This window comes from Saccharothrix sp. S26, from assembly GCF_021390395.1.
GTDB lineage: Bacteria > Actinomycetota > Actinomycetes > Mycobacteriales > Pseudonocardiaceae > Actinosynnema.
In genome coordinates, this window is record NZ_JAJUWT010000025.1 from 1 (window position 1) to 113,644 (window position 113,644).

Annotated in this window: 110 protein-coding genes, 2 tRNA genes, 3 pseudogenes and 1 riboswitch (1 of these 116 cut by a window edge); of the genes and pseudogenes, 79 read left to right on the top strand and 36 right to left on the bottom strand. The window is 72.2% G+C overall.

The genetic code is table 11. The annotated features are described in order from the left end of the window. Window positions 1-221: 221 nt before the first annotated feature. Entirely contained in the window at window positions 222-674 is a 453-nt protein-coding gene (locus LZG04_RS33225; protein ID WP_233824629.1) for a protein-tyrosine phosphatase family protein, read from the bottom strand. A 156-nt stretch (window positions 675-830) separates the two neighbouring features. Here LZG04_RS33225 and LZG04_RS33230 point away from each other — a divergent pair, with 156 nt between their 5' ends. Then, window positions 831-1,337 (top strand): GNAT family N-acetyltransferase, encoded by a 507-nt coding sequence (locus tag LZG04_RS33230; RefSeq protein ID WP_233824631.1) that lies wholly within the window; start codon window positions 831-833, stop codon window positions 1,335-1,337. Here LZG04_RS33230 and LZG04_RS33235 read toward each other — a convergent pair. Then, window positions 1,318-1,728 (bottom strand): SWIM zinc finger domain-containing protein, encoded by a 411-nt coding sequence (locus LZG04_RS33235; RefSeq protein WP_233824634.1) that lies wholly within the window; start codon window positions 1,726-1,728, stop codon window positions 1,318-1,320. The two genes, LZG04_RS33230 and LZG04_RS33235, sit on opposite strands and share 20 nt — an antisense overlap. A gap of 26 nt (window positions 1,729-1,754) precedes the next feature. Here LZG04_RS33235 and LZG04_RS33240 point away from each other — a divergent pair, with 26 nt between their 5' ends. Beyond that, window positions 1,755-2,462, top strand: coding sequence for a 3-keto-5-aminohexanoate cleavage protein (locus LZG04_RS33240; protein ID WP_233824636.1), 708 nt, complete (start codon window positions 1,755-1,757; stop codon window positions 2,460-2,462). 52 nt (window positions 2,463-2,514) lie between these two features. Then, complete coding sequence (locus LZG04_RS33245; protein WP_233824638.1) at window positions 2,515-3,153, top strand: LysE family translocator; 639 nt, start codon at window positions 2,515-2,517, stop codon at window positions 3,151-3,153. Window positions 3,154-3,299: 146 nt separating this feature from the next. Here LZG04_RS33245 and LZG04_RS33250 read toward each other — a convergent pair whose 3' ends face one another. Beyond that, a complete protein-coding gene (locus tag LZG04_RS33250) occupies window positions 3,300-3,953 on the bottom strand; it encodes an amino acid-binding protein (RefSeq protein WP_233824640.1) in 654 nt (217 codons plus the stop codon). A gap of 225 nt (window positions 3,954-4,178) precedes the next feature. Here LZG04_RS33250 and gatC point away from each other — a divergent pair, with 225 nt between their 5' ends. From gatC to LZG04_RS33285, 7 genes are all read left to right on the top strand, one after another. After that, window positions 4,179-4,478 (top strand): Asp-tRNA(Asn)/Glu-tRNA(Gln) amidotransferase subunit GatC, encoded by a 300-nt coding sequence (gene gatC, locus LZG04_RS33255; RefSeq protein ID WP_015104569.1) that lies wholly within the window; start codon window positions 4,179-4,181, stop codon window positions 4,476-4,478. Window positions 4,479-4,512: 34 nt separating this feature from the next. Next, entirely contained in the window at window positions 4,513-6,030 is a 1,518-nt protein-coding gene (gene gatA, locus LZG04_RS33260) for an Asp-tRNA(Asn)/Glu-tRNA(Gln) amidotransferase subunit GatA (protein ID WP_233824642.1), read from the top strand. Further along, window positions 6,027-6,218, top strand: coding sequence for a hypothetical protein (locus LZG04_RS33265; RefSeq protein ID WP_233824644.1), 192 nt, complete (start codon window positions 6,027-6,029; stop codon window positions 6,216-6,218). Before gatA ends, LZG04_RS33265 begins: the two co-directional genes overlap by 4 nt. After that, on the top strand, window positions 6,215-7,717 hold the full coding sequence (gene gatB / locus LZG04_RS33270; RefSeq protein WP_233824645.1) for an Asp-tRNA(Asn)/Glu-tRNA(Gln) amidotransferase subunit GatB: 1,503 nt from the start codon (window positions 6,215-6,217) through the stop codon (window positions 7,715-7,717). The genes LZG04_RS33265 and gatB overlap by 4 nt, the downstream gene beginning before the upstream one ends. 470 nt (window positions 7,718-8,187) lie before the next feature. After that, window positions 8,188-8,466: a hypothetical protein gene (locus tag LZG04_RS33275; RefSeq protein WP_233824647.1), complete on the top strand. Its 279-nt coding sequence runs from the start codon at window positions 8,188-8,190 to the stop codon at window positions 8,464-8,466. A gap of 90 nt (window positions 8,467-8,556) precedes the next feature. Then, the gene (locus tag LZG04_RS33280) at window positions 8,557-11,172 is read left to right on the top strand and encodes a CHAT domain-containing protein (protein ID WP_374202939.1); all 2,616 of its coding nucleotides are present in this window, start codon (window positions 8,557-8,559) and stop codon (window positions 11,170-11,172) included. A 95-nt stretch (window positions 11,173-11,267) separates the two neighbouring features. Continuing rightward, window positions 11,268-13,745 (top strand): M14 family zinc carboxypeptidase, encoded by a 2,478-nt coding sequence (locus LZG04_RS33285; protein ID WP_233824649.1) that lies wholly within the window; start codon window positions 11,268-11,270, stop codon window positions 13,743-13,745. Here LZG04_RS33285 and LZG04_RS33290 read toward each other — a convergent pair. The 4 genes from LZG04_RS33290 to LZG04_RS33305 are packed head-to-tail and all read right to left on the bottom strand — an operon-like array spanning window position 13,715 to window position 17,159. After that, the gene (locus LZG04_RS33290) at window positions 13,715-14,101 is read right to left on the bottom strand and encodes a GntR family transcriptional regulator (RefSeq protein WP_233824651.1); all 387 of its coding nucleotides are present in this window, start codon (window positions 14,099-14,101) and stop codon (window positions 13,715-13,717) included. The genes LZG04_RS33285 and LZG04_RS33290 overlap by 31 nt on opposite strands. Then, window positions 14,098-15,036 carry a hypothetical protein gene (locus LZG04_RS33295; RefSeq protein ID WP_233824653.1) on the bottom strand — a complete coding sequence of 313 codons (939 nt, stop codon included), beginning with the start codon at window positions 15,034-15,036 and terminating at the stop codon, window positions 14,098-14,100. The genes LZG04_RS33290 and LZG04_RS33295 overlap by 4 nt, the downstream gene beginning before the upstream one ends. Before the next feature lie 58 nt (window positions 15,037-15,094). Then, entirely contained in the window at window positions 15,095-16,279 is a 1,185-nt protein-coding gene (locus tag LZG04_RS33300) for a PQQ-dependent sugar dehydrogenase (RefSeq protein WP_233824655.1), read from the bottom strand. A gap of 10 nt (window positions 16,280-16,289) precedes the next feature. After that, the gene (locus LZG04_RS33305) at window positions 16,290-17,159 is read right to left on the bottom strand and encodes an alpha/beta fold hydrolase (RefSeq protein WP_233824657.1); all 870 of its coding nucleotides are present in this window, start codon (window positions 17,157-17,159) and stop codon (window positions 16,290-16,292) included. A 30-nt stretch (window positions 17,160-17,189) separates the two neighbouring features. Between LZG04_RS33305 and LZG04_RS33310 the strand changes: the two genes are divergently transcribed. Both LZG04_RS33310 and LZG04_RS42750 read left to right on the top strand, forming a co-directional pair. Next, complete coding sequence (locus tag LZG04_RS33310) at window positions 17,190-18,104, top strand: 2-hydroxyacid dehydrogenase (RefSeq protein ID WP_233824659.1); 915 nt, start codon at window positions 17,190-17,192, stop codon at window positions 18,102-18,104. A gap of 72 nt (window positions 18,105-18,176) precedes the next feature. Then, window positions 18,177-18,899, top strand: a complete 723-nt coding sequence (locus LZG04_RS42750; protein WP_233824661.1) for a DoxX family protein — start codon at window positions 18,177-18,179, stop codon at window positions 18,897-18,899. A gap of 113 nt (window positions 18,900-19,012) precedes the next feature. Here the strand turns inward: LZG04_RS42750 and ilvD are convergent, their stop codons facing one another. The 3 genes from ilvD to LZG04_RS33330 form a co-directional block, all read right to left on the bottom strand. Beyond that, window positions 19,013-20,857 carry a dihydroxy-acid dehydratase gene (gene ilvD, locus LZG04_RS33320; protein WP_233824663.1) on the bottom strand — a complete coding sequence of 615 codons (1,845 nt, stop codon included), beginning with the start codon at window positions 20,855-20,857 and terminating at the stop codon, window positions 19,013-19,015. Window positions 20,858-20,940: 83 nt separating this feature from the next. Further along, window positions 20,941-21,384 (bottom strand): vitamin K epoxide reductase family protein, encoded by a 444-nt coding sequence (locus tag LZG04_RS33325; RefSeq protein ID WP_233824665.1) that lies wholly within the window; start codon window positions 21,382-21,384, stop codon window positions 20,941-20,943. Then, the gene (locus tag LZG04_RS33330) at window positions 21,381-21,830 is read right to left on the bottom strand and encodes a PH domain-containing protein (RefSeq protein WP_233824667.1); all 450 of its coding nucleotides are present in this window, start codon (window positions 21,828-21,830) and stop codon (window positions 21,381-21,383) included. The genes LZG04_RS33325 and LZG04_RS33330 overlap by 4 nt, the downstream gene beginning before the upstream one ends. 287 nt (window positions 21,831-22,117) lie before the next feature. On the opposite strand from LZG04_RS33330, the gene LZG04_RS33335 reads away from it, so the two are divergent. The 11 genes from LZG04_RS33335 (at window position 22,118) to cimA (ending at window position 37,592) form a co-directional block, all read left to right on the top strand. Then, window positions 22,118-23,956, top strand: a complete 1,839-nt coding sequence (locus LZG04_RS33335; RefSeq protein WP_267938574.1) for an acetolactate synthase large subunit — start codon at window positions 22,118-22,120, stop codon at window positions 23,954-23,956. A 4-nt stretch (window positions 23,957-23,960) separates the two neighbouring features. Further along, entirely contained in the window at window positions 23,961-24,467 is a 507-nt protein-coding gene (gene ilvN, locus LZG04_RS33340) for an acetolactate synthase small subunit (RefSeq protein ID WP_077009444.1), read from the top strand. A gap of 31 nt (window positions 24,468-24,498) precedes the next feature. Beyond that, window positions 24,499-25,512: a ketol-acid reductoisomerase gene (ilvC, locus tag LZG04_RS33345; RefSeq protein ID WP_233824669.1), complete on the top strand. Its 1,014-nt coding sequence runs from the start codon at window positions 24,499-24,501 to the stop codon at window positions 25,510-25,512. 63 nt (window positions 25,513-25,575) lie between these two features. Further along, window positions 25,576-25,845 (top strand): DUF397 domain-containing protein, encoded by a 270-nt coding sequence (locus LZG04_RS33350; protein WP_233824671.1) that lies wholly within the window; start codon window positions 25,576-25,578, stop codon window positions 25,843-25,845. Between the two features lie 253 nt (window positions 25,846-26,098). After that, window positions 26,099-27,688, top strand: coding sequence for a phosphoglycerate dehydrogenase (gene serA / locus LZG04_RS33355; protein ID WP_233824673.1), 1,590 nt, complete (start codon window positions 26,099-26,101; stop codon window positions 27,686-27,688). 269 nt (window positions 27,689-27,957) lie between these two features. Next, entirely contained in the window at window positions 27,958-31,314 is a 3,357-nt protein-coding gene (locus LZG04_RS33360; RefSeq protein WP_233824676.1) for a S8 family serine peptidase, read from the top strand. 228 nt (window positions 31,315-31,542) lie between these two features. Next, on the top strand, window positions 31,543-32,580 hold the full coding sequence (locus LZG04_RS33365; protein WP_073891631.1) for a 3-isopropylmalate dehydrogenase: 1,038 nt from the start codon (window positions 31,543-31,545) through the stop codon (window positions 32,578-32,580). Between the two features lie 231 nt (window positions 32,581-32,811). After that, a riboswitch (cobalamin riboswitch) is annotated at window positions 32,812-32,886 on the top strand. Window positions 32,887-32,999: 113 nt separating this feature from the next. Continuing rightward, window positions 33,000-34,067 carry a FecCD family ABC transporter permease gene (locus LZG04_RS33370; RefSeq protein ID WP_374202940.1) on the top strand — a complete coding sequence of 356 codons (1,068 nt, stop codon included), beginning with the start codon at window positions 33,000-33,002 and terminating at the stop codon, window positions 34,065-34,067. Beyond that, entirely contained in the window at window positions 34,067-34,819 is a 753-nt protein-coding gene (locus tag LZG04_RS33375) for an ABC transporter ATP-binding protein (protein ID WP_233824678.1), read from the top strand. The genes LZG04_RS33370 and LZG04_RS33375 overlap by 1 nt, the downstream gene beginning before the upstream one ends. After that, window positions 34,816-35,793: an ABC transporter substrate-binding protein gene (locus tag LZG04_RS33380; protein ID WP_233824680.1), complete on the top strand. Its 978-nt coding sequence runs from the start codon at window positions 34,816-34,818 to the stop codon at window positions 35,791-35,793. Before LZG04_RS33375 ends, LZG04_RS33380 begins: the two co-directional genes overlap by 4 nt. A gap of 188 nt (window positions 35,794-35,981) precedes the next feature. Continuing rightward, window positions 35,982-37,592 carry a citramalate synthase gene (gene cimA, locus LZG04_RS33385; RefSeq protein WP_233824682.1) on the top strand — a complete coding sequence of 537 codons (1,611 nt, stop codon included), beginning with the start codon at window positions 35,982-35,984 and terminating at the stop codon, window positions 37,590-37,592. Here cimA and LZG04_RS33390 read toward each other — a convergent pair. Next, complete coding sequence (locus LZG04_RS33390; protein WP_233824684.1) at window positions 37,573-38,214, bottom strand: S1 family peptidase; 642 nt, start codon at window positions 38,212-38,214, stop codon at window positions 37,573-37,575. The genes cimA and LZG04_RS33390 overlap by 20 nt on opposite strands. Before the next feature lie 57 nt (window positions 38,215-38,271). Here LZG04_RS33390 and LZG04_RS33395 point away from each other — a divergent pair, with 57 nt between their 5' ends. Further along, window positions 38,272-39,042, top strand: a complete 771-nt coding sequence (locus LZG04_RS33395; RefSeq protein ID WP_233824686.1) for a fumarylacetoacetate hydrolase family protein — start codon at window positions 38,272-38,274, stop codon at window positions 39,040-39,042. A gap of 3 nt (window positions 39,043-39,045) precedes the next feature. Here the strand turns inward: LZG04_RS33395 and LZG04_RS33400 are convergent, their stop codons facing one another. Next, a complete protein-coding gene (locus LZG04_RS33400; RefSeq protein ID WP_233824688.1) occupies window positions 39,046-40,293 on the bottom strand; it encodes an FAD-dependent oxidoreductase in 1,248 nt (415 codons plus the stop codon). Between the two features lie 89 nt (window positions 40,294-40,382). Here LZG04_RS33400 and gltX point away from each other — a divergent pair, with 89 nt between their 5' ends. The 4 genes from gltX to LZG04_RS33420 all read left to right on the top strand — a co-directional run bounded on the left by gltX (window position 40,383) and on the right by LZG04_RS33420 (window position 43,062). After that, window positions 40,383-41,888 (top strand): glutamate--tRNA ligase, encoded by a 1,506-nt coding sequence (gene gltX, locus LZG04_RS33405; RefSeq protein WP_233824690.1) that lies wholly within the window; start codon window positions 40,383-40,385, stop codon window positions 41,886-41,888. 104 nt (window positions 41,889-41,992) lie between these two features. Beyond that, complete coding sequence (locus LZG04_RS33410) at window positions 41,993-42,730, top strand: HAD family hydrolase (RefSeq protein ID WP_233824692.1); 738 nt, start codon at window positions 41,993-41,995, stop codon at window positions 42,728-42,730. Between the two features lie 101 nt (window positions 42,731-42,831). Further along, a tRNA-Gln gene (locus LZG04_RS33415) sits at window positions 42,832-42,903 on the top strand. Between the two features lie 86 nt (window positions 42,904-42,989). Then, window positions 42,990-43,062 (top strand) — tRNA-Glu (locus LZG04_RS33420). A 194-nt stretch (window positions 43,063-43,256) separates the two neighbouring features. Here LZG04_RS33420 and LZG04_RS33425 read toward each other — a convergent pair. Next, on the bottom strand, window positions 43,257-43,958 hold the full coding sequence (locus tag LZG04_RS33425) for an IclR family transcriptional regulator (RefSeq protein ID WP_053723084.1): 702 nt from the start codon (window positions 43,956-43,958) through the stop codon (window positions 43,257-43,259). A 71-nt stretch (window positions 43,959-44,029) separates the two neighbouring features. Here LZG04_RS33425 and leuC point away from each other — a divergent pair, with 71 nt between their 5' ends. From leuC to LZG04_RS33445, 4 genes and pseudogenes are all read left to right on the top strand, one after another. After that, window positions 44,030-45,433: a 3-isopropylmalate dehydratase large subunit gene (gene leuC / locus LZG04_RS33430; RefSeq protein ID WP_233824694.1), complete on the top strand. Its 1,404-nt coding sequence runs from the start codon at window positions 44,030-44,032 to the stop codon at window positions 45,431-45,433. 15 nt (window positions 45,434-45,448) lie between these two features. Next, a complete protein-coding gene (gene leuD / locus LZG04_RS33435) occupies window positions 45,449-46,051 on the top strand; it encodes a 3-isopropylmalate dehydratase small subunit (RefSeq protein ID WP_233824696.1) in 603 nt (200 codons plus the stop codon). A gap of 209 nt (window positions 46,052-46,260) precedes the next feature. Continuing rightward, the gene (locus LZG04_RS33440) at window positions 46,261-46,953 is read left to right on the top strand and encodes an HU family DNA-binding protein (RefSeq protein WP_233824698.1); all 693 of its coding nucleotides are present in this window, start codon (window positions 46,261-46,263) and stop codon (window positions 46,951-46,953) included. Between the two features lie 411 nt (window positions 46,954-47,364). Continuing rightward, a pseudogene (locus LZG04_RS33445) lies at window positions 47,365-47,739 on the top strand (IS481 family transposase); the annotation flags it as partial. A 228-nt stretch (window positions 47,740-47,967) separates the two neighbouring features. Here the strand turns inward: LZG04_RS33445 and LZG04_RS33450 are convergent. Genes LZG04_RS33450 through LZG04_RS33460 form a run of 3 tightly spaced genes read right to left on the bottom strand, consistent with a single transcriptional unit; the run spans window position 47,968 to window position 51,471 of the window. Beyond that, entirely contained in the window at window positions 47,968-48,879 is a 912-nt protein-coding gene (locus LZG04_RS33450; RefSeq protein ID WP_233824975.1) for an NUDIX hydrolase, read from the bottom strand. A gap of 7 nt (window positions 48,880-48,886) precedes the next feature. Further along, window positions 48,887-51,205, bottom strand: a complete 2,319-nt coding sequence (locus LZG04_RS33455; RefSeq protein WP_233824700.1) for an RNA degradosome polyphosphate kinase — start codon at window positions 51,203-51,205, stop codon at window positions 48,887-48,889. 59 nt (window positions 51,206-51,264) lie between these two features. Then, window positions 51,265-51,471 carry a hypothetical protein gene (locus LZG04_RS33460; protein WP_233824702.1) on the bottom strand — a complete coding sequence of 69 codons (207 nt, stop codon included), beginning with the start codon at window positions 51,469-51,471 and terminating at the stop codon, window positions 51,265-51,267. A gap of 87 nt (window positions 51,472-51,558) precedes the next feature. Between LZG04_RS33460 and LZG04_RS33465 the strand changes: the two genes are divergently transcribed. After that, window positions 51,559-53,130 (top strand): hypothetical protein, encoded by a 1,572-nt coding sequence (locus LZG04_RS33465; RefSeq protein ID WP_233824704.1) that lies wholly within the window; start codon window positions 51,559-51,561, stop codon window positions 53,128-53,130. 75 nt (window positions 53,131-53,205) lie between these two features. Here LZG04_RS33465 and cofC read toward each other — a convergent pair whose 3' ends face one another. Then, window positions 53,206-53,814 (bottom strand): 2-phospho-L-lactate guanylyltransferase, encoded by a 609-nt coding sequence (gene cofC / locus LZG04_RS33470; RefSeq protein ID WP_233824706.1) that lies wholly within the window; start codon window positions 53,812-53,814, stop codon window positions 53,206-53,208. An 84-nt stretch (window positions 53,815-53,898) separates the two neighbouring features. On the opposite strand from cofC, the gene LZG04_RS33475 reads away from it, so the two are divergent. The 4 genes from LZG04_RS33475 (at window position 53,899) to LZG04_RS33490 (ending at window position 57,336) form a co-directional block, all read left to right on the top strand. Beyond that, window positions 53,899-54,600 carry a 1-acyl-sn-glycerol-3-phosphate acyltransferase gene (locus tag LZG04_RS33475; RefSeq protein WP_233824708.1) on the top strand — a complete coding sequence of 234 codons (702 nt, stop codon included), beginning with the start codon at window positions 53,899-53,901 and terminating at the stop codon, window positions 54,598-54,600. Window position 54,601: 1 nt separating this feature from the next. Then, window positions 54,602-55,606: an NAD(P)H-dependent glycerol-3-phosphate dehydrogenase gene (locus tag LZG04_RS33480; protein WP_233824710.1), complete on the top strand. Its 1,005-nt coding sequence runs from the start codon at window positions 54,602-54,604 to the stop codon at window positions 55,604-55,606. Continuing rightward, window positions 55,603-56,670 carry a cystathionine gamma-lyase gene (locus LZG04_RS33485; protein WP_233824712.1) on the top strand — a complete coding sequence of 356 codons (1,068 nt, stop codon included), beginning with the start codon at window positions 55,603-55,605 and terminating at the stop codon, window positions 56,668-56,670. Before LZG04_RS33480 ends, LZG04_RS33485 begins: the two co-directional genes overlap by 4 nt. Window positions 56,671-56,868: 198 nt before the next feature. Beyond that, the gene (locus LZG04_RS33490; protein WP_233824714.1) at window positions 56,869-57,336 is read left to right on the top strand and encodes a cysteine dioxygenase family protein; all 468 of its coding nucleotides are present in this window, start codon (window positions 56,869-56,871) and stop codon (window positions 57,334-57,336) included. On the opposite strand, the gene LZG04_RS33495 is transcribed toward LZG04_RS33490, so the two are convergent. After that, on the bottom strand, window positions 57,320-57,967 hold the full coding sequence (locus LZG04_RS33495; protein WP_233824716.1) for a pyridoxamine 5'-phosphate oxidase family protein: 648 nt from the start codon (window positions 57,965-57,967) through the stop codon (window positions 57,320-57,322). The two genes, LZG04_RS33490 and LZG04_RS33495, sit on opposite strands and share 17 nt — an antisense overlap. 67 nt (window positions 57,968-58,034) lie before the next feature. Here LZG04_RS33495 and LZG04_RS33500 point away from each other — a divergent pair, with 67 nt between their 5' ends. Continuing rightward, entirely contained in the window at window positions 58,035-59,429 is a 1,395-nt protein-coding gene (locus LZG04_RS33500) for a PLP-dependent aminotransferase family protein (RefSeq protein ID WP_233824718.1), read from the top strand. A gap of 168 nt (window positions 59,430-59,597) precedes the next feature. Further along, window positions 59,598-60,665, top strand: a complete 1,068-nt coding sequence (locus tag LZG04_RS33505) for a D-alanine--D-alanine ligase family protein (protein WP_233824720.1) — start codon at window positions 59,598-59,600, stop codon at window positions 60,663-60,665. 1 nt (window position 60,666) lies between these two features. On the opposite strand, the gene LZG04_RS33510 is transcribed toward LZG04_RS33505, so the two are convergent. Next, the gene (locus LZG04_RS33510) at window positions 60,667-61,230 is read right to left on the bottom strand and encodes a DUF3515 domain-containing protein (protein ID WP_233824722.1); all 564 of its coding nucleotides are present in this window, start codon (window positions 61,228-61,230) and stop codon (window positions 60,667-60,669) included. Between the two features lie 20 nt (window positions 61,231-61,250). Continuing rightward, window positions 61,251-61,484: an Lrp/AsnC family transcriptional regulator gene (locus LZG04_RS33515; protein ID WP_015104517.1), complete on the bottom strand. Its 234-nt coding sequence runs from the start codon at window positions 61,482-61,484 to the stop codon at window positions 61,251-61,253. 97 nt (window positions 61,485-61,581) lie between these two features. On the opposite strand from LZG04_RS33515, the gene LZG04_RS33520 reads away from it, so the two are divergent. From LZG04_RS33520 to LZG04_RS33540, 5 genes are all read left to right on the top strand, one after another. After that, a complete protein-coding gene (locus LZG04_RS33520) occupies window positions 61,582-62,547 on the top strand; it encodes a thiamine-phosphate kinase (protein ID WP_233824724.1) in 966 nt (321 codons plus the stop codon). Window positions 62,548-62,600: 53 nt separating this feature from the next. After that, window positions 62,601-63,032, top strand: a complete 432-nt coding sequence (locus tag LZG04_RS33525; RefSeq protein ID WP_374202942.1) for a GNAT family N-acetyltransferase — start codon at window positions 62,601-62,603, stop codon at window positions 63,030-63,032. 16 nt (window positions 63,033-63,048) lie between these two features. Beyond that, window positions 63,049-63,570, top strand: a complete 522-nt coding sequence (locus LZG04_RS33530; RefSeq protein ID WP_233824728.1) for a gamma carbonic anhydrase family protein — start codon at window positions 63,049-63,051, stop codon at window positions 63,568-63,570. Between the two features lie 14 nt (window positions 63,571-63,584). Then, window positions 63,585-64,259, top strand: coding sequence for a uracil-DNA glycosylase (locus LZG04_RS33535; protein ID WP_308199619.1), 675 nt, complete (start codon window positions 63,585-63,587; stop codon window positions 64,257-64,259). Window positions 64,260-64,370: 111 nt separating this feature from the next. Beyond that, window positions 64,371-64,832: a hypothetical protein gene (locus LZG04_RS33540; RefSeq protein WP_233824730.1), complete on the top strand. Its 462-nt coding sequence runs from the start codon at window positions 64,371-64,373 to the stop codon at window positions 64,830-64,832. 67 nt (window positions 64,833-64,899) lie between these two features. Here LZG04_RS33540 and rpmB read toward each other — a convergent pair whose 3' ends face one another. Continuing rightward, window positions 64,900-65,091, bottom strand: a complete 192-nt coding sequence (gene rpmB, locus LZG04_RS33545) for a 50S ribosomal protein L28 (protein ID WP_073891577.1) — start codon at window positions 65,089-65,091, stop codon at window positions 64,900-64,902. 146 nt (window positions 65,092-65,237) lie between these two features. On the opposite strand from rpmB, the gene LZG04_RS33550 reads away from it, so the two are divergent. The 4 genes and pseudogenes from LZG04_RS33550 to LZG04_RS33560 all read left to right on the top strand — a co-directional run bounded on the left by LZG04_RS33550 (window position 65,238) and on the right by LZG04_RS33560 (window position 70,899). Next, window positions 65,238-66,830 (top strand): DAK2 domain-containing protein, encoded by a 1,593-nt coding sequence (locus LZG04_RS33550; protein WP_233824732.1) that lies wholly within the window; start codon window positions 65,238-65,240, stop codon window positions 66,828-66,830. 14 nt (window positions 66,831-66,844) lie between these two features. Then, window positions 66,845-67,351 (top strand): annotated as a pseudogene (locus tag LZG04_RS43170) (OB-fold nucleic acid binding domain-containing protein); the annotation flags it as partial. A gap of 1,014 nt (window positions 67,352-68,365) precedes the next feature. Then, window positions 68,366-70,066: pseudogene (locus tag LZG04_RS43175) on the top strand (helicase-related protein); the annotation flags it as partial. A gap of 23 nt (window positions 70,067-70,089) precedes the next feature. After that, window positions 70,090-70,899, top strand: a complete 810-nt coding sequence (locus LZG04_RS33560) for a hypothetical protein (protein WP_233824737.1) — start codon at window positions 70,090-70,092, stop codon at window positions 70,897-70,899. Between the two features lie 19 nt (window positions 70,900-70,918). Here the strand turns inward: LZG04_RS33560 and LZG04_RS33565 are convergent, their stop codons facing one another. Continuing rightward, a complete protein-coding gene (locus LZG04_RS33565; RefSeq protein WP_233824739.1) occupies window positions 70,919-72,106 on the bottom strand; it encodes a hypothetical protein in 1,188 nt (395 codons plus the stop codon). A gap of 402 nt (window positions 72,107-72,508) precedes the next feature. Here LZG04_RS33565 and LZG04_RS33570 point away from each other — a divergent pair, with 402 nt between their 5' ends. The 11 genes from LZG04_RS33570 to mutM all read left to right on the top strand — a co-directional run bounded on the left by LZG04_RS33570 (window position 72,509) and on the right by mutM (window position 82,441). After that, window positions 72,509-75,886 carry a pyruvate carboxylase gene (locus LZG04_RS33570; RefSeq protein WP_233824741.1) on the top strand — a complete coding sequence of 1,126 codons (3,378 nt, stop codon included), beginning with the start codon at window positions 72,509-72,511 and terminating at the stop codon, window positions 75,884-75,886. Window positions 75,887-76,101: 215 nt separating this feature from the next. Continuing rightward, window positions 76,102-77,190: an MBL fold metallo-hydrolase gene (locus LZG04_RS33575; RefSeq protein ID WP_233824743.1), complete on the top strand. Its 1,089-nt coding sequence runs from the start codon at window positions 76,102-76,104 to the stop codon at window positions 77,188-77,190. 4 nt (window positions 77,191-77,194) lie between these two features. Further along, complete coding sequence (rsmD, locus tag LZG04_RS33580) at window positions 77,195-77,761, top strand: 16S rRNA (guanine(966)-N(2))-methyltransferase RsmD (RefSeq protein WP_233824745.1); 567 nt, start codon at window positions 77,195-77,197, stop codon at window positions 77,759-77,761. Window positions 77,762-77,815: 54 nt separating this feature from the next. Continuing rightward, window positions 77,816-78,298 (top strand): pantetheine-phosphate adenylyltransferase, encoded by a 483-nt coding sequence (gene coaD, locus LZG04_RS33585; protein ID WP_233824747.1) that lies wholly within the window; start codon window positions 77,816-77,818, stop codon window positions 78,296-78,298. Between the two features lie 65 nt (window positions 78,299-78,363). Then, complete coding sequence (locus LZG04_RS33590; RefSeq protein ID WP_233824750.1) at window positions 78,364-78,792, top strand: ribonuclease domain-containing protein; 429 nt, start codon at window positions 78,364-78,366, stop codon at window positions 78,790-78,792. Window positions 78,793-78,879: 87 nt separating this feature from the next. Next, window positions 78,880-79,596 carry a DivIVA domain-containing protein gene (locus tag LZG04_RS33595; RefSeq protein ID WP_233824752.1) on the top strand — a complete coding sequence of 239 codons (717 nt, stop codon included), beginning with the start codon at window positions 78,880-78,882 and terminating at the stop codon, window positions 79,594-79,596. Between the two features lie 105 nt (window positions 79,597-79,701). Continuing rightward, a complete protein-coding gene (locus tag LZG04_RS33600) occupies window positions 79,702-80,289 on the top strand; it encodes a DUF177 domain-containing protein (RefSeq protein ID WP_233824754.1) in 588 nt (195 codons plus the stop codon). 2 nt (window positions 80,290-80,291) lie between these two features. Continuing rightward, a complete protein-coding gene (rpmF, locus tag LZG04_RS33605) occupies window positions 80,292-80,474 on the top strand; it encodes a 50S ribosomal protein L32 (RefSeq protein ID WP_033431492.1) in 183 nt (60 codons plus the stop codon). A 30-nt stretch (window positions 80,475-80,504) separates the two neighbouring features. Next, complete coding sequence (rnc, locus tag LZG04_RS33610) at window positions 80,505-81,329, top strand: ribonuclease III (protein ID WP_233824756.1); 825 nt, start codon at window positions 80,505-80,507, stop codon at window positions 81,327-81,329. A gap of 7 nt (window positions 81,330-81,336) precedes the next feature. Continuing rightward, complete coding sequence (locus LZG04_RS33615) at window positions 81,337-81,573, top strand: hypothetical protein (protein ID WP_233824758.1); 237 nt, start codon at window positions 81,337-81,339, stop codon at window positions 81,571-81,573. 10 nt (window positions 81,574-81,583) lie between these two features. Next, a complete protein-coding gene (gene mutM, locus LZG04_RS33620; protein ID WP_233824760.1) occupies window positions 81,584-82,441 on the top strand; it encodes a bifunctional DNA-formamidopyrimidine glycosylase/DNA-(apurinic or apyrimidinic site) lyase in 858 nt (285 codons plus the stop codon). Between the two features lie 3 nt (window positions 82,442-82,444). On the opposite strand, the gene LZG04_RS33625 is transcribed toward mutM, so the two are convergent. Continuing rightward, window positions 82,445-82,879 carry a MarR family winged helix-turn-helix transcriptional regulator gene (locus tag LZG04_RS33625; RefSeq protein ID WP_233824762.1) on the bottom strand — a complete coding sequence of 145 codons (435 nt, stop codon included), beginning with the start codon at window positions 82,877-82,879 and terminating at the stop codon, window positions 82,445-82,447. 256 nt (window positions 82,880-83,135) lie between these two features. Between LZG04_RS33625 and LZG04_RS33630 the strand changes: the two genes are divergently transcribed. Continuing rightward, the gene (locus LZG04_RS33630; protein WP_233824764.1) at window positions 83,136-83,813 is read left to right on the top strand and encodes a response regulator; all 678 of its coding nucleotides are present in this window, start codon (window positions 83,136-83,138) and stop codon (window positions 83,811-83,813) included. Window positions 83,814-83,822: 9 nt separating this feature from the next. Then, window positions 83,823-84,404 (top strand): TetR/AcrR family transcriptional regulator, encoded by a 582-nt coding sequence (locus LZG04_RS42755; RefSeq protein ID WP_233824766.1) that lies wholly within the window; start codon window positions 83,823-83,825, stop codon window positions 84,402-84,404. A gap of 4 nt (window positions 84,405-84,408) precedes the next feature. Here LZG04_RS42755 and LZG04_RS33640 read toward each other — a convergent pair whose 3' ends face one another. After that, entirely contained in the window at window positions 84,409-85,515 is a 1,107-nt protein-coding gene (locus tag LZG04_RS33640; RefSeq protein WP_233824768.1) for an NAD(P)/FAD-dependent oxidoreductase, read from the bottom strand. 71 nt (window positions 85,516-85,586) lie between these two features. Between LZG04_RS33640 and LZG04_RS33645 the strand changes: the two genes are divergently transcribed. Continuing rightward, window positions 85,587-86,117, top strand: a complete 531-nt coding sequence (locus tag LZG04_RS33645; protein ID WP_233824770.1) for a GNAT family N-acetyltransferase — start codon at window positions 85,587-85,589, stop codon at window positions 86,115-86,117. Here the strand turns inward: LZG04_RS33645 and LZG04_RS33650 are convergent, their stop codons facing one another. The 3 genes from LZG04_RS33650 to LZG04_RS33660 all read right to left on the bottom strand — a co-directional run bounded on the left by LZG04_RS33650 (window position 86,118) and on the right by LZG04_RS33660 (window position 87,943). After that, window positions 86,118-86,582 (bottom strand): hypothetical protein, encoded by a 465-nt coding sequence (locus tag LZG04_RS33650; RefSeq protein ID WP_233824772.1) that lies wholly within the window; start codon window positions 86,580-86,582, stop codon window positions 86,118-86,120. A gap of 133 nt (window positions 86,583-86,715) precedes the next feature. Further along, the gene (locus tag LZG04_RS33655; RefSeq protein WP_233824774.1) at window positions 86,716-87,207 is read right to left on the bottom strand and encodes a hypothetical protein; all 492 of its coding nucleotides are present in this window, start codon (window positions 87,205-87,207) and stop codon (window positions 86,716-86,718) included. Between the two features lie 31 nt (window positions 87,208-87,238). Then, window positions 87,239-87,943 carry a CAP domain-containing protein gene (locus LZG04_RS33660; protein ID WP_233824776.1) on the bottom strand — a complete coding sequence of 235 codons (705 nt, stop codon included), beginning with the start codon at window positions 87,941-87,943 and terminating at the stop codon, window positions 87,239-87,241. 64 nt (window positions 87,944-88,007) lie between these two features. Between LZG04_RS33660 and LZG04_RS33665 the strand changes: the two genes are divergently transcribed. From LZG04_RS33665 to smc, 4 genes are read left to right on the top strand one after another with little or no spacing between them, the layout of a single operon-like run. Next, the gene (locus LZG04_RS33665; protein WP_233824778.1) at window positions 88,008-88,304 is read left to right on the top strand and encodes an acylphosphatase; all 297 of its coding nucleotides are present in this window, start codon (window positions 88,008-88,010) and stop codon (window positions 88,302-88,304) included. Window positions 88,305-88,337: 33 nt separating this feature from the next. After that, on the top strand, window positions 88,338-88,844 hold the full coding sequence (locus LZG04_RS33670) for a sigma-70 family RNA polymerase sigma factor (RefSeq protein ID WP_233824780.1): 507 nt from the start codon (window positions 88,338-88,340) through the stop codon (window positions 88,842-88,844). Further along, complete coding sequence (locus LZG04_RS33675; RefSeq protein ID WP_233824782.1) at window positions 88,841-89,497, top strand: anti-sigma factor; 657 nt, start codon at window positions 88,841-88,843, stop codon at window positions 89,495-89,497. The genes LZG04_RS33670 and LZG04_RS33675 overlap by 4 nt, the downstream gene beginning before the upstream one ends. A gap of 58 nt (window positions 89,498-89,555) precedes the next feature. Further along, complete coding sequence (gene smc, locus LZG04_RS33680; RefSeq protein ID WP_233824784.1) at window positions 89,556-93,320, top strand: chromosome segregation protein SMC; 3,765 nt, start codon at window positions 89,556-89,558, stop codon at window positions 93,318-93,320. A 3-nt stretch (window positions 93,321-93,323) separates the two neighbouring features. On the opposite strand, the gene LZG04_RS33685 is transcribed toward smc, so the two are convergent. The 3 genes from LZG04_RS33685 to LZG04_RS33695 are packed head-to-tail and all read right to left on the bottom strand — an operon-like array spanning window position 93,324 to window position 95,587. After that, on the bottom strand, window positions 93,324-94,022 hold the full coding sequence (locus LZG04_RS33685; protein WP_233824787.1) for a 1-acyl-sn-glycerol-3-phosphate acyltransferase: 699 nt from the start codon (window positions 94,020-94,022) through the stop codon (window positions 93,324-93,326). Window positions 94,023-94,036: 14 nt separating this feature from the next. Further along, window positions 94,037-94,372 carry a hypothetical protein gene (locus tag LZG04_RS33690; protein WP_141981115.1) on the bottom strand — a complete coding sequence of 112 codons (336 nt, stop codon included), beginning with the start codon at window positions 94,370-94,372 and terminating at the stop codon, window positions 94,037-94,039. Window positions 94,373-94,417: 45 nt separating this feature from the next. Beyond that, window positions 94,418-95,587 carry a cytochrome P450 gene (locus LZG04_RS33695; protein ID WP_233824789.1) on the bottom strand — a complete coding sequence of 390 codons (1,170 nt, stop codon included), beginning with the start codon at window positions 95,585-95,587 and terminating at the stop codon, window positions 94,418-94,420. Window positions 95,588-95,775: 188 nt separating this feature from the next. Between LZG04_RS33695 and LZG04_RS33700 the strand changes: the two genes are divergently transcribed. Next, complete coding sequence (locus LZG04_RS33700) at window positions 95,776-96,708, top strand: GNAT family N-acetyltransferase (protein ID WP_233824791.1); 933 nt, start codon at window positions 95,776-95,778, stop codon at window positions 96,706-96,708. Between the two features lie 5 nt (window positions 96,709-96,713). Here LZG04_RS33700 and LZG04_RS33705 read toward each other — a convergent pair whose 3' ends face one another. Continuing rightward, entirely contained in the window at window positions 96,714-98,273 is a 1,560-nt protein-coding gene (locus tag LZG04_RS33705; protein ID WP_233824793.1) for a sodium:solute symporter, read from the bottom strand. Continuing rightward, entirely contained in the window at window positions 98,260-99,396 is a 1,137-nt protein-coding gene (locus LZG04_RS33710) for an anhydro-N-acetylmuramic acid kinase (protein WP_233824795.1), read from the bottom strand. Before LZG04_RS33710 ends, LZG04_RS33705 begins: the two co-directional genes overlap by 14 nt. A 114-nt stretch (window positions 99,397-99,510) precedes the next feature. Between LZG04_RS33710 and ftsY the strand changes: the two genes are divergently transcribed. Then, on the top strand, window positions 99,511-100,857 hold the full coding sequence (ftsY, locus tag LZG04_RS33715) for a signal recognition particle-docking protein FtsY (RefSeq protein ID WP_233824797.1): 1,347 nt from the start codon (window positions 99,511-99,513) through the stop codon (window positions 100,855-100,857). A 146-nt stretch (window positions 100,858-101,003) separates the two neighbouring features. Here the strand turns inward: ftsY and LZG04_RS33720 are convergent, their stop codons facing one another. Next, window positions 101,004-101,759, bottom strand: a complete 756-nt coding sequence (locus tag LZG04_RS33720) for an IclR family transcriptional regulator (protein WP_233824799.1) — start codon at window positions 101,757-101,759, stop codon at window positions 101,004-101,006. A 78-nt stretch (window positions 101,760-101,837) separates the two neighbouring features. On the opposite strand from LZG04_RS33720, the gene aceB reads away from it, so the two are divergent. The 3 genes from aceB (at window position 101,838) to LZG04_RS33735 (ending at window position 105,129) form a co-directional block, all read left to right on the top strand. Continuing rightward, window positions 101,838-103,397, top strand: a complete 1,560-nt coding sequence (gene aceB, locus LZG04_RS33725; protein WP_233824801.1) for a malate synthase A — start codon at window positions 101,838-101,840, stop codon at window positions 103,395-103,397. Window position 103,398: 1 nt separating this feature from the next. Next, complete coding sequence (locus LZG04_RS33730) at window positions 103,399-104,595, top strand: aldolase (protein WP_233824803.1); 1,197 nt, start codon at window positions 103,399-103,401, stop codon at window positions 104,593-104,595. A gap of 75 nt (window positions 104,596-104,670) precedes the next feature. Next, window positions 104,671-105,129, top strand: a complete 459-nt coding sequence (locus tag LZG04_RS33735) for an Imm1 family immunity protein (RefSeq protein ID WP_233824805.1) — start codon at window positions 104,671-104,673, stop codon at window positions 105,127-105,129. 34 nt (window positions 105,130-105,163) lie between these two features. Here the strand turns inward: LZG04_RS33735 and pucL are convergent, their stop codons facing one another. From pucL to uraD, 3 genes are read right to left on the bottom strand one after another with little or no spacing between them, the layout of a single operon-like run. Further along, complete coding sequence (pucL, locus tag LZG04_RS33740; RefSeq protein ID WP_233824807.1) at window positions 105,164-106,042, bottom strand: factor-independent urate hydroxylase; 879 nt, start codon at window positions 106,040-106,042, stop codon at window positions 105,164-105,166. A 3-nt stretch (window positions 106,043-106,045) separates the two neighbouring features. Then, complete coding sequence (locus tag LZG04_RS33745; RefSeq protein ID WP_233824809.1) at window positions 106,046-106,354, bottom strand: hydroxyisourate hydrolase; 309 nt, start codon at window positions 106,352-106,354, stop codon at window positions 106,046-106,048. Next, on the bottom strand, window positions 106,351-106,836 hold the full coding sequence (gene uraD, locus LZG04_RS33750) for a 2-oxo-4-hydroxy-4-carboxy-5-ureidoimidazoline decarboxylase (RefSeq protein WP_233824811.1): 486 nt from the start codon (window positions 106,834-106,836) through the stop codon (window positions 106,351-106,353). The genes LZG04_RS33745 and uraD overlap by 4 nt, the downstream gene beginning before the upstream one ends. A 195-nt stretch (window positions 106,837-107,031) precedes the next feature. On the opposite strand from uraD, the gene LZG04_RS42760 reads away from it, so the two are divergent. From LZG04_RS42760 to LZG04_RS33790, 8 genes are all read left to right on the top strand, one after another. After that, window positions 107,032-107,184, top strand: coding sequence for a hypothetical protein (locus LZG04_RS42760; protein ID WP_374202948.1), 153 nt, complete (start codon window positions 107,032-107,034; stop codon window positions 107,182-107,184). Further along, window positions 107,163-107,363: a glycerate kinase gene (locus LZG04_RS43180; protein WP_374202946.1), complete on the top strand. Its 201-nt coding sequence runs from the start codon at window positions 107,163-107,165 to the stop codon at window positions 107,361-107,363. Before LZG04_RS42760 ends, LZG04_RS43180 begins: the two co-directional genes overlap by 22 nt. 70 nt (window positions 107,364-107,433) lie before the next feature. Further along, window positions 107,434-108,729, top strand: coding sequence for an allantoinase AllB (gene allB, locus LZG04_RS33765; protein WP_233824815.1), 1,296 nt, complete (start codon window positions 107,434-107,436; stop codon window positions 108,727-108,729). Beyond that, window positions 108,726-109,724, top strand: a complete 999-nt coding sequence (gene alc / locus LZG04_RS33770) for an allantoicase (protein ID WP_233824817.1) — start codon at window positions 108,726-108,728, stop codon at window positions 109,722-109,724. The genes allB and alc overlap by 4 nt, the downstream gene beginning before the upstream one ends. 124 nt (window positions 109,725-109,848) lie before the next feature. Next, window positions 109,849-111,384, top strand: coding sequence for an alpha/beta hydrolase (locus LZG04_RS33775; protein WP_233824819.1), 1,536 nt, complete (start codon window positions 109,849-109,851; stop codon window positions 111,382-111,384). Between the two features lie 335 nt (window positions 111,385-111,719). Next, window positions 111,720-113,063, top strand: a complete 1,344-nt coding sequence (locus LZG04_RS33780) for an ammonium transporter (protein WP_233824821.1) — start codon at window positions 111,720-111,722, stop codon at window positions 113,061-113,063. Further along, window positions 113,060-113,398 carry a P-II family nitrogen regulator gene (locus tag LZG04_RS33785; RefSeq protein WP_230567690.1) on the top strand — a complete coding sequence of 113 codons (339 nt, stop codon included), beginning with the start codon at window positions 113,060-113,062 and terminating at the stop codon, window positions 113,396-113,398. Before LZG04_RS33780 ends, LZG04_RS33785 begins: the two co-directional genes overlap by 4 nt. 30 nt (window positions 113,399-113,428) lie before the next feature. Then, a protein-coding gene (locus tag LZG04_RS33790; RefSeq protein WP_233824823.1) for a [protein-PII] uridylyltransferase crosses the window boundary here: on the top strand, window positions 113,429-113,644 show its start. 2,139 nt of this gene lie beyond the right edge of the window; the window shows 216 of its 2,355 coding nt (coding positions 1-216); it begins with the start codon at window positions 113,429-113,431; the stop codon falls past the right edge of the window.

The window sequence follows — 113,644 nt, forward strand, 5'->3', positions numbered from 1 at the left end:
GCGCCCGACCTGAACCCGCCCAACCTCCGCCCGCACCCCCGACTTGCACCCGCGCCACCAACCTGCGCCCGCGCCCAACCCGAACCCGAACCCCCCCAACCAGCACCCGCACCCCCCACATGCACCCCCCCCCCACTCCACCGCCCGCGCCCACCCCCGGACCCGGAGCTAACCGGCACCTGTCACCCCGGATCGACTGGCACAGATCCCCGCCCGACCCGTCAACGCGCGGACGTCACGTGCGGGAAGCGCGCGACCCACCGCTTCTGCCACGGCGTCTCCACCGCACGCCGGTTGAAGTGCGTCCGCGCCCAAGCCACGGCCTCACCCGAAGGCACGCCCGCCAGCACGGCAAGGCAGGCGATCACCGTGCCGGTCCGCCCGACGCCGCCGCCGCACGCGACCTCGACCCGTTCACCGGCCACGGCCCGCGCGTGCAGGTCCCGGATCAGCGTCACGGCGTGCTCCGGCGACCTGGGCAACCGGAAGTCCGGCCACTCGACCCACTCGTGCGGCCACGTCGGGGCGTCCGCGCGCGCCATCACCGAGCGTCGCATCCGCGGCGAACCGAGGTACAGCCCGTACTCGGGCGTGCCCTCGGGGGTGGGATAACGCAGGCCACGACCGCGCACCAGAGCGCCGTCGGGCAGTTCGATCGCACCAGGAAGGCTCATCGCCACATCATCGCGCCCGCACTCCTGCGGGCGGACGGGAGGCCGTCCGCGTGGGACATCCGGCCCCACATCCAGCCGGAACCTTGATCGCACGCCCGCCGGCGCAGTTGGCTGGACGACAATCGGGGACGGTCCGATGACGCAGAGGGGAACCAGATGGCCGACATCGTGGTGAGGCCCGCCAGGGAAGACGAGTGGGCGACGGCGGGTGCGATCACCGTTGCCGCCTACCAGGCCGACCGGCACATCGACAGCCACACCGGCGGGTACGCCGACACGCTGGTCGACGCGCGCACGCGGGCCCGCGAGGCGGAGTTGCTGGTGGCGGTGGACGCGGAGAACACCGTGCTCGGCACCGTCACGGTGGTCCGGCCCGGCACCCCGTACGCCGAGGTCAGCCGGGACGGCGAGGTGGAGTTCCGGATGCTCGCGGTCAGCCCGGCCGCCCGCGGTCGAGGTGTGGGGGAGGCGTTGGTGCGCGCCGTGATCGCGCGGGCGCGGGAGCTGGGCGCGACGCGGCTGGTGATGAGCAGTTCCGAGCACATGACCACGGCGCACCGGCTCTACCAGCGGCTGGGCTTCCAGCGCTTGCCCGAGCGCGACTGGCGGCCCGTGCCGGGCGTGGACATCACCGCGCTGGGGTTCAGCCTCGCACTCGCATGACCTCGTCGCGCAGCGTCCGGTCCCGCGCCGCCCGGTCGTAGAGCAGCCGCACGAGGGTCGCGTGGTCGAGTTCGGCGAGGCGCAGGCGCAGCTCCTCGTCCTCCGCGTCCGGCGGCGGCACGGTCAGGCCGCGCTCCAGCAGCACCAACCCGACCGCGACGCAGTGCTTGCAGAAGAACCCCTGCGACCCGTACGGGCACGTGCACGCGCCGACCAGGCGGGTGTCCTCCCACTCCAACGTCACCCGGTACTCGGCCGCGCCGACCACGGCACCTTCGACGTGCCGCGAACGCACGGCCAACTCGACCACGGAGTCCCGGTAGGTCAACCCGCGCCAGTACGACTTCGCGCCCGCGTGGTGGCGCAGCAGGGCTGGGGTCAGCGTCGGCATGGCGGTATCCAACACCTTGTGGTTCGGTGGGTTCCGTGCTCCAGGCTTGTTTGAACGGTGCCCGTGAGCCGGGCAGCCACCCTAGTCTGCCGATCACCCCGCAGCAGTTGGCGGCCGACGCCGCCGCGTGCGCCGAGCTGGGCGTGACGTCGTTCCACCTGCACCCGCGTGACGCGGTCGGGTTGGAGGTGCTGGCCGGTCCGGAGGTCGCGACCGCGGTGTCCGTGGTGCGGACCGCGGTGGCGGGGGCGCGGATTGGCGTGACGACGGGTGCGTGGATCGTGCCGGACCCCTTGCGGCGGGCGGAGCTGGTGCGCGGGTGGGCGGGGCTGTCGGCGGGACGTCCCGACTTCGCGTCGGTCAACGTCCACGAGGACGGTTGGCTCGCGGTCGCGGCGGCGTTGTGCGACGCGGGTGTCGGGATCGAGCTGGGCGTGTTCCACCTCGAGGCGGCGCGGACGTTGCTGGACGCCGGGGTGCCCGCGGGGACGGTGCGAGTGCTGGCGGAGGTGCAGCCGGGGCAGACCGCGCAGGACGCGGCACGGCTGGTCGACGCGCTCGCGCCGCTCGGGGTGCCGATCCTGCTGCACGGCGAGGACGACAGCGCGTGGCCGGTGCTGGACCACGCGGTGGCGCACGGGCTGGACACGCGCATCGGGCTGGAGGACACGCTGACCGCGCGTGACGGCACGGAGGCGGTCGACAACGCCGCGCTGGTCCGCCTGGCGCTCTGACATCCGGGAAAAGCACTGGTGGCACGGGCTGCGGACGTGGTTTCGTGACGCCATGGTGACCACCGACCGGCTCCTCGCCTTCGCGGCCATGTCGTTGCTGTTGATCGTGATCCCCGGACCCAGCGTCCTGTTCGTGGTGGGGCGGGCGTTGGCGCAGGGCCGCCGGGCCGCGTTGATCACCGTGCTGGGCAACACGCTCGGCGCTTACGCCCTCGTCGTGGCCGTCGCGTTCGGCGTCGGGGCGATCGTGGAGCGCTCCGCGGTGGTGTTCACGACGTTGAAGCTGGTCGGTGCCGCGTACCTGGTGTACCTGGGGGTGAAGGCGGTGCGGCAGCGCGGGTCGTTGCACGCGTCGTTCACGGCCGGCGGTCCGGCGCACGGCGGGCTGCGCACGTTGTGGGAGGGCTTCGCGGTCGGCGTGGCGAACCCCAAGACGATCGTGTTCTTCGCCGCCGTGCTGCCGCAGTTCGTGGACCGCGCACAGGGCCACGTGGCCGTCCAGATGCTCGTGCTGGGCCTGGTGTTCAACATCATCGCGATCGCGTCGGACAGCGTCTGGGGCCTGGCCGCCGCCACCGCCCGCACCTGGTTCGCCCGCTCACCCCGCCGCCTGGCCCTGGTGGGCGGCTTCGGCGGCCTGACCATGATCGGCTTGGGCGTCACCATCGCCACCACGGGCCGCAAAGACTGAAACCCGCGTGCCCTACGTTCGCGTCACGCGTGTCCTACGTTCAGAACACCCGAGTTGAACGCTCAGAACAAGATCGACTGTTCTGAGCGTTCAACTCGGGGTACGCGAACGTAGGACACGCGCGTTCCGAACGTAGGACACGCGGGTTAGTCGGGGAGGACGACGGAGACGATGCCGGCCAGGTGGGCCAGGCGGGCGACCTCGGCGGCGCGGAACATCGGGCCGCCCGGGCGGCCCACCAGCAGCACGCGGTCCGGCTTGCCGAGCGGGGTGGCGGCCAGTTCCGTGCCCAGCTCCTGCCACGTCTCGGGCACCCACGAGTCCTCGCCGTCCAGCACGGTCGCCCGGGCCAGCGGCAGCCACGGCGGGGTCGCGAGCTTGGTCTCCGGGGCGGCGGACGACGAGGTCAGGCGGTGCACGGTGCTGCCGTCCCACGACACCACCACCGCCCAGCCCGCCCGGATGATCTTCGGCACGCCCTCGGTGAACACCGCGAGCCCGTGCGCGGGCTCCTCGGCGACCTCCTCCACCAGCTCCAGCTCCCGGTGGGTGTCCAGCACACCGGCGTACGGCCGGACCGCGTCCACCTCGACCCCGTCGATGGACTCCGCCGCCGTGATCAGCACGTCCGGCAGCCGCCCGGAGGGCAGCTCCACCACCAGGTCGTCGATGGCCAGGCCGGCCCCGCGCTCCACCACGTCCACGCTGAGGATGTCGGCCCCGATCGCGCCGAGCGCGGTCGCGACCGCGCCCAGGGTGCCGGGACGGTCCGGGAGCTGGACCCGGATCAGGAAGGACACGGTGCACGCCTCCAAAGGCTGTGGTGGAGCATCGACGTGGAAACTCGCCGGTCGATGATTCTCGCAGACGCAGCTTCGCTTTCCGACCCACCAGGGGCGTTGCGCACGGGTAAAATCGCGCACCCACGCGCGCGAGCGCGGGTAACCCGGTCGGAGGTCGGCCTGACCAGCCAATAGACTCGGCAGGTCCAAAATCCGAAGAACCGACCCACGGGGGTTGACGAGGTGCCCAGCATCTCCCGCGACGAGGTCGCGCACCTGGCCCGCTTGGCGAGGCTCGCCGTCACCGACGACGAGCTGGACCTGTTCGCCGGCCAGCTGGACGTGATCCTGCAGTCGGTGGCCACGGTGGGCGACATCGCCACCGCGGACATCCCGCCCACTTCGCACGCCGTTCCGCTGACCAACGTGTTCCGCGAGGACGTGGTGCGTCCCAGCCTCGGTCAGCAGCAGGCGCTCGCGGGCGCCCCCGCCGCCGAGGACGGACGCTTCCGCGTGCCCCGCATCCTGGGGGAGGAAGCATGACCGCCGACGTTATCTTCCGCGCGGAGGCGGAATCATGAACAGTCTGATCCGCAGCACCGCAGCCGAGCTCGCCGCCAAGATCGCGAGCCGCGAGGTCTCCGCGGTGGAGGTCGCCCAGGCCCACCTCGACCGGATCGCCGAGGTCGACGGCGCGGTCAACGCGTTCCTGCACGTCGACACCGAGGGCGCGCTGGACGCGGCCCGCAAGGTGGACGACGACATCGCCGCGGGCGTCCAGGTCGGCCCGCTGGCCGGCGTGCCGGTCGCGCTCAAGGACGTGCTAACCACCGAGGGCGTGCCGACCACGGTCGGCTCGAAGATCCTCGAGGGCTGGGTGCCGCCCTACGACGCCACGGTCACGCGCAGGCTGAAGGAAGCCGGCGTGGTGATCCTCGGCAAGACCAACATGGACGAGTTCGCGATGGGCTCCTCCACCGAGAACTCCGCGTACGGCCCGACCCGCAACCCGTGGGACCTGGACCGCATCCCGGGCGGCTCGGGCGGTGGCTCGGCGGCGGCGCTGGCCGCGTTCGAGGCGCCGTTGTCGATCGGCACGGACACCGGCGGTTCGATCCGCCAGCCGGGCGCGGTGACCGGCACGGTCGGCGTGAAGCCCACCTACGGCGGGGTCTCGCGGTACGGGCTGGTGGCGTTCTCGTCGTCGCTGGACCAGGCTGGCCCGTGCGCCCGCACGGTGCTGGACGCGGCCCTGCTGCACGAGGTCATCGCCGGGTACGACCCGATGGACTCCACCTCGATCGACGCGCCCGTGCCGCCGGTGGTGGCGGCGGCACGCGAGGGCGCGAACGGCGACCTGTCCGGCGTGCGCGTCGGCGTGGTCACGCAGTTCAGCGGCGAGGGCTACCAGCCGGGCGTGCTGCGCAGCTTCGAGGCGGCCGTGGCGCAGCTCAAGCAGCTGGGCGCGGAGGTCGTCGAGGTGTCGTGCCCGAGCTTCGACTACGCGCTGCCCGCGTACTACCTGATCGCGCCCAGCGAGGCGTCGTCCAACCTGGCCCGCTTCGACGCGATGCGCTACGGCATCCGGGTGGGCGACGACGGCACCCGCAGCGCCGAGGAGGTCATGTCGCTGACCCGCGAGGCCGGCTTCGGCCCCGAGGTGAAGCGCCGGATCATGATCGGCACGTACGCGCTGTCGTCGGGCTACTACGACGCGTACTACGGCTCGGCGCAGAAGGTGCGCACGCTGATCAGCCGCGACTTCGAGGCCGCGTTCGCGACCGTGGACGTGCTGGTCTCGCCGACCACGCCGACCACGGCGTTCCCGATCGGGGAGCGCACGGACGACCCGATCGCGATGTACAAGGCGGACCTGTGCACGATCCCGGCGAACCTCGCCGGCAACGCCGCCATGAGCGTCCCGAGCGGACTGTCCGACGACGACGGCCTGCCGGTGGGGTTGCAGATCATGGCACCGGCGTTGCAGGACCACCGCATGTACCGGGTGGCGGCGGCGTACGAGGTGGCGCGGGACGCGGCCCTGGGTGCGACGGTCATCAGCGGCGTGCCGCAGTTGGCGGGTGCGTCCCGGTGAGGAGGGCACGGACGGTCCTCGCGCTGGTCGGGGCCGCGGGTGCGGCCACCAGCGCGTTCTCGACGTTGAAGTCGGCTCGCGGCAAGAACGACAAGCTCGCCCTGGTCAACGCGGCGGCGAGCATCCTGGTGGCGATCACGGGTGCGGCGCTGGCCGTGCGGGGTCTGCGGAAGGACGGGAAGGCATGACGTCGGTGCACGAGCTGATGGACTACGCCGAGGTCATCGAGCGCTTCGACCCGGTGCTGGGGTTGGAGGTGCACGTCGAGCTGCACACCAACACCAAGATGTTCTGCGGCTGCGCGAACGTCTTCGGTGGTGAGCCCAACACGCAGGTGTGCCCGGTCTGCCTGGGCATGCCCGGCGCGCTGCCCGCGGTGAACGGCAAGGCGGTGGAGTCGGCGATCCGGATCGGGTTGGCGCTCAACTGCGAGATCGCGGAGTGGTGCCGGTTCGCCCGGAAGAACTACTTCTACCCGGACATGCCGAAGAACTTCCAGACCTCGCAGTACGACGAGCCGATCGCGTTCAACGGCTTCCTCGACGTGACGCTGGACGACGGCTCGCTGTTCCGGGTCGAGATCGAGCGCGCGCACATGGAGGAGGACACCGGCAAGTCGCTGCACGTCGGTGGGTCGGACGGGCGCATCCACGGCGCGGAGCACTCGCTGCTGGACTACAACCGCGCGGGCGTGCCGCTGATCGAGATCGTCACCAAGCCGATCACGGGCACCGGCGAGCGCGCGCCCGAGGTGGCGCGGGCGTACGTGACTGCGTTGCGCGACCTGCTCAAGGCGCTCGACGTGTCGGACGTGCGGATGGACCAGGGTTCGCTGCGCTGCGACGCGAACGTGTCGTTGATGGCCAAGGACGCGACGGAGTTCGGCACGCGCACCGAGACCAAGAACGTCAACTCGTTGCGCAGCGTCGAGCGGGCGGTGCGGTTCGAGATGACCCGCCAGGCGGCGGTGCTCGCGGCCGGCGGCACGGTGACGCAGGAGACGCGGCACTTCGACGAGTCCACGGGGTCGACCTCGTCGGGCCGCACGAAGGAGACCGCGGAGGACTACCGGTACTTCCCGGAGCCCGACCTGGTCCCGATCGCGCCGTCGCGCGAGTGGGTCGAAGAGCTGCGCGGCACGCTGCCGGAGCTGCCGTGGGAGCGCCGCAAGCGGGTCCAGCAGGAGTGGTCGCTGACCGACGCCGAGCTGCGCGACCTGGTCAACGCGGGCGCGGTGGACCTGGTGACGGCCACGGTGGAGGCGGGCGCGACGCCCGCCGAGGCCCGGTCCTGGTGGGTGGCCTACCTAACCAAGGAGGCCAACAACCGGGGCGTGGAGCTGGCCGAGCTGACCATCACGCCGGCGCAGATCGCGCGGGTGATCGCACTGGTGAACGCCGGTGAGCTGACCAACAAGCTGGCGCGCGAGGTCGTCAGCGTCGTGCTGGAGACCGGCGACGAGCCCGAGGCGGTGGTCGAGGCGCGTGGCCTGAAGGTCGTCTCGGACGACTCCGTGCTGGAGCGGGCGGTGGACGAGGCGCTGGCGGCGCAGCCGGACGTGGCGGCGAAGATCCGCGACGGCAAGGTGGCCGCGGCCGGTGCGATCGTCGGCGCGGTGATGAAGGCGACGAAGGGCCAGGCGGACGCGAAGCGCGTGCGAGAGCTGGTCATCGCCCGCTGCTCGTAGCGGGTCGGTTCGGCGGTGGGGCGGTGTCGCGGTCGCGGCGCCGCCCCACCGCCGTTCCAGCCCGTTGTCCGGGTGCGTCCACTCGCGCGCGGTCCATTCGGGAACGGTCCCTTTCGGACACCGTTGGTCACGATTTCGGGACGGGCCGTGGTCGTGGTGGAAATACCCCGGATGTGATTCCACGTCAGGGGGACCGGGTGGGATCGCCTTATTGCGGGCCCTGAGTGCTTGCGCGCTGTCAACATATTCGCCCGTTCGGGTGGTAACACTTTCGGAGCAACGCCTCCCGTGCTGGTCAGTGGAGGGTCCGAACGGTCCATTGGTAGCTCTGGGTAAATTTACTCCTCCCCACATGCGTCCATCTGTGTCAGGCTTGGGCCGTTCGGCAGGGCCGGGGGGCCACCGAAACGACCTGGACCAACCGACCGGATGCCCCGTTCGAGGGGACCCGTTGTAGGGGAGGCAACGCCATGACCCGCACAGACCCGAAGCTCGTCGCGGAGATCAACGCCATCGACAGCACGGTCGTCGACGACCTGGACGGCACCGACCGGACCAGCGCCGACCTGCTCGACGTCGGTGGCGTGGAACCGACCGGCGGCCCGTACAAGCCGACCGGCGACCCCGAGGTCGAGCGGCTCGTGAAGCCGATGGGCGGCCCCTACAAGCCGACCGGCGACCCCGAGACGAACGGCGGCCCTTACAAGCCGACCACCGACGAGCCCGCGGCTGTCACCCAGACGAAGTAAACGGTCACCGACAATCACGGTGGCGTCACACTGAATGCCGTCGGCCGCCGGCCGGCGGCATTCCGCGTCCCCGTGTGATCTCATATGACCGTGCCTGGCGAAACGCGTGGCTCCTCCGGACCGGATCACGCGGTCAGGCTGGCCCGGCAGTTGCACCGCAGCGCGCGTGACGCGGCCACCGCCGACCGCCACCCGTCCGCCATCCGGCAGATGCGCAGGGGCCTGGCACTGCTGGAGACCCCGGGCATCGACCCGCAGGAGCGGCTCGAGGTCCGCACCCGGCTGCTCAACACGCTGGCGTTCTGCCTCGCCGAGACCGGGAAGGTCGACGACGGCCTCACCCAGCTCGCGGGCGTGGACTCCGAGCTCGCCGGGCTGCGGAACGAAGGGCTGCGGGCCCACCTGTCCACCCTGGTCAACCTCAACCGCGCCGCCCTGCTGTGCCGGGTGGGCCGCATCGACGAGGGCATCGCCCAGCTCGACCGGGAGATCGAGCGCAGCGAACGGCGGCTGCCCGCGCACGCCGACCCCGAGGCCGTCGACCTGCTCGCGCTGGCCCTGTCCAACCGGGGCAACGCGCACGGCGAGGTGCACCGCCACGACCGGGCCGTCCGCGACCTCAACCGCGCGGTCGAGCTCGCCGACGCGCACGACCTGCCGCTGCGCGCCGCGATCGCCAAGCACGCCTTGGGCAACGCGGTGCAGCGCGCCGGCGACATCCCGGCCGCCCTGCGGCACTACCGCGAGGCCAACCGGGCGTTCCAGGAGCTGGAACCCGGCCTGCTGCTGCGCCTGCGCATCGACCAGGCCGAGGCGATGATCAGCGTCGGCCTGGCCGACGAGGCGGGCAGGCTGCTCGACGAGGTGCTGCCCGAGCTGCGCCGCCAGCGCATCGGGCAGGACGTGGCCGAGGCCGAGCTGTTCCGCGCGGCGGCGGCGTTGCAGGACGGCGACCTCGTGCTGGCCCGGCGGATGGCCGACTCGGCGCGGCGCAAGCTCGTCCGGCGCGGCAGCCCGGCGTGGGCGGCGGTGGCGGGGCTGATCGCGTTGCGGGTGGACGTGGTGCGCGCGCTCGACTCGCGCCGCCCGGTCGCGCCGGTGGTGCGGCGCGCGGTCGAGCTGTCCGCGCGGCTGGCCGGGCTGAAGCTGCCCGACCAGGCGGCGTTCGCGCTGGTGCTGGCCGCCCGGCTGGAGATCCGCCGCGGTGACCCGGACCGGGGCGCGCGGCTGCTGCGCAGCGTGCCCAAGTCGCGTCGCATCACGCCGATCGACCACCGGATGCTGCTGCGGCTGTGCCGGGCGGAGCTGGCGCTGGCCCGCGGCAACCGGCGGGTGGCGTTGGCGCAGGCCAAGGCGGGCCTGGCGGAGCTGGGCAGGCTGCGGGACCGGCTCGGCGGGCTGGAACTGGTGTCCGGCACCGCCGTGCACGGCCGTGAGCTGGGCGAACTGGCCGTGCGCCTGGTGCTGGCGGGCCGGGACTCGGCGGCCGACGCCAAGCGCCTGTTCACCTGGCTGGAGCGCACGAGGGCGCAGCTGTACCGGTACGACCCGGCCGAGTCCACTGTGGACTCCGAGCTGGGCGAGCGGATCGCCGAGGTGCGCACGCTCAGCCGCGCCCTGCTGCGGGCCCGCCTCGACGGGCTGCCGACCGCGGAGCTGGAGTCGCGGCTCAAGGCGAGCCAGCGCGCGGCCACGCGGATGGGCTGGAGCGCCGGCCCGTGGGGCACGCCGCGCCCGGTCGTGACGCCGGACGAGGTGCTGGCCCGGCTGGACGGGCAGGCGATGGTGAGCTTCGCCGTGTCCGGTGACGAGCTGGTCGCCGTGGTGTTCGCCGGTGAACGCGTGCGCATGGTGCGCCTCGGGTCGGCCGCCGAGGCCACCGAGGGCGCGCGCCGCCTGCACGCCGACCTCAACGCGCTCGCACCCGACCACCTGCCGCCCCCGTTGGCGCAGGTCATCTCGGCGTCCGCGCGGCGTGAGGCGGAGAAGCTGGACCGGCTGCTGCTGCGCCCGCTGGCCCCGGTGATCGGCGACCGGCCGTTGGTCGTGGTGCCGACCGGCGCGCTGTACGTGGTGCCGTGGGGCGTGCTGCCGACGTGCGCGAACCGGCCGACGACGGCGGTGCCGTCGGCCACCGCCTGGGTGTCGGCGATCCGGGAGGAACGCCCCGAGGCCGACGGGGTGCTGCTGGTGCGCGGCCCCGGCCTGCAGGCCGCGCAGGGCGAGATCGACCGGCTCGCGGGCTACCACGGTGACGCGAAGCTGCTCGGCGTGGGCGAGGCGAAGGTCGGCGCGGTGCTGGAGGCGTTGGACGGGGTGCGGCTCGCGCACATCGCCGCGCACGGCGAGCACGAGCCGGAGAACGCGCTGTTCTCCCGGCTGGAGCTGGCCGACGGCGCGATGTTCGCGCACGAGATCGGCCAGGTGCGCCGCCCGCCGCACCAGGTCGTGCTGGCCGCGTGCGAGCTGGCGTTGAACCGGGTGCGGCCCGGCGACGAGCCGCTGGGGTTCGCGGGCGCGTTGCTGGCGGGCGGCGCGCGCACGGTGATCGCCGCTTCCAGCCGGGTGGGCGACCAACCGGCGGCGGCGGCGATGGCCGACTTCCACCGCACCCTGGCGGGCGGCGCGTCACCGGCCGTGGCGCTGGCCGAGGCGGTCGCGGTGGACCCGCTGCGTCGCCCGTTCGTGTGCCTGGGTTCGGGGTGACGCGGCTGACCAGCCGTTCGACCGGTTGACCGGGATCACCCGCACCCACTAGTCAGGGTGGAGGAGTTCTTCGGCGATCACCCCCAGGGGGCCCGGTGCGCTGGTTGACGCTCACGGTGTTGTTGCTGGCCACGATGACCACCCCCGCGACCGCCGCGCCCGCGGTGGGCCGGGCGCACGAGCCGGGCAACGGCCCGGAGCGCAACCAGGTCGCCGCCGTCGACCCGCCGCTGCACGCCACCGCGCGCGGCGACAACTGGCCCGACGCGAACCCCGGCTACCCGCGCCGCACGCTGCTGCGCGTCTACCCGGAGGACCAGTCGGACCGGGCGGTCAAGCTCGGCCTCGCGCCCTACCACGCGCTCGCGCCACGCCTCAACGACCTGCAACGGCGCAGCGACCTGGTGTCGGTCGAGGTCGTCGGCCGCTCCACGGCGGGCCGCGACCTGTACCTGGTGACGCTGACCGCGCCGGAGAGCCCGGGGCAGACCCGCAGGCAGGAGGCGTGGCGCGACAAGATCGAGAACGACCCGGTCGCCGCGTCCCGCGACGTGTTCCTGCGCAGCGGCTACAAGGCACCGGTGTGGATCAACGCCAACATCCACGGCGACGAGTGGGAGGGCACCGACGGCGCGCTGCGCGTGATCGAGGACCTCGCCACCGACCCGGCCGCGCGGGACTTCCTGCGCCGCCACCGGGTCTACGTGAACCTGACCGCGAACCCGGACGGACGAGTGGCCGGCACACGCGCCAACGCGCACGGCTTCGACCTCAACCGCGACTTCGTCACCTCCTCGCAGCCGGAGTCGCGGGCGATGCGGGACGTGGTCAAGCGCATCCAGCCGCTGCTGGTGCTCGACGAGCACGGGTACGTGGCGAACACGCTGATCGAGCCGACGACCCCGCCGCACGGCCAGAACTACGACTTCGACCTCTACATCGAGCACGGCTACGCGGGCGGCCTGCGCATGGAGCGGGCGGTGCGAGCGCTCGGCCACCCGGAGACCGCCGCGCCGGAGATCCCGTTCCGCGACTACGAGCCGGGCGTGTGGGACGGCTGGGCGCCGATCTACACCGCCCAGTACTCGATGTACCACGGCGCGGTGTCCTACACGATCGAGATCCCCATGCGCGTGAACCGGGGCGACTACGCGACACAGCCGGTGACGGAGTTGCGGCGGCGTTCGGCGATCAACACCGACGTTGTCGAAGCCACGATCCGCAGCGCGCTCGCGTACGTGGACGAGCACCGGGTCTCGATGGTCGACAACCAGATCGAGATGTTCCGCCGGGCCCTGGCGGGTGAGCCGCAGCGGCACGTGCCGGACGGGTTCGTGCCCGGGTTCGGCCCCGAGGACCGCTACACCACGCAGTTCCCCCGCGCGTACGTCGTGCCGGTGGGCGACGGGCAGCGGTCCGGGCAGGCCGCCGCACGGCTGGTCGACCACCTGGTCGCGCACGACGTGCGGGTGAAGCGGGCCGACCGGCCGTTCACCGCGGGTGGCCGCGAGTACCCGGCCGGGTCGTACGTGGTGGACCTGCGCCAGCCCAAGCGGGCGCTCGCGAACGTGATGCTGGAGGCCGGCCGGGACATCTCGGCCGACGTCCCGGTCATGTACGACATCAGCGGCTGGAGCCACCGGCTGCTGTGGGGCGCGTCGGTGGACGTGGTGCGGGACGGGCCGCTGGACGTGCGGGGGCGTGAGGTGGCGGCGGCCTCGCCCACCGGCTCGGTGGACGCGCCGCGGGGCAGTGACCTGGCGCTGCGGTTGGCCGACGGCAAGGACGCGGCGGCGGTGAACGACCTGCTCGCCCGGGGTGTCGAGCTGCGCAGGCAGGACGACGGCACGATCGTCGCGCCCGCGTCGGCGCGGCCGGCGGCCGAGGAGGTGTCGGACCGGTACGGCGCGCGGTTCACCGCCGCGCGGCCGGGCGGCACGCCGCTGCGACGTCCGGCGGTGGCGGGCGCGGTGGCGGCGGACGAGCTGAAGGCGTTGCGGGACATGGGCTTCGACGTGCGGCCGGTGTCGACGGCGGCGCTGGACGCCGGGTTCGACCTGTCCGGCGTGGACGTGCTGCTCGTGTCGTCGGGGTTGCGCTACGACCAGCTCGGCGCACCGGCCAGGGCCGCGGTGGACGCGTTCCTGGGGCGCGGCGGCGTGGTGACGCGCGGCGCGACGGGCGTGCGGTTCAACGACGAGGCGGGCGTGCTGCCGGTGCGCGCGGTGGCGGGCCGGGAGGACGCGAACGGCGTCGTGTCGGTGGTGGACGAGTCGGGCGCGGCCGATCACTCGTTCGTGTACGCGCCGTACTGGTTCACCGACCTCGGGCCGGGCGTGAGCGCACGGCAGCGCTACCACGGCCTCGTCGCCGGGCACTGGGCCGCGCGCCCGGACGGCTCGGGCGGCAGCGCGGAGGCGGCCGGTCAGGCGGCGGTCGTGGTGGGCACGTCGCCGAAGGGTGCGCGGGCCGTGCTGTTCGGCACCGAACCGCTGTTCCGCGACCACCCGAAGGGCCTGTACTGGCAGGTGGCGGACGCCATCTACCGCACGGCGGCCTCGTCGTCGCGATAGGCGTGCAAGATCGCCTGCACGGCGTCGTGCCGGTCGACGCCCAGCGCCCCGGCGCGGGCGACGTACTCGGCGGCGGCCTCGGTGAGCGCCGCGGCGGTCCCCGCGTCGCCGTGCGGCACGGACGCCACGACGGTGCCCCGGCGCCGCGCGGTCTCCAGCACGCCGGCCGCTTCGAGCTCGCGGTACCCGCGCGCCACGGTCCCGACCGAGAGCCCGAGGTCGCGCGCGAGCTGCCGGATCGGCGGCAGCGGCGTCCCGACCGGCAGCTCGCCGGCCCGGATCAGGTGCACGAGCTGGTCGCGGACCTGCCGCCACGGCGCCACCCCGCTGTCCGGGTCGACCACGATCCGGGTCATGCGGCCGCCCTCGCGGTCGACGGCCGGGACGGGGTGGCCACCCACATCCAGCCGACCACCCCGACCAGCAGCGCCACCAGCGCCACCGAACCGGCGGCCGACGCGTGCTCCAGCCACGCGGGCGCGGGCGGCATCCCGGCCACCGGCAACCGGACGGCGCGCAGGAAGTCGAGCCGGTTGGCCGCCACGACCACCATCGAAGCCATCCAGGCCAGGCCGATCCCGACCGCCACCCGTGCGCTGCGCGTGCGCAAAGCCAGGTCCACCGCCGGGTCCGGCAGCGACCGCCGCCGCACCGCGAGCCGCACCACGCCCAGCACGGCGCACAGGCCGCACACCACCCCGACCAGCGCGATCAGGCTCACCGGCACGCCGATCCCCGCGTAGTGCCGCTCCGACACCGTCACCACGGCGCCGTCCGCCGAACGCCAGGAACCGCCCGCCGGGATCGCGGCGGCGACCCGGTTCGCCCAGGGCTGGGCGGCCAGCCCCGCCACGGCCAGGACGGCGGCCGCCGTGCCGAGCGCGAGCAGCACGCCGATCGCCCACCGGGGCACCAGGTCGCGCCAGTGCCGCGGGGTCAGCGTCGCGATCCTGGTCCCGCGCGCCGGGCGCAGCGCCGCGACGGCCTCCGCGAGCAGCAGCGCCACGAGCACGGTCGCGAGGCCGCGGAAAGCGCCGGCGTCGGGGTGCTCGAAGCCCAGGATCCGCGCGACGGGCGCGACCACGACCGGTGCGAGCAGGAACAGCACCGGGTAGAGCAACCGCCGGTCACGCAGGTAGGCCACCGCCCGCGCGGTCTGCCGGTCGTCCGGCTCGGGCACGCCCCACCGCCGGAGGAACCGCCGCGCGGCGGACGCGGTCGGCCACAGCAGGACCACCAGCAGCAGGCCCGCCAGGCCCCCGCCCAGCGCCGCCCAGAGCACCTCGGCCACGACACCGCCCCCTTTGTGTCATCCCCTTGACACAAAGAGTCCCACGGTCGTCAACCGGTCAGTCCTTGCCGCCGACGCTGCCCGCGTCCCGCACGATGATCACCACGCGGTCGTCGCTGGAGATCGGCGAGCCGCCCGCGTTCTTGTTCACCGTGCCCGCCAGCGCCGTCGTGTCGTCCAGCATCACCAGCGGCCCCAGCCGGCCGAAGCCGTCCTGGTCGGCCAGGCTCGGCTCCGGCTTGCCGGTGAAGCTGCCGTCCGGGTTCATCGGCAGGTTCAGCAGGCCGGGCGTGGCGCTCGCGGCCACCATCACCAGGTTCGAGAACGACGCGCAGCCCGCCACGCCGGGGCGCTCGGGCCACGACCAGGCCGGGTCGCCCAGCGCCTTGCCCGGCTCCACCCGGTACAACAGGTCGGCGCTCGCGCCCGCGTCGGTCACCCACGTCTTGGAGCCGTCGCCGGACACGCACAGCCCTCCGGGCGACCGCAGCCCGCTCGCCACCGCCCGCGAGCCCGCCGTCGGGTTGCCGGGCGCCGGCTGGCCCGTGCCGTCGATCCGCAGCACCTTCCCGGCCAGCGAGTTCGGGTCGGCCGCGGCGGCCGGGTTGCCCGCGTTGCCGGTCGCCACCAGCAACGCGCCGGTGCGGTCGTGGGCGAGCACGCCGCGGTTGCCGGTCGGGCCCTTCGGGATGCCGGTCAGCACCGGCTTCGGCACGTCACCCGGCGCGAGCCGCAGCACCCGGTTGTCGGTCGCCGTGGTCACGTACACGTAGACGAGCTGGTCCTCGGGGTAGGTCGGCGACAGCGCGAGCCCGGTGAGCCCGCCGTCGGCCGCCGCGTCCACGTCGAACTTCGCCACCTCGACCGGGTCGACGTCCTTGGTCACCTTGAGCAGCCGCCCGGTGGCGCGCTCGGTCGCCAGCGCCGTCACCGCGCCGGTGGACTGGTTGACGTCGGTCAGCGCCACGCCGGAGATCGGGTTCAGGCACGTGCCCACCACAGCCGGGTTGAAGTCCTTGCAGCCCTGCGGCGGCGGCACGGACGAGGGCGGCTGGCCGGGTTGCTGACCCTGCCCCGGTCCCTTCGGCAGCTCGCCGGGCAGCTCGGGCACCGGCCCGGCCTGCGGCGTCAACTGCTGCGCCGCGCTCCAGCCCGCCGGCGGCGGCTGCTCGGGGAAGCTCGCGCAGCCCGCGGCCAGCAGGCCGAGGGCCGAGCCGATCAGCACTCCACGCAGTCGCGACACGCGTCCCAGGTTAGGCGCGCGGCCGTGAACGCGGGGTGAGCGGCCCTTCCACGTCCTCGTGCACGGCCCGGCGCACGGCCTCGGCGCGGTCGAGCAGCAGCTCCAGCTCCTCCACCACGACCCGCGGGTCCTCCAGCGGCAGGAAGTGGGTGTTCGGCAGCACCCGCACCCTGGCCTGTGGCAGCGCGGCGACCGGGCCCAGCACGCCGTCCGCGCACGCCAGGAAGTCGTACCGGCCCGCGAGCACCGTCGTGGGGCACGTCACGCCGGTCAGGTCCAGCCGGGGCGCGCGGCCCAGGGCCAGCGCGAGCGTGAAGTACCAGCGCCAGTCGTGCCGCAGGTAGTGGCGCAGCGACCCCAGCAGCGGCCCGCCCAGCTCCGGCACCGGCACGCGGTGCAGCACGGCGTCCAGCAGCGGCCCGGCCGCCTTCAACGCCGTCAGCCCGCCCACGCCGACCAGCCGCCGCACCTGAGCCGGCACACCGGGCAAGTCGAGCGCGCTCCCGAACGCGTCACCCGGCGCGCCCGCGACCAGCATCAGGCCGCTGACCCGGTCGGGGTGGCGCAGCGCCAGCTCGGCGGCCACCGTCACGCCCATCGACCAGCCGATCACCACGCACCGCTCGACGCCGCCGTCGTCCAGCACGGCCAGCGCGTCGGCGACGTGGTCGGCGGGCTCCACGCGGGACGGGTCGGCCGGGCGGTCCGAACCCGCCGTGCCGCGGTGGTACCAGCCGTGCACGCGGGCCGACGGCACCTTCGGCCACAGCGCGGGCGCGGCGCCGAGACCGGAGCTGAGCAGCACGTCGGGCCCGTCGGCCTCGGTCCGCCACAACCTGATCCGCGTGCCGTCCGCGGAGAAGACGTCGTGCTCCCGCATGGCGGCCAGTGTGCCGTAACGTGCGAACCCGTGAGCCTCACCGTTCTCGTCCCCGACGACCTGGGTGTCCGCGTGCTGTCCGACGTGGAGGGTGTGCGTGCCGTCCGCTACGAGCCGGGGCAGCCGCTGCCCGCCGAGGCGGCCGGCGCGGAAGTCCTGGTGCCGAAGTTCCTGACCGGCACCGACCCCCGTGACGTGTTCGCGCAGTTGCCGTCGCTGCGGCTGGTGCAGTTGCTGTCGGCGGGCGCGGAGCGGTTCATCGGCGTCGTGCCCGAAGGGGTGATGCTGTCGACGTGCCGCGGCGCGCACGGCGGCAGCACGGCCGAGTGGGCGATCGGCGCGCTGCTCGCGATCTACCGGGACTTCCCGGTGTTCGAGCGGGCCAGGCAGGAACGCCGGTGGGACTACCACCTCACGGAGACCTTGCAGGACAAGAAGGTGCTCGTGGTCGGCGCGGGTGACCTGGGCGAGCAGTTCCGCCGCAGGCTGGAGCCGTTCGACGCGACCGCGACCCTGGTCGGCCGCACGGCGCGGCCCGGCGTGCACGGCGTGGACGAGCTGCCCGACCTGCTGGGCCGGTTCGACGCGGTGCTGGTCGTCGTGCCGCTGACCGAGGAGACCACCGGGATGGTGGACGCGAAGTTCCTGTCCCGGATGAAGGACGGCGCGATCCTGGTCAACGCGGCGCGCGGCGCGGTGGTCGACACCGACGCGCTGCTGGCCGAGCTGACCTCGGGGCGGCTGCGCGCGGCGCTGGACGTGACCGAGCCGGAGCCGCTGCCGTCGGACCACCCGCTGTGGGGCGCGCCGGGCCTGTTCCTCACCCCGCACGTGGCCGGCAGCTGCACGGGGCACGCCGAGCGCGCGTACGCCGTGGTGGCCGCCGAGGTCGCCCGGTTCGCCCGCGGCGAGGAGCCGAGGAACCTGGTCCGAGGCGACTACTAGCCCGTTCGGGTGAATTCGCGCGGCGGAACGGACGCTCGCGGACGTCGTCCGAACCTCCTAACGTGCGGGTGCGTGGCTACTCACGACGACCGTTCGAGCACCTCGGGCGGCTACTCCGACGACGGGTTCTACTCGACGAGTGGCGTGGGCGGAGGAGTGCACCACTTCGACGACGGCACGCGGGCGATCGGCGGCGACGCGTTCGACAAGGACACCAAGAGCTTCGACACCACCGGCTACACGCCGGTCGCCGACTTCGACGAGCCCGCCCACCACGACGACCTCGAGGACGAGCGCAGGCCGTTCGGCTGGACCGCCGGCCCCGACATCGGCCTGCTCGTGCTGCGGTTGGCGCTGGGTGGCGCGTTCGTCGTGCACGGCCTGCAGAAGGTGTTCGGCCTGTTCGGCGGGCCGGGCATCGACGGGTTCGCCCAGTACCTGCAGTCGGCCGGGTTCCGCGAGGCGCGCATCCTGGCGTGGGTCACCGGCGTGACCGAGCTGGGCGGCGGCGCGCTGCTGGTCCTCGGCCTGTTCACGCCGCTGGCGGCGGCCGGCGTGCTCGGCGTGATGGCGAACGTCATCGCGCTCAAGTACCGGGGCGGCTTCTTCGCGCCCGAGGGCGTCGAGCTGGAGGTGGCCTACGCGGCGATGGCCTTCGCCGCCCTGTTCGCGGGCCCCGGCCGTGCCGCCCTCGACTACAACCGCGGCTGGTTCCGCCACCCCCTGCTGTCCGGCTTCCTGTGCCTGCTGCTGACCACCGGCGCGACCGCGGCCACCCTCTACGTCTTCCGGTGACGACCGGGTGCCTCGCGACCTCGGGGTGAGCCGGCCGGTCTCGGCCCGCGGCGAAGCTTCTCCACCTGCGAGAACCGGCCGACGTCGAGCGCCGGCCGGTTCTCGTGCCAGGCCTACTTGGTGACGTCCCGGACCGCGCCCGTGGACGCGTCGGTCGCCATCCGGGCGTAGGCGCGCAGCGCCGCGGTCACCGGGCGGACCCGGTCGACCGGTTGCCACGGCCGCTCCGACGCCTCCATCTTCGCCCGCCGCTCGGCCAGCACCTCGTCGTCCACCAGCAGCTCCAGCCGCCGCTCGTGCACGTCGATCAGGATCCGGTCGCCGTCCTGGACCAGGCCGATCACCCCGCCGCCCGCCGCCTCCGGCGAGACGTGACCGATGGACAGGCCGGACGTGCCGCCGGAGAACCGGCCGTCGGTGATCAACGCGCACTTGCGGCCCAGGCCCGCGCCCTTGAGGAACGCGGTCGGGTGCAGCATCTCCTGCATCCCCGGCCCGCCCGCCGGGCCCTCGTAGCGGACCACGAGGACGTCACCCGGCTGGATCTCCTTCTTCAGGATCGCCGAGACGGCCTCCTCCTGGGACTCCACCACCCGCGCCGGGCCCTCGAAGTGCCACAGGTCCTCGTCGATGCCCGCCGCCTTGATCACCGCGCCGCGCTCGGCCAGGTTGCCGTGCAGCACGGCCAGCCCGCCGTCCTTGGTGTAGGCGTGCTCGACGTCGCGGATGCAGCCGCCCGCCGCGTCCGTGTCCAGCTTCGACCACCGGTTGGACGTGGAGAACGCCTGCGTCGTGCGCACCCCGCCCGGCGCGGCGTGGAACAGCTCGATCGCCCGCGGCGACGGCGAGGAGGCGCGGACGTCCCACTGGCCCAGCCACGACGCGATGTCCGGGCTGTGCACCGTGCGCACGTCCTCGTTGAGCAGCCCGGCCCGCCACAGCTCGCCCAGCAGGGCCGGGATGCCGCCCGCCCGGTGGACGTCCTCCATGTGGTAGTCCGAGTTCGGCGACACCTTCGCCAGGCACGGCACCCGCCGGCTCAGCGCGTCGATGTCGGCCAACGTGAAGTCGACCTCGCCCTCCTGCGCGGCGGCGAGGATGTGCAGCACGGTGTTGGTGGAGCCGCCCATCGCCATGTCCAGCGCCATCGCGTTCTCGAACGCCTGGCGGTTGGCGATGGAGCGCGGCAGCACCGACTCGTCGTCCTGCTCGTAGTACCGCTTGCACAGCTCGACGACGGTCCGGCCGGCCTCGGCGAACAGCTCGCGGCGCGCCGAGTGCGTGGCCAGCGTCGAGCCGTTGCCCGGCAGCGCGAGGCCCAGCGCCTCGGTGAGGCAGTTCATCGAGTTCGCGGTGAACATGCCCGAGCACGAGCCGCAGGTCGGGCACGCCGACCGCTCGACCTCGGCCAACCCGGCCTCGTCCACGTCCGGCGAGGCGGACGCGGAGATCGCCGTGATCAGGTCGGTCGGCGCGACGGCCACGCCGTCCACCACGACCGCCTTGCCCGCCTCCATCGGCCCGCCGGAGACGAACACGACCGGGATGTTGAGCCGCATCGCCGCGTTGAGCATGCCGGGCGTGATCTTGTCGCAGTTGGAGATGCACACGATCGCGTCGGCCTGGTGCGCGTTGACCATGTACTCGACCGAGTCGGCGATGATCTCCCGCGACGGCAGCGAGTACAGCATCCCGCCGTGCCCCATGGCGATGCCGTCGTCCACCGCGATCGTGTGGAACTCGCGCGGCACCCCGCCCGCCTCGCGGACCGCCTCGGCCACGATGTCCCCGAGGTCGCGCAGGTGCACGTGCCCGGGCACGAACTGCGTGTAGGAGTTGGCGATGGCCACGATCGGCTTGCCGAAATCGCTGTCGGTCATGCCGGTCGCACGCCACAGCGCGCGTGCGCCCGCGGCGTTGCGGCCGTGGGTGGTGGTGCGGGAACGGAGCGGTGGCACGGCTCCTCCAGAAGTCTTTGCCTAAAGAGGTTCGCGAACGACGCGCGCGGGGGTGAGGGCGCGGGAACGGCGGGAGCGGTGCCTCAGAGGTTACTCCGCCGCAACGCCCCGACGACCAGCACGCCGGCCAGCGCGAGCGTGATGACGTGCACAGCCGTGCACCACAGGCAGATCTTCCCGATCAGCAGGAACTCGGCGGCCACCAGGTACACCACGAACAGCACGCCGACGCCGACCGACACCAGCCGCGCCCAGTGCAGCGCCTCGCTGCGCCACGCGAACGGCAGGCAGGCCACGGTCAGGAACGCGAAGAACACCAGGCCCAGCACCGCGACCGGGATGCCGAACAGCTCCGACTGCTCGCTGGTGGTGACCGTGCCGCAGTCGATCACCTCGCCCTCGGCGCACAGCAGCACGTCCGCGGTGAAGTGGGCGACGGTGAGGTAGGTCGAGACGGCCAGGCCCGCGACGGCCAGCACCACGCTGGCGACGGGCACCCACCCCGGGGGGCGCGTGTTCGAACTCACCCCTCGGACTCTACGGGCGGCGGCGTTGCGTCCCGGTCAGGCGCGGCGGGCCCCTCCTCGGCCTCCGCGGCGGCGGGGTCTGCCGTCGGATCGGCCACCCGGCCACCGCTGACCTGCGACAACAGCGGCAGGTGCGCGGCGCGGACGGCGGGCAGCCGCACGAGCGAGTCGTCGGTCAGCACCGCCGACAACCACCCCTTCGGGACCACCTTGATCGCCTTCACCTCCGACCACGGCACGACCCGCCGGCCGAACGTGGCCCGCGCCACGATCCGCTCGCCGTCCACGGTCGTCCGGTTGCGCACCACCCACCACGCGAACGCCGCCGGGAGCAGGTAGAGGACCTGGAGACCGGGGACGCCCCAGGCCACGGGCGTGGCGCAGATGGCGGCGGACCCGGCCGCGAACAGGGCCGGGGAGGGGATGCGGAACACGACTTTCGGCACGTGTCGAGATGCTGCCACCCATCGTCCGAGCGGGTGACCCGGGCCCACGTCCGCGCACGTGAGGGCTTCCACCATCCGGGAGTGCCGTCCCGCACAGTTGACGCTCCGCCCGCTTGACGGTTAACGTCAGCGGCATGCAGCGCAACCTCGTTCTCGTACTTCCCAGGCGCGTCGACGCCTAGGCATTCGAGCTTGCGTCGACGCGCGACCCTCGTGCGACCCGTTCGGGTTGGCGAGGGTTTTTTCGTGCCCGGACCGTGCATTCTCCTTACCCACGAGGCAGACAGATGACCAGCGCAACCTCGCGACCGGCTCCCGGAGAGTCGTCGTCGCCCCGCCCTGGACCGCGGCCGAAACCGGCCCCGCCGAGCGGTGCCCCCATCCGCGTGACCGGTGCCCAGTCCCTCGTCCGCTCGCTCGAGGCAGTGGGCTGCGAGGTGGTCTTCGGCATCCCCGGCGGCACCATCCTGCCTGCTTACGACCCGCTCCTCGACTCCACCAAGGTGCGCCACATCCTGGTCCGGCACGAGCAGGGCGCGGGGCACGCCGCGACCGGGTACGCGCAGGCCACGGGCAAGGTCGGCGTCTGCATGGCCACGTCGGGGCCCGGCGCCACGAACCTCGTCACGCCGCTGGCCGACGCCAACATGGACTCCGTGCCGGTGGTCGCCATCACCGGCCAGCAGTCGCGGCCGCTGATCGGCACCGACGCGTTCCAGGAAGCCGACATCTGCGGCATCACGATGCCGATCACCAAGCACAACTTCCTCCTCACCGACGCCGCCGACATCCCGCGCGCGATCGCCGAGGCGTTCCACCTGGCCGCCACCGGCCGACCCGGCCCAGTCCTGGTGGACATCCCCAAGGACGTGCTCCAGGAGATGACCTCGTTCTCCTGGCCGCCGGAACTGCGCCTGCCCGGCTACCGGCCGACGACCCGGCCGCACGGCAAGCAGGTGCGCGAGGCCGCGAAGCTGATCGCCGCGGCCCGTCGCCCCGTCCTCTACGTCGGCGGCGGCGTGATCAAGGCCGAGGCGTCGGCCGAGCTGCTGGAGCTGGCCGAGTCCACCGGCATCCCGGTGGTCACCACGCTGATGGCGCGCGGCGCGTTCCCCGACTCGCACCCGCTGCACCTGGGCATGCCCGGCATGCACGGCACGGTCTCGGCGGTCGCCGCGATGCAGAAGTCGGACCTGCTGATCGCCCTGGGCGCGCGGTTCGACGACCGGGTCACCGGCCAGCTGTCCACGTTCGCACCGGACGCGCAGGTCGTGCACGCCGACATCGACCCGGCGGAGATCTCCAAGAACCGCCGCGCGGACGTCCCGATCGTGGGCGACTGCAAGGAGATCATCAGGGAGCTGGTCGACGCGGTCCGCGCGGAGAAGGAGAACACCTCCCGCACGGTCGACCTCACGCCCTGGTGGGAGCAGCTCAACGCGCTGCGCGAGACGTTCCCGCTGGGCTACGACTGGCCCGAGGACGGCACGCTGTCCCCGCAGTACGTCATCGAGCGGATCGGCGCGCTCACCCCGGCGGACACCGTGTTCACCGCGGGCGTCGGCCAGCACCAGATGTGGGCCGCGCAGTTCGTGAAGTACGAGCGGCCGCGCACCTGGATCAACTCCGGCGGCCTCGGCACGATGGGCTACGCGGTGCCCGCCGCGATGGGCGCGAAGGCGGGCGTGCCGGACGTCCAGGTGTGGGCGATCGACGGCGACGGCTGCTTCCAGATGACCAACCAGGAGCTGGCCACCTGCGCCATCGAGGGCATCCCGATCAAGGTCGCCGTCATCAACAACGGCAACCTGGGCATGGTCCGCCAGTGGCAGACCCTGTTCTACGGCGAGCGGTACTCCAGCACCGACCTGGGCACGCACAAGCACCGCATCCCCGACTTCAAGCTGCTCGCCGAGGCCTACGGCTGCGCCGGGCTGCGCGCCGAGTCGCGCGAGGAGGTCGACGCGGTCATCCAGAAGGCCATGGAGATCAACGACCGGCCGGTCGTCATCGACTTCGTGGTCGGCAAGGACGCGCAGGTGTGGCCCATGGTGGCCGCGGGCACGGGCAACAGCGAGATCATGGCCGCGCGTGGCATCCGCCCGCTGTTCGACGAGGACGAGTGACGAGATGACTAGGCACACCCTGAGCGTTCTGGTCGAGGACAAGCCCGGTGTCCTCGCACGTGTGGCGGGCCTGTTCTCGCGGCGCGGCTTCAACATCGAGTCGCTGGCCGTCGGCCGCACCGAGCACCCGGACATCTCCCGGATGACCATCGTGGTGTCGGTCGAGGAGCTGCCCCTGGAGCAGGTCACCAAGCAGCTCAACAAGCTCATCAACGTCATCAAGATCGTCGAGCTGGAGCCCGCCGCGTCGGTCCAGCGCCAGCTCCTGCTCGTCAAGGTGCGCGCCGACGCCACGGTGCGCAGCCAGGTGCTCGAGACGGTGCAGCTCTTCCGCGCGAAGGTCGTCGACGTCTCCCCGGAGGCGGTCACCGTCGAGGCCACCGGCACGTCTGAGAAGCTCGACGCGCTGCTGCGGATGCTGGAGCCCTACGGGCTCCGCGAGATCGTCCAGTCCGGCATGGTCGCCATCGGCCGTGGCGCCCGCTCCATCACCGCGACCGCGGTGCGCTGATTTTCCAGTTCCGAGGAAGGAAGTACCACCAGTGAGCGTCGAGATCTTCTACGACGACGATGCCGACCTGAGCATCATCCAGGGGCGCAAGGTCGCGGTCATCGGCTACGGCAGCCAGGGCCACGCCCACGCGCTGAGCCTGCGCGACTCCGGCGTCGACGTCCGGATCGGCCTGCCCGAGGGCTCCAAGTCCCGCGCCAAGGCCGAGGAGGAGGGCCTGCCCGTCGGCACCCCCGCCGAGGTCTCGGCCGAGGCCGACCTGATCATGATCCTGGCGCCGGACACCGCCCAGCGGCACATCTACGCCAACGACATCGCGCCGAACCTCAAGGACGGCGACGCGGTCTTCTTCGGCCACGGCTTCAACATCCGCTACGGCCTGATCACCGTGCCGTCCAACGTGGACGTGGCGATGGTCGCGCCGAAGGGGCCGGGCCACCTGGTGCGCCGCCAGTTCGTCGACGGCAAGGGCGTGCCCGCGCTGATCGCGGTCGAGCAGGACGCCTCCGGCAACGCGCAGGCGCTGGCCCTGTCCTACGCCAAGGGCATCGGCGGCACGCGGGCGGGCGTCATCAAGACGACGTTCAAGGAGGAGACCGAGACCGACCTGTTCGGTGAGCAGGCGGTGCTCTGCGGTGGCGCGTCCGCGCTGGTGCAGGCCGGTTTCGAGGTGCTGACCGAGGCCGGTTACGCGCCCGAGGTCGCCTACTTCGAGTGCCTGCACGAGCTCAAGCTCATCGTGGACCTCATGTACGAGGGCGGCATCGCCCGCATGCGCTACTCGATCTCCGACACCGCCGAGTACGGCGACCTGACCCGCGGCCCGCGCGTGGTCACGCCCGCGGTCAAGGAGGAGATGCGCAAGATCCTGGGCGAGATCCAGGACGGCACCTTCGCCACGGAGTGGGTCAACGAGGACGACGCCGGCCGCGGCAACTACAAGAAGTTGCAGCAGGAGGGCGAGCGGCACCCGATCGAGGAGGTCGGCAAGAAGCTGCGCGGCCTGATGTCCTGGGTCGACCGCCCCATCACCGAAACGGCGTAAGATCAGCGGCTTTTTCACCGGGGCCCGCGGTTTCGACCGCGGGCCCCGGTATACCTAGGGCCCATGACCGACAGCGCGCCGATCTACGACGACAAGGCCCACGTCCGGGGCAACCTCGACCTCAGCTCGGCCGAGTGGATCCGCAGCGACGAGGGGGCCGAGGACGAGGAGGAGCACGTCGAGATCGCGTTCGTCGAGCACACCGACGGCGTGACGTACACGGCGATGCGCAACTCCGCCCACCCGGAGGGCCCGGTCCTGGTGTTCACCCCCGCCGAGTGGGAGGCGTTCATCCTCGGCGTGAAGGACGGCGAGTTCGACGAGCCCTGGTAGCCGGCCGGCGTCCGAGCGCGCGTCCGACGCCCGCTATGACCGGTTCGTCGCACACTACGTCGAGCGGGTCCAAGTAGGACGCGCGTACCGGGTTCCAGCAGGTGAAACGGGGCACCCGGGTGATGAGCACCCAGTGGGCGCTGACTATGCTCGTTAACAACCCGGACACATTGCCGTGGCCGGCCGGCGCGGGTGACGACCTGCTCGACGGCCCCGCGCTCCCCACCCGTTCACACCACCGGGAGCGACGTCCGTGACCAAGCCCGTTGTCCTCATCGCCGAGAAGCTCGCACCGTCCGTTCTCGACGTCTTCGGTGATGGCATCGAGGTGCGCCACGTCGACGGCACCGACCGTCCCGCGCTGCTCGAAGCCGTCGCCGACGCCGACGCCCTCCTGGTCCGCTCCGCCACCAAGGTGGACGCCGAGGTCTTCAAGGCCACCACCAAGCTCAAGGTCGTCGCCCGCGCGGGCGTCGGGCTCGACAACGTCGAGGTGCCCGCCGCCACCGAGCGCGGCGTGATGGTGGTCAACGCGCCCACCTCGAACATCGTCAGCGCCGCCGAGCACGCGGTCGCGCTGCTGCTGGCCACCGCGCGCCAGATCCCGGCCGCGCACGCCACGCTGCAGAACCACGAGTGGAAGCGCAGCAAGTTCAACGGCGTCGAGGTGCAGGGCAAGACCGTCGGCGTGGTGGGCCTGGGCAAGATCGGCCAGCTGTTCGCCGCGCGCATCGCCGCCTTCGGCACCACGCTCATCGCCTACGACCCGTACGTCAGCGCCGCCCGCGCCGCGCAGCTCGGCATCGAGCTGGTGACGCTGGAGGAGCTGCTGGAGCGGGCCGACTTCATCTCGATCCACCTGCCGAAGACCCCGGAGACCAAGGGCCTGATCGGCGCCGAGCAGCTGGCCAAGGCCAAGCGCGGCGTGATCATCGTCAACGCCGCCCGCGGCGGTCTGGTGGACGAGGAGGCGCTGGCCGAGGCCGTGAAGGAGGGCCAGGTCGGCGGCGCGGGCATCGACGTGTTCTCCACCGAGCCCACCACCGAGAGCCCGCTGTTCGGCCTGCCGAACGTCGTGGTCACCCCGCACCTGGGCGCGTCCACCACCGAGGCGCAGGACCGGGCGGGCACGGACGTGGCCAAGTCGGTGCTGCTCGCCCTGGCGGGCGACTTCGTGCCGGACGCGGTGAACGTGCAGGGCGGCGGCGTGGTCGGCGAGGAGGTCCGCCCGTACCTGCCGCTGGTGCAGAAGCTGGGCACGGTGGTGGCCGCGCTGAGCGCGAAGGCCCCGACCAGCGTCACCGTCGAGGTGCGCGGCGAGCTGTCCAACGAGGACGTCGCGGTGCTGCCGCTGGCCGCGCTGCGCGGCGTGTTCTCCAGCGTGGTCGAGGAGCAGGTCACCTTCGTCAACGCCCCGGCGCTGGCCACCTCGCTGGGCGTGAGCGTCGACCTGGTCAAGGAGCCGGAGAGCGCCAACCACCGCAGCCTGGTCACGGTGCGCGCGGTGCAGGCCGACGGCGCCGTCATCACGGTGTCCGGCACGCTCACGGGCCTGGACCAGGTCGAGAAGCTGGTCGGCATCAACGGCCGCGGCTTCGACCTGCGCGCCGAGGGCAACGTGCTGCTGCTGGAGTACCCGGACCGGCCGGGCGTGATGGGCACCGTCGGCACGCTGCTGGGCGAGGCGGGCGTGAACGTCGAGGCCGCCCAGATCAGCCAGACCAAGGACGGCGCGGACGCGTTCATGCTGCTGCGCGTCGACCGCCCGGTGGACACCGCGGTGCTCGACCCGATCGGCGCGGCCGTCGGTGCGCGCACGGTGCGCTCGGTCAACTTCGACTGACCTGAGCGTCCCCGTAACGGACTAACGCCGCCGAGACCTGTTGTTGTATATCGCCGCAGGTCTCGGCGGTGTCACAGTTAACCGTTAGTCGTCAAAACTGTGGTTGCCATCACTCGTTCGGGCTAGCTGATCAGCTCGACCGAGCGATTAGGTTCCACCCACGAGGTTGACCCGGTGCCGTAGAGGGCACGGCACCACGCGGGCAGTTCCCTTCCCTCACTGGACGACGCTGCCTGCCCGGTCGAATCCGACCTCGCTTGGGGCACGTTGTGAGCCGATCTCGCGTTGTCGCCAGATCTGCCGTACCGGTGCTGGCCGCGATACTCGTCGCCGGGTCCACCACCGGTACCGCGCTGGCCGCGGAAGATCCACTGGCACCGTCCGTCGCGAACGCGCGCGGGCTGGATGCGGGCAAGTTGCAGTTGAAGGTGTCCGACCGGCTGTCGGCCGCCAAGGGCAGGGTCACCGCGTTCGTGGAGCTCGAGGCCAAGCCGGCCGTCGACACGTTCGCCGAGAAGACCAGCCAGGGCGCGACCAAGCAGCAGGCCAAGGACGCCGCGAAGGCGACCAGGAGCGACGCCGGTCGGATCACCGACCAGGTCGTCGGGGCCCTGAAGGGCAAGGACTCCGCCACCAAGGAGCTGTTCCGGACCGCCAACGGCGTGCCCGGCGTGGTCGTGCAGGCCGACGCCGCCAAGGTGCGCGAGCTGGCGCAGCGCCCGGACGTGAAGTCCGTGCGCACGGTGGTGCCGAAGACCCGCCAGAACTCCACCGCCGTGCAGCTGACGAACACGCTCAAGGCGTGGCAGCAGTACGGCAAGCTCGGTGACGACACCCGCATCGGCATCATCGACACGGGCATCGACTACACCCACAGCGACTTCGCGGGCCCCGGCACCATCGAGGCGTTCAAGGCGATCGACGAGACCAAGGTCGACGCCTCGTACTTCCCGACCGCCAAGGTCGTCGGCGGCTACGACTTCGTCGGCAACGCCTACGACGGCGAGAGCGACGACCCGGCCGTCAACACCCCGAAGCCCGACCCGAACCCGCTGGACTGCAACGGCCACGGCTCGCACGTCGCCGGCACCGCGGCGGGCTTCGGCGTCAACGCCGACGGCTCCACCTTCAAGGGCGACTACACCAAGCTCACCCCGGAAGCGCTGGACGCGATGCGCATCGGGCCCGGCACCGCCCCCAAGGCCCTGCTGTACGCGCTGAAGGTGTTCGGCTGCGACGGTTCGACCAACGTCACCGCGCAGGCGCTGGACTGGGCGCTGGACCCCGACGGCGACGGCGACTTCTCCGACCACCTCGACGTGGTCAACCTGTCGCTGGGCTCGGACTACGGCGCGCCGGACGACCCGGACAGCCTGTTCGTGCGCAAGCTCAACGCCTCCGGCGTGCTGACCGTGTTCTCCGCGGGCAACGGCGGTGACCTGTACGACATCGGCGGCTCGCCGGGCAGCACCCCCGAGGCGCTGACCGTGGCCAGCACCCGTGACGCGTACGTGCTGCGCGACGCGGTCGAGGTGACCGCGCCGGCCGGTGTGGCGGGCCGCAAGCCCGGCCAGTACAGCGTGGCGTTCGACTACGAGGGCCTGGAGCTCACCGCGCCGGTCGTGGCGATGAGCGACGCGGCCAACAAGGACGGCTGCCTGCCGTTCTCGGCCGCGGACAAGGCGGCCGTCGCGGGCAAGATGGTGTGGCTGGAGTGGGACGACAACGACGCCACGCGTCGCTGCGGCTCGGTCGGCCGGACCAACAACGCCACGGCCGCGGGCGCGGTCGGCGCGCTGTTCACCTCGAACCTGGAGCACTTCAACGCGGGCATCTCCGGCAACGCCGTGATCCCGGTGTTCCAGCTGACCGGCTCCGCCACCGCGGCGCTGCGCCCGGCGCTGGCCGCGGGCACGCTGACCGTCCGCCAGTCGGGCAACCTGCGCACCTCGCTGGCCACGTTCGACCCGTCCATCAGCGACACCCCGAGCTCGTTCACCTCGCGCGGCGTGCGCGGCCCGGTCGTGAAGCCGGACGTGGCCGCCCCCGGTGACACCATCGCCTCGGTGCTGGTCGGCTCGGGCAACAAGACGATGGTCAACTCGGGCACGTCGATGGCCGCGCCGCACATCTCCGGCATCGCGGCGCTGGTGCGCCAGGTCCACCCGGACTGGACGCCGGAAGAGGTCAAGGCCGCGGTCATGAACACCGCGGGCCACGACGTGAAGGCCGACGGCAAGACCTACGCGCCCAACCGCGTCGGCGCGGGCCGCGTCGACGGCAAGGCCGCGGTCGAGAACCAGGTCCTCGCCTACGTGCAGGACGACCCGGGCGCGGTGTCGGCGTCCTTCGGCACGGTCGAGGTGGCCGGTCCGGTCAGCCTCACCAAGACCATCAAGGTGGTCAACAAGTCCACCAAGTGGGTGGACTACACCGTGGGCTACGAGGCGCTGACCCAGATCCCGGGCGTGCGCTACGAGCTGTCCACGAACACCGTGCGGCTCAGCCCGCGCGGCATCGCCCGGGTCACCGTGACGCTGAAGATCGACGACCCGGCCGCGCTGCGCAAGACGGTCGACCCGACGGTCGAGGCGAACCACCTCGACGTGCCGCGCCAGTACCTGGCCGACGCGTCGGGCCGGGTCGTGCTCACGCCGACGTCCGGTTCTGCCGTATCCGGTTCCGGGGTGGCATTGCGCGTGCCGGTGTACTCCGCGCCGAAGCCCGTCGCCGACATCAACGTGGCGGGCAGCGTGCGGGTCAACGGCAACGGCCAGGGCGTGCTGAACCTGACCGGCCGGGGCGTCAACCAGGGCGCTTACCAGTCCCTGGTGAGCGTGCTGGAGCTGCAGGCGTCCTCGCCGCAGCTGCCGGACTGCCGCCGCAACGTGACCACCAACTGCGTGCTGAACAACACCGCCAAGGGCGGCGACCTGCGCTACGTCGGCGCGGCCTCGACCGCGCCGCTGGCCAAGGCGCAGGGCAACCCGCAGGACGCGATGCTGGCGTTCGGCCTCGCGACCTGGGGCAACTGGTACAACCTGGGCAGCAACACCATCCCGTTCATCGACATCGACACCAACGGTGACGGCGCGTTCGACTACGAGGTCTACGCGACCAAGCTGACCGACACCGACCTGCTGGTGGCCGCCACGGTGGACCTGCGCTCCGGCGCCACGGTCGACCTTCAGGGCGTCAACGGCCAGTTCGGCGACGTCGACACGAACGTGTTCGACACGAACGTGGTGGTCCTGCCGGTGCTGCTGTCGGCGCTGGGCATCGACGCCGCCGCGGACACCTCGCGGATCAGCTACCAGGTCGGTGTGGCCGGGTTCTACGTCGCCCCGGGCACGTCCAACGGCCTGATCGACTCGATCCCGAACGCCCTGTCGTTCGACCCGCTCAAGCCCGGCGTGTGGGTGCAGGGCGGCGGTGACCCGGCGCTGTCGTACCTGGCTCGCCCGGCGACCGCGCTGGTGGTCAACCACGACGCCGGGTCGGCCGCGGCCGACGGCTCGGACAGCCTGCTGGTCCTGCACCACCACAACGCCTCGGGTGACCGGGCGGACGTGGTGAGGGTGCGGGCGCAGACGCGGGTGAACCCGGCCGTGCGCTCAGTGGCCTGATCGTCGTGCACCGCTCTGGCCGGTCGGGGACTGCCCCGGCCGGCCAGAGCCGTTTACGCGCATCGGGTGACGACCGAACGGGGGCACTGAACCGTTCGGGTGTCCCGCAGTCCGGGAGATATGGCCACGGAGGGGTGTTCCGAGTGCGGTTTCACCGCTTCGGACCGGTAGCCTTTCGCAATGGAAACTAGTCCCGTGCAATGGGACTGATACCTGGGAGGTGTGTGGATGCGGCTCGCAGTGATCCCAGGAGACGGGATCGGGCCCGAGGTCGTCGCCGAGGCCCTGAAGGTGCTCGGTGAGGTCGTTCCAGCGGCTGAGATCACCCGCTACGACCTCGGCGCGGCGCGCTGGCACGCCACAGGTGAGTTGCTGCCGGAGTCCGTGCTCGGGGAGCTCCGCCAGCACGACGCGATCCTGCTCGGCGCCGTGGGCGACCCGTCGGTGCCCAGCGGAATCCTGGAGCGTGGCCTGTTGCTGCGGCTCCGGTTCGAGCTCGACCACCACGTGAACCTGCGCCCGGCCCGGCTCTACCCCGGCGTGCGCAGCCCGATCGCCGACCCGCCGGAGATCGACATGGTGGTGGTGCGCGAGGGCACGGAGGGGCTGTACGCGGGCAACGGCGGGCTCCTGCGCAAGGACACGCCGCACGAGATCGCGACCGAGGTGTCGATCAACACCTCGTTCGGCGTGGAGCGGGTGGTGCGCGACGCGTTCGCCCGTGCCGCGAACCGGCCGCGCAAGCACCTCACGCTCGTGCACAAGACCAACGTGCTCACGCACGCCGGGTCGTTGTGGTCGCGCGTGGTGGAGGAGGTGTCGTTGCAGCACCCGGACGTGACGGTGGCCTACCAGCACGTGGACGCGGCGACGATCCACCTGGTCACCGACCCGGGCCGGTACGACGTGATCGTGACCGACAACCTGTTCGGCGACATCCTGACCGACCTGGCGGCGGCCGTGACCGGCGGCATCGGGCTGGCGGCGTCGGGCAACCTCGACGTGACCAGGCGCAACCCGAGCATGTTCGAGCCGGTGCACGGCAGCGCGCCGGACATCGCGGGCCAGGGCATCGCCGACCCGACCGCGGCCGTGCTGTCGGTGGCGTTGATGCTCGACCACCTGGGCGAGTCGGAGGCGGCGCGGCGGATCGAGGCGTCGGTGGCGTTCGACCTGGCCACCCGCGACCACTCGTCGCCGGGCGCGACCTACGCCGTGGGCGACCGCCTGGCCGCCCTGGTCTCCTCCAACGTCCGCACCGCCTGACCCCGAGAGTCCTACGTTCGGCCCGCGAGAGTCCTACGTTCACGACCCCCGAGTTCAACGCTCAGGTCCATCCCGACCGGAGCTGAGCGTTGAATTCGACCTCGCTGAACGTAGGACTCTCGCGGCGTGAACGTAGGACTCTCGCGTGGGGGAAGTGATCAGGGCCACCACGGCGGTGTCGTGGTGGCCCTGAGCGCGTCACGGGCCGTAGGGTCGCCCCTGCCGCCCGTGGGGGAAGTCCGGTCGAAGTCCGGCGCTGACCCGCAACGGTAGGCCGAGCCCGGTGCTCGGCGAGCCCGATCACCCGCGGGCGGTGGGAAGAAGCTCCAACTCCTGCCGTGGTCTGCGGGACGGGCGCGCCGGCCTGCCACGAGCGGGCACGGGTGGCCGGGCCGGGCCACCCGTCCGGAAGGCGACCGGTGACGCCCACCAGCAGCCAGGCACGTCCCCCGACCGCACGCCGCCCGCCCACCGCCGGCCTGTGCCTCGCCCTCACCGCCGTGCTCGCCGCCTCGGTCGTCGCGGGCGTCGCGCTCGGACCGGTCGGCATCGGGTTCGGCGACGTCCTGCGCTTCCTCGCCGCCGCGCTCACCGGCGGCACGCTCGACGCGGCCGAGGCCGGCCCCTACCGGATCGTCTGGGACATCCGCCTGCCCCGCGTGCTGCTCGCCGCCGTCGTCGGCGCGGGCCTGTCCGCGGTCGGCGTCGCCATCCAGGCCATGGTCCGCAACGCCCTGGCCGACCCGTACGTGCTGGGCATCTCCTCCGGCGCGAGCGTCGGCGCGACCGCCGTCGTGACCACGGGCCTGTTCGCCTCCCTCGGCATCTACGCCCTGTCCACGGCCGCGTTCCTGGCCGCGCTCGCCGCGATGGGCCTGGTCTACGTGGTGACCGGCCGAGACCTGACCCCGTTGCGCCTGGTCCTCACCGGCACCGCGATGGCTTACGGCTTCTCCGCGGTCGCCATGCTGCTGGTGTTCCAGTCGCCGCGCGGTGAGGCCGCCCGCGCCGCGATGTTCTGGCTGCTCGGCAGCCTCGGCGGCGTCACGTGGACGTCGCTGCCGATCGCCGCCGCCGTCACCGCCGCGGGCATCGCCTACCTGCTGACCCGCGCCAAGCACCTCAACGCCCTGTCCATGGGCGACGAGACCGCCACCACCCTCGGCATCGACGTCTCCCGCACCCGCAAGGCGCTGTTCGGCGTCACGGCCGCGATGACGGGCGTGCTGGTCGCGGTCAGCGGCGCGGTCGGGTTCGTCGGCCTCATGCTGCCGCACCTGGTCCGCCTCGTCGTCGGCGCGGACCACCGCAAGGTGCTCGCCGTGGCGCCCCTGGCGGGTGCGTGCTTCCTCATCTGGGTGGACGTCGCCGCACGCCTGCTCGCCGCCCCGGAGGAGTTGCCGCTGGGCGTCATCACGGCCGCGCTGGGCGTGCCGTGCTTCATCCTGCTGATGCGCCGCCGCGGCTACGTGTTCGGCGGTCGCTGATGGACGTCCGACTCGACGACCTCCGCGTCGACGGCATCCTGCGCGGCGTCGACCTGCACGCGCCCGACCGCGAGGTGCACGGCATCGTCGGCCCGAACGGCAGCGGCAAGTCCACGACGCTGCGCTGCGTGTACCGGGCGCTGCGGCCGTCCGGGGGAGCGGTCCTCCTCGACGGCCGCGACATCGCCGGGGCGAGGGTCCGCGACACCGCCGAGCACCTCGCCGCGCTCACCCAGGACAGCCACGTCGAGTTCGACTTCACCGTCACCGAGGTGGTCGCGATGGGACGCCTGCCGCACCGGGGCTCGCCCGAGGACGACGAGGAGGTGGTCGCCGAGGCGCTGTCCCGGGTGGACGCCGCCCACCTCGCCCACCGCGGTTTCCTCAGCCTCTCCGGCGGCGAGCGCCAGCGCGTCCTCATCGCCCGCGCCCTCGCCCAGCGGCCGAAGGTGCTCGTCCTGGACGAACCCACCAACCACCTCGACATCAACCACCAGCTCGCGGTCCTGTCGCTGGTCCGGGGCCTGGGCGTGACCGTCCTCGCGGTCCTGCACGACCTCAACCTCGCCGCCGCCCACTGCGACCGGCTGCACGTGCTCGACGGCGGCCGGGTGGTGCGCAGCGGCACGCCGGAGGAGGTGCTCACCCCCGAGGTGCTGCACGAGGTCTTCCGCGTCCGCGCCCACGTCGTGCGCCACCCCACCAGCGGCGTGCCCCAACTGCTGTTCGAACACAGGGAGTCGACCCCGTGAAGAAGCTCGTCGCCCTCGTCCTCGTGCTCACGACCGGCTGCGGCGCGACCATCGCGCCCGCCGCCACGACCGGCGCGGTCACCGTCACCAACTGCGGTCGGGAGGTCACGTACGCGACACCGTCCCGTGTGGTCACCAACGACACCGGCATCGCCGAGCTGATGTTCGCGCTCGGCCTGGGCGACCGGATGGCCGGGTACGTCATCGGCGGCGGCCAGGCCCGTGACGTCGCCTCCTCGCCGTGGAAAGCGGACTTCGAGCGCGTGCCGAACCTCGGTGAGCAGATCACCAAGGAGCTCGTGCAGGGCGTCGGGGCCGACTTCGTGTTCGCGGGCTGGAACTACGGCTTCTCGGAGGCGACCGGGTTCACCCCGGACGCCCTGGCGGACCTCGGCATCGCCACCTACCAGCTCACCGAGGCGTGCCGAAACGGCGTGGGCAAGCAGCGCGGCATCATGCCGCCGCTGGACGCCCTCTACACCGATCTGCGCAACCTCGGCCGCGTGTTCGGCGTGGAGGCGAAGGCCGAAGAGCTCATCGCGGGGTACCGCAAGCAGGTGGACGACGCCGCGAAGCTCGTCAAGCAGAACCGCCCGAAGGTGTTCCTCTACGACAGCGGCCTCGACCAGCCGTTCACCTCCGGCCGCAACGCCGCACCGCACGACATCATCGGCAAGGCGGGCGGTGACAACGTCTTCGGCGACCTCGACGACAGCTGGACCACGGTCGGCTGGGAGGCCGTCGTGGACCGCGCGCCGGACGTGGTGCTGATCAACGACTACGCCGACGGCGAGGCGACCACACCGGACGAGAAGCGGGCGTTCCTCCAGTCGTACCCGCCGCTGGCCGACGTGCCCGCCATCAAGCACGGGCGGTTCTTCGTGCTGCCTTACGCGGCGTTGGTGGAGGGCCCGCGCAACCCGGCCGCGATCGAGGCGTTCGCCAGGTTCTTGGCCGATAGCTTCCACCCATAGTGTGGGACGACCCGTCCGCGGCTTGGTATCCGCGGACGGGTTGTGGCACCATCGCTGACGTGGCTCTCCACACCGTGATCATTGTTTCCCAGCGCGTCGGGTAGTGCTGCCTCGAAGCACCCGGCGCGCCGACCTCTCGCATCCTGCGGGGGGTCTTTTTGTTTTCCAAGATCTCTAGGAGCCCCCTCGTGACCCCCCTCGGCGATTCATTCCACGTCTTCGACACGACCTTGCGGGACGGTGCCCAGCGCGAGGGCATCTCCTACTCGGTCAACGACAAGCTGGCCGTCGCCCGCCTGCTCGACTCGCTCGGCGTCGGCTTCATCGAGGGTGGCTGGCCGGGCGCCATGCCGAAGGACACCGAGTTCTTCGCCAGGGCCGCCGCGGGGGAGCTCACGCTCAAGCACGCGCAGTTGGTCGCGTTCGGCTCGACCCGCAAGGCGGGCGTCAAGGTGGAGGAAGACCCGCAGGTCAGGGCTCTGCTGGAGGCTCAGACGCCGGTCGTGACGCTGGTCGCGAAGTCCGACCGCAGGCACATCGAACGGGCGCTGCGCACCGACGTGGCGGAGAACTGCGCGATGGTCCGCGACACGGTCGCGCACCTCGTCGGCGAGGGCCGCCGGGTCTTCCTCGACGCCGAGCACTTCTTCGACGGCTTCGCGTTCGACCCGGACACCGCGCTGCGCGTGCTGGAGTCCGCTGTGGAGGGTGGCGCGGACGTCGTCGTGCTGTGCGACACCAACGGCGGCCAGCTGCCCCTGGGCCTGGCCGAGACCGTCGCCGACGTGGTCGCCCGCACGGGCTTCCGGGTCGGCATCCACTGCCAGGACGACACGTCCTGCGCGGTGGCCAACACCATCGCCGCGGTGCAGGCGGGGGCGACCCACGTCCAGTGCACCGCGAACGGCTACGGCGAGCGAGCGGGCAACGCGGACCTGTTCGCCGTCGTCGGGAACCTCGTGACCAAGCTCGGCCTCCAGGTGCTACCCACCGAATCGCTGGCCGAGCTCACCCGGGTCTCCCATGCGCTGGCCGAGATCGCGAACATCGCGCCCGACACCCACCAGGCCTACGTCGGGTCGTCGGCCTTCGCCCACAAGGCGGGGCTGCACGCGAGCGCGATCAAGGTGGACCCGGAGTTGTACAACCACATCGACCCGGACACCGTCGGCAACGACATGCGGGTGCTGGTCACCGAGATGGCGGGTCGGGCCAGTCTCGAACTCAAGGGACGTGAGTTCGGGATCGACCTGACCCGCCGGCCCGACGCGCTCACCAACGTGGTGCGCAAGGTCAAGGACCTGGAGGCGGGCGGCTGGTCGTTCGAGGCCGCCGACGCCTCGCTGGAGCTGCTGCTGAAGGCCGAGATGTCCGATCTGGACGAGCCGCCGTTCACGCTGGAGTCCTACCGCGTGGTGCTCGACCACCACCAGGACGGCGCGATCGTGTCCGAGGCCACGGTGAAGGTGCACGTGGCGGGCGAGCGGGTCATCGCCACCGCCGAGGGCAACGGCCCGGTGCACGCGCTGGACGCCGCGTTGCGCAAGGCGCTGCTGCCCCACCTGTCGTGGTTGGACGCGGTGGAGCTGAACGACTACAAGGTGCGCATCCTCCCTGGATCGCACAACTCGGCCGAGCACGGCACCGACGCCGTCACCCGCGTGCTGGTGGAGTCGACCGACGGCGAGCGCGAGTGGACCACCGTGGGCGTGCACGGCAACATCGTCGAGGCCAGTTGGCTCGCCCTGTGCGACGCGCTGGTGCACAAGGCGCTGCGGGTCAGCCCGTCACCAGCGTGAGCCCTTCGGCGGTCAGGACGCGGTTGAGCGGCTCGAAGTAGGAGGTGCCGCCGACGGTGCAGTTGCCGCTGCCGCCGAGCACGTGCCCCTGGGCCTGGGAGCCGGTGAAGACCGGGGCCCACTGGTCGCCGGGCTCGCTGCACAGGTTGGTCCGGGTGAGGCCGTAGACGACGCCGGTGGGGTAGTTGACCGTGACGTTCTTGGCCTGCACGGTGCCGCACCGCAACCCGGTGGTGCGGCCCGCCGCGCACACCGTCCCGCCGACCGGCGTCTCGGTCGAGCCGGTGATGGTGCCGCCGCTCCCGGCGATGGTGGGCCGCTGGACCCAGGCGGTCGTGTTGGTGATCCGGACGATCGCGTAGGTCTGGCGGACCGCCACGATCGGGCCGACGTCCACGAGGCCGGGGCCGCGGACCACCGTGCCGAGCGCACCGCAGGAGGTCGGCACGATGAGGTGGCCGCGGGCGTTGAAGCCGTTGGCGCAGCGTCCGCCGGACGACGGGTACAGGCTGGTGCCGGCTTCCAGCGGGGTCGGCAGCGCGGCACCGATCTCTTCCGGGGTGGCCGCGGCCGGCGCGGCCGCGGCGACGAGCAGGGTCAGCACGATCAGCAGGGTTCGCATCTCTCCGACGCTAGGCACGCACGGTGGCGTTTCAAGCCGCCGGTTAGGGTGATTGCCGTGCGCATTGCCCGTATCGCCCAACCCGACGGCCTGGCCTTCGCCGCGATCGAAGGCGAAGGCGACGACCTCACCGCGGTCGAGATCGCCGACGACCCGTTCGCCAACCCGACGTTCACCGGCCGCCGCTGGCCGCTGGCCGACGTCCGGCTGCTGGCCCCGTTCCTGCCGCCCAAGATCGTGGCCATCGGCCGCAACTACGCCGAGCACGCCGCCGAGATGGGCAACGAGGTGCCGGCCGAGCCGTTGATGTTCCTCAAGCCCAACACCGCCGTGATCGGGCCGAACGCGGAGATCAAGCTGCCCGCGGTGTCCGAGCGGGTCGACTTCGAGGGCGAGCTGGCCGTCGTGGTCGGCGTCGGCGGCCGGGACATCCCCGCCTCGCGCGCCCGCCAGTCCGTGCTCGGCTACACGATCGCCAACGACGTCACCGCGCGTGACCTGCAGAAGTCCGACGGGCAGTGGACGCGGGCCAAGGGCTTCGACACGTTCTGCCCGCTCGGCCCGTGGGTGGAGACCGAGTTCGACCCGTCCGACGTGGCCATCCGCACCGAGGTGGACGGCGTGGTCAAGCAGGACTCGCGCACCTCGCTGCTGCTGCACGGCATCCCCGAGCTGATCGAGTACATCTCCTCGGTGATGACGCTGCGGCCGCTCGACGTGATCCTCACCGGCACCCCCGCCGGGGTCGGCCCGCTGACCGCCGGGCAGACCGTGTCGGTGACCGTCGAGGGCCTGGGCACGCTCACGAACACCGTCGCCAACCGCTGACCGTCAGCTCCTCTCGATCCGCTCGGGCGCGCGCCGGGCGAACCCCGGCGCGTGCTCGGGCCGCAGCCCGATGGCCACCAGGTAGGCGGGCACGCCTTGCAGCAGCGGGAACCGCCGCATCAGCCGGACCGGCAGCGGCGGACGCCCCGGTGCGGCGGCGGCCGTGCCGGTGAGCGCCGGCTTGAGGAACGAGTCCTGGATCCGCCGCTGCACCGCCTGGGTCACCACCGTGGGCAACCACCGCCTGCGCCGCACCTTGGCCAGCACCCGCGGGTGCAACTCGCCCCGCCGCAGGGGCGCGGCCACGATCCGCGCGGCGGCCACCGCGTCCTGCACGGCCAAGTTGATGCCGACCCCGCCGATGGGCGACATGGCGTGCGCCGCGTCGCCGATGCACAGCGCGCCGTCGGTGTGCCACTGCCGCAGCCGGTCGAGCTTGACGTCCAGCAGCTTCACGTCGTCCAGCGACTCGACGGTCTCCATGCGCTCCTCCAGCCACGGCAGGAGCCGCACGACCCGCTGCCGGAACGCGGCGATCCCCTCCGACCGCAGCAGCTCGTCGGTGCCCTTGCGGATCAGGTAGGCGCACTGGAAGTAGTCGCCGCGGTTGATCAGCACCATCGCCTGGCCCTGGGTGAACCGCCCGGTCGCGCCGCTGAGCTCGCCCGGGTTGCGCGGGATGCGGAACCACCACACGTCCATCGGCGCACCGAACTCGTGCACCGGCAGCCGGAGCTGCTCGCGCACCAGCGACCGCCGCCCGTCGGCCGCGATGACGAGGTCCGCCGCCAGCTCGCCGGTCTCGCCACCGCGCGTGCGGTAGCTCACGCCCGTCACCTTGCCGCCGGTGCGCAGCAGCCCGGTGAACTCGGTGTTCATCCGCAGGGTGAACATCGGCTCGCGCTTGCCCGCGTCGGCCAGCAGGTCCAGGAAGTCCCACTGCGGCACGAACGCGATGTGCTTGTGCCGCCCCGGCAGGCGGGTGAGGTCGCCCATCGTCTGCGGGCCGGTGTCCAGCAGCACCTGCACCTTGTCCACGAGCTGGTGCGGCACCTCGGCGAACGACGGCCCGAGCCCGAGCTCGTCAAGCAGCGTCAACGTCGACGCGTGCACCGTGTCACCGCGGAAGTCGCGCAGGAAGTCGCCGTGCTTCTCCAGCACCGTGACCTCGACACCGGCCCTGGCCAGCAACAACCCGGCCACCATGCCCGCCGGGCCGCCCCCGACGACCACGACACCAGTCCTCTCCATGATCCACCCCTCTGTTTTCAACGCCAGTTGAATAAGTTCAGGATGCTCCGGAGTGCGGTCCCGGTCAAGCCGGATACGCTGATCGGGTCATGAGCGCATCAGCAGCTCCGCCGGTCGGAGCAGGCCCGGCGGTCCGCGTCCGCTTCAGCCCGTCGCCCACCGGCGCGCCGCACCTGGGCCTCGCCCGCACCGCCCTGTTCAACTGGGCGTACGCGCGCCACACCGGCGGCGCGGTGGTCTTCCGGATCGAGGACACCGACGCGCCCCCCGACTCCGAGGCGTCGTACCTGCACCTGCTGGAGGCCATGCGCTGGCTCGGCCTCGACTGGGACGAGGGCCCCGAGGTGGGCGGCCCGCACGCGCCGTACCGGCAGAGCCTGCGCCGACACCTCTACGACGACGTCGTCGAGCGCCTGGTGGAGGCGGGCGAGCTGTACGAGTCGTTCTCCACGGCCGACGAGGTCGAGGCGCGCCGCAAGGCCGCGGGCCAGGATCCGAAGCTCGGCTACGACGGCCACGACCGCGACCTGACCGAAGAGCGCAAGGCCGCGTTGCGCGCCGAAGGCCGCGAACCGGTGCTGCGCCTGAGGATGCCCGACGAGGACATCACGTGGGTCGACCTGGTGCGCGGCGAGATCACCGTCAAGGCGGGCAGCACGCCCGACCCGGTGCTGGTGCGCGCCGACGGCGACCCGCTGCACCCGTTCGCGGACCCGGTGGACGACGCCCTGATGGGCATCACGCACGTGCTGCGCGGCGAGGACCTGCTCCCGTCGACGCCGCGGCACATCGCGGTGCACCGGGCGTTGGCCCGGATCGGCGTGACGTCGTCCACGCCGAGGTTCGGGCACCTGCCGCCCGTGGTGGGCGAGGGCGACAAGAAGCTCTCCAAGCGCGACCCGCGCTCGAACCTGTTCCACTACCGCGACCGCGGTTTCCTGCCCGAGGGCCTGCTGAACTACCTGGCACTGCTGGGCTGGTCCACCGCCGACGACCGCGACGTGTTCTCCGTCGCCGAGCTGGTCGAGGCGTTCGAGCCGCAGCGGGTCAGCCGCAACCCGGCCCGGTTCGACCTGAAGAAGGCCGAGGCGGTCAACGCCACGCACCTGCGCGCGCTGCCCGTCGAGGACTTCGTCGACCGCGTGGTGCCGCACCTGGTCAAGGACGGCGTGCTGCCGGCCGGGCCGAGCCCGGAGCAGCTGGCGGTGCTGACGGCCGTCGCGCCACTGGTGCAGGAGCGGCTGGTCGTGCTGTCCGAAGCGTCCGGGATGGTGCGGTTCCTGTTCGTGGCGGAGCAGGACTTCGCGCCCGAGGAGGACGCCGCGGCCACCGCGCTCGGCGAGGACGCCCGGCCCGTGCTCGAGGCGAGCGTCGCCGCCCTGGAGCCCTTGCCGGAGTGGACCGCCGCCGCGATCGAGGGCGCGCTCAAAGCGTCTCTTGTGGACGGAACGGGGCTCAGACCGCGCCGGGCCTACGCGCCGGTGCGGGTTGCCGTGACGGGCCGTACCGTCTCGCCGCCACTCTACGAATCCATGGAACTACTGGGTCGGAGTCGCTCGATCGGGCGATTGCGCCGCGCGCTCGGGGCAATCTGACTGGTTCGTTCGGGCGGTTCAGGGGTGCTTGACCGTGCAAGAACCCCTAGATATCACCTCTCTGGTCGAGTCGGACGGGGGTCGCCCGCACCTAGCCTCACGGGGTGACAACCGCAGCCCCGACTTCCACCCCTCGGAGAACCGGCGAGATCCGGGCCGTGTGCCTCGACGTCGACGACACCCTCGTCGACTACAGCACCTCGTCCCGGGCCGCCCTGGCCGCGATGGTCGGCAACGCCGACGCCTGGCCGCTGTGGCAGCGCATCACCGATGAGCACTGCGAACGCCTGCTCGCGGGCGAGCTCGAGTACGAGACCATGCGGAACATCCGGACCCGGGCGTTCTTCGCGGCGCTGGGCGAGGAGCTGGACGAGGAGGAGGCGACCCGCCGGGAACTGCACCGGCAGGAAGTCCTCGCCTCCGGCTGGCGGCTGTTCCCGGACGTGGTGCCCTGCCTGGAGTGGCTGCGGGCCACCGGTCTGCCCATGGCGGCCGTGAGCAACGCCTCAGGGCGACACCAACGGGTGAAAATCGCCACGCTGGGACTGGCCCAGTACTTCGACACGGTCCTCATCGCCGGCGAGGTCGGCGCGGCCAAACCGGACCGGGTGATCTTCGACACCGCGTGCGCCGACCTGGGGGTGGAGCTCAGCGACACGGTGCACATCGGCGACCGCCTGCACGCCGACGCGATCGGCGCGCGCGACGCGGGCATGAAGGGCGTGTGGCTGAACCGCCAGGGCCCGCGCGAGGGTGCCCTGCCCGCCGGCATCTCGGCCATCAGCAGCCTCGCTGAGCTGCCGGAACTCCTCGTCTGCGAGCTGTCGACCGCCTCGGCGTGACCCCGATTTCCGTTCCGCCGGGCCCGTGGTCTAGTATTCCTTCCGGCGGAACGGAGAGGCCCCCTGAGCAAGACTGACGGGGAGCCGGGCCGGGAACCCAATGGGGTATGGTGTAATTGGCAGCACGACTGATTCTGGTTCAGTTAGTCTAGGTTCGAGTCCTGGTACCCCAGCTGCGAAGTAGAAAACCAAGTGTGGTAAGCTACTCGCACCGCAGGACAGCAAGGCAAGACGTGCTAAAGTGAATAAGAAAGTTCCTGGCCCCGTCGTCTAGCGGCCTAGGACGCCGCCCTCTCAAGGCGGTAGCGTGGGTTCGAATCCCATCGGGGCTACAGATCCGGGAGATCCCCGTTTCGCTTACGCGAAACGGGGATCTTTCGCTTTTACACCGGGGGTGCGACCCCTGGGCCCCGCGCAGGAGGGGCTTCGCCCCCTACACCCCCGGCGCGAGCGGGCACCGTGGGCAATCCGCAGCGCCCCCGCCGGTCTGGCTGTGGCGGGGGCGCGTAAGAGCCGGTGGAGGGCCCTAGAGGCGGGATTGGAGGGCTTCGGCGGCGGCCAGGAGGTCGGCGGCCCAGCGAGCGCCCGGACGGCGGCCCATGCGGTCGATGGGGCCCGAAACGGAGACCGCGGCCACCACCGAGCCGGTGCTGTCGCGGACCGGGGCGGAAACCGAAGCTACGCCCGGTTCGCGTTCCGCTACGGATTGCGCCCAACCGCGGCGGCGCACTTCCAACAATGTGCGCTCGCCGTAAACCGCGTCGGCCAGAACGGAGCGCTGAGTTCCCGGATCGGCCCACGCGGCCAATACCTTCGCGCCCGAACCCGCCGTCATCGGCAATCGCGCGCCGATCGGCACGGTGTCGCGCAAACCACTCGGTGGTTCCGCCGAGGACACGCAGATCCGCTGCATCCCGTCCCGCCGGTACAACTGGACGCTCTCGCCCGTGATGTCGCGCAACCGCGGCAACACCGAGGACGCCGCGTCGAGCAGCGGGTCGGTGGCCCCGCCCGCCAACTCCGCCAGTGCCGCGCCCGGACGCCAGCGGCCGTCGGAACCCCGTCGCAGCAACCGGTGCACCTCGAGCCCGACCGCCAACCGGTGCGCGGTAGCCCTCGGCAAGCCCGTCCGGTTGCACAACTCGGCGAGCCCACACGGATCCTTTGCGACGGCGTTCAAGACAGCCACTGCCTTGTCCAGCACGCCGATCCCGCTATGCTGTCCCACAAGCCGATACTAACTTCCCACTGTCTGGGAAGTCCAGATCTATCGACTGTCCAGATCTTGGGAGAGTTGCGATGAGCCGCACGCTCGCGGAGAAGGTGTGGGAAGCACACGTCGTGCGCCACGGCAGTGGCGCGGAGCCGGACCTGCTCTACATCGACCTCCACCTGCTGCACGAAGTGACCAGCCCGCAGGCGTTCGACGGCCTGCGCCTGGCGGGTCGACAGATCCGCCGACCCGACCTCACGATCGCCACCGAGGACCACAACGTCCCGACGATCGACATCGAGCTCCCCATCGCCGACCCGGTCTCGCGCACGCAGGTCGAGACGCTGCGCAAGAACTGCGCGGAGTTCGGCGTGCGGCTGCACCCGATGGGCGACGCCGAGCAGGGCATCGTGCACGTGGTGGGCCCGCAGCTGGGCCTGACCCAGCCCGGCATGACGGTCGTCTGCGGTGACAGCCACACGTCCACGCACGGCGCGTTCGGCGCGCTGGCGTTCGGCATCGGCACGTCCGAGGTCGAGCACGTGATGGCCACCCAGACGCTGCCGCTGCGACCGTTCAAGACGATGGCCATCACGGTCGACGGTGAGCTCAAGCCCGGCGTCACGGCCAAGGACATCATCCTCGCGGTGATCGCGAAGATCGGCACCGGCGGCGGCCAGGGCTACGTCCTGGAGTACCGGGGCAGCGCGATCGAGGCGCTGTCCATGGAAGCCCGCATGACCGTGTGCAACATGTCGATCGAGGCGGGCGCCCGCGCGGGCATGATCGCGCCGGACCAGACCACGTTCGACTACATCCAGGGCCGCCCGCACGCCCCGTCCGGCGCGGACTGGGACGCGGCGGTGGAGTACTGGAAGACCCTGCGCACCGACGACGACGCCGAGTTCGACGCCGAGGTCCGCCTCGACGCCGACGAGCTCACGCCGTTCGTCACCTGGGGCACCAACCCGGGCCAGGGCCTGCCGCTGAGCGCGTCGGTGCCCGACCCCGAGGCCATCGTCGACGAGAACGAGCGCGTGGCCGCGGAGAAGGCGCTGACCTACATGGGGCTGGAGCCGGGCACCCCGCTGCGCGACATCCACGTCGACACGGTGTTCCTCGGCTCGTGCACCAACGGCCGCATCGAGGACCTGCGCGCCGCGGCGGACGTCCTGCGCGGCCACAAGGTGGCCGACGGCGTCCGGATGCTCGTCGTGCCCGGGTCCATGCGGGTGCGCGCGCAGGCCGAGTCCGAAGGCTTGCACGAGGTGTTCCTGGCGGCGGGCGCGGAGTGGCGCCAGGCCGGTTGCTCGATGTGCCTGGGCATGAACCCGGACCAGCTCAAGCCGGGCGAGCGCAGCGCGTCGACCTCCAACCGCAACTTCGAGGGCAGGCAGGGCAAGGGTGGGCGCACCCACCTGGTTTCGCCACTCGTGGCCGCCGCCACCGCCGTGCGCGGCACCCTTTCGTCGCCCGCCGACCTGGTCTGAGGGAGTACTACGAACATGGATGCGTTCACCAGGCACACCGGGGTCGGGGTTCCGCTGCGCAGGTCCAACGTGGACACCGACCAGATCATCCCGGCCGTCTACCTCAAGCGCGTGACCCGCACGGGCTTCGAGGACGGCCTGTTCGCCGCCTGGCGCGGCGACGAGCAGTTCGTGCTCAACCAGGAGCCCTTCCGGGCGGGCAGCGTGCTCGTCGCGGGGCCCGATTTCGGCACCGGGTCGTCCCGGGAGCACGCCGTCTGGGCGCTCATGGATTACGGCTTCCGGGTGGTCATCTCCTCCCGGTTCGCCGACATCTTCCGGGGCAACGCGGGCAAGCAGGGCCTCGTGGCCGCCCAGTGCGAGCAGTCCGATGTCGAATTGCTGTGGAAGCTGCTGGAGAACGACCCCGGCACGGAGGTCACCGTCGACCTGGCGGAGAAGACCGTTGTGGCGAAGGACTTCACCGCCCCCTTCACCATCGACGACTACACCCGCTGGCGGCTGCTGGAGGGATTGGACGACATCGCCCTGACCCTTCGGCACGCCGACGACATCACCGAGTTCGAGCGCCGCAGGCAGGGTTGGTTGCCGACTACCGATCCGCTGCCCGCCCGGTGACGCCGAAGGGGTCGGATTCCCTCCCCAACAGCGGGAATCCGACCCCTTCGATCCCTCCGCCGGCCGCCCGGGTGTCCCTCGACAGGTCGTAATTGCCCACGCCACAACAAGAAATCTGGCGTGGCGATTGGTATTTCCTTGCATATGGGCTTACCGTGGGCAATCAGTCGGCCCGACTAGGGCCGTGAGCGTCCTGGGAGGGACTGAAGGTGAACAAGGCCCAGCTCATCGAGGCGCTCGCCGAGCGCCTTGGCGACAAGAAGAACGCCGCTGCCGCCGTCGACGGCCTCGTCGACGTCATCGTCCGCAGCGTCCACAAGGGCGAGAAGGTCAACATCACCGGCTTCGGTGTCTTCGAGAAGCGTGCCCGTGCGGCCCGCACCGCTCGCAACCCGCGCACCGGTGAGACCGTGAAGGTCAAGAAGACCAACGTTCCCGCGTTCCGCGCGGGTTCGACGTTCAAGGACGTCATCAGCGGCACGAAGAAGCTGCCGCGCGTCACGGCCGCCAAGCCCGCCGCGGCCGCGGCGGCCAAGCCGGCCGCCGCGACGAAGGCCCCGGCGACCCGCGGCACCACCGCGCGGGCCACCACCGCGCGCGCGACGCGCAGCACCGGCACCGCCACGCGTGCCGCTGCGGCAGCCACGAAGGCGCCGGCGACCCGCCGGACCGCCGCGGCGGCGAAGCCCGCCGCCGCGACCGCCACCAAGGCCGCGCCTGCCAAGAGCACCGCGACCAAGGCCACCGCCGCGAAGTCGACCGCGGCCAAGGCGAGCACCGCGGCCAAGCCGGCGGCCAAGAAGGCCACCAGCACCGCGGCGAAGGCGACGACGGCGAAGGCCACCACGGCCGCCGCCGCGAAGCCCGCGGCGGCGAAGAAGGCCCCGGCCAAGAAGAAGTGAAACCGGGCCGGGTGATCAACCGGCCAGGTACGCAACACACGCTCAGGGCCCGGTGCGGACGCGCACCGGGCCCTGAGCGCTGTCCGCACCGGAACCCCGAACCCCCGCGCGAGTCCTACGTTCAGAACGCGCGTGTCCTACGTTCAGAACCCCCGAGTTCAACGCTCAGAACGTGGCGGGGGTGTTCAGGTCGGTGAACGGTCGGCGCGAATGGCGCGCGGGCCCCAACGGGTGCACGGTGTGTTCGGGACTTCACCAGTCGCGCGTGCGGAGACCCGAAACCCGCTTCGGCGTGATGCCGAAGACGCTTCGCAGGGGTCTCCCTGCTTTCAGGCTGCCGGCTGGGTGTACTGCCCACGGAGGTTGTGGACGCTCGGACACGTAGTCGGATGATGTTGGCATGAGGCCCTGGTGACCCACGCCGACGCACCGTTTACGCCCGCGGGCCGACTGCGCCTGGCCCGCTGTGGCGTGGACGAGGGGTGGCCGCTGCGGCGGGCCTGGTCGACCGGTCCGGCCGCCCGCGCAACAGCCCGCGCCGCGCGCCGACACGGACCGGGCGGCGGACCGTCGACCTGCGGGTCACCCGCCGGTGGGGCCGGTCCGCATCACCCCACCACCTGAGCCCGCACCCGTCCACGGTGCACCGGGTGCTGTCCCGTCACGGCCTGCACCGGGCCACCGGACGGGTGGCCCGCCGCTACGAGCACGACGCCCACGGGCGACCTGGTCCACGTCGACATCAAGAAGCCGGGCAACATCCCCGACGGCGGCGGCCACAAGGTCCAGGCCTTCTTCGCCGCCAACGGCACCACCGCCAGGTCGAGCGCTACAACCGCACCCTGCTCCGACACCGCACTGGGCGGCCTCCCACCCGCCGGCCGCGTTCCCGACCTCACGGGACAACACAGCTGGGTCTGACATGTCCGGCGTGGTGGAGAACTCACCGTGCTCGAACGGACTCGTCCGGTGACCCGACCGGCCCAGTCGGGGCGCACGAGTGGCCGAGTCGGGTCAGGTGGTCGGCGTCGGCAGGGCGGTGGGGAAGTAGTGGGCCGAGACCAGGCGCGGCCACGAGGTGTGCGAGTCCGAAGTGGACCACCCCGGCTCCGGTCGGCGGAACGCCAGCAGCCACGTGCTGCCCTTCTTGCACGGCGTGCCGCTCAACGACACCCCGCCCAGGTCGGCGAGGGTGGACACGATGTCCGGGATCACGCCGCCCTGGCTGCACACGACCGGCGTGCCGACGCCGTCCGCGATCTCCAGCAGCCGCACCAGCCCGGCCTCGCGGTCCGGCCAGTACCCCTCCTCGGACAGCCGCGGCTCCAGCAGCACGCCCACGCCGAGGTCCTCCGCCACGCCCCGGACGGTGTCCACGCACCGCACGCGGGGCGCGGAGTGCACGCGCGCCGGCCCCCACAGCGGCAGCATCGACCGCAGCCCGCCGGCCTGCCGCCACCCCGCCGCGCTCAACGGCCGCAGGCTGTCGTCACCCGGCCAGTTGTCCCGCTTGCCCGCCTTCGCGTGCCGCACCAGCAACACCGTCGCCAGGTCCGGCGGCGCCGCCGCGAACGCCGCCAGCACCGAGCGGTCGGTGTCGGACGTGACCAGCGCGGACGCCTCGGCGAACGGCACCCACCGCAGCTCGTCCACCTCGTCGTTCGGCGTGAACGCACCCGACTCGGCCCGCGCGCTGAAGTAGTCCACGACCTTCGGCTTGCCGAAAGCCCGGTACGACACCTGGCACAGGTACCGGCCCAGCACGGCCCGGAACCCGGTCTCCTCCAGCACCTCGCGCACGGCCGCCGCCGGCACGGTCTCACCGGGGTCCAACTTGCCCTTCGGCAACGACCAGTCGTCGTAACGCGGCCGGTGCACGACCGCCACGGATCCATCGCGCCACAGCACGGCGCCCGCTGCCCGGATCAACGACTCACCCCAACGCGCGGTGGTTGCGCAACATCTCGGTCTGGTGGTCGCGCACCCGCGTGCCGTCCGCGGGCGACGCCTCCCACTCGCCGTCCGGCCGCAGCACCCAGCACCGCGTGGTCGGCTCCAGCGCCGAGTCCATCATCGCGTCCAGCTGCGCGGTGAGCTTCGGGTCGGTCACCCGCACCTGCACCTCCACCCGCCGGTCGAGGTTGCGGTGCATCATGTCGGCGCTGCCGATCCAGTGCTCGCCGGAGCCGACGAAGTGGAACACCCGCGAGTGCTCCAGGAACCGGCCGAGGATGGACCGCACGTGGATGTTCTCCGACAGCCCCTTGATGCCCGGCTTGAGCGCGCAGACGCCCCGCACGACCACGTCCACCCGCACACCGGCCTGCGACGCCCGGTACAGCGAGTCGATGACCTGCTCGTCCACCAGCGAGTTCACCTTGATGCGCACACCGGCGGGCGCGCCCGCCCGCGCGTGCTCGATCTCCCGCTCGATGCGCTCCACGATGCCCCGCCGCACGCCGTACGGCGCGACGAGCAGGCTGCGGTAGTGGTCCTGCCGGGCGTACCCGGTGAGCACGTTGAACAGGTCGGTGAGGTCCGCGCCGATGGTCGGCTCGGCGGTGAGGATGCCGATGTCCTCGTACAGCCGGGCCGTCTTCGGGTTGTAGTTGCCGGTGCCGATGTGGCAGTAGCGCTGGATCCGCGAGCCCTCCTGCCGCACCACCAACGCGATCTTGCAGTGCGTCTTGAGCCCCATCAGGCCGTAGACGACGTGCACGCCCGCCTTCTCCAGCGCACGCGCCCACTTGATGTTCGCCTGCTCGTCGAACCGCGCCTTGATCTCCACCAGCGCCACGACCTGCTTGCCCGCCTCGGCCGCGTCGATGAGCGCGTCCACGATCGGCGAGTCGCCGGAGGTGCGGTAGAGGGTCTGCTTGATGGCCAGCACGCGCGGGTCGGCCGCTGCCTGCTCGACGAACCGCTGCACGGAGGTCGAGAACGAGTCGTACGGGTGGTGCACGAGCACGTCGCCCTCGCGGAGGGTGGCGAAGATGCTCTTCGGCGTCTCCCGTTCGCCGAACGCCGAGTGCGTCGCCGGCACGAAGGGCGCGTCCTTGAGCTGCTTGCGGTCCACGCTGTAGAGCTGCCACAGGCACGACAGGTCCAGCAGGCCGGGCACCTGGACGACGTCGTGCGGGTCGACCTCCAGCTCCCGCAGCAGCCGTTCCAGCATGTGCTCGGTCATGTCGTCGGCGATCTCCAGCCGCACCGGCGGCCCGAACCGGCGGCGGGCGAGCTCGCGCTCCAACGACTTGAGCAGATCCTCGTCCTGGTCCTCCTCGACCTCCAGGTCGGCGTTGCGGGTGACGCGGAACGCGTGGCACTCGATCACCTGCATGCCCGCGAACAGCTCGTTCAGGTGGGCCGCGATCAGTTCCTCCAACGGCAGGAACGTCGCCGTCGGGCTGGTCCGGTCGCTCTCCACGCGCACCAGGCGGGGCACGTTGTCCGGCACCTTGATGCGGGCGAACCGCTCCGCGCCGCCCTCCGGGTCGCGGACGGTCACGGCGAGGTTCAGCGACAGGCCGGAGATGTAGGGGAACGGGTGCGCGGCGTCCACGGCCAGCGGCGTGAGCACCGGGAACACCTGGTCGGTGAAGTAGTTCGACAGCCGGAGCTGCTCGAAGTCGGTCAGCTGCGCCCAGTTGACGATGCTGATGGCGTGCTTCTCCAGCTCCGGCTGGATGTGGTCGAGGAACGCCCGCGCGTGCTGCTCGACCAGCTCCTGGGTGCGCTTGGAGATGTTGGACAGCTGCTCGCGCGGGGTGAGGCCGTCCGCGCTGCGCACCGACAGGCCCGTCTCGTCGCGGCGCTTCAGGCCCGCGACCCGGACCATGTAGAACTCGTCCAGGTTCGACGCGAAGATGGCCAGGAACTTCGCCCGCTCCAGCAGCGGCTGGGAGGCGTCCTCGGCCAGCGCGAGCACCCTGGCGTTGAAGTCCAACCAGGACAGCTCCCGGTTGAAGTACCGGTCGTCGGGCAGGTCGACCTGCGCTTCGGTGGCCGTGGCGGCCGGTGGTGAGCTCGGGAACGACCGGGACGCGGCCTCGGCCGGTTGCTGCTGACCCGGTTGCTGCTGGGCCGGTTGCTGGACAGCCGCCGAGGTGCCCGCCCGCGTGCCGGCGCCGCGGCGGGTGGCCGGGCGCGGGCGGCGGCGGGGCGTGCTCGCCGCGGGCGTGGCCCTGGGCGTCCTCGTCCGTCGCTTGGGCGCGGGCTGCTCGGGAGTGTTGTCCGTGCTCACGATCAGCATTGTTCCCCAATATGGGCGACAGCGCGCTGAACGAAGCCGACGAGGAGATGAACTCCGCGTCACACCGGGCGGAGGACACCCCGCACGTCACCGGCGGCATCCCGCAGGAGGGTGACCCGCTGGCCGGGGCGCAGCGTGCGCCAGCCGCCCTCGGCGACCGCCTCGGCGGGCACGTCCACCAGCACGCCGTCGTCGCGCAGCACGGTCGCCGAGCCGTCCGGGTGGTGGGCGCTCACCGTCGCCTGCTCGCGCGGGTGCTGGGTCACGTGCCAAAGCTAGCCGATTGGCGGGTGGTGGGTGGCCGGGCGGCGCTGCCACCCTCCGGAATGGCCCCATCACCGAAGGGAGTCGGCATGAGGGTGGTAGCAGGGGTGTTGACCGCGTTGCTGGTCGGCGGAGCGCTGGCGGGGCAGGGTGTGGGCACGGCGGCCGCACAAGGGGAGGGCGTGTCGTCTGCGCGAGTCGAGGGTGCGGCTTCCGGTCTCCAGGCGGCGGCCGAGAACGTCGAGTTGCGGGCGGCGATCCCCGAGACCGAAGGCGCGATCTCGATCAACTTCATGCAGTACCGGCACCGGGACGTCATGTTCCTGAGCGGCACGTTCGGGCTCAAGACCTACGACGTGACCGACGTCGACCGGCCCCGGCTGCTCGACCACCTGACCAAGCAGGAGCTGGCGCTGCCGGGCGACGACCCCGAGCAGCGGTTCTGGGAGAACGAGGACGTCACCGTCGACCCGAACCGCAAGCTGGTGTTCCTGGCGCGGGAGCGCAGCGCGTTCGGGCGTCAGGCGGGAGCCGAGCGGCCGACCGGGGTGTACTTCGTGTCGGCGGTCGACCCGGCGCGGCTGGAGCTGCTCAGCTTCGCGCCCATGGGCACGGGCCACATCACGTCGTGCGTCAACGACTGCACGTACCTGTGGACGACCGGGTACGACGGCACGCCGTCCAGCGACCCGGACACGTACCGCAGGTCGGGGAAGGTGTTCGTCACCGACATCCGCGACCCGCGCAACCCGAGGACGCTGAGCACCTACGTCGACCTCAACCGCAACCAGGGCGAGACGCACATGACGCACGACGTCCAGGTGGACGCGGCGGGCGTGGCCTGGGTGGCGGGCACGGGCGGCACGCGCGGCTACTACACGCGCGGTTGGCACCGCGATCCGCTCAGCGGGCGGGTGCGCGAGGCGACGCCGGTGGACCCGGTCCCGTACGCGGGCGGCGCGGCACCCAAGCTGGACATGCCGACGTCGTTCTCGCACAACTCGTTCCGACCGGTCGGGCGGACGCTGAAGGACGGGCCCAGGCCGACGCGCGAGCACCCGGCGGGCAGCCTGCTGCTGCACACGGAGGAGGCGTTCGGGTCGGCGACGTGCAAGGACCAGGGGCGGTTCGTCATCTCGTCGTTGGAGGGGTCGACGGGTGGCGAGTCGTGGCGGGCGACGCCGGAGCGGCCGTTCCACCTCAGGACGGTCGGCGTGTGGTCGCCGGACGACCAGGAAGGCACGCTGCCGGGGCCGGACACGTTCTGCTCGGCGCACTACTTCGACGTGCACGAGCGGATCGTGGCGTACTCCTGGTACGAGCAGGGGACGCGGTTCCTGGACATCAGCGACCCGGCGAACCCGATCCAGGTGGCGTACTGGCGGCCCGAGGGCGCGGTGTCGTTCGCCCCGTACTGGCACCGCGGGCGCGTGTTCGTGGCGGACCTGGCCCGCGGGGTGGAAGTGGTGAAGCTCACCGATGCGGCGTATCAGGCGCAGGCTTCGCACACGAAGGTGACGTTGAGGACGGAGCCGGTGGCGGCGTCGTACAGGCCGGTGGAGAGTCCGCGGCGGAAGTTGCCGTTGGCACCGGACCCCGATTACGGGTTCGCCTGTCCGATGTTGGTCGGGAGGTGTGTGCCGGGGCAGCCCTGTTGTTGAGGGTGAACCCCCGCGTTCTTCCCCCGAAGCCCTTCCTTCGGGGGAAGAACGCGGTGAAGTGCTCCGGGGGTGGGGTCAGCCGCCGACGGGGGTGAAGGTGGCGGCGGTGCGGGGGCCCAGGCCCAGGTCGGCGGCCAGGCGGAGGTCCTCGGCGGTGTCGACGTCGTGGCGCAGGGTCGGCCACGGGCCCAGCAGGGGGGTCGCGCCGGAGGCGGTGTGGGCGGCGGCGGAGTTCGGGCCGAAGGCCGGGGTCAGGTCGCCGCCGGGGGCGGAGAGCAGCAGGGTCGTGCCCGTGCCTTGGCGGTCGGGGCAGAAGGCGCGGCCGTGGGCGGTGGCCAGGGCGGCGACGAGGTCCTGGGTGCGGAGGGCCGGCAGGTCGGCTTGGAGTGCTCCGACGACGGAGTCCGGGTCGCGGGAGCGGAGCAGCTCGAAGCCGAACCGGAGGGACTCGTTGAGGCCCTCCGGGCCCGGTGCGGAGTCGACGCCCAGGGTGCGCAGCTCCGCGATGACGGCGGGGTCCTCTGTGATGGCGAGCACACGGCGGACGGCGGGCAGCGCGGCGGAGATGGTGTCCAAGGCGAACGCCAGGGCCAGCGCGGGGCGGTCCAGGCGGGTGCCCACCAGGCGTGACTTGGCCCGTTGCAGCGTCTTGACCGGCACCACCAGGTCCACGTCGGCTCCCACACCGCCATACTCCCGGATGCCGGCTGGACCTGGCCAGGGGCGGCGGGGAAGACTCCACAGGTCCACGACGAAGAGGGAGTGCACGTGGCCAAGGAGAAGGGCGGCTTCTGGGTCGGGCTCGCCGCGGCGGTCTTCTACCCAGCCACCGCGCTGATGGCGCGCAGGCGCGACGAGGGCGGGGAGCGGGTGCCCCGGACAGGTGGGGCGCTCATCGTGATGAACCACGTGTCGCACCTGGACCCCGTGTACGACGCCGTCTTCACGCACAAGCAAGGCCGCGTGCCGCACTTCCTCGCCAAGCACAGCCTGTGGAACGTGCCGTTCGTCGGCACGGTGGTGAAGGGCGCGCGGCAGATCCCGGTCTACCGGGGCACGGCCGACGCCCAGCAGAGCCTGCGCGCGGCGCACGAGGCCCTGGAGCAGGGCTTGGTCGTGATCATCTACCCGGAGGGCACGATCACCCGCGACCCGGACGGTTGGCCGATGACCTCGCGGACCGGCGTGGCGCGGCTGGCGCTGGAGCACGACGTGCCGGTGCTGCCGGCGGCGCGGTGGGGCACGCGTGACCTCTACGACCACTACCGGAAGAAGTTCCGGCCGTTCCCGCGCAAGACCGTGGTCACGAAGGTCGGCCCGCCGGTCGACCTGGACGCCTACCGGGGCAAGCCGCAGAACCTGGCGTTGCTGCGCGAGGTGACCGACGTGCTGATGAGCGAGGTGAAGGACCTGCTCGCGGACATCCGCCAGGAGCAGGCGCCCGACGGCTTCTACACCAAGAAGGTCTGACGTGGACCGGGTCGCGGTGCTGGGCGCCGGGTCGTGGGGCACCGCTTTCGCCAAGGTGCTCGCCGACTCCGGCACGGACGTGGTGCTGTGGGCGCGGCGCGCCGACGTGGCCGACGCCATCTCCAAGGAGCGGGTCAACGCCGACTACCTGCCGGGCGTGACGCTGCCCGCGAACCTGGGCGCCACGTCGGACGCGGAGAAGGCGTTGGACGGTGCGGGGGCCGTGGTGCTGGCGGTGCCCAGCCAGACGTTGCGGGAGAACCTGGGCGGGTGGCGGCCGTGGCTGCCCGCCGGTGCGACGCTGGTCAGCCTGGCCAAGGGGGTCGAGCTGGGCACGTTGAAGCGGATGAGCGAGGTGATCCGCGAGGTCGCCGGGGTGCCGGAGGACCAGGTCGCGGTGGTGTCCGGGCCGAACCTGGCCAAGGAGATCGCGGCCGAGCAGCCCACCGCCACGGTCATCGCGTGCACCGACCACGACCGGGCGGTGCGGTTGCAGCACGCGTGCTCGAACTCGTACTTCCGGCCCTACACCAACGTCGACGTGGTGGGCTGCGAGCTGGGCGGCGCGTGCAAGAACGTGATCGCGTTGGCGTGCGGCATGGCGGCGGGCCTGGGGTTCGGGGACAACACGATGGCCTCGATCATCACGCGCGGGCTCGCGGAGACGGCGCGGTTGGGCGCGGCGCTGGGCGCGGACCCGTTGACGTTCGCCGGGTTGGCGGGGTTGGGCGACCTGGTGGCCACGTGCGCCTCGCCGCTGTCGCGCAACCGGTCGTTCGGGGAGCGGTTGGGGCGCGGTGACTCGCTGGCGCAGGCGCAGGAAGCGGCGCACGGGCAGGTCGCCGAGGGCGTGAAGTCGTGCTCGTCGATCCGGGAGCTGGCGGCCCGGGTCGGGGTGGACATGCCGATCACGGACGGGGTGCACCAGGTGTGCCACGAAGGGTTGGACCCGCGCGTGCTCACGGCGGCGCTGCTCGGGCGCGAGCGGAAGGCGGAACGGCAGTGACCGACGGCGAGTGGGGCGACGGCACGCGGGTGGTGCACTCGACGGCGGCCGTGCCGGGTGAGCCGTTCCTGGCCGGGCCCGTGTTCGCGTCGGCGTACCACCTGGGTGGCGCGGACACGTACGGGCGGGTGCACAACCCGACGTGGCGGGCGTTGGAGGCGGCGCTGGGCGAGCTGGACGGGGGCCCGGCCGTGCTGTTCCCGTCCGGCATGGCGGCGATCTCGACGTTCCTGCGGGTGGTGCTCGCGCCCGGTGACGTGGTCGTGCTGCCCAGCGACGGCTACTACCTGACCCGCACGCTGGTCGCGGAGATGCCGGTGGAGGTGGTGGAGGCGCCGACGGCCGGGCCGTACCCGTCGTTCGAGGGCGTGCGGCTGGTGTTGTTGGAGTCGCCGTCCAACCCCGGGCTGGACGTGTGCGACATCACGGCGTTGGCTTCGGCGGCGCACGCGGCCGGGGCGTTGGTGGCGGTGGACAACACGACCGCGACGCCGTTGGGGCAGCGGCCGCTGGCGTTGGGCGCGGACGCGGTGCTGAGCAGCGACACGAAGGCCGTGGCCGGGCACAGCGACGTGCTGCTGGGGCACGTGTCCACGGCGGACCCCGACCTGGCGGAACGGGTGCGTGCGGCGCGGACGACCGGTGGCGCGATCCCCGGGCCGTTCGAGGCGTGGCTGGCGCACCGGGGCCTGGGCACGCTGGACCTGCGGTTGAGCAGGCAGGCGGCGAACGCGGCGGCGTTGTACGACGTGCTGAAGGCCCACCCGGCCGTGACGGGGCTGCGGTGGCCGGGTGCGCCGGAGGACCCCGCGCACGAGGTGGCGGCGAAGCAGATGCGGCGGTTCGGCGGGGTGCTGACGTTCGAGCTCGCCGGTGCCGACGCGGTGGCGGCGTTCCTGGAGCGGTCGAGGCTGGTGTTCGCGAGCACCAGTTTCGGCGGTTTGCACACGAGCCTGGACCGGCGGGCGCAGTGGGGCGACCCGGTGCCCGAGGGCCTGGTCCGGCTGTCCGCGGGGTGCGAGGACACCGCCGACCTGGTCGAGGACGTGCTGCGGTCACTCTGACGGGTCCATTGCGTGGGAGGGGTTGCGTGGCGGCCGGGCGGCTGCCACCCTCGTCACCATGTCTTTTCGCGCCATGACCGACGGGCGGGGTCACATCGACCTGCGCCTGGTCGCCAGCGCGCTCTGTCCTTCCCGGTGATCGTCTCGCGTCCCGCGGGCCCGTGAGGCCCGCACCTCACCGAGTCCCGAGAAGGAACCATGTTCGCCGTTCCGGAGAACACCATCGCCCTGCCCCAGTCGCACGCCGCGCTGCACCCCGTGCGGATCGCGCTCGACACGGCGGCGCGGCGCGAGCGCTGGGCCCACCTGCTCCGCTACGACCCCGACACCCGCTTCGCCGCCCTGGTCGAGGCCACCGACGAGCAGGAGGTGTGGCTGATGAGCTGGTTGCCCGGCCAGCACGCCGACCTGCACGACCACGGCGTCACCAGTGGCGCGTTCACCGTGGTCAGCGGCTCGCTGACGGAGGTCGTCACGCCCGGCCCGACCCAGGTGCTGCACCACCTCGTGGCCGGGCAGTCGCGCGTGTTCGGGCCGGGGTACGCGCACCAGGTGCGCAACGACGGTGGCGACCCCGCCGTCACGATCCACGTGTTCCGCGGCGGCGGGCGCACCGTGCGGCCGGTCCGGTTCGACCCGCTGTCGGGGACTACCTCCGCGCGGTGACGTGCGGCGGCACGTCCCAGTCGCCGACCAGCGCCGGGTCCGGCTCGGGCTCGCCCCACACCGTGCGCAGCGGCAGCACGCCCGCCCAGCGGGCGTTGGCGGCGACGTCCTCGGGCTCGTCGCCGGGCGGGCCGCTGCGGATCTTCACCGACGCCTCGGCGAGGTCGAGGGACAGGACGGCGGTGGCGGCCAGCTCCTTCGGTGTGGGTGGCCGGGCGTAGTCCCACGAGCCGGGCGCGATGTGCTCGGTGAGCACGCGCAGGCCGTGCAGCTTGGCGTCGGGGTCGGTGACGGGGACGGCGGTGCCGTGGACGACGGCGGCGCGGTAGTTCACCGAGTGGTCGAACGCCGAGCGGGCGTAGACGACGCCGTCCAGGATCGTGACGCCGACGCACACGGGCACGCCGGTCGCGGCTTCGCGCAGGCTGCGCGCGCCGGTGGAGCCGTGCAGGTAGAGCGTGTCGCCGTCGCGGCCGTAGCCGGTGGGCAGCACGAGCGGCGCGCCGTCCACGACGACGGCCAGGTGGCAGACGAGGGCGGCGTCGAGGACCGCGTGCAGCGCCTCGCGTTCGGTCACGGCCCGGTTGCGGCCGCGCTTGATGGTGCTGCGGTCCGTCGGTGACAACGTCATGGGATGAGCCTGTCCGGTAAAGTGGCCTCCTTCAAGTGCCAATTCTTGGCGATTTGAGGAGGCCACTGTGGCGGAGACGGCGTTGGCGGTGGTGTTGGACCGCGAGTCGGCCGAACCGCTGGCCGTGCAGCTCGCGGACGCCCTGCGCGCGGCGGCGGCCGACGGCCGGTTGCGCAGCGGCGACCGGCTGCCCTCGACGCGGGCGCTGGCCGAGCGGCTGGGCGTGAGCCGGACCGTGACGGCGGCAGCATACGAGCAGTTGCACGCCGAGGGCTGGATCGCCGGGCGGCACGGGTCGGGGACGTACGTGACGACCACGCCGCCGGGCGCGTTGAAGGCGCGGGCACGGCGTGCGGCGGCACCGGTCGCGGCCGAGGACGTGGTGGACCTCGCGCCCGGCGCGCCGTGGGCCGAGGGGTTGGACCGGGCGGCGTGGCGGCGGGCGTGGCGCGCGGCGGCGGACGTGCAGCCGATGTTCCGGCCGGCCCGGGGCGGGTTGCCGGAGTACCGGGCGGTGGTCGCCGAACACCTGTTGCGGCACCGGGGGTTGGCGGTGCGCGGCGGGTTGCGGGAGGAGCTGGTGCTGGCCACCGGTGGCACGACGGCGGCGTTGGTGGAGCTGGGCGCGGCCGTGCTGCGGCCCGGTGACGCGGTGGCGGTGGAGGAGCCGGGGTACCAGCGGGCGGTGTGGGCGTTGCGGTCGGCCGGGGTGAAGGTCGTGCAGGCGCCCGTGGACGCCGAGGGGTTGCTGGTGGAGGCCGTGCCGCCGGGCGTGCGCGGGGTGTACTGCTCGCCGGCGCACCAGTACCCGATGGGCGGTCGGATGTCGGCGGCGCGGCGGGTGGCGCTGGTGGAACGGGCCCGGGCGGAGGGGTGGCTGGTCGTCGAGGACGACTACGACGGCGAGCTGCGCTACGACGTGGCCCCGTTGCCGTTGCTGGCGGCGTTGGCGCCGGACGTGGTGGTGCACCTGGGGACGACGAGCAAGATCCTCACGCCGACGTTGGGCGCGGGGTGGATGGTGGCGCCGGAGCCGATCGCGGCCGACGTGCTGGCGCACCGGGACCGGACCGGCACGAGCCCGTCCGCGGCGGGGCAGCGGGTGCTGGTGGAGCTGGCGCGCAACGGCGACCTGGGCAGGCACCTGCGCAAGCTGCGGCGTGAGCTGTCCGAGCGGCGGGCGCTGCTGTCGGCGGCGTTCGGCGACGCCGGGATCCCCGTGCTGGGTGACGACGCGGGCGCGCACATCGTCGTGCCGCTGCCGTCGGCGCAGGCGGAGCGCGACGTGCTGGCCGAGGCGCACGAGCGCGGGCTGCGGCTGGACGGCCTGGCCCGCCACCACGCCGGCCGGCCGCGGGTGCACGGTGCCGCGATCGGCTACAGCGCCTGCTCCCGCGACCAGTTGACGGCCGCCATCCCCGCCTTGATCCGCATCCTCGCCACCCGCGCGCGACCGTCCTGAGCGTTGAACTCGGGGGTCCTGAACGTAGGACTCTCGCGACCTGAACGTAGGACTCTCGCGCGAGTCCTACGTTCAGGTCGGGTGTGTCGAACGCTCACGACCCCCGGGTTCCACGCTCGGGTGTGCGCTGGAGGTCGGGGGTTACGCCATCCGGGTAGGGTCCGAGCCATGACACAGCGCAAGACCAAGGTCGCCGTGGTGTTCGGCGGGCGCAGCAGCGAGCACATGGTCTCCTGCCTGTCCGCCGGCAGTGTCCTGCCCCACCTGGACCGGGACCGGTTCGACGTCGTGCCGGTCGGCATCACCGAGACGGGCGCGTGGGTGATCGGCGCCGACGACACCAAGGCGCTCGAAGTGCGGGACCGGCGGTTGCCCACCGTCAACGCGCTGGTCCCCGTGTCCGGCAGCGAGCTGGTGCCGGTGGCGCCCACCGAGGTGCTGGCCGACGTGGAGGTCGTGTTCCCCGTGCTGCACGGCGCGTGGGGCGAGGACGGCACGATCCAGGGCCTGCTGGAGCTGGCCGACATCCCGTACGTGGGACCGGGTGTGCTGGCCAGCGCGGTCGCCATGGACAAGGAGTTCACCAAGCGCCTGCTCAAGGGCGCGGGCCTGCCGGTCGGCGAGTTCGCGGTGCTGCGCCGCGACCAGGAAACCCTGTCCGAGCAGGACCGCGAACGCCTGGGGCTGCCGGTCTTCGTCAAGCCGGCCCGCGCCGGGTCGTCGGTGGGCATCTCGAAGGTCGTGGACTGGGCCCACCTGGACAGCGCGATCGCGCTGGCCCGCAAGACCGACCCGAAGGTGATCATCGAGGCCGCCGTGTCCGGCCGCGAGGTCGAGTGCGGCGTGCTGGAGTTCCCGGACGGCCGGGTCGAGGCGTCGCTGCCCGCCGAGCTGCGCATCGTCGGCGGCGAGGTCGACTGGTACGACTTCGACGCCAAGTACCTCGACGATGTGTGCGAGTTCGACATCCCGGCCAAGCTCGACGCCCACGTCACCCGCGACCTGCGCGAGATGGCCGTGGCCGCGTTCCGCGCGCTGGACTGCCAGGGCCTGGCCCGGGTCGACTTCTTCGTCACCGACTACGACGAGCTCGTGGTCAACGAGGTCAACACGATGCCCGGCTTCACGCCGATCTCGATGTACCCGCGCATGTGGGCCGAGACGGGCGTGGACTACCCGGCGCTGCTGACCACGTTGATCGAGACCGCGCTCGCCCGCGGCACGGGCCTGCGCTGAGCTAACCCGCGGTGTCCACGGGGCCCTTCGCCAGGGTGTCTCGGATCGTGGCCGAGACGTCCTGCAAGGGCCCCGTTCCCGCGTCCGACGGCACGGTCAGCGCCACGTAGACCGGCCGGTCCACGACGTACCAGGTGGCCGAACCACCCTCGGACACCTCCAGCCACTGCACGTCCGAGATCACCCGCAGCTGGGAGGTCGGGGTGAGGTCACCGGGACGGTCCAGCCCGCACCGCAGCACGACCGGCTCGTGCCACTCGTCGCCCCACGCCACCGCACCGGCGGGCGCGGGTGAGGCCAGGTCGCGGCGCGGCAACGCGACGCCGTTGGACACCAGTTGCCCCGGCAGCGCGGGCAGCAGCGCCTCGCACTCGCCGGACCCGGCCTTCGGCGCGGGCACCGGCACGAGCGCCAGCGGCCCGGTGTGCGGGCCGGGTGCCTTCTCCTCGCCGCCGAGCAGCAGGCCGACGGCCGCGACCCCGGCCACGAGCAGGCCGGTGAGCCCGACGGCCACGATCAGCAGCGGGCGGGGCAGCGGCGGGGCGGGTGACGGTTGCGGTGCCACCCCGTTATGACAGCACGGCCCTACAGGTGGACCACCGGGCAGGTCAGCGTTCGGGTGATGCCCTCCACGTTCTGGATGCGGGCGACCACGAGCTGCCCCAACTGGTCGACGGTGTCGGCCTCCGCGCGGACGATGACGTCGTACGGGCCGGTGACGTCCTCCGCGGTGGCCACACCGGGGATGCCGGAGATCTCCGCCGCAACGGCGGCTGCCTTCCCGACCTCGGTCTGGATGAGGATGTATGCGTGCACCACGGCGTGCCCCTTCGTCGCGACAGGTTAGGTCGGGGTAGGAACGTGCACAGCAACGTACCCCAGTTGGGGTTCCGAATGCTCAGAACGGGAGGCAATCTTGCGTCCGGAGCCGCCGCGCAACGCGGACACGGTCGCTGAGGTGGGTGAGTTCGGTCTCATCCGCCGGGTGACGGCAGGTCGGACGCAGCCGCCCACCACCCTGCTCGGGCCGGGTGACGACGCGGCTGTCGTCGCGGCGCCCGACGGCCGCGTGGTGGTGTCCACCGACGTGCTGGTCGAAGGTGTCCACTTCAGACTCGACTGGTCGTCTCCCGAGCAGGTGGGACGCAAGGCGGCGGCCGTGAACCTGGCCGACGTGGTGGCCATGGGCGCGCTGCCGACGGCCCTGCTGATCGGCCTCGCGTGCCCCTCCGACACGCCCTCCTCGGTGGTCGAGGGCATCACCGCCGGCCTGTGGCAGGAGGCGGCCGTCGCGGGCGCGGGCGTGGTGGGCGGCGACATGGTGTCGTCCGCGACACTGGTGATCTCCGTTACGGCGATGGGTGACATGGGCGGGCTGGAGCCGGTCACCCGGTCCGGCGCGCAGGTGGGTGACGTCGTCGCGGTGTGCGGGCGGCTGGGCTGGGCGGCGGGCGGGTTGGCCGTGTTGCAGCGCGGTTTCCGGTCGCCGGTCGCGGTCGTCGGCGCGCAGCGGAACCCCGAACCGCCTTACGCCGCCGGGCCCCAGGCCGCCGCGGCGGGCGCCACGGCGATGATCGACGTCTCCGACGGCCTGCTGGCCGACCTGGGCCACATCGCCGACGAGTCGGGCATCGGCATCGACATCCGCACCGAGCTGCTGGAGGTCCACCCGCGGCTGATCGACGTCGCCGCGGCGCTCGGCGCGGACGCCCGGCACTGGGCGTTGACCGGTGGCGAGGATCACGCGCTGGCGGCGACGTTCCCCGAGCCGGCGGCCGTGCCCGAGGGCTGGCGCACCATCGGCACGGTCCGGCACGGCAGCGGTGTGACCGTCGACGGCCGTGCGTACGAGAAACCCCCTGGCTGGGAGCACTGGCGGTAGGTAGCCTGGCGAGTGTGGAACTATGCACGCTCGCGTATGACCATCCAGACTCGGTGAAGTTGATCTCCGACATCCAGCAGGTCTACCTCGACCGCTACGGCGAGGTCGACGTCACGCCGGTCGACCCGACCGAGTTCGCCGCGCCGCTGGGGCACTTCGTGGTCGGCTACGTCGACGGCGTGCCGGTCGCGTGCGGCGGCTGGCGCGCGCACGACGAGGACGAGCACCCGTTGCGCCCCGGCGACGCCGAGATCAAGCGCATGTACGTGGCGGAGGCCCTGCGCGGGCGCGGGCTGGCGCGGCTCGTGCTGGCCTCGCTGGAAGCGGCGGCACGGGAGGCCGGGCGCAAGCGGATGGTGCTGGAGACCGGGTTGCGCCAACCGGAGGCGATCGGGTTGTACCAGGCCAATGGATACGCGCGCATCGACAACTTCGGCGTCTACCGGCATCATCCGGAAAGCCTTTGCTTCGCGAAGGATCTCTGAGGCCGGGAGGACCGCGGTGGCGATCTACGCGTTGGGTGACTTCGAGCCGGTGATCCACCCGGACGCCTACGTGCACCCCGACGCGACGGTGATCGGCGACGTGCGGATCGGCCCCCACGCCTCGGTGTGGCCGCGAGCCGTGCTGCGCGGCGACTACGGGCGCATCGAGGTCGGCGCCCGGACGTCGATCCAGGACGGCACGGTCGTGCACTGCACCGAGGTGCACCCGGCGTTGATCGGCGCGGAGTGCGTCGTCGGGCACAACGTGCACATCGAGGGCGCGACCATCGCCGACCGCTGCCTGATCGCCTCGGGCTCGGTGGTGCTCAACGGGGCCGTGGTGGAGACCGGCGCGATCGTCGGCGCGGGCGCGGTGGTGTCGTTCGAGGGGCACGTGCCGGCGCGGTCGATGGCGCTCGGCGTGCCGGCCCGCGTGCGCGAGGGGTACGTCGTGCCGGACGGCGCGTGGCAGTTCGCGGTGGACAAGTACGTGGACAACATTTTGCTGTACCGCAAGGAACTGCGCCGCCTGGACTGAGATAGGGTCCGGCCGTGGCACGTCCGCTTGAGGAGATCATGGAAGCCGGCTGGGCCGCGGCACTCGCGCCCGTGGCCGACCGCATCGCCGCGATGGGCGAGTTCCTGCGGGCGGAGGTCGCCGCCGGGCGCACCTACCTGCCGGCCGGGGAGAACGTGCTGCGGGCGTTCCAGCAGCCGTTCCACTCGGTGAAGGTGCTGATCGTCGGCCAGGATCCCTACCCCACGCCGGGGCACGCGGTCGGCCTGAGCTTCTCGGTGTCGCCGGAGACCCGGCCGATCCCGAAGAGCCTGGTCAACATCTACACCGAGTACATGTCGGACCTGGGCCACCCCAAGCCGTCCACCGGTGACCTCACCCCGTGGACCGAGCAGGGCGTGCTGCTGCTCAACCGAGCCCTGACGGTCCAGCCGGGCAAGTCGAACTCCCACCGCAACAAGGGCTGGGAGCCGGTGACCGAGCAGGCCATCAAGGCGCTGGCCGAGCGGGACGCGCCGCTGGTCGCGATCCTGTGGGGCAGCCAGGCCCGTGCCCTCAAGCCGCTGCTGGGCGCCGACCGCTGCGTGGAGTCGGTGCACCCGAGCCCGTTGTCGGCGGCGGGCGGCTTCTTCGGCTCGCGGCCGTTCAGCAAGGCCAACGAGCTGCTGGTGAAGCAGGGCGCGGAGCCCATCGACTGGAAGCTGCCCTAGTCACCTCCGGTGACCCGCGGTGAGGGCGCCGTTCAGCCCCGCCGGTGAATCGCCGCACCACGGGATGACCTGGCTGTCGCACGCCCCGGTCGCGCTGCGAACGTCGAGCGCATGAGACTCAAGAACGCGCTCGTCGCGCTGACGGCAGCGGTTTCGGCACTGGTGTTCGCGGGCTCGGCGGCCGCCGACCCCGTGCCCGTGACCGGGCTGTGGTGCGACGGTGACACGTACAAGTGCACGGCCGCGCTCGACTTCGGTGACGGCCAGTGGGTGGCCGACTGGGGCGTGAACGTCCACCACAGCCGCGCGGAGACGCGGGCCATGGTGCCGGTCACGCGGCTGCAGTGCGACGGCGACACCTACAAGTGCACCGCGAACCTCCGCTACGGCGACGGGCGGTGGGTCGCGCGGTGGAGCGTCAACGTCTACCACCAGGACCGGGCGCAAGCGCCGGACCCGGTCGGCGTGACCGGGCTGTGGTGCGACGGCGACACGTACAAGTGCAAGGCGGCGCTCGACTTCGGCGACGGCCGCTGGGTGGCCGACTGGAAGGCCGACGTCTTCCACTCGTGACCCCCGGACGCCGAAAGGCCCCCGGGAACGGATCCCAGGGGCCTTCGACAAGCTCAGGCGCGGGGTGTCAGCCGCGCACCACCTTGCCCGCCTTCAGGCACGAGGTGCACACGTTCAGCCGCTGCCGCGTCGAAGAGGAAACCTTCGCGCGCACGGTCTGAATGTTCGGGTTCCACCGGCGGTTGGTGCGCCGGTGGGAGTGCGAGACCGACTTGCCGAAGCCCGGCCCCTTGCCACAGACGTCGCACACGGCAGCCACGTCAGCCACTCCTTAAGGTTTCTTCAGCGGTACTCACGCCCCGGCGGGCGCGCAAGCGTGCACAAGCCTCAGCCGGGCATGGCAACCTGGACAGGGTAGCCGGTGGCGCGTTCTGCCTCCAAACCGGGTCGAATACCCTCGCCGGCATGCAGGCTCTCGATGCGGTCGCGGTGCGCCAGTGGGCGGACGCCTGCGTTCGGTCCCTGGACGCCAACCGCGAGGCCATCGACCGCATCAACGTCTTCCCCGTGCCGGACGGCGACACCGGGACCAACCTGCTGCAGACCATGCGCTCGGCGCTGGACGCCCTGCTCAGGACACCCGTGGACACGGTCGGGGCGGCGCTGGGCGCGCTCGCGCGCGGTGCGCTGGCCGGGGCGCGGGGCAACTCCGGGGTGATCCTCTCCCAGGTGCTGCGCGGCTTGGCGGAGGCCGCGCAGGGCGCTTCCACGGCGTCCGGCGCGGCCCTGCGGCGGGCGTTGTGGCGGGCCGACGAGCTGGCCACGGCCGCGGTGTCGAAGCCCGTGCCGGGCACCGTGCTGTCCGTGCTGCACGCGGCGGCCGAGGCGGCCCGCGACTGCGCGTCCGACGAGCTGGACGAGGTCGTCACGGTGGCCGCGAAGGCGGGGGCCGAGGCGTTGGCCGACACGCCGCGCCACCTGGCCGTGCTGGCCAGGGCGGGCGTGGTCGACGCGGGCGGGCGCGGGCTGGTCGTGCTGCTGGACACGCTGGCGGCGGTGATCACCGGGCGGGCGGTCGAGGCCGTGCCGGTGGCGGGCTCCGTGCCGCGCGAGTCGCTGACGACCGCGCGCGAGGCCGGGTCGGCGGAGTTCGAGTACGAGGTCATGTACCTGCTGGACGGCTCGCCGGACGTGGAGGCGCTCAAGGACGAGCTGGCGGCCGTCGGCGACTGCGTGTCCGTGGTCGGCGACGGCGCGGGGCTGTGGACCGTGCACGTGCACTGCAACGACATCGGCGCGGCCGTCGAGGCGGGCATCCGGGCCGGTCGGCCGCACCGCATCACGGTGGCCCGGTTCGCCGACCAGATCGCCGCCCAGGCGCCCCGGTTCGTGCGCGACCGGGCCATCGTCGTGCTGGTCGAGGGCGACGGCGCGGCCGAGCTGTTCCGGTCGGAGGGCGCGGTGGTGTTCCAGCCCGGCGACGAGGTCACGGCGGCCGACCTGCTGGCCGTGGTGGTGAGCACGCGGGCGCGGCAGGTGACCGTGCTGCCCGGCGACCCGACCTGGCGGCAACCGCTGGACGACGCCGTCACGCAGGCCGTCGCCGCCGGTCAGGACGTCGTGGTCGTGCCGACGTTCTCCCCGGTGCAGGCGCTGGCGGCGCTGGCCGTGCACTCGCCGTCCCGGCGCGCAGGCGACGACGTGGTCGCGATGGCGGAGGCCGCCGCGGCGACCCGGCGCGGCGAGGTCGCGGTGTCGGACCGGGAGGCCATCACGTGGGTCGGCCGGTGCCGCCCCGGCGACCTGCTCGGCATGGTGGACGGCGAGGTCGTGGTGATCGAGCCCGGTGACGCCGACGTGGGCGCGCTGGCGTGCCGGGTGGTCGACCGGATGCTCGCCAGCGGCGGCGAGCTGGTCACCGTGCTGCTGGGGCGGGCCGCCCCGGCCGGGGTGGAGCGGGTGCTGGAAGATCACCTGCGCGTCGCCCACCCCGAGGTGGAGCTGGCCGCCTACGAGGGCGGGCAGCGTGACGCCCTGCTCACTGTCGGTGTGGAGTAGTTGAATAGGCCGCGATGACGACCTTCGACGAGAAGCTGGTGTCGGTGCTCGGCAAGAAGAGCGCCGACGCACTGGAGGCGGGCCTCGGCCTGACCACCGTCGGTGAGCTGCTGCGCCACTACCCGCGCCGCTACGACGAGCGCGGCAAGCTGACCGAGATCGCCGGGCTGGAGCTGGGCGAGCACGTCACCGTGCAGGCGCGGGTGAAGAGCGCGCGGCAGCGGCGGATGAAGTCGCGCAGCGGCGAGCTGCTGGAGGCCGTGATCACCGACGGCAGCAGCGACCTGCACCTGGTGTTCTTCGGGCGCGGCTCGCGCAAGGTCGAGCGGGAGCTGCTGCCCGGGCGCGAGGCGATGTTCGCGGGCAAGGTCGGCATGTTCAACGGCAAGCTCCAGCTCGCCCACCCCGACTACCAGGTGCTCGACGGCGAGGACGTCGCGGCGGCGGACTTCGCGGGCGCGTTGATCCCGGTCTACCCGGCGGCGCAGGGCATCCAGTCCTGGAACGTCTCCAACTGCGTCGAGCAGGTGCTCGCGGTGTGGGACGGCGTGGCGGAGGACCCGTTGCCGGAGTCGCTGCGCGCCGAGCGGGGCCTGATCGGGCTGGAGCGGGCGTTGCGCGACATCCACCGGCCGGACGGCTGGGCGGCGATCGCGGTGGCCCAGCAGCGGTTGAAGTGGGACGAGGCGATGGCGGTGCAGCTGACGCTGGCGCAGCGCCGCCGTTCGGCCACGGCCCGTCCCGCGCCCGCGTGCCCGCCCCGGCCCGGTCTCGTGCGCGACGCGTTCGACGCCCGGCTGCCGTTCGAGCTGACGGCGGGGCAGCGCGAGGTCGGCGACCAGATCGCCCGCGACCTGTCCGGCGAGCACCCGATGAACCGCCTGCTCCAGGGGGAGGTGGGCTCGGGCAAGGCGCAACCGCTCGACGCCAAGGTGCTGACCCCGACGGGGTTCCGGCTGATGGGCGAGATCCGGCCGGGTGACGAGGTCATCGCGGCCGACGGCGAGGTGACGGTGGTCACCGGCGTCTTCCCGCAGGGCGAGCGCGAGGTCTACCGGGTCGTCCTCTCCGACGGCACCGGCGTCGAATGCGACCTGGAGCACCTGTGGGCGGTCAACACGGATGTTCGGCGGGACCGCGACAACCCGCTGGAGGTGCTGACCCTCCGGGAGATCCGGGACGACCTGGTGACCGCCGACGGCGCGCCCAAGTGGCACCTCCCGACCGCTGCGGCCGCGGAACTCGACTGCCACGAAGACCGGCCGGTGGACCCGTACCTGTTGGGCCTGCTGCTCGGCGACGGCAGCCTGCTCGACGGGCGGGTCACGTTCACGAGCGCGGACCGGGAACTCGTCGACGGCCTCGCCGAAGCCCTGCCCGCCGGCTGCGAGTTGTGGAAGTCGCCGGCGAGCCGCCCGGACGACTGGTACGTCGTGGGCTGCGAGCGCGGGCGCAACCCGTTGCTCGCCGCCCTGCGCGAACTGGGCGTGCACGGCCACCGCTCGCACGCGAAGTTCGTGCCCGAGTCGTACCTCGTCGCGCCGGTGAAGGACCGGCACGCCCTCTTGCAGGGCCTGCTGGACACCGACGGGACCCCGGACCGCGCGCACGGGTCGAACGTGACCTTCGAGTCGGCTTCGGCGAGGCTCGCCGAACAGGTCGGATGGCTGGCGGAGTCCCTGGGCGGCACCGGTCGGGTCCGGCAGGTGACCAAGGGGGGGAACACTCACCACCAGGTCAGCCTGCGGCTGCCGATCGACTTCCCGCCGTTCCGGCTCGCGCGCAAAGCCGAGCTGGTGGCGAAGCGGACGGAGCACGCGGAACCGGTGCGTGCTATCCGCCGGGTCGAGCACGTGGGGCGCAAGCCGGTGCAGTGCATCTCCATCGCGCACCCCGACCAGCTCTACGTGACCGACCACTTCATCGTCACGCACAACACGATGGTCGCGTTGCGGGCGATGTTGCAGGTCGTGGACGCGGGGCGGCAGGCGGCGATGCTCGCGCCGACCGAGGTGCTGGCCGCGCAGCACGCGCGGTCGTTGCGGGAGCTGCTCGGCGACCTCGGGCAGGCGGGTGAGCTGGGCGGGGCCGAGCACGCCACGCGGGTGACGTTGCTGACCGGGTCGATGGGCACGGCGGCGCGCAAGCGGGCGCTGCTGGAGATCGTGTCCGGTGAGGCCGGGATCGTGGTCGGCACGCACGCGTTGATCCAGGACAAGGTGGAGTTCGCCGACCTGGGGCTGGTCGTGGTGGACGAGCAGCACCGGTTCGGCGTGGAGCAGCGGGCCGCGCTGAGCGGGCGCGCGGGCGGGTCGACGCCGCACGTGCTGGTGATGACGGCCACACCGATCCCGCGCACGGTGGCGATGACGGTGTACGGCGACCTGGAGGTGTCCGCGCTGCGCGAGCTGCCGCGCGGTCGTTCGCCGATCAGCACGTCCGTGGTGCCGGTGGCGTCGAAGCCGGGGTGGCTGGACCGGGCGTGGCAGCGGATCCACGAGGAGGTCGGCAAGGGCCACCAGGTGTACGTGGTGTGCCCGCGCATCGGCGACGGCGCGGCGGAGGACGACGCGGAGGCTCCCCCGAAGGAGGGGTCGGGCAAGGGCGACGGCTCGGACCGCAGGCCGCCCCTGGCCGTGGTGGACGTGGCGAACAAGCTGGCCGAGGGGCCGTTGCGCGGGCTGCGGATCGACATCCTGCACGGCAGGCTGGCCCCGGAGGACAAGGACGCCGTGATGCGGGCGTTCGCGGCGAACGAGGTGCAGGTGCTCGTCGCCACGACCGTCGTCGAGGTCGGCGTGAACGTGCCCAACGCCACCGTCATGGTGATCATGGACGCGGACCGGTTCGGCGTGAGCCAGTTGCACCAGCTGCGCGGTCGGGTCGGCCGGGGCAGCGCGCCGGGGCTGTGCCTGCTGGTGACCGAGATGCCCGACGGCACCTCCACGATGGAACGGCTGCGGGCCGTCGAGTCCACTTTGGATGGCTTCGAGCTGGCGCAGCTCGACCTGGAGCTGCGGCGCGAGGGCGACATCCTCGGCGCGGCCCAGTCCGGCAAGCGGTCGGGGCTGAAGATGCTGTCGCTGCTGCGCGACGAGGACGTGATCGCCGAGGCACGGGTGGTCGCGCAGCGGGTCGTGGAGGCGGACCCGGAGCTGACCGCGCACCCCGGGCTGGCCGGCTTGGTGGCGGGGCTGCTGGACGACGAGCGCGCGGAGTACCTGGAGAAGGCGTAGCGGCGGTCCGGTTACCCTGGCTCGTGCGCCGATTCCTGCTCGCCCTGGTTCCGCTGGTGCTCGTGGCCTGCACGGCCGCGCCCACCGGCGACCCGGCTCCCGCCACGTCCTCGCTGCCCAAGGGTGACCTGGCGGTGCTCGCCGAGCGCATCGAGCAGCGGCGGGCCGAGCTGGCGACGGCGACGTTCCACACCGAGGGGTTCGCCTCGGACGGGCAGGCCACCGAGGTGCGCAACGTCGTGGACGGCGTGGTGCGGCACGACGGCGGCGACGTGACCGGGTCGATGACGATGGACGTGTCGACCGGCGGGCAGCCGAAGAAGATCGCGTTGGTGGTCGTGCGCGACGGCACGTACGTGCAGGTCGAGGGCGCGCCGATGCCCGCGGGCAAGAAGTGGGGCTACTACCCGGCGGCGAGCGGCGGCGAGGTGGCGGCGCTGCTGCGCGGCTTCGGCCCGAGCGCGACGGTCGGCGCGGAGCTGGACTACGTGCAGCCGCGGGCGGCGTTGATCGTCGGCAAGGCGGCCGAGCAGGTGGACGGCGTGCCCGTGACGCGGTTCGACCTGGTCGTGGACGCGTTGAAGATGGCCAAGGTCATCGAGGACCAGGACATCCAGCTCCAGCACACCCAGTTGGCGCAGTACGGGGTGAAGATCGCGGCTTCGGTGTGGGTGGACGACACGAGCGCGCCCGTGCGGGCCGAGTACCGGTTCGAGCTGGACGGCAAGGTCGTGAAGCAGTCCACGACCCGGTTCCGCGGGTGGGGCGAGCCGGTCGAGATCGCCGTGCCCGACCAGGCGGAGGTCGTGCCGGCCGACCAGCTGCCCCAGTAGCCGCGGGGGCCGGGCCGGGTTATCTGGACTGCCTGCCCTTGGGGACCCGGAGTTGGGCGGTCGGCTGCTCGGACGGCTCGACGTCGTCGGGCTTGGCGGCCGGGGACTTGCTGGTCGAGGGCTTGGCGGTGGCCGGCTTGGTGGGCGCGGGCTTGGCGGGCGCGGGTTTGACGGTGGCCGGCTTGGTGGGCGCGTCGGCAGCCGAGTCCGGTTCGGTGGGTGCATCGGCACCCGAGTCCGCGGCGGCCTCGTCGTCCAGCGGCTTGAGGGTCGCCACGGCCCGTGACACCGCTTCCTGGGCGGCGGCGAACTGCTCGCTCAGCTCGCGGTGCACGCGGTGCAGTTCGCTCAGCTTCTCGTCGGCCGCCGTGGTGCGGCGGTCGGCGTGGGCGTCGGCCTCGGTGATGGTCTTCTCGGCCCGCGCGGTGGCCTCGCTGATCGTCTGCTCGGCCTTCGCCAGTGCCTCGGACTCCAGCTCGGCGACCTGCTTCTCGGTCTCCGCGCGCAGCTCGGCCGCCTCGGCGCGGGCGGCTTCGAGGAGCTTCGCGGCCTCGGCCTTGGCCTCGACGACGTGCACTTCGTGCTCCTTGCGGAGCTGGGTGCGCAGCCCGTCGTACTCCTTGTCGAGGTCGTCGTGGTAGCCCTTGTACTTCTGCTCCAGCTCCACCCGCTTGGCCTCGAGCTCGGCGGTCTTCGCCTCGAACTCCGCGGTCAGCTTCTCGCGGTCGGCGCGGGTCTCGGCCATCAACGCCTCGTGCTCGGCGGTCAGCTTGGCGCGCAGCTCCTCGTGCGAGCGCTCCAGCTCGGTGCGCCGCTCCTCGTGCTGACGCTCCAGCTCCGCGGTCCGCTGCTGGTGGGCCGCGTCCAACTGCCGACGCCGGTCCTCCAGCTCGGCCATCGCCCGCTGGTGCGCCGCCTTGCCCTCGGCCGCCGCCCGGTCGGCCTCGGCGCGGGTGGCGTTCGCCTGGTCCAGCGCCGCCTTGCGGATGTCGGCGATCTCCTCCTCGGCCAACGTCATCATCACGCGCACGCGCTCGGTGACGTTGGACGCGCTGGCCGGGCTGGTGGCCAGCTTGCTCAGCTGGGACTTGACCTTGTCGAGCTCGGCGCGGGTGGAACCGAGCAGCTTGCCCAGCTCCGCGACCTGGGCCGACGCCGCGTCGCGGGCCCGGTTCGCGTTCTTGAGGTCGAACTCGAGTCGTGTCACCCGCTCGTTCACCTGGCGCTGGTTGTACCCGCGCAGTACGACGTCGAAATGGGTGCGGGCAGCAGGCTGCCCAGTCCCTTCAGCCCCGGCCATGGGCCAACCCTACCGAGAAGTCGACCGGCGCAGTCACTCGATGCAGCGAACGCACCGTGACCGGCCGATGATCGACGGTACGGGGATCATCGCGGCCGGGGGCTGCGCGAGACCGGTTCACAAGGGAGAATCCGAGGGCGTGATCCCAGGTCGCGCTCGCCTTGACCGGATGAGTGAACGATCACGATGACGTCCGTCACGTGAGATGGAACTCCCGAGGGGCGGGAAGCGCACGGTAGCGTGCCTTGATTCCTCGAGTCCCGACCCCGCAGGGGCGGGACTCGCCGAGTAACCGGGAGGGAACGCCGCATGTTCCGCAAGGTTCTTGTCGCCAACCGCGGCGAGATCGCGATCCGGGCCTTTCGCGCTGCCTATGAACTGGGCGCCGGCACGGTTGCCGTCTTCCCCCATGAGGACCGCAACTCCCTGCACCGGCTGAAGGCCGACGAGTCGTACGAGATCGGTGAGCCCGGCCACCCGGTCCGGGCCTACCTGTCGGTCGAGGAGATCATCAAGGCGGCCCGCAAAGCGGGCGCCGACGCGGTCTACCCCGGCTACGGCTTCCTGTCGGAGAACCCCGAGCTGGCCAGGGCGTGCGCGGAGGCGGGCATCACGTTCGTCGGCCCGCCCTCGGACGTGCTCGAGCTGACCGGCAACAAGGCCCGCGCCATCGCCGCGGCCCGCGAAGCCGGTCTCCCGGTGCTCAAGTCGAGCGAGCCGTCCAGCGACATCGACGCGCTCGTGCGCGCGGCCGAGGACATCACGTTCCCGGTGTTCGTGAAGGCCGTCGCGGGCGGCGGCGGTCGTGGCATGCGGCGCGTCGAGGACCCGGCCGCGCTGAGGGAGTCCCTGGAAGCCGCGTCCCGCGAGGCGGAGTCGGCGTTCGGCGACCCCACGGTGTTCCTGGAGCAGGCCGTCGTCGAGCCGCGGCACATCGAGGTGCAGATCCTCGCCGACGGCGAGGGCAACGTGATGCACCTGTTCGAGCGCGACTGCTCGGTGCAGCGACGCCACCAGAAGGTCATCGAGATCGCGCCCGCGCCGAACCTCTCGCCCGAGCTGCGGGACCGGATCTGCAACGACGCGGTGAAGTTCGCCCGGCACATCGGCTACCGCAACGCCGGCACCGTCGAGTTCCTGCTCGACCCGAACGGCAACTACGTCTTCATCGAGATGAACCCCCGCATCCAGGTCGAGCACACGGTCACCGAAGAGGTCACCGACGTGGACCTGGTGCAGTCGCAGATGCGCATCGCCAGCGGCGAGAACCTCGACGACCTCGGCCTGAGCCAGGAGACCGTGCAGTTGCGCGGCGCGGCCCTCCAGTGCCGCATCACCACCGAGGACCCCGCCAACGGCTTCCGCCCCGACACCGGCATGATCAGCGCCTACCGCTCGCCGGGCGGCTCGGGCATCCGGTTGGACGGCGGCACGACGGGCGCGGGCACGGTCATCGGCGCGCACTTCGACTCGATGCTGGTCAAGCTGACGTGCCGGGGTCGGACGTTCTCCGCGGCGGTGGCCCGGGCGCGGCGCGCGGTGGCGGAGTTCCGGATCCGGGGCGTGTCGACGAACATCCCGTTCATCCAGGCGGTGCTCGACGACCCGGACTTCTACGAGGGCCGCGTCACGACGTCGTTCATCGAGAAGCGCCCGCACCTGCTCACCGCGCGGCACTCGGCCGACCGCGGCACGCGCATGCTCACCTACCTGGCCGACGTGACGGTCAACAAGCCGAACGGCCCGCGTCCGTCCGTGGTGGACCCGAAGGTCAAGCTGCCGGTGGTCGACCTCAACGCCGAGCCGCCCGCCGGGTCGAAGCAGAAGCTGGTCGAGCTGGGCCCGGAGGGCTTCGCCCGCTGGCTGCGCGAGAGCAAGGCGCTGGCCGTCACGGACACCACGTTCCGCGACGCGCACCAGTCGTTGCTGGCCACGCGCGTGCGGACGAAGGACCTGCTCGCGGTCGCGCCGCACGTGGCGCGGATGACGCCCCAGCTGCTGTCGCTGGAGGCGTGGGGCGGCGCGACCTACGACGTGGCGCTGCGGTTCCTGGCCGAAGACCCGTGGGAGCGGCTCGCGGCGCTGCGCGAAGCGGTGCCCAACATCACGTTGCAGATGCTGCTGCGCGGCCGGAACACGGTCGGTTACACGCCGTACCCCGAGGCCGTGACCAGCGCGTTCGTCGAAGAGGCGACCAAGACCGGGATCGACATCTTCCGGATCTTCGACGCGCTCAACGATGTCGAGCAGATGCGGCCGGCGATCGAGGCGGTGCGCGAGACCGGCACGGCGGTGGCCGAGGTGTGCCTGTGCTACACCGCCGACCTGTCGAACCCGGACGAGCGGCTCTACACGCTGGACTACTACCTGAAGCTCGCCGAGCAGATCGTCGGCGCGGGCGCGCACGTGCTGGCCATCAAGGACATGGCCGGCCTGCTGCGGCCGCCGGCGGCGGCACGGCTGGTGACGGCGTTGCGCAAGGAGTTCGACCTGCCCGTGCACCTGCACACGCACGACACGGCGGGCGGGCAGTTGGCGACCTACCTGGCCGCCATCCAGTCCGGCGTGGACGCGGTGGACGGCGCGGTGGCGTCCATGGCGGGCACCACGTCCCAGCCGCCGCTGTCGGCGATCGTGGCGGCGACGGACTACACGGAGCACGCCACCGGGCTGGACCTGCGGGCGGTGTGCGACCTGGAGCCGTACTGGGAGTCGGTGCGCAAGGTGTACGCGCCGTTCGAGTCCGGCATCCCCGGGCCCACGGGTCGGGTGTACTCGCACGAGATCCCCGGCGGGCAGCTGTCCAACCTGCGCACGCAGGCGGTCGCGCTCGGCCTCGGGCAGAAGTTCGAGGAGATCGAGGCCATGTACGCGGCGGCCGACCGGATGCTCGGTCGGCTGGTGAAGGTGACGCCGTCGTCCAAGGTGGTCGGCGACCTCGCGCTGCACCTGGTCGGCGCGGGGGTCAAGCCCGAGGAGTTCGAGGCCGACCCCGGTCGGTTCGACATCCCGGCCTCGGTGATCGGGTTCCTGCACGGCGAGCTGGGCGACCCGCCCGGCGGGTGGCCGGAGCCGTTCCGCAGCAAGGCGTTGCAGGGGCGGGCCGCGCCCAAGGGCGTGGCGGAGCTGACCGACGACGACGTGAAGGGGCTGGAGCTCGACCGGCGCAACACGTTGAACCGGCTGCTGTTCCCGGCTCCCACGAAGGAGTTCCTGGCGCACCGCGAGGCGTACGGCGACACCAGCGTGCTGGGCAGCAAGGACTTCTTCTACGGGCTCAAGCCGGGGGAGGAGTACCAGGTCGACCTGGAGCCCGGTGTGCGGTTGCTGATCGGGTTGGAGGCCATCGGTGAGGCCGACGAGCGCGGCATCCGCACCGTGATGGCGACGTTGAACGGGCAGTTGCGGCCGATCCAGGTGCGGGACCGGTCGATCGCGGCCGAGGTGCCCGTGGCGGAGAAGGCGGACCGGGGCAACCCCGGCCACGTCGCCGCGCCGTTCGCCGGGGTCGTCACGCCCAACGTGGCGGAGGACGACGTGGTCGAGGTCGGGCAGACGATCGCGACCATCGAGGCGATGAAGATGGAGGCCGCGATCACGGCTCCCAAGGCCGGGCGGGTGAAGCGGTTGGCCGTGCGCGGGGTGCAGCAGGTCGAGGGTGGCGATCTGTTGATCGTGTTGGAGTGATGGTGAGGGGTTGGGGGTGGGTGGTTCCGCTCACCCCCGGCCCGATTCGACATGGGGCCCGTACGGGCACTCCCGGCCTGCCTGAAGCACCCGAACCCATGTCAAATCGAGCCTCGGTGGGGTGGCGGCGGGATTTGCGGAAGGCGCGGTCGGGGTGAGTGGTGGGCCACACGTGGTGGGGGAACCCCCGCGTTGCGGATGGCGTTGGTGGTGGCATGAAGAAGGTTGCCGCTGCATTGCTCGCGCTCACGGCTGGTGCTGTCGCCTGGGCGGCGCGTGACGTGCCGCTCGCGTTGGGTGGCAGGCCGGACGGTGAGCGGGTGCGGCGGTCGCCGCGGTACCGGGACGGGAAGTTCCACAACTCGGCGCGGACGCGGACGATGCCCGACGGGGCCGCCGGGACGGTGCGGGAGATGTTCTTCGGCGGGCAGCAGCGGCGGCCGGTGGGTGAGGTGCCGTTGGTGCCGCCGGTGGCCGGGTCGGCCGACGGGTTGCACATCACCTGGTACGGGCACGCGTCGACGTTGGTGGAGATCGACGGGGCGCGGGTGCTGGTCGACCCGGTGTGGAGCGACCGGTGCTCACCGTCCCCTGTGGTCGGTCCGCGGCGGTTGCACCCGGTGCCGCACGCGTTGCACGACGTGGGGCGGGTGGACGCGGTGGTGATCTCGCACGACCACTACGACCACCTCGACCTGCCCACGGTCCGGGCGTTGACGCGGGACACCGAAGCGGTGTTCGTGGTTCCGCTCGGGATCGGGGCGCACCTGCGCAGGTGGTGGGTGCCCGAAGAGCGGATCGTGGAGCTCGACTGGGACGAGTCGCACGAGGTGGCCGGCGTCACGTTGGTGGCCACCGAGGCGCAGCACTTCTCCGGGCGGGGGTTCCAGCGGGACACCACGTTGTGGGCGTCGTGGGTCTTGAAGGGGCCGCGGCACCGGGTCTACTACAGCGGTGACACCGGTTACTTCGACGGCTACGAGCGGATCGGCCAGGAGCACGGGCCGTTCGACGCCTCGCTGATCCAGATCGGGGCCTACGGGCCGGGGTGGCCGGACATCCACATGACGCCGGAGGAGGGCGTGGCGGCGCACCGGGACGTGCGGGGCGGGCTGTTGATCCCCGTGCACTGGGCGACCTTCAACCTCGCGTTCCACGACTGGTCCGAGCCGGTCGACCGGGTGTGGCGGGAGGCCAAGGCGCACGGGGTGGCGCTGGCCGTGCCGCGGCCCGGCGAGCGGGTCGACGTGGCGCGGCCCCCGGAGGTCGACGGGTGGTGGCAGGCGCTGTCGGTGGGACGATGACCCCGTGACCAGGATTGTCGCGGGTGTGGCGGGTGGGCGCCGGTTGCAGGTGCCGCCCAAGGTCACCCGGCCCACGTCCGACCGCGTGCGCGAGGCGTTGTTCAGCTCGCTGGAGAACGTGATCGACCTCGACGGCGCGGTGGTGCTCGACCTGTACGCGGGGTCGGGTGCGCTGGGGTTCGAGGCGTTGTCGCGGGGCGCGGTCCGGGCCACTTTCGTGGAGGCGGACAAGCGGGCTGCCGAAGTCTTGAAGAGCAACGCCAAGGTGGTCGCCCTGCCCGGTGCGACGGTGCTCAACCGCACCGCGGAGTCGGTGGTGGGCGGTGCGGCCGAAGCGGCGTGCGACGTCGTGTTCGCCGATCCGCCCTACGCGGTGACCGCCGAGCAGCTCGACCGGGTGCTCTCGTCGCTGGTCACGAACGGTTGGACGAAACCGGGGTCGTTGATCGTGGTGGAACGCGACGCGCGCAGCGCCGAACCGGTGTGGCCAACCGGTGTGGAATCCTTGCGCAGCAAGCGATATGGCGACACCAAGCTGCACTGGGCAGAACACGTTGACGCCTCTGGGTGATGCCGACCACGCACCTGAGTGGATGCGTCCGATCGGGTGCTACCGTCCGAAACCATGACGCGTGCCGTGTGCCCCGGCTCCTACGACCCGGCCACCAACGGACACCTGGACATCATCGGCAGAGCGGCGAAGCTCTTCGACGAGGTCGTCGTCGCCGTGCTCATCAACAAGAACAAGAAGACCTTGTTCTCGGTCGAGGAGCGCACGGAGATGCTGCGCGAGGTCACCGCCCAGTGGCCGAACGTCCGCGTCGACTCCTGGCACGGCCTGCTGGTCGACTACTGCCGCGAGAATGACATCAAGGCCATCGTCAAGGGCCTGCGGGCGGTCAGCGACTACGACTACGAGCTGCAGATGGCGCAGATGAACCACCAGCTCTCCGGCGTCGACACGCTGTTCATGCCGACCAACCCCATTTACAGCTTCCTGGCCAGCTCCCTGGTCAAGGACGTGGCCACCTACGGCGGCGACGTGACCAGCCTGCTGCCGCCCTCGATCAAGGACCGGCTCGCGGCCCGGCTCGCTGAGGGTCGCTGACCGGTCACGGATCGTTAACTCGAGCACCGCTTGCTCGTCGCTCGGTGTGGTTAGCGTTCACCGGCATGAGCGAGATCACATCGCGCACCGCGAAGGTGCTGCTGTCCCTGCTCCTGGTCCTCGCGGGCACGTTCACGACCTCCGCCCAGGCGGTCGCGGTCGAGTCGGTCGCGGTCGCGCAGGCGGCCTGCGGCGACACGTCCGGCTTCCGGTCCGTGGCGCTGTCGGGCCTGCCGAGCCAGGCGACGGACACCGTGCGGCTCGTCCAGCGGGGCGGTCCGTACCCGTACCCGCAGGACAACCAGACCTTCTACAACCGCGAGGGCGTCCTGCCGGCCTGCCCGACCGGCTACTACCGGGAGTACACGGTCAAGACGCCGGGCATCTCCACCCGCGGCGCGCGGCGGATCGTGACCGGCAACGCCACCCCGAAGCTGTACTTCTACACGGCCGACCACTACGCGACCTTCGTCCTGGTGGACATCACCCGTTAGCCGGACACGCCCTGCCGATCTCCCGGCGGCGACGAGATCGGCAGGGCACACTAGGACGGGTACTGCTGTGGGCGCGAGGAGTGTGACGTGTACCGGGTGTTCGAGGCCCTCGACGAGCTGGTCACGATCGTCGAGGAAGCGCGTGGCGTGCCGATGACCTCCGGGTGCGTCGTGCCGCGCGGCGACGTGCTCGAACTCCTCGACGACGTGCGCGACGCCATCCCCGCGGAGCTGGACGACGCGCAGGACGTGCTCGACCACCGCGACGAGCTGGTCGGCAAGGCGCAGCACGAGGCGGACCAGGCGCTGAGCAAGGCGCGCTCGGACGCCGAGCGGATGGTCGCCGAGGCGCAGCACGAGGCCGAGCGGATGCTGTCCGAGGCGCGCGCGCGTGCCGAGCGGATGGTCGCCGAGGCCGAGGACCAGGCGCAGCGCACCGTCGCCGCGGGCCGCCAGGAGTACGAGGACCTGGTGGGCCGGGCGCACGCCGAGGCCGACCGGATGGTCCAGGCGGGGCGGGCGAACTACGAGCGCGCGATCGAGGAGGGCCGGGCGGAGCAGGCGCGCCTGGTCGACGGCACCGAGGTGGTGCAGGCCGCGCACGCCGAGGCGGCGCGCGTGCTGGACGCGGCGCAGACGGAGGCCATCCGGCTGCGCAGCGAGTGCGACGCGTACGTGGACGGCAAGCTGGCCGACTTCGAGGACCTGCTCGCGCACACCCTGCGCAGCGTCGGCAAGGGTCGCTCGCACCTGCGCGGCCCGGCCGTCGCCAGCGCGGCGGCACCGTTCGACTATCACGAGTAACCCGACCGGACGAGGCTTCGACCAGCCGATTTCACTCCGACGCCCGTTGTCCCGTACCCTTGACCGGCTGGTCGTGGTAAGTCCCCGACGGCAACACCAAACATCATGTCTGAGCATCGTCACGCCTCCGCGCGTCCCACAGCGACCGGGCCCTGGGTCATCGACACCAGGGACCTCGGGCGTCGTGCGGGCTCCAGCCGCGGGTTGCGCAGGACGGTGCCCGCGGAGGGCCTCGGCCTGCAGGGCGTGATCGCGGTACCGGCGGGGGGCGAGGTCGAACTCGACCTCCTGCTGGAGTCGGTGGTCGAAGGCGTGCTCGTGACGGGCACGGCCGCGACGGTGGTCGAGGGCGAGTGCTCGCGCTGCCTGGAACCGCTGTCCGCCCAGGTCGAGGTGGAGCTGACCGAGCTGTACGCGTACCCGGACAGCACCACCGACGAGACCACCGACGAGGACGAGGTCAGCCGTCTGCACGACGACCTGATCGACCTCGAACCCGTGGTGCGCGACGCCATCGTGCTCGCGCTGCCACAGGTGCCGCTGTGCTCGCCGGACTGCCTCGGGCTGTGCGTCGACTGCGGCGGCAAGCTGGCTGACCTCGGCCCCGACCACGGGCATGAGACGATTGACCCCCGTTGGGCCGCTCTGCGAGAGCGGATCGACGGGAATCGTGACAATCCAGAGGAGAACTAGTCGTGGCCGTCCCGAAGCGGAAGATGTCGCGCTCGAACACGCGCTCGCGCCGCGCTCAGTGGAAGACCGCTGCCGTGCACCTGGTGGCCTGCCAGAACCGGGCGTGCCGCCAGCCGAAGCCGCAGCACGTCGCCTGCCCGGCCTGCGGCCAGTACGACGGCCGCCAGGTCGTCCAGCCGGCCTGATCACCCCTCTGGCGAAGGTAGCGGCGAATCGTGGGGGGTAGGTCGTCGCGCGGTCGGTCCGCCGACCGCGCCCCGTTGCTCGAAGCGCTCGGCGTCCCGTTGGACGCCGAGCTGCTGACGCTCGCGCTCACACACCGGTCGTACGCGTACGAGAACGGCGGCCTGCCGCCGAACGAGCGGCTGGAGTTCCTGGGCGACGCGGTGCTCGGCCTGGTCGTCACCGACCACCTGTACCGCACGCACCCGGAGCTGCCCGAGGGGCAGCTCGCGAAGCTGCGCGCGAGCGTGGTGAACATGCACGCCCTGGCGGGCGTGGCCCGGGGCCTCGGCGACGACGGGCTCGGCGGGCACCTGCTGCTCGGTCGCGGCGAGGAGCTGACCGGGGGCAGGGACAAGGCGAGCATCCTCGCCGACGGCCTGGAGGCCGTCATCGGCGCGGTCTACCTGCAGTTCGGCATCGACACCGCGCGTCAACTCGTTCACCACCTGTTCGACCCGTTGTTGGCGGAAGCGCCACTTCGAGGTGCTGGACTGGACTGGAAGACGAGTCTCCAGGAGCTGACCGCGTCCGCGGGGCTGGGCGTCCCCGAGTACCGGGTGGACGACCAGGGCCCGGACCACCGCAAGGAGTTCACCGCCACGGTGCTCGTCGGTGGCCAGGCCCACGGCACCGGCGACGGGCGCACGAAGAAGGAAGCCGAGCAGAAGGCGGCCGAGGCCGCCTACCGCGTGCTGCACGAACGGGTCCGCGCCGAGCAGGAGACCGGCGCGTCCGGGAACGGCCACGCACCCGGCTCGGCGTCGCAGGCATCACCTCAGGCTTCACCTCAGGCTGCACCTACTCAGGAAGACTGACGCCGAAATGTATGCCACGAACGTCCGGACGAACCGGCGCGCGCGCCACACGCGCCCTTCCCGCCCGCTGAACGCCAGCCGCAACGGCGGCATCCAGGGCCTGGTACTCGTGCGCGACACCGCCCAGGCGGGCGGCTGGATGCTCAAGCCGACCAAGCCGCAGGCCGCCGCCTACGAGATGCTCGAAGAGCTGGAGCAGGCCGAGGCCGCCGCGGCTGCCGCCGAGCGCGACACCGAGGACTGACCGCCCGCCCGTGCCCGAGCTGCCCGAGGTAGAGGTCGTCCGCCGAGGTCTGCACGAGCACGTCGCGGGCAGGACCGTCGACGCGGTCGAAGTCCTGCACCCCCGTGCGATCCGCCGACACCTCGCCGGTGCGGCGGATTTCGCGCTGCGCCTGACCGGTCAGCGACTCGATGCCGCGCGCCGTCGCGGCAAGTACCTGTGGGTCGACCTGTCGGGCGGTGACGCCATGCTCGCGCACCTCGGCATGTCCGGGCAGATGCTGGTCCAGCCGGTCGGCGCGCCGGACGAGAAGCACCTGCGGGTGCGGCTGCGGTTCACCGACGGCGGCCCTGAGCTGCGCTTCGTGGACCAGCGCACGTTCGGCGGGTTGGCGTTGGCGGACCTCGTCGAGGTCGACGGGACCCGCCTGCCGCGACAAGTGGCGCACATCGCGCGCGACCCGATGGACCCGGCGTTCGACCCGGTCGCGGCGGTCGCGGCGCTGCGCGGGCGGCGGACCGAGGTCAAGCGCGCCCTGCTCGACCAGACGCTGGTCTCCGGGGTGGGCAACATCTACGCCGACGAGGCGCTGTGGCGGGCGCGGCTGCACGGGCTGCGGCCCGCGGACAAGCTGACCAGGGCCAAGGCCGCCGAGCTGCTCGCGCACGCCACCCAGGTGATGTACGAGGCGCTGGGCGAAGGCGGCACGTCGTTCGACGCGCTCTACGTCAACGTGAACGGCCAGTCCGGCTACTTCGACCGGTCCCTGGCCGTTTACGGGCGGGAGGACGAGCCGTGCCGGCGCTGCGGGACCGCGATCCGGCGCGAGCCGTTCATGAACCGCTCGTCCTATTCCTGCCCGCGTTGCCAACCCCGGCCTCGGGGCTGACGGTCACCGCGCCGGATCGGCGAGCCTGCGCAGCAGCGGTGTGACCGATCTGAGCGCGTCGCGTTCCTCCGGTTCGAGCCGGGAAATCCGTTCGGACAGCAACTCCGCCTCGCCGTGCGCGAGCGACAGGATGGTGTCGCGCCCGAGACCGGTCAGCTCGACGATGGTGGCCCTCCCGTCGGCCGGATCGGATTCGCGGCGCACCAGGCCCGCGGATTCCAGACCCGTCACCACCGTGGTCGCCGTGGGCTGCGAGCACAGGGCCCGCACCGCGATCTCGCCGATCCGCATGGGCCCCTGCGACGCGAGTTCCGCGAGCACCAGCAGTTGCGTGGGCTGCAAGCGCCGGACGGACGCGGACTGGCGCAGGCTGCGGATCAGCCGGTGCACGGCGACCACGAGTTGTAACGCGTCCTGATTAGTCACACTGGTGGTCATCAGACCTCCTCGTGGCTCACCGTGAGTGAGCAAGTGTCCGAATTCGGACAGGACATTCGCACTTTCGTAGTACGGCTGTCCAGAGAACGGTTTCATTCGCACCCGGATGTACTCACCCTTTCCGCACCGATGCGGAGAAGGAAGCGTCAAAACGGCATAAAGGGTGAACGCGGTTCGCATCAAGGCGTCGTCAGGAAGTTCGCCGAACGTAGTCGGGCACGGTGGCCGCACGCCGCGGCGGGCGTAGTGTCTGAGCGTGACAAAGGTGCTGGTGGTCGATGACGAGCCGCAGATCGTGCGGGCGTTGCGGATCAACCTGTCGGCCCGCGGCTACTCGGTCCTGACCGCCCACGACGGCACGGCGGCGCTCAGGGCGGCGGCCGAGGGCAAGCCGGACGTGGTGGTGCTCGACCTCGGGTTGCCGGACGTGGACGGCACCGAGGTGATCGCGGGCCTGCGCGGGTGGACGACCGTGCCGATCATCGTGCTGTCCGCGCGGGTCGACTCGGCCGACAAGGTGCAGGCGCTGGACGCGGGCGCGGACGACTACGTCACCAAGCCGTTCGGGATGGACGAGCTGCTGGCCAGGCTGCGGGCGGCGGTGCGGCGCTCGGCGGTGGCGGAGGGTGAGGACGCGGTCGTGGAGACGGCGTCGTTCACCGTGGACCTGGCGGCGAAGAAGGTCCGTCGGGACGGCGTCGAGGTGCACCTGACGCCCACCGAGTGGGGCTTGTTGGAGATCCTGGCCCGCAACCGGGGCAGGCTGGTGGCGCAGAAGCAGCTGTTGCAGGAGGTGTGGGGTCCGGCGTACGCGAAGGAGACCCACTACCTGCGCGTCTACCTGGCCCAGCTGCGGCGCAAGCTGGAGCCCGAGCCGTCGCACCCGCGGCACCTGGTGACGGAGCCGGGTATGGGCTACCGGTTCGAGCCGTAGGGGTCACCGGTGGCGACCTCGCCCCGGCGGCCGCACCACCCCGGCGACCTGCGTGCCGCCCTGGTCAACGCCGCCCGTTCGCTCGTCGTCGCGGGGGACGCCGAAGGGCTCACCCCGCGGAAGGCCGCTGCGGTGGCCGGTGTCTCGCCCGCCGCGGCCCTCCGGCACTTCGCGGACGAGGCCGAACTGGTGGCGGCGGTGGTGGTGCAGGGGTTCGACGACCTGCGCGCCGCGGTCGAGGCGGCCTCGGGCGGGCTGCACGGCGTCGGCCGGGCGTACGTGGCGTTCGCGGTGGCCAACCCGTCGCTGTACCGGCTGATGTCCGACGGCGAGGCGGTGCGCCGTGACGCGCACCCGGAGCTGTCGGCGGCCGAGCGGCGGGTGCACGCCGTCCTGTCGTCCGCCATCGTCGCGACGGGGGTGTCCGGCGAGCAGGCCGCGCACGACGTGGCGGACGTGACCGTCCTCGTGGTCTGCGCCCTGCACGGCCTGTGCTCGCTGCTGCTCGCCGGACAGCTGCCCGTCGACCGGGCCGACGACCTCGCGCGCACGGTGACGGCGCTGGTGGCCGGGGGCCCGGCGATCCGGTGACCGCTCACCCCGCCGACATGGTGGGGTGGCTCTGGAACATCAGCGCGCTGCGCACCACGAGTTCCTTGGTCAGCGCCGCCAGCCGACCGGTGAGCACGCGCTCCTTCGGGGTGTCGTCGCCGTCCACGAACTGGATCAACCCGTCGCGACGACCGAGGCTGATGCACCGGATGCGGTACTGGAACTCCAGCCGGTCGGCCGGCTCGTCGCCGCCGAGCCGCTTGGCCAGCGCGCGCACGGCCTGCTGCGAGGTGGGCAGACCGGTGGCGCACGCCATGCGCAGCTCGAGGCCGTCGTGGCGCTTCATCGCGGCCGCGTCGCCGATGGCCTGCACTTCCGGGTGCGAGACCGACGTCAACGTCTGGTCGACCAGCACCCGGCCGCGGCCGTCCACCGCCAACCCGGCCCGCGCGGCCAGGTCCGGCACGGCGAAACCGGCCGTCCAGACCACGGTGTCGGCCGCGACCAGCTCACCGCCGTCGAGCACCAGGCCGTCGGCGCGGACCTCCGCGACGTGCGCGTGGTCGCGCACCCGGACGCCGAGCCGGTCGAACGCCTTGCGCAGGTGCCGCGCGCCCTTGTCCGACAGCGCCTGCCCGAACCCGCCCGCGGTGACCAGGACCACGTCCAGGTCCGGGCGCGCCTCGGCCAGTTCGGCGGCGGCCTCGATGCCCGTCAACCCACCGCCCATCACGGCGACCGTGCGCGCGGTCTCGAGCGCCACGGCCAGCTTCTCGGCGTCCTCCCGGGTCGCGACGGCGTGGGCGTGCTCGGCCGCGCCCGGGACGCCGGTCAGGTCCGCGTGGCTGCCCACGGCGTAGATCAGCCGGTCGTAGGCCAGCGCGCCACCGGTGAGCTGCACCTTGCGGGCGTCCAGGTCGATGTCGGTCACCCGGTCCACCACCAGCTCGACGCCGGTGCCCTTGAGCAGGTCGGCGAGCGGGACGTCACGCATCCGCTGCCCGGTCACGAGCTGGTGCAGCCGGACCCGCTCCACGAACCGGTCCCGCGCGTTTACCAGCGTGACCCGCGAGCCGGTCCACTTGGCCGCCAGCTTGGCCGCGGCCAGACCCGCGTAACCCGCACCCACCACCACGATGTGCTCTGCCATGTTCCCGTCCTTTCTCGTTCGTGGAAGGAGCGAGACCGGGGCCTTCGGTGTGACGGCATAAGGTGTGAACCGTGTCACTTGTTTCCGTGCTGCACACCTGGCAGGTGCCCGAGGCGACGCTCACCGCGGCCCGCGAGCTGCTGGACGAGGCGTTCGACGGCGATTTCGGCGACGAGGACTGGGAGCACAGCCTGGGCGGCGTGCATGCCCTGGTCTGGGACGGCGACGAGCTGATCGGCCACGGCGCGGTCGTCCAGCGTCGGTTGCTGCACGACGGTCGCGCGCTGCGGGCCGGGTACGTCGAAGGTGTCGCGGTGCGGGCGGACCGACGCCGCCAGGGGGTCGGCGGTGCCGTGATGGCGGCTCTGGAGGACGTCGTGCGCGGCGCGTACCCCCTCGGCGCTCTTAGCGCGTCGGAGGACGCGCTGGCGTTCTACGCGGCGCGCGGGTGGCAGCGGTGGCGCGGCCGGACGTTCGCGCTGACGCCCGCCGGGGTCGAGCGCACCGAGGAGGAGGACGACGGGGTCTTCGTCCTGCCGGTCGTGCCGCTGGACCTGGCGGGCGACCTCACGTGCGACTGGCGTGACGGCGACGTCTGGTAGCTACGGGGTGTCGCCGCCGTCCTTCGTCGTCGGCGTGGTGGTCGGGGTGGCCGAGGACGTGGAGGACGAGGACGACGGCGTCGGGCTGAACGACGTCGGCGGGTTGCTCGGCGAGTGGTGGGTGGCGGGCACCGGCTCGGGCGTCGTCTCCGCGACCGACTCGGGGGTCGCGGCCGACCGCTCGTCCGGCTTGGAGCCCGGCTCCTGGCGCGGCTGCTGACCCGGCCGCTTCGACACCGTGACGACCACCGTGGCCGTGCTCGCACCCGGCGCGTCGACCACCGGCACGTCCGCGGTCGCCCGCGTCTCGGCCAGCGGCTCGGGCGGCGGCGCGGACGTGGACCCGCCGCCGGCCAGCACCGACGCGAGCGTGGCGATCACGGTGGCGACGACAGCGCCGCCCGCGGCGAGCAGCACGACCGAGGACAGCTTCTTCTTCGACGCGGGACGATCTTCCTCGAACACACCATCTCCCAGTGGGGGATCAGGACGGATGGTCAGTGCTCGGGTTATCGGCCGATCATGGCGCGCGCCTCATCGTTGGGCCGGTCCACCACCCGATGGTGTGGAGGACCGTCACCCCGGGCCGACGGTCTCGTTACTGGCCCGTCCCGCTGGCCGTCGTGGTGGTCGGGGCGGTGGTGGTGGACGACGAGGTCGTGGTCGGCTCGGTGTCCTTCGTCGTGGTGACGACGGGGGACGTGGTGGTCGTCGTCGGCTGGGGTTGCGGCTGCGGGTCGTCGACCACCGAGGTCGTGGTGGTGCCGTCCGGCCTGGTCACCGTGGTCACGCGGGTGCGGCGCGACGTCGTGGTGGTGGTCGTGGTGGTGGTCTCGGTCGTCGTGGTGGTCGACTCGGCGGTGGTCGTGAGGCTGACCGAGGACGACGAGGTGCGCGGGAGCGTGGTCAGGGTGTTGCGGGAGACGACGTCCTCGCGCGGGACCTGGTTGCCGGGTGAGGCGTCCGGGGTCGCGCCCGCCAGGGAGGCGATGGTGGCGAAGATCGTCGACACGGCGACACCGGACGCGGCCAGCAGCACGTGGGGCGACACGCGCCGGCGGGAGCGCTCGGGCTCCGGGGTCTCGTACAACGGTTCTCCCAAGGTGTGTCGGACGTCTTCTCTACCAGCCGAAGTTCTGGGTCCAGTACCAGCCGCGGGTGTCCAGACCCACGCCGATGGTGGTGAACCCGCAGTTCAGGATGTTGCGGCGGTGCCCGTCGGAGTTCATCCAGGCCTTCATGACCTGCTCGGCGGAGCGCTGGCCCATGGCGATGTTCTCCCCGCCGGGGCTGGGGTAGCCCGCGGTGCGCATGCGCTGCGCGAAGTCCACGCCCTCGGGCGTGGTGTGCGAGAAGTAGTCGCGCCGCGCCATGTCGGTGCTGTGGCCCTGCGCGGCCTTGACCACCCGCTCGTCCACCGCCAGCGGCTTGCAGCCGGCGAGGTCGCGGGCCTCGTTGACCAGGGCGACGACCTGCTGCGCCTGCGGCACGTCGGCGGGCGTGGTCGTCGTGGTGGGCTCCGGGGACGGCTCGGACGTCGTGGTCGTCGTCTCCGTCGTCGTGGTCGTCTCGGTCGTGGTGGTGGTCGTCGCCGCGGTGGTGGTCCCGGTGGACGGCGGCGGCGCGGTGGTGGTCGGCAGCAGCACGGGTTCGCGGTCCTGCGCGGGCTCGCCCACGCCGCCCACCCCGCCGACGCCGGTGTTGTCGGAACCGCCGCGCTGTGCTGCGCTTTCCCCGACGAACGGGGCGAGCTGGTCCGGGTTGGCGACGGCGACGCCGGTCGCACCGGCCGCGCCGAGGAGCAGGCCGACGAGTGCGCCGATCACGGATCGGTTACCACGCCGTGCTGTCACGGTCGCGCACCGTACCACTATCGGGTGAAATGACAGGATGGCTCTTGTGGCTGGAGTAGAGCGGACCGTGCGCCTGACCGCCTGGGTGCGGGGTCACGTGCAGGGCGTCGGGTTTCGGTGGTGGACCCGCGCCAGGGCGCTTGAGCTGGGACTTGTCGGGTCGGCGTCCAACCTGCGTGACGGGCGGGTCGAAGTGAACGCCGAAGGCCCGGAAGCCGCGTGCCGTGATCTGCTGACCGCGTTGCGTTCCGGTGACACCCCCGGTCGGGTGGACTCGATCGTGGAGCGCTGGTCGGAGGCCCGCGGCGGCCTCACCGGTTTCGTGGAGCGTTGAACGCCGAGGGGCGCGGTGGCGTAGTACTTCGATGTGGACCGTGGCGAAGATGTCGTCAGGCAGCTGTACGGCCGTTGGCGCGGCCCGCTGCACGGCTACGTCCTGCGCCTGGTCGGGGGTGACCACCAGCAGGCGGAGGACGTCGTCCAGGAGACCTTGCTGCGGGCCTGGCGGCACGTCGACGAGCTGACCCCCGCGGACGCGGGGCCCTGGCTCTACACGGTGGCCCGGAACCTGGTCATCTCCGGTTTCCGCAAGCGCGGCGGCCGCCGCTGCGAGGTGCCGATCGAACCGGGTGACCTGCCCCCGGTCGCGGACGAGGTCGACCACGTCCTGCGGAGCTGGCAGGTGGCGGAGGCGTTGCGCGCGCTGAGCGCCGACCACCGCAACGTGGTGGTCGAGCTGTACTACCGGCGGCGTTCGGTGGCGGAGGCGGCCGCGGTGCTGGGCATCCCGACCGGCACGGTCAAGTCGCGCTGCTTCTACGCCCTGCGGGCGTTGCGCGACGCGTTGGAGGAGCGGGGGGTGACCGAGTCGTGAGCTGTGCGCGGACCGTCGCCCTCGGCGCGTACCTGCTCGGTTCGCTCGACCCGGCGGAGCGGTCGTCGTTCGAGCGGCACCTGCCGGGGTGCGCCGCCTGCCGGCGGGAGATGGTGCGGCTGGCCCCGCTGCCGGGGCTGCTGGGGCAGATGCGGCTGTCGGACCTGGAGCTGCCGTTCGAGGATCCCGCGCCCGACCCCGACCTGCGGCCGTTGCCGCCCGAACCCGAACCCGAACCCGAACCGGTGCCGGAACCCGCGCCGACCCGTCGGCGGCGGTGGCCGGTGCTGGTCGGCGCGGCCGCCCTGGCCGTGCTCGTGGCGCTGGGTGTGGCGTTCGTGCCGCGCCTGGTCGGCGACGACGCCGTGACCTGGCACGCCGCCGACGCCTCGTCCGGGGTGGTGGCCAGCGCGGACCTGGTCCGCAAGTCGTGGGGCACCGAGCTGTGGGTGAGCACCGAGAACATGCCCAAGGGCGCGCGGTGCAAGCTGATCGTCCACGACCGGGACGGGCGGACGGAGATCGGCGGCTGGTGGGGCACCGACCACGCGGACGACGAGCGCATCCCCGGCTCCACGTCGTTCCCGGTGGAGCGGATCGAACGGCTCGACATCGTGGTCGACATGACGGTCCTGGTCTCGGTGCGACCGTGATCGCGCTGGTCAGCGTGCCGACGACTCGTCGAGGGCCCGCACGGGTACTCTGCCCCGCGTGCACCTCAAGAGCCTGACGCTGAAGGGCTTCAAGTCCTTCGCCTCGGCTACCACGCTGCGCTTCGAGCCCGGCATCACGTGCGTCGTCGGTCCGAACGGGTCCGGCAAGTCGAACGTGCTCGACGCGCTGCGCTGGGTGATGGGCACGCAGGGCGCGAAGGACCTGCGCGGCGGCAAGATGGAGGACGTCATCTTCGCCGGCACGTCCGGCCGCGCGCCGCTCGGCCGCGCCGAGGTGACGCTGACCATCGACAACTCCGACGGCGCGCTGCCGATCGACTACGTCGAGGTGTCGATCACCCGCCGGATGTTCCGCGAGGGCGCGACCGAGTACGAGATCAACGGCAACTCGTGCCGGTTGATGGACATCCAGGAGCTGCTCAGCGACTCCGGCATCGGCCGCGAGATGCACGTGATCGTCGGCCAGGGCCAGCTCGCCGCGATCCTGGAGTCCAAGCCCGAGGAGCGGCGCGCGTTCGTCGAGGAGGCCGCCGGCGTCCTCAAGCACCGCAAGCGCAAGGAGAAGGCGCTGCGGAAGCTGGAGGCGATGCAGGCGAACCTGACCCGCCTCACCGACCTCACCGCCGAGCTGCGCCGCCAGCTCAAGCCGCTGGGCAAGCAGGCCGAGATCGCCCGGCGCGCGCAGGTCGTGCAGTCGGAGCTGCGTGACGCCAGGATGCGCCTGCTGGCCGACGACCTGGTCACGCAGCGCGAGGCGTTGGCGCGCGAGGAGCAGGACGAGGCCGCCGCCCGCGCCCGCCGCGCCGAGGTGGAGAAGTCGCTGCAACAAGCCCAGTTGCAGCAGAACGAGCTGGAGGACCAGGTCGCGGCGGACGCGCCGAAGCTCCAGCAGGCCCAGGACACCTGGTACCGGCTCTCCGCGCTGGAGGAGCGCCTGCGCGGCACGGTGCGCCTGGCCGTGGAACGGGAGCGGCACCTGTCGGCGGCGGTGGACGCGCCGCGCGGTGGGCGCGACCCGGACGAGCTGGAGGCCGAGGCCGAGCAGACCGCGATCCTGGAGCAGGAGCTCCAGGACGGCGTGACCGAGGCCCGGGTGGGCCTGGCGGAGGCCGTGGAGACGCGGGCCGAGCTGGAGCGCATGGTGTCCGCGGCGGAGAAGGCGCACCTGGCCGCGGTGCGGGCGATCGCCGACCGGCGCGAGGGCCTGGCCCGGCTGTCCGGGCAGGTGGAGGCGCTGCGGTCGAAGACGAGCGCGACCGCCGAGGAGATCGAGCGGATGTCGACCGCGCTGGCCGAGGCGGTCGAGCGGTCGGAGGTCGCGCAGCAGGAGCTGGCCGAGGCCCGTGAGGTGACCGGGACCGAGGACGAGGACGACGTCGGGCTGGACGAGCGGCACCGGCTGGCCGTCGAGGCCGACGACGCCGCGCGCCGCCGGGTCGAGGAGCTGGTCAAGGCCGAGCGGACGGCCGAACGCGACATCGCGTCGTGGAAGGCGCGGGTGGACGCGCTGTCGTTGGGCCTGACCCGCAAGGACGGCGCGGGCGCGTTGCTGGCGTCCCGGCTGCCGGGGCTGCTGGGGTCGGTGGCGGCGCTGCTGACCGTGGAGCCGGGTGCGGAGGTCGCGCTGGCGGCGGCGCTGGGCCCGATCGCGGACGCCGTCGCGGTGGCGTCGGGCGCGGACGCGGTGGCCGCGTTGGAGCTGTTGAAGGAGCAGGACACCGGGCGGGCCGGCGTGCTGGTGGGCGGCGCGCCGGTGAGCGTCGACCGGTCCGGGTGGCCGTCGTTGCCGCCGGACGCGCGGTGGGCCGTGGACCTGGTGCAGGCCCCCGAGCCGCTGCGGCCCGCGTTGCACCGGGCGTTGGACAAGGTCGTCGTGGTGGACGCGCTGGCCACCGCGCGGGCGTTGGTGGACGAGCACCCGTCGGTGCGGGCGGTGACGCGGGACGGCGACGTGCTGGGCGCGGACTGGGCGGTCGGCGGGTCGGGGCGCAGCCAGAGCGTCATCGAGGTGCAGGCCGCGGTGGACGAGGCGTCGGAGAAGCTGGCGCTGGCCGAACGCGCGCTGGAGCAGTCCACGGCCGCCCTGGAGGGCGCGCGGGCCGAGCAGCAGGCGCGTCGGGCCGAGGTCGCGGCGGTGAAGGAGCAGCTCAACGAGGCCAAGGTGCGGCGCGCCCGGTCCTCGGAGCGGCTGAACCGGCTGGCCGCGGCCGTGCGCTCGGCCGAGGCCGAGGTGGAGCGCGTGCGGGCGCAGCGGGAGAAGGTCGAGGCGGCCCGCGAGGAGAACCTGCTCAAGCTCGGCGAGCTGGAAGAACGGCTGCTGGTGGCGCAGGAGCAGCCGCTGGACGACGAGCCGGACACCGCGCACCGCGACGAGATGGCCGCCGAGCTGGCCGCCGCCCGGCAGGGCGAGGTGGACGCCCGGCTGGCGCTGCGGACCGCCGAGGAGCGGGCCCGCGCGTTGCAGGGCAAGGCCGAAGGGCTGCGGCGGGCGGCGCGGGCCGAGCGCGAGGCACGGGAACGCGCTCAACGCGCGCACGCGGCCCGTGCGCGCGGCGCGGTCGTGGCGAAGGCCGTGGTGCGCGGCGGCGAGGTCGCGCTGGAGAAGATCGCCACGTCGCTGGCGCGGGCGGCCCGGGAGCGCGACGCGGCGCAGGAGCGCAAGGCGCAGCGCGAGACCTACCTGGCCCAGGTGCGCAACCTCGTCCGCGAGATGTCGGTCGAGCTGGAGAAGCTGACCGACGCCGTGCACCGCGACGAGGTGCTGCGGGCCGAGCAGCGGATGCGCATCGAGCAGTTGGAGACCAAGGTCGCCGAGGAGTTCGGCATCGGCCTGGAGGACCTGGTCGCCGAGTACGGCCCGGACGTGTTCATCCCGCCGTCGCCGCAGGAGGTCGCCGAGTACGAGGCGGCGAAGGAGCGCGGCGAGATGGTGACCGCGCCGCAGCCCATGCCGTACGACCGCGACACGCAGGCGCGGCGGGCGAAGCGGGCCGAGCGGGACCTGTCGCTGCTGGGCAAGGTCAACCCGCTGGCTCTGGAGGAGTTCGCGGCGCTGGAGGAGCGGTACAAGTTCCTGTCCAACCAGCTGGAGGACATCAAGGCGACCCGGCGCGACCTGCTGACCGTGGTCAAGGAGGTCGACGACAAGATCCTGGAGGTCTTCACGTCGGCCTACGAGGACGTGGCGCGCGAGTTCGAGGTCGTGTTCAAGGTGCTGTTCCCCGGCGGCGAGGGACGGCTGGTGCTGACCGAGCCGGACGACATGCTGACCACCGGCATCGAGCTGGAGGCCCGGCCGCCGGGCAAGAAGGTCAAGCGGCTGTCGCTGCTGTCCGGTGGCGAGAAGTCGCTGGCGGCGGTGGCGATGCTGGTCGCGATCTTCCGCGCCCGCCCCTCGCCGTTCTACGTGATGGACGAGGTCGAGGCGGCGTTGGACGACACCAACCTGCACCGGCTGATCGGCCTGTTCGAGCAGTTGCGGGAGCACTCGCAGCTGCTGATCATCACGCACCAGAAGCCGACGATGGAGATCGCGGACGCGCTGTACGGCGTGTCGATGCGGGGTGACGGCATCAGCCAGGTGATCTCGCAGCGCCTGCGCGGCGAGGACAAGCCGAAGCGCGCCAAGGCTGCTCGGGAGTCCCCGCCGGACTCGGAAGCCGCCGCCCCGGTCGCGTCCGCGGCCGAGCGTGAGTCCGCCGCTGCTCCGGCTGGGTCCGAAGCCGGGACGGGGTCCGAAGCGGCACCGGTCGTGCCCGACGGCTCGTCGGAGCCCGAGGTCGAACCGGACCCGTCCGCCTAGGACTCAGCGGTCGTCGAGGCGCTTGGCCTCCTCCGGCGTGGGCGCGGTGCCGCCCAGGTGCGCCGGTTGCCACCACTGGCCCTGCCCGGACTCGGGGTAGCGGGTCTGGGCGTCGTCGAGCAGCTCCTGCATCCGCTCGCGCAGCGCGGCGTCCGTGGTCGGCTCCATCGGCTCGCCCACGATGATCGTGATCGGCACGTGCCGCTGGGTCAGCGACTTCGGCCGCCCCTTGGTCCACAGCCGTTGCGTGCCCCACACCGCCGTCGGCAGCAACGGCACACCGGCCTCCGCCGCGAGCCGCACCGCGCCGCTCTTGACGTCCTTGACCGTGAACGACCGGCTGATCGTGGCCTCGGGGAAGATCCCGACGACTTCACCGGACCGCAGCGCGTCCAGGGCGTGCTGGTAGGACGCCTGCCCGGCGGCCCGGTCCACCGGGATGTGGTGCATCCCGCGCATGAGCGGGCCCGACACGCGGTGGGCGAACACCTCGTGCTTGGCCATGAACCGGACCAGGCGGCGCGCGGGGTGCGCGCCGTACCCGGCGAAGATGAAATCGAGGTAGGAGACGTGGTTCGAGGCCAGCACGGCCCCGCCGGTGGTCGGCACGTGCTCCGCGCCCTCCACGGTGATCCGCAGGTCGAGCAGGCGGAACATCAGTTTGGCCGCGGCGATCACCGGCGGGTACACGCGATCTGGCATGAACCCAGCGTACGTTACTCGTCAGTAGTGCGATCGTGTTCGCGCACCACGCGGGGAACGCCTGCCAGGTCCTCCTCATTGCACAGCAGCTTCAGGGCGTAATACGGCGAACCCTTGGTGTCGTCGTAGTCCAAGTGGACCGCGATCACGTCGACCGCTTCACCGAGCCACTCCTGCGTCTGCCGCAGCCAGGAGGCTGCGCGCTCCAACGCGTTGGGCAGGTCGTCGTCACGGAACTCGACCGGCCGATAGGGGACCTCCTGCACCTGGTCCCGCTGGTTGGCAGGCATCGGCAGGTCTACCGCCACCCCGCTGTCGTTGAGTTCGAGTTGGATCGTTTCCTCGCTCACCCTCCCAGGGTTCCCCAACGCGAAACGCGCGGCAAGAGATGTCGGTCATCCGAGGCTGACCGGCAACTCGGCCAGACCGCTGACCAGCACCCTCCGCCAGGCCAGTTCGTCGACCGGACGGGCCGCCCGCAGCCGGGGAAACCTCCTCAGCAGCACGGACAGCGCCTCCCGCAGCTCGATGCGCGCGAGCTGCGCCCCGAGGCAGAAGTGGGGCCCGATGCCGAGCGCCAGGTGCGGGTTGGGCGTGCGAGTGAGGTCCACCACGTCCGGTTCGGCGAACGCGCGCGGGTCGCGGTTGGCCGAACCTATGGCGGCCATCACACCCTCGCCCGCCCGGACGACCACGCCCGCGATCTCCACGTCCTCCAGTGCCACCCTCAGCTGCCCCACCTCGCTCAGCCGGGTGAACCGCATCAGCTCCTCGACCGCGCTCGGCACCAGTGACGGATCGCTCACCAGCCGTTCCCACAACGACCGCTCGCGCAGCAGCGTGGCGACGAAGCCGGTGATCTGGTTGGCCGACGTCTCGTGCCCCGCGACCAGCAGGTTCAACGCGAACGCGACCAGCTCGTCGTGCGTCAACGGCGTCGCGCACAGCTCGTCGAGCAGGTCGTCCGACCGCGCCTCGCGCCGCTTCGCCGCGATCAGCCCGCCCATGTACTCCAGCAGGCTCGCCATCGCCGCCTCGACCCGCGGCCGCTCGGACAGCTCCAGGCTGTAGGCGAGCTCCACCCACTCGCGGAACCGCTCCCGGTCGGCATAGGGCACGCCGAGCAACGTGCAGATGACCTGGATCGGCAACGGCAGCGCGTACACCTGCCGCAGGTCCGCGCCGTCCACGACGTCGTCGGCCAGCCGTTCGCACAGCCGCCGCACCCACGGCTGCGTCGCGGAGATCCGCCGGTGCGAGAACGCGCCGGACACCAGCTTGCGCAGCCGGGTGTGCTCGGGCGGGTCGGTGGTCGGCAGGGTGCCGGGCAGCGGGCGGGACACCCCGACGCGGGGCGCGCCCGCCGCCACCACGCCGGCCCGGGAGAACCGCGGGTCGGCCAGCACCAGCTTCACGTCGTCGTAGCGGGTGAGCAGCCACACCTCCGCGCCGGTGAGCGTGCGGACGCGGGCCGCCGGCCGCTCGTCCCGCAGCCTCCCCCACGTGGGGGAGGGGTCGAACGCGAAGGCGTCGGCGAAGGGGATGTCGAGGACGTCGTCCGTCATGACCTCGACGCTAGGAGCCGACGGGGGCGCGGTGCGAGCGCCATCCGGTGCGCATCGGCGGCCCGTGGCGGCGCGACACGGCCCTCCGGCCGGCTGCGCCGCAGGTCAGCGCCTGGCCGGCCGGTCGAAGCGGGCACGGACGAAAACTCCCTCGCGTTCGCCCGACCCCGCGGGCGACCATTCCAGACATGTACGACATCCGTCCCGCCGCCCAGGACGACCTGGACGCCGTGCTCGCGTTGGTGCTGCGGTTGCAGGCCGACGACGCGCACCACATCGGCTACCTCGGCGAGACGCTCGGCGACATCTCCGCGGAGCTGGCCGAGTTCGAGCCCGACTGGGCCTCGTGCACGCTGGTCGCCACCGACGACTCCGGGTGGGTCGTCGGCGCGCTCAGCGTCGAGGTCGACCCCGACTCCGGCCGTGCCTACCTGCACGGGCCGTTCGTCGACGTGCCGGTCAACCACCCGGCGGGCAGCCGGATCTGGGACCAGACCGCCGACGCCCTCTACGCCGCCGCCGAGCCGCTGCTCGACGGGGTCGCCGACCGCGAGCTGCTGGGCCACACCGGGCACCGGCGGCTGGCCGCGTTCGCCGAACGGCACCGCTTCGCCCCCGCGCGCCCGTGCGGCATCCACGTCCTCGACGGCGACGGCCTGCGCGGCCTGCTGCTGCGCGAGGCGAGCTGCCCGCGGACCGGGCCGGCCCGCGAGATGCGGGTGCTGCCGACCGACCCGGCCGTGCACGAGGCCGTGGCCATCCTGCACGAGCGGTGCTTCCCCAAGACCCACCTGTCCGGCCGCAAGCTCGTGGACGGCAGCCGCGGCCACACCGTGGTCGTCGCCATGGACGGCGACCGGGTCCTCGGCTACGCCTCGGGCAAGGCCGAGCCGGGCGAGTTCTACCTGGACTTCGTGGCCGTGGAGCCGGACGTGCGCGGGCAGGGCGTCGGCGCGGCGCTGGTCACCGAGCTGGTCTGGAAGCTCGCGGAGAAATCCGGGGCACGACCCCAGGCCACCGCCGCGATACTGGCCGGCAACCGCTCCTCCCAGCGGCTCTTCGACCGGCTCGGCTTCCGCCTGCACCTCGAACTCGTCGCCTACCGCGCCAACGCCGCTTGACCGCGTTACGCCACCTTGGCCGACACCGCGTCGTCCGCCACGTCCGGCGGCTGGTAGCCCTTGTGCCGCAACGACATCAGCCCGCCCACGACCAACGTGACGAGCACGCCCAGCACCGTGTACCAGGGGTAGGCCAGGGACACGACCTTCTGGGCCGGGGCGGCCGGCGAGAAGTCGATCGCCAGGGTCGCGTCCGGCCCGACGAACTTCACGCCCAGGATCACGAACGCCATCACCACCACCGTCACCGCGAACGCCACCACCGCGTCGAGCTCCTTGGCCTTGCGGAACACCAGGCCGAGCAGGAACGCGCCGAGCAGCGCGCCGTAGGTGAAGCCGGCGATCGACAGGCCCTGCTCCACGATCGGGTTGCCGCGCCGCGTGAGCGTGGCGAACAGCCCGGCGCACACGATCAGCAGGCCCGCCCACACCACCGTCCAGATCCGACCCTGGCGGAACACCTCGGCCTCGCTCATCGGCCGCCGCACGACGCGCTGCACGATGTCGGTCACGGTCGAGGACGCCAGCGCGCCCAACGACGACGACAGCGCCGCCGCCAGGATGCCCGCGATCACGAACCCGGACAGCCCGGACGGCATGTCGTTGACGATGAAGTTGGCGAACAGCTCGTCGTTGTTGTTGAGCCCGAGGTCCTTGACCGGGTTGGCCGCCTTGTAGAACGCCCACAGCATGACGCCGATGAACAGGAACAGCGCGAACTGGAGGAACACCACCACACCGCTGGCGATCAGCGCCTTCTGCGCCGAGCGCACGTCCTTGGTCGCCATCAGCCGCTGCACGATCAGCTGGTCGGCGCCGTGCGAGGCCATGGACAGCACCGCACCGCCGACGAACGCCACGACGATCGCGTACGGCGAGGTGAGCGGGCTGGCGTCGAAGTCGAGAACCTGGAACTTGCCCGCGTCGGCGGCACGGGCGAACCACCCGTCGGGCAGCTTCCCGTTCAGCACCAGGATCACCGCGAACGCGCCGACGACGTACCAGAGCATCTGGATCGCGTCGACCCACACCACGGCCCGCACGCCGCCGAGGAAGCTGTAGACGACCATCGCGATGCCCAGTGCCGCCACGATCACCCAGTACGACACGTCCACGCCGTACGCGACGAGCACCACCTTGATCGGGATGGCGGTGGCGAACAGGCGCAGGCCGTCCGCGAGCAGCCGGGTGACGAGGAACGTCACCGACGCCGTGCTCTGGATGTTGCGCCCGAACCGCTTGCCGAGGAACCCGTAGGCGGTGATCAGCTCGCCCGCGATGTACTTCGGCAGCAGCACGAACGACACCACGATCCGGCCGATCAGGTAGCCGATGGCCAGCGACAGGAACGTCATCGTGCCCAGGTAGGCGACCGTCGGCACGCTCAGCACGGTGAGCGTGGACGTCTCGGCCGACACCACCGACACGCACACGACCCACCACGAGATGCGGCGCTCGCTGACGAAGTAGTCGGTGGCGGAGCGCTGGCGCCCGGCGATCCACACGCCCAGCAGCGGCATGCCCACCAGGAACAGCACGATGATGCCGACATCAAGTGCGCGCATGGCCTCTCCCATCCGACTGCCTCTCACGGCGGCCGATCGTCAATCCCGTCACGGCGGTGATCACGGGCTCGGGCAGGCGCAGCGGGTAGCGGCCGGGGGTGATCGACCCCAGCGGGCGCGGACCGGCGGCGCCGGTGGCGGACGGCACGTTCGCGGGCAGGCCGTGCCAGGTCAGGAAGCCGAGCAGGGCGGCGAGGTAGGCCTCCTTGCCCGCGGCGGGCAGCCCCAGTTCGTCGCTCGTGCGCAGGTCCACGTGCCGGCGCAACGACTCGACCAGGACGGGGTTGCGCATTCCGCCGCCGGAGCCGATGACGGTGCCCTCGCACTCGGCGGCGATCGTGCGCGCGGTCAGCTCGGTCAACGTGGCCAGCAGGTCCTCGGCGGGCATGGTGAGGCCGTCCGTGACGCGGTCGAGGTAGGCGCGGTTGAAGTGCTCCTTGCCGGTCGACTTGGGCGCGGGTAGCGCGTAGTAGGGGTCGGCGAGCAGGCGGTCGAGCAGCTCGGCGTGGATCCGGCCGCGCCGGGCGAACTCGCCGTCGGTGTCCTGGTCGCGCAGGCCGCCGGACAGGGCAGTCATGGCCGCGTCCATGAGCGCGTTGCCCGGTCCGGTGTCGTAGGCGGTGACACCTCCGGGCGAAACCTTGGTCACGTTGGCGATGCCGCCGATGTTCAGCGCGGTGGCGGGGCCGTCGAAGTCGGCCAGCCAGAGGGCGTCCAGGGTGCTCGCCAGCGGTGCGCCGTGACCGCCCGCGGCGACGTCGCGCACCCGCAGGTCGGCGACGACCGGCAGGCCGGTGGCTTCGGCTATCCACGCGGGTTGGCCGAGCTGGAGCGTGCCGAGGCAGCGGCCGTCCTCGACCCAGTGGTGCACGGTCTGGCCCAGCGACGACACCAGCTCGCCCCGGTGGCGGGCGGCGACCTCGGCGAAGGCCTGGCCGAGCCGCGTGTCGAGCGCGCAGAGCTCCGCGGCGCTGGTCGGTGGCCTGCGCAGGTCCTCGGGGAACGGGTACTCGGCGTGCTCCACGGGGGTGAGCACGACGGTGCGGCCGTTCAGGGACAGGTCGGCCACGGCCACGTCGATGGCGTCCATCGAGGTGCCTGAGATGAGCCCGATCACCCTCACGCCCTGTGGTCTATTCCACACTGCACGCTAGCGCAAGGGTGTTCGTTGGAAAGTTGCCGGAAATCGACCTGGTTCGTAGATCGTCAACATACGGTGGCGTGCGAGGATTGCGCCGTGTCCACCACGTCCCTGATCTGGATCATCGTCGTCGTCGCGGCACTGCTCGCGGTCGCCCTCGTGACGGGCGTCGTGCTGGCGCGACGCCGGCGGATCAGCCTCACCGAGCCCGAGCAGGACAAGCCCGCCAAGGGGTACCAGGCCGGTGGCGCGATCACGTTCAACGCGCCCGCGCCGCCGGTGGCCGAGCCGACCAGACCGGCCGAGCCGGTGGAACGCGGTGGCGCGTCACCCGCGCCGACCCCGACCGCCGCGCCCGTCGAGCCCGTCCAGCACCCGGTCGCCGACCGCACCGAGGTCGACGGGCAGCCGGGCGTCGGTGACGACGCGGCGGTGCCACGTGACTCGGTCAAGCGCGGGTTCGTCGAGGTCGACCTGCCCGAACAAGCGTCCGAGATCGAGGAGATCGAGCCGACCGCCGGTCGGTTGGAGCGGCTGCGCGGCCGGCTGTCGCGGTCGCGGTCGACGTTCGGGCAGAGCCTGCTGGGGTTGCTCGGCGCGGGCGACCTCGACGAGGACTCGTGGACCGACATCGAGGACACGCTGCTGATGGCGGACCTGGGTGCGGCGATCACCGACCAGGTCGTGACGGCGCTGCGGGAGCAGATCGTGGCGCGTGGTGTGCGCACGTCCGAGGAGGCGCGGGCGTTGCTGCGCGACGTGCTGGTCGACGCGCTGCACCCGGAGATGGCACGCGCGGTGAACGCGTTGCCGCACTCGAACGGCTCCGGTGGCGTGAAGCCGGCCGTGGTGCTGGTGGTCGGCGTGAACGGCGTCGGCAAGACCACGACGACGGGCAAGCTGGCGCGGGTGCTGGTGGCCGACGGGCGCACCGTGCTGCTGGGTGCGGCGGACACGTTCCGCGCGGCGGCGGCCGACCAGTTGGAGACGTGGGGTTCGCGCGTCGGTGCGTCGACCGTGCGTGGCGCCGAGGGCGCGGACCCGGCTTCGGTGGCGTTCGAGGCGGTCAAGCAGGGCGTGGCGGCCGGTGTGGACACCGTGCTGATCGACACGGCGGGCCGGCTGCACACCAAGACCGGCCTGATGGACGAGCTGGGCAAGGTCAAGCGCGTGGTGGAGAAGCAGGCTGAGGTGGACGAGGTGCTCCTCGTGCTCGACGCCACCACCGGCCAGAACGGCCTGACCCAGGCGCGGGTGTTCGCCGAGGTGGTCGACGTGACCGGCATCGTGCTGACCAAGCTGGACGGCACCGCCAAGGGCGGCATCGTCTTCCAGGTCCAGCGCGAGCTGGGCGTCCCGGTCAAGCTCGTGGGCCTGGGCGAGGGCGCGGACCACCTGGCCCCCTTCGAACCAACCGCCTTCGTCGACGCCCTCCTCCACTAACCCGAGAGTCCTACGTTCGGCCCGCGAGAGTCCTACGTTCGCGACCCCCGAATTCAACGCTCAGGCCGACCGACCGGTATGCCGAGTGTCGAACTCGGGGGTGCCGGACGTAGGACTCTCGCGGCGTGAACGTAGGACTCTCGCGGTTAGGTGGGGGTGGTGGAGAGGCGGGTGGCGATGGTCAGGAGTTCGGGGATGATGCGGGACAGCGAGTCCTTGGTCAGGCGGCTGTCCGGGCCCGAGACGGAGATGGCGGCCAGGGTCGGCGCGCCGTGCACGGGCACGGCGACGCAGCGCACGCCCAGCTCCTGCTCGCTCTCGTCGAGGGCGTAACCCTGGGCCGCGATCTGGTCCAACGACGCCAGCAGCTCGTCGGCGTCGGTGATGGTGTTCGGCGTGTAGGCGGGCAGGCCCGTGCGGGCCAGCAGGGCGCGCACCTCGTCCCGCGGCAGCTGCGACAGCATCGCCTTGCCCACGCCCGTGCCGTGCGGCAGCAGGCGGCGGCCGACCTCGGTGAACATCCGCATCGAGTGCCGTGACGGCACCTGCGCCACGTACACCACCTCGTCGCCGTCCAGCACGGCCAGGTTCGCCGTCTCCTCCACCTGGTCGACCAACTGCGCCAGGAACGGCCGCGCCCACGTGCCGAACTGCCGCGACGCGCTCTCGCCGAGCCGGATCAGCCGGGGCCCGAGCGTGTACCGCCGGTTGCTGTTCTGCCGCACGTACCCCAGCGTGACAAGGGTGCGGATCAGCCGGTGGATCGTCGGCAACGGCAGCCCGGAGGCGGCGGCGAGCTCGGACAGGCTCGCCTCGCCGCCCGCGTCGGCCAGGCGTTCCAGCAGGTCGAAGGCGCGTTGGAGCGACTGGACGCCGCCCGTGGACTCCCGTGCCACCGACATCACTCCTTCGTTGCCGTTCCGCGTGGCGAAAACTATAGTCCGCGAAGTAGAAACCGACTCGGATCGAGGTGGGCTTCCATGTCCGGTGTTCGCGTCCTCGGGGGCGAAGTGGAACGCGGTGACGAGATCCTCACGCCGGACGCGCTGGAGTTCGTGGCCGGGCTGCACCGCGACTTCGCCGCCACCCGCGACGAGCTGATCGCCCGCCGGGCCCGACGCCGCCCGCTGGGCTTCCTGCCGGAGACGCGGTCGGTCCGCGACGGCGACTGGACGGTCGCCGAAGCGCCCGAGCCGCTGCGCGACCGGCGGGTCGAGATCACCGGGCCCACCGAGCGGAAGATGACGATCAACGCGCTGAACTCCGGCGCGAAGGTGTGGCTGGCCGACCTGGAGGACGCCAACACCCCGCACTGGCACAACGTCGTCTCCGGCCAGGTCAACCTTTACGACGCCGCCCGCGGCACGATCGAGCACACCTCCCCGGAGGGCAAGCGCTACGCCCTGCGCGACGACGTGGCCCGCCCGACGATCGTGGTCCGCCCGCGCGGCTGGCACCTGCCCGAGCGGCACGTCGAGATCGACGGCCGGCCGGCCGTGGGCGCGCTGGTCGACTTCGGCCTGCACTTCTTCCACAACGCCCTCGGCGGTGCCGAAAACCGGGCGACAGGGCTGGGCAGGCCCTACTACTACCTGCCGAAGATGGAGAGCCACCTCGAAGCCCGGCTCTGGAACGACGTCTTCACCGCCGCCCAGCAACGCCTCGGCGTCCCGCACGGCACGGTCCGCGCCACCGTGCTGATCGAGACGATCCCGGCCGCGTTCGAGATGGACGAGATCCTGTACGAGCTGCGCGACCACGCGTCGGGCCTGAACGCGGGCCGCTGGGACTACCTGTTCAGCATCATCAAGTACTTCCGCGACGCCGGGTCGGACTTCGTGCTGCCCGACCGCAACAGCATCACCATGACCGTGCCGTTCATGCGCGCCTACACCGAGCTGCTCGTGCGCACGTGCCACAAGCGGGGTGCGTTCGCGATGGGCGGCATGGCCGCGTTCATCCCGAACCGGCGCGACCCGGAGGTCACCGCGCAGGCGTTGGAGAAGGTGCGCGCGGACAAGACCCGTGAGGCGGGCGACGGGTTCGACGGTTCCTGGGTGGCGCACCCCGACCTGGTGCCGGTGTGCCGGGAGATCTTCGACGCGAAGCTGGGCGACAAGCCCAACCAGCTCGACGTGCTGCGGCCGGAGGTGTCGGTCACCGCCGAGCAGTTGCTGGACTTCACCTCGGCGGGCGGCGGCGCGACCCGCGCGGGCGTGGAGTCGGCGGTGGACGTCGGCGTGCGGTACCTGCTGTCGTGGCTGGGCGGCAACGGCGCGGCGGCCATCCACAACCTGATGGAGGACGCGGCGACCGCCGAGATCTCCCGCTCGCAGCTGTGGCAGTGGGTGCACAACGACGTCGTGCTGGACGACGGCACACCGGTCACCGCGGAGCTGGTGCGGACCGTGCTGGCGCAGGTGAAGGAGAAGCTGGACGGCGAGCACCTCGACCTGGCGGTGGAGCTGTTCGAGCAGGTGGCGCTGGCCGACGAGTTCGTCGACTTCCTGACCCTGCCGGCCTACGAGCGGATCGGCTGACGTGCCGCGCACGTCGTTGTCGCCCGAGGCGGTGCGGGCGGTCACCGCGCGGTTGTCCGATGTGGAGCTGCGCGCGTCGGCGGGTCGGCAGCCCGTGCACACGTGCTACGTGCCCGCCGACCGGGTGCGCCCGTCGACGCTCGCCGACTGGGGTGCGCAAGCGCTTGCGGCGTTGGCCGAGCACGCCCCGGGCGGCCTGGCCGACGTGCTCGACCTGGCACCGGAGCCGGCGGAGGTCGTGGACGGGCGGGTGCGGGCGAAGCTGGCCGCCGAACCCGTGGAGGACCTGCGGATCGACTTCGAGGACGGCTACGGCGTCCGCACCGACGCCGAGGAGGACGGTGACGCCGAACGCACCGCGCACGTGGTGCGGGACTGGCTGCGCGCCGGCGTCGCGCCCCTGCGGTTCGGGCTGCGGATGAAGTCGTTCGACACCAGGGCGTCGCGCGAGCGCGGCATCCGCACCCTGGACGTCTTCCTCACCGCGCTGGGCGAGGCACCCGAGGGTTTCGTGATCACGTTCCCGAAGGTCACCTCGGTCGCGCAGGTGGAGGTGCTCGGCGACGTCCTCGACCTGTTCGGCTTCCCGCTGCGGTTCGAGATCCAGGTGGAGACGACGCGGTCGATCGTGGACCCCGAAGGCAGGCTGGCGCTGCCGAGGTTCATCGAGGCGGGCCGCGGCCGCGTCACGGGCCTGCACTTCGGCACGTACGACTACACGGCGGGCTGCGGGCTGGGCGCGGCGCACCAGCACCTCGCGCACGGCGCGTGCGACTTCGCCCGCAACGTCATGCAGGTCTGCGCGGCGGGCACGGGCGTCGCGCTGTCCGACGGTTCCACCAACGTGCTGCCGGTCGGCGACGCCGTGCACGAGGGTTGGCGCACGCACTACCGGCTGGTGCGGCGGTCGTTGGCGCACGGCTTCTACCAGGGCTGGGACCTGCACCCGGCGCAGTTGGTGACCAGGTACGCGGCGGTGCACGCGTTCTACCTCGAAGGTGCGGAGGCCGACGCGCGCAGGCTCAAGGCGTACGTGTCCCGGGCGGGCGGTTCGGTGCTGGACGAGCCCGCGACCGCCCAGGCGCTGTCCACGTCGTTCCTGCGCGCCTTGGACTGCGGTGCCCTGGACGGGGACGAAATCCGCCGTGCGACCGGACTGTCAGTGACGGAATTGCAGGCTCTAGCCAGAAGAGAGTGATCGTGGCATCGCTGGATGGGGTGATCCTGGAAGCGGTGAAAAGCCGAATCCCGCGGCACCGGTCAGTGTGTGTGCATGACCATGCGAGCCGGGTTGTGGACCGGGCTGCCGGACCTGGAGCGGGCCGAGTTCCGCTACCAGGTGGTGGCGTGCGCGGCGGACGTGGACGTGCTCATCGCCGCCCTGGCGCGGCCCGAGTGCAATGACGGGATGCTGGAGCACTTCGGCCGCGCGCCGGACGCGGAGGGGGAGAGCGACCACAACCTGGTGCTCGCCGTGCGCGGCCGGTGGGGCTACCTCAACTACGTGGACGACGAGTTCACCGGCTGGCCGAAGGGCGAGCCGGACGCGCCTTACGTGGACGAGACCTACACCGACTTCCCGCCGGGCGTGGGCGTGCCGTTGACGACCTACCGGGAGATCCTGCTGGAGTTCATGTTCACCGCCCGCCGGCCGACGGTCGTGGACTGGTACGAGGAGGCCGACCTGTTCCACACCTGGCGGCTGCAACGCATGGCGCTGCACAAGAAGTGACCGCGCTCCCCGCGCCGGGGAGCACGGTCGACGCTCAGAACGTCGGCAGCGCGTACCAGGCGGACCCGGCGTCCTCCGCGTCGTCACGCAGCACGCAGCCCTCGATCAGCCCGTACGGCCGGTCGGCCGCGTAGAACACCTCGTTGTCGTTCTCCAGCCCGAACGGCGACAGGTCGACGGCGAAGTGGTGCTTGTTCGGCATCGACAGCCGCACCTCCGCCACCTCGGGCCGCTCGCGCAGCACCGCCTCGCCCATCGCGTACAGGGTCTGCTGCAACGACAGGCTGTGCTTGGTCGCGAACGTCGTCAGCAGCAGCCGCCGGATCCGCGTGAAGCTGTCCGCCCAGTCGATCCCGTCGCCCTGGTAGCGCCACCGGGCCGTGACCGAGGTGGCCAGGATCCGGTCGTCGGTCTCCTTCAACGTCGTGTACTCGTCGCGCGGGAACCCGTGGAACTCCGACCCTGTCGTCTTGAGCACCACCACGTCCCGCACGCCCGACACCACCCACGCGCGCTCGCCCTCGACGGTCACGGCGGTCGTGCGCTTCTCGCCGCTGCCCTGGACGAACGAGTGGTCGTTGCCCTCGATGCGCTGCCAGGCGTGCTCGTCGATGAGCACGCGCGCACCGGTGATCGCCTCCTGCGACGCCACGAAGTGGCGGCCCAGGCGCAGCGCGAAGTCCTCGATCTCGCCGACCGGGGCCTGCTTGGCGAACGCGTACACGGTGTTCTTCTGCGTGTCGGTCGCCAGCACCTTGGAGTTGTCGCCGGTGAGGTGGGTGTCGGCCAGGTCGCCGCGCAGGGAGGTGCTGACCGTGAGGTCCCTGATCGCGTGCACGGCGCCGTCGCGGGTCACGGTGACGAGGCGGTTCTCCGCCTTCCCGTACTGGTTGGGGCCCAGGACGATGGCCATCGGTCAGCTCCCTCGGTAGGTCGTGAAGGCGAACGGGCTCAACAGGATCGGCACGTGCAGGTGCGCCGGGTCGCCGGTGGCCCGGAACGCGACGGTGATCTCCGGGTAGAACGGCGTGTCGACCTCGAACACCAGCCGGTGCGCGCCGGGCGACAGCTCGCGCGCGAACCGCAGCCGGCCGTCGTCGTCGGTGACGCCCTCGGCCAGCACCTCCCCGTCGCGCTCCAGCCGGACCGGCACGCCGACGCGCGGTCGGCCCGCCTCGGCGTCGAGCACGTGGGTGGACAGCGTCGTCGGCTTCGCGTCCGTCATGCCAGCACCTTCCTCAGCCGCAGCGCCGCGATCTTCGCCAGCTCCCGGTTCACCACGCGCAGCTCCCGCGCCGGCGGGTTGTCCATCCGGGAGGCGAGGTCGGCCAGCACCTGCTCGCCGCTCAACCCCGTGGCGCACACCAGGTAGATGTGCCCGAACCGGTCCTCGTAGGCGGTGTTGGCCGCGCGCAGCCGGTCGGCGAGCGACGCCGTGACGCCGGACTGCTCGTCGGCCGACCACCGCGCCGACACGCCGCCGCCCCCGGCCCGCTCGCCGATGCGCGGGTGGCCCGCGATGGCCGCGCGCACCTCGTCGTCGGTCAGGTCCGCGTGCCGGTCCGAGGCGGCGAGCAGCGCGTCCACGTCGGCGTAGGGGCGGCCGGCCAGCAGCGCGTCGACCCAGCGGGGCACGGCGAGGCACTCGGCGAGCAGGGGGCGGAGCACGGCGTCGGGCGCGGAGTTGAAGCCTGCCAGGTCGGGCACAAGGCTCTCTTTTCTGTATCGCGGAATCCCGTTTCCGCAAAGAGGGACGGTACGAGTGCCCTCCGAGCGTGTCAACAGTCTTGCGCCGGTGTCCGAAGCGTGCCTAGTCTCTCGTTTTACGGAAGGTAGCTTCCGCACTGTGGAAGCCCTTAGTGTCACGACGTCAACCTGTTCATCCTGTTCACCGACCTGCCGGTGCTGGACCGACCCGCCGCAGCGGCGGTGGCCGGGTTCGACGCGGTCGAGTTCTGGTGGCCGTTCGCCGAAGCCGTGCCGTCACCGACGCCGGCGTCCAGCTCGTCTCGCTCAACTTCTTCGCCGACCACCTGCCCGGCGCGCGGCTCGTGATCACCGGCGAGTGCTCGCCTGACCACCAGCCCGCGCACGGCAAGGCGCCGGCGGGCGTGGCGAGGGCGGCGTGCCGGTCGTGGCGGTGGCCGGCCGGTGCACGGTCGACCCCGACCACCTGGGCATCAACGCCGCCTACGCGCTGCTGGACGTCGAACCCGACCTCCGCCGCCGCCTGACCGCGCCCGCGCCGATCCCACGACGTCTGGGTGGTCGCATCGCCGCCGACCGGCTGGGAGAGTGACCCGCATGGACCTGGTGCTCCGCGCTGCCCGAGTCGTCACCCCCGACGGTGAACGCCGCGCCGACGTCGGCGTCGCGGACGGTCGGATCGTCGCCGTGGCCGACCACCTGGACGCCGAGCGGGTCGTGGCGCTCGCCGACGACGAAGTGCTCCTGCCCGGCCTGGTCGACACGCACGTCCACGTGAACGAGCCGGGCCGCGGCGAGTGGGAGGGCTTCGAGACCGCGACCAGGGCGGCGGCCGCCGGCGGCGTCACCACGATCGTGGACATGCCGCTCAACAGCCTGCCGCCGACGACCACGGTGGACGCGCTGGACGCCAAGCGGGAGGCGGCGCGCGACAAGGCGCACGTCGACGTCGGCTTCTGGGGCGGCATCGTGCCGACCAACCTCGACCACCTCGAAGCGCTGCACGACGCCGGCGTGTTCGGCTTCAAGTGCTTCCTGATCCACTCGGGCGTGGACGAGTTCCCCCACGTCACCGAGGACCAGTTGCGCGCCGCCCTGACCAGGCTGCGCGACCGCGACGCGCTCACCATCGTGCACGCGGAGGACCCGCACGAGGTCACCGACCCCGGTCCCGGCTACCGCGCCTTCCTCGACTCCCGGCCGCACCGGGCCGAGACCCACGCCGTCACCACCGTGGTCGACCTGGCCAACGAGACCGGGGCCAGGCTGCACGTGCTGCACCTGTCCAGCGGCGAGGCCGTGCGGCAGGTGCGCACGGCCAAGGAGCTGGGGCTGCGGGTGAGCGCCGAGACGTGCCCGCACTACCTGACGTTCGTGGCGGAGGAGATCGGTGACGCGGCCACGGAGTTCAAGTGCTGCCCGCCGATCCGCGACGCGGCCAACCGCGAGCAGCTCTGGCGGGCGTTGGGCGAGGACCTGATCGACCTGGTCGTCACCGACCACTCGCCGTGCACCCCGGAGTTGAAGCGGGGCGACTTCGCCACCGCGTGGGGCGGCATCGCGAGCCTGCAACTGGGCCTGTCCGCGGTGTGGACGCAGGCCCGGCAGCGCGGGCACGGGCTGACCGACGTGGTCCGGTGGATGGCCACGAACCCCGCCGACCTGGTCGGCCTGACCGGGAAGGGCCGCATCGCGCCCGGCGCGGACGCCGACTTCTGCGTGTTCGCCCCGGACGAGGCGTTCGTGGTGGACCGCGCCGCGCTGCGCCACCGCAACCCCGTCACGCCCTACCACGGCCGCCCGCTGGCGGGCGTGGTGCGGCAGGCGTGGTTGCGCGGCCGGCCGATCGACGACCGGCCGCGCGGCCGGTTGCTGAGCAGAGGAGACGCATGACGGGAGTCCCCGGCTGGACCCGACTGCCCGACCTGGCGTGCCGCCCGGTGGGCGGCAGCGTGGTGTGGGCCAACGACGAGTCGTTCGCCGAGCGCGAGAACCTGATCCGCAAGCCCGAGCCGGAGTACCGGAGCTACACGTTCGGGCACAAGGGCCAGGTCTACGACGGGTGGGAGACCCGCCGCAGGCGTGACAGCGGCGAGGACCGGGCGATCGTCCGGCTGGGGCTGCCGGGCGTGATCAAGGGCGTGGTGGTCGACACCGCGTTCTTCAAGGGCAACTACCCGCCGTTCGCGTCGGTCGAGGCGACCTCCGCGGCGGGCCACCCCGCGCCGGACGAGCTGACCGGGTGGGAGACCGTGGTGCCGAAGTCGCCGCTCGGGGGCGACCGCAAGCACTACTTCGACGTGTCCGCGCACCGCCGCTACACGCACGTGCGGCTGACCATCCACCCGGACGGCGGGGTGGCCAGGCTGCGCGTGCACGGCACGCCGGTCGCCGACCCGGCCCTGATCCTGCCGGACGCGCTGGACCTGGCCGCGGTGGAGAACGGCGCGTCGATCACCGGGTGCAGCAACATGTTCTACAGCGACCCGGGCAACCTCATCGCGCCCGGCCAGGCCGCGGTCATGGGCGAGGGCTGGGAGACCGCGCGCCGCCGTGACGACGGCAACGACTGGGTCGAGGTCGAGCTGGCCGCGCCGGGCGTCATCCGGTTGGCGGAGCTGGACACCACGCACTTCAAGGGCAACGCGCCGGGCTGGGCGTCGGTCCGGGGCCGGGACGCGCGCACCGGTGCGGAGTTCGACGTGCTGCCGCGCACGCGGTTGCAGCCCGACACCCGGCACCGCTTCCCCGTCGCGGACGCGCCCGAGGCCACCCACGCGCGGCTCGACATCTACCCGGACGGGGGGATGGCACGGCTGCGGCTGTTCGGCCGCTTGACCGCCGACGGTCTCAGGGTGATCACCCAGCGCTACCAGGATGGGCGCTGACGCCCGGGAAAGTTGTCAGCCCTTGGGCTGATTCGAGGCAAGACTTCAGTCGGTTGTGGCACGTTCGGCCGCCCTGGAAGCCTGCGAAAACCCGATTGGGTGAACAGGAACTAGGGAGGAACCTGTGCGACCGATCATCAGGGCGCTCGGCGGGGTGGCCACCGCGCTGGCGCTCGCAGCGGGCACGACGGCGGTGGCGTCGGCCGAAGGGGACCCGGAAGCGTCGGGGGTGGGCCGGATCGACTGGCGGCCGTGCCCGGAGCTGGCCGAGGTGGAGTGCGGCACGCTGCGGCTGCCGATCGACTGGGCGAACCCGCGCGGAGAGGAGTTCGACCTCGCCGTGGCCCGCCGCAAGGCCACCGACCCGGCCAAGCGGATCGGGGCCCTGGTCATCAACCCCGGCGGTCCGGGCGGTTCGGGGGTGAACTTCGCGCTCGGGGCCGACGGCTACTTCAGCCCGGAGGTCCAGCAGCGCTTCGACATCATCGGGTTCGACCCGCGCGGCGTGGCCCGCAGCCAACCCGTCCAGTGCTCGGTCGAGGTGCTGCGCGCCCAGCCGTCGCTGTACCCGACCAACCAGCGCGAGTTCGACGCGCTCGCCGCCTACAACCGCGAGCTGGCCGCCGACTGCCGCGAGCACAGCGGCCCGATCTACGACCACGCCGACACCGGCGCGGTCGTCAAGGACATCGACGCGCTGCGCAAGGCGCTCGGCGAGCGCAAGATCAACTACTACGGCGTGTCCTACGGCACGCTCATCGGCCAGCAGTACGCCGAGCGGTTCGGCCGCGACATCCGCGCCATGGTCATCGACTCGAACATGGACCACAGCCTGGGCACGTGGCGGTTCACCGAGACCGAGGCCGCGACCGCGGAGGACTCGTTCCGCGAGTTCGCGCGGTGGTGCGAGCGCACCGAGTCGTGCGCCCTGCACGGCCAGGACGTCGGCAAGGCGTGGGACGACCTGCTGGCCCGCGCCGACCGCGGTGAGATCGCCGACCCGTTCGACCCGACCCGCGAGGTGACCGCCGACGACATCATCGGCGTCGCGTTCAGCGCGTTCTACGGCCCGGAGTGGCAGCCGCTGTCCGAGTTCCTGGTCGAGCTCGGCGCGGGCACGTCGACCAGGTCGTTCGCGGCGGAGGAGACCGCGCGCAACCCGTTCCCGGCCGTGTTCTGCCAGGACTGGGCGGTCCGCGTGAAGGACCACCGCCAGTTCTCCGCCCTGGTCGACCGCGCCCGGCAGCTCGCGCCGCACATGCGCGGCTCGGCGCTCGGGCACACCGCGGTGGCGGGCTGCGTCGGCCTGCCGGAGAAGGTGAACAACCCGCAGCACCGGCTGCGGATCAAGGACGCGCCGAAGATCCTGATGCTCAACGCGCTGCACGACCCGGCCACCGGGTACGAGTGGGCCGCCAACGCACACCGGCAGAGCCGCGACACCACCGTCCTGCTCACCTACGAGGGCTGGGGCCACGGCGTCTACGACCGCAGCGAGTGCACCCGCGGTGCGACGGACGACTACCTGATCACCCTGAAGACCCCGCGGCCCGGCGCCCGGTGCGCGGCCGTGGAGCCCGCACCGCAGTCGGTCGCGGCCACGACCGCCCGGCCCGTGCCGGCCGGCCCGACCCGGCACATCCCGGGCTGGCTCCGGTAGGCACCACCGCGGGCCGCCCCCACCCGGTGGGGGCGGCCCCGGCCGGTCCGGCAGGATCGACCCCGACCACGCCGGACGAGCGGTGACCGAGCGTCGTCGGGGCACACCGCCGGATCACACGAACCACCGCAAAGGCGAGACGGGCTCGCACGGTCGGTCACCGGAAATTCCACGGTGACGTGGACTCGGCACCGGCCGAACCGCTGCCTTCAAGCCCGCGAAACGTGCCCGTAACACCGGGGGCGGGACAGTTCACCTCCGCGAAACCTCGGGCGCAATCGCGCGAAACAGGGCATACCGATGCTCCCTGCAACCGACGTGCAGTGGAGGTCGACGTGGATACAGGGGACACCGCCTGGGTGCTCACCAGTGCCGCACTGGTGCTGTTGATGACGCCGGGACTTGCCTTCTTCTACGGGGGCATGGTCCGGTCCAAGAGTGTGCTCAACATGATGATGATGAGCCTGGGCGCAATCGCCGTGGTCGGTGTGCTCTGGGTGTTGGTCGGCTATTCCACGGCGTTCGGCACCGACGTCGGCGGGGGCCTGCTCGGCAAGCCGTTCGAGTTCTTCGGCCTGGACGGGCTGCTGGGCAAGGAGTCGGCGTTCGGGACCATCCCGACGACCGTCTTCGTCGCGTTCCAGGCGATGTTCGCCATCATCACGGTGGCGCTGATCTCCGGCGCGATCGCCGACCGCGCCCGCTTCGGGCCGTGGCTGCTGTTCGCCGGCCTGTGGTCGCTGCTGGTGTACTTCCCGGTCGCCCACTGGGTGTTCGACTTCGACGGCAAGGACGCCGACGGCAACGTCGTCGACCCGGGCGGCTGGATCGCCAACAAGCTGATGGCGATCGACTTCGCGGGCGGCACGGCGGTCCACATCAACGCCGGTGCGGCGGGCCTCGCGCTGGCGCTGGTCCTCGGCAAGCGCGTCGGTTGGCCGAAGGACCGGATGAAGCCGCACAGCCTGCCGCTGGTCGTGCTGGGCGCGGGCCTGCTGTGGTTCGGCTGGTTCGGCTTCAACGCTGGCTCGGCGGTCGCCGCCAACGGCACCGCGGGCGTCACCTTCGTCAACACCCTGGTCGCCACCTGCGCCGCGATGCTCGGCTGGCTGCTCGTGGAACGCGTCCGCGACGGCAACGCCACCACCCTCGGTGCCGCCTCCGGCATCGTCGCGGGCCTGGTCGCCATCACCCCGGCCTGCTCCTCGGTCACCCCGCTGGGCGCCATCGCGATCGGCGCGATCACCGGCGCCCTGTGCGCCCTCGCGGTCAGCCTGAAGTACCGCTTCGGCTTCGACGACTCGCTCGACGTGGTCGGCGTCCACCTGGTCGGCGGCCTCTCCGGCACCATCCTGATCGGCTTCTTCGCCAGCTCCTCCGCCCCGGCGGGCATCGACGGCCTCTTCTACGGCGGCGGCGTGGACCAGCTGTGGCGGCAGGCCGTCGGCGCGCTCGCCGTGCTCGCCTACTCGTTCGTGCTCAGCCTCCTCCTGGGCTACCTGGTCAAGGTCACCATCGGCTTCCGCACCGACGAGGAGTCCGAGGTCGGTGGCATCGACGAGGCCGAGCACGCGGAGACGGCGTACGAGTTCGGCAGCGGCATCGGCACCCGTAGCGGCAGCAAGCCCAGTGTCGCCGCCGGCGCCACTGCGGTCCTCGAGGGGAGCAACAAGTCATGAAGTTGGTCACCGCGATCATCAAGCCCTTCACGCTGGACGACGTGAAGGCGTCCCTGGAGCAGCTCGGCGTGCTCGGCATGACCGTCAGCGAGGTCCAGGGGTACGGCAGGCAGAAGGGCCACACCGAGGTCTACCGCGGCGCGGAGTACGCCGTGGACTTCGTGCCCAAGCTGCGCATCGAGGTCCTGGTGGACGACACCGCCGTGGAGAAGGTCCTCGACGCCGTCGTGGAGGCCGCGCGCACCGGCAAGATCGGCGACGGGAAGGTCTGGGTGACGCCGGTCGACACGGTCATCCGGGTCCGCACCGGGGAGCGCGGCTCGGATGCCCTGTAGGGATCCGGCGTAGGAACGGGGGACGGCCGTATGGAGAACGCCGAGACGGCCGTCGTCACGGCTGACGACCTGGTGCGAGCACGCGATCGGCTGCTCGCGCCAGGTCGGCGCCGTCTGACGGGGGAGTCGCTGCGCGAGGCGCTGGTGGACCTGCACGAGTTCTGGCTCACCGCGCACGCCTCGCAGGCGGGCGTCGGCGGGCCGGGCAGCGGGGTCGCGCTGGTCGCCGTGGGGGGATTGGGCAGG

Excerpts from the sequence above, each read along its gene's own strand:
- LZG04_RS33225 (WP_233824629.1), bottom strand. The coding sequence starts at position 674 with ATGAGCCTTCCTGGTGCGATCGAACTGCCCGACGGCGCTCTGGTGCGC.
- LZG04_RS33230 (WP_233824631.1), top strand. The coding sequence starts at position 831 with ATGGCCGACATCGTGGTGAGGCCCGCCAGGGAAGACGAGTGGGCGACG.
- LZG04_RS33235 (WP_233824634.1), bottom strand. The coding sequence starts at position 1,728 with ATGCCGACGCTGACCCCAGCCCTGCTGCGCCACCACGCGGGCGCGAAG.
- LZG04_RS33245 (WP_233824638.1), top strand. The coding sequence starts at position 2,515 with ATGGTGACCACCGACCGGCTCCTCGCCTTCGCGGCCATGTCGTTGCTG.
- gatA (WP_233824642.1), top strand. The coding sequence starts at position 4,513 with ATGAACAGTCTGATCCGCAGCACCGCAGCCGAGCTCGCCGCCAAGATC.
- gatB (WP_233824645.1), top strand. The coding sequence starts at position 6,215 with ATGACGTCGGTGCACGAGCTGATGGACTACGCCGAGGTCATCGAGCGC.
- LZG04_RS33275 (WP_233824647.1), top strand. The coding sequence starts at position 8,188 with ATGACCCGCACAGACCCGAAGCTCGTCGCGGAGATCAACGCCATCGAC.
- LZG04_RS33290 (WP_233824651.1), bottom strand. The coding sequence starts at position 14,101 with ATGACCCGGATCGTGGTCGACCCGGACAGCGGGGTGGCGCCGTGGCGG.
- LZG04_RS33305 (WP_233824657.1), bottom strand. The coding sequence starts at position 17,159 with ATGCGGGAGCACGACGTCTTCTCCGCGGACGGCACGCGGATCAGGTTG.
- LZG04_RS33335 (WP_267938574.1), top strand. The coding sequence starts at position 22,118 with ATGACCAGCGCAACCTCGCGACCGGCTCCCGGAGAGTCGTCGTCGCCC.
- ilvN (WP_077009444.1), top strand. The coding sequence starts at position 23,961 with ATGACTAGGCACACCCTGAGCGTTCTGGTCGAGGACAAGCCCGGTGTC.
- LZG04_RS33350 (WP_233824671.1), top strand. The coding sequence starts at position 25,576 with ATGACCGACAGCGCGCCGATCTACGACGACAAGGCCCACGTCCGGGGC.
- LZG04_RS33365 (WP_073891631.1), top strand. The coding sequence starts at position 31,543 with ATGCGGCTCGCAGTGATCCCAGGAGACGGGATCGGGCCCGAGGTCGTC.
- LZG04_RS33375 (WP_233824678.1), top strand. The coding sequence starts at position 34,067 with ATGGACGTCCGACTCGACGACCTCCGCGTCGACGGCATCCTGCGCGGC.
- LZG04_RS33390 (WP_233824684.1), bottom strand. The coding sequence starts at position 38,214 with ATGCGAACCCTGCTGATCGTGCTGACCCTGCTCGTCGCCGCGGCCGCG.
- LZG04_RS33400 (WP_233824688.1), bottom strand. The coding sequence starts at position 40,293 with ATGGAGAGGACTGGTGTCGTGGTCGTCGGGGGCGGCCCGGCGGGCATG.
- gltX (WP_233824690.1), top strand. The coding sequence starts at position 40,383 with ATGAGCGCATCAGCAGCTCCGCCGGTCGGAGCAGGCCCGGCGGTCCGC.
- leuC (WP_233824694.1), top strand. The coding sequence starts at position 44,030 with ATGAGCCGCACGCTCGCGGAGAAGGTGTGGGAAGCACACGTCGTGCGC.
- leuD (WP_233824696.1), top strand. The coding sequence starts at position 45,449 with ATGGATGCGTTCACCAGGCACACCGGGGTCGGGGTTCCGCTGCGCAGG.
- LZG04_RS33455 (WP_233824700.1), bottom strand. The coding sequence starts at position 51,205 with ATGCTGATCGTGAGCACGGACAACACTCCCGAGCAGCCCGCGCCCAAG.
- LZG04_RS33465 (WP_233824704.1), top strand. The coding sequence starts at position 51,559 with ATGAGGGTGGTAGCAGGGGTGTTGACCGCGTTGCTGGTCGGCGGAGCG.
- LZG04_RS33490 (WP_233824714.1), top strand. The coding sequence starts at position 56,869 with ATGTTCGCCGTTCCGGAGAACACCATCGCCCTGCCCCAGTCGCACGCC.
- LZG04_RS33495 (WP_233824716.1), bottom strand. The coding sequence starts at position 57,967 with ATGACGTTGTCACCGACGGACCGCAGCACCATCAAGCGCGGCCGCAAC.
- LZG04_RS33505 (WP_233824720.1), top strand. The coding sequence starts at position 59,598 with ATGACACAGCGCAAGACCAAGGTCGCCGTGGTGTTCGGCGGGCGCAGC.
- LZG04_RS33540 (WP_233824730.1), top strand. The coding sequence starts at position 64,371 with ATGAGACTCAAGAACGCGCTCGTCGCGCTGACGGCAGCGGTTTCGGCA.
- LZG04_RS33550 (WP_233824732.1), top strand. The coding sequence starts at position 65,238 with ATGCAGGCTCTCGATGCGGTCGCGGTGCGCCAGTGGGCGGACGCCTGC.
- LZG04_RS33570 (WP_233824741.1), top strand. The coding sequence starts at position 72,509 with ATGTTCCGCAAGGTTCTTGTCGCCAACCGCGGCGAGATCGCGATCCGG.
- LZG04_RS33575 (WP_233824743.1), top strand. The coding sequence starts at position 76,102 with ATGAAGAAGGTTGCCGCTGCATTGCTCGCGCTCACGGCTGGTGCTGTC.
- coaD (WP_233824747.1), top strand. The coding sequence starts at position 77,816 with ATGACGCGTGCCGTGTGCCCCGGCTCCTACGACCCGGCCACCAACGGA.
- LZG04_RS33590 (WP_233824750.1), top strand. The coding sequence starts at position 78,364 with ATGAGCGAGATCACATCGCGCACCGCGAAGGTGCTGCTGTCCCTGCTC.
- LZG04_RS33600 (WP_233824754.1), top strand. The coding sequence starts at position 79,702 with ATGTCTGAGCATCGTCACGCCTCCGCGCGTCCCACAGCGACCGGGCCC.
- LZG04_RS33615 (WP_233824758.1), top strand. The coding sequence starts at position 81,337 with ATGTATGCCACGAACGTCCGGACGAACCGGCGCGCGCGCCACACGCGC.
- LZG04_RS33625 (WP_233824762.1), bottom strand. The coding sequence starts at position 82,879 with ATGACCACCAGTGTGACTAATCAGGACGCGTTACAACTCGTGGTCGCC.
- LZG04_RS33640 (WP_233824768.1), bottom strand. The coding sequence starts at position 85,515 with ATGGCAGAGCACATCGTGGTGGTGGGTGCGGGTTACGCGGGTCTGGCC.
- LZG04_RS33665 (WP_233824778.1), top strand. The coding sequence starts at position 88,008 with ATGGCTCTTGTGGCTGGAGTAGAGCGGACCGTGCGCCTGACCGCCTGG.
- LZG04_RS33685 (WP_233824787.1), bottom strand. The coding sequence starts at position 94,022 with ATGCCAGATCGCGTGTACCCGCCGGTGATCGCCGCGGCCAAACTGATG.
- LZG04_RS33695 (WP_233824789.1), bottom strand. The coding sequence starts at position 95,587 with ATGACGGACGACGTCCTCGACATCCCCTTCGCCGACGCCTTCGCGTTC.
- LZG04_RS33700 (WP_233824791.1), top strand. The coding sequence starts at position 95,776 with ATGTACGACATCCGTCCCGCCGCCCAGGACGACCTGGACGCCGTGCTC.
- LZG04_RS33705 (WP_233824793.1), bottom strand. The coding sequence starts at position 98,273 with ATGCGCGCACTTGATGTCGGCATCATCGTGCTGTTCCTGGTGGGCATG.
- LZG04_RS33720 (WP_233824799.1), bottom strand. The coding sequence starts at position 101,759 with ATGTCGGTGGCACGGGAGTCCACGGGCGGCGTCCAGTCGCTCCAACGC.
- aceB (WP_233824801.1), top strand. The coding sequence starts at position 101,838 with ATGTCCGGTGTTCGCGTCCTCGGGGGCGAAGTGGAACGCGGTGACGAG.
- LZG04_RS33735 (WP_233824805.1), top strand. The coding sequence starts at position 104,671 with ATGACCATGCGAGCCGGGTTGTGGACCGGGCTGCCGGACCTGGAGCGG.
- pucL (WP_233824807.1), bottom strand. The coding sequence starts at position 106,042 with ATGGCCATCGTCCTGGGCCCCAACCAGTACGGGAAGGCGGAGAACCGC.
- LZG04_RS33745 (WP_233824809.1), bottom strand. The coding sequence starts at position 106,354 with ATGACGGACGCGAAGCCGACGACGCTGTCCACCCACGTGCTCGACGCC.
- allB (WP_233824815.1), top strand. The coding sequence starts at position 107,434 with ATGGACCTGGTGCTCCGCGCTGCCCGAGTCGTCACCCCCGACGGTGAA.
- alc (WP_233824817.1), top strand. The coding sequence starts at position 108,726 with ATGACGGGAGTCCCCGGCTGGACCCGACTGCCCGACCTGGCGTGCCGC.
- LZG04_RS33785 (WP_230567690.1), top strand. The coding sequence starts at position 113,060 with ATGAAGTTGGTCACCGCGATCATCAAGCCCTTCACGCTGGACGACGTG.